This is a genomic window from Streptomyces sp. NPDC050085 (assembly GCF_044460595.1).
Lineage (GTDB): Bacteria > Actinomycetota > Actinomycetes > Streptomycetales > Streptomycetaceae > Streptomyces.
This window is the reverse complement of the sequence record NZ_JBITJZ010000007.1, coordinates 168819-281660: the sequence shown is the minus strand read 5'-3', so window position 1 is coordinate 281660 and position 112842 is coordinate 168819. Positions and strand designations below refer to the sequence as shown.

Here is a 112842-nt window from a genome sequence, read left to right as displayed (position 1 = left end):
CTCCCTCGCACTGCAGGACCACGCGAAGGAACTGCTCGCGCAGCCCGCGCACCGCGTCTTCGACCTCGTGGACCGCGAGCGGCTCGCGAAGGCCGCGCACCGCGAGGCGCCGCAGATCACCCAGGCCTCGCGCCGCGGCCTGGAGCGCACCCTGGATCTGGCGCTCTGGCTCGACCTGTACCGGCCGGAGCTGGCCCTCGACTGACTGGCGGCCGGCGGCGGACTGTGCTTATCATCCCCGGCAGCATCGCGTGTCGGTCACCGACTGGGTGAGACATGGAGGTGCCGGAGTTGCCTTCTGGAGGCAATCCATCGTGGCAGTTCAGCTCAACCACACCATCGTGCACGCCCGGGACAACCGGGAATCCGCCGAGTTCCTCGCCCACATCCTCGGGCTCGAGGTCGGGGCCACGTGGGGCCCGTTCGTCGCGCTCGAACTGAGCAACGGCGTGACCCTGGACTTCGCGTCCATCCCCGCCGAGTCGATCGTGACCCAGCACTACGCCTTCCTCGTCACCGAGGAGGAGTTCGACGGCATCTTCCGGCGCATCAAGGACGCCGGACTCACGTACTACGCCGATCCGCACGGAAAGCAGCCGGGCGAGATCAACCACAACGACGGCGGTCGTGGCGTGTACTTCATGGACCCGGCGAACCACGGCATGGAAGTCATCACCCGCCCCTACGGGAGCGGCGACAACTGAGGCATCCCGGCAGGGCCGCGTCTTCGGCGCGGCCCTGCCGTTCGCCTGCCCGCCGTTCCCGGCGTGCACCTGCTCCGTCAGCCGAATTCCGTCACGTGGAGAACGAAGAACACCGTTCCCACCACCAGCGCCGCGCCTCCCAGCGCCGCCATGCCAAGGGCCGTCCGCCGCGCCGGGCGGCAGACGAGCTCGGCGTCCTCCTGACGGACACTCGCCGAGCAGGGCAGCGCCGCGAGACCGTAAGTCACCAGACCGGCCGTAGCGAGCGTCAGGCCGAGTCCGAGCCACGTCACACCCGCGGACATAAAGGACATACGACTGATTCTGCGGGCAGTTCGGCGATCCCGCTATTTCGGCGGGATCCGCAGCCGCACTCCGACCTCGATGCGCGCCGGATCGGCGATGCCGTTCAGCTTCGCGAGCTCCGAGTAGCGCTGGGCGTCGCCCAGTTCGGACTGCGCGATGGCGGACAGGGAGTCGCCGGGGCGGACCTCGTACACGCGGTCGGCCAGGCGCGCCGCGATCCGCTTGCGCATCGAGGCCATCGTGAAGCCCTTCGGGTCGATCTTCCCGGGCTGCCACTCGCTGTGGCCGATGACGGAGCCCGCGCCCCAGCCGTGGTGGCGGCACAGGGCCGCGGCGGTCTTCTCGATGGTGTCGAGCTGGGCGGCGGGCCAGGGATCCTTGCCGTCACCGAGGTTCTCGCACTCGAAGCCGTAGAAGTGCCGGTTGCCGTCGACCGTGGCCTCCGCCTTCTTCGGCAGGGCCGCCTCGGCGAGGACGGCCTTGAGGACGTCCGGGTCGCCGAGCCCCGCGTGGTTGGCGCGGCCGTAGCCGACCAGGTGGATCGTGCCGTCCTTGGCGATGACGCCGTGGCACAGCGGGCCCGGCAGCCCCTCGTAGCCGTCGCGGCACAGGCGCACGGTGGCGTCGGTGCCCTTCGTGACCGTGTGGTGGATCATGACGCCGTGCACCGGCCCCCAGGCGCCCTTGTGGTTGCGGTGGTGTCCGCGCCAGTCGTCGCACTCCGTCACGGCCGCGCCCTCGGCGCGCAGGGCGGCGGCGAACTGGTCCGCACTCATCGGCTCTGCCATGACTGGGACCCTAGAGAGAAATCGGTGAACCCGCAGGTCGGAGCGGCATTCGTGGCAGGCGGGCGGGCTACGCCACATGCGGGAGGCGGGCGCCGCCGGTACAACGGAATCATGAGCAACGGCACCTGGACCATGCCCGTCGACAAGGGCCGCGTCAGCGCCAAGTACCGCCAGCCCGGCGGTTGGGCGGCCGGTTTCCACACCGGCGTCGACTTCGCGGTCCCGACCGGCACACCCGTCAAGTCCGTAGGGCCCGGCACCGTCGTCACAGCGGGCAACCAGGGCGCGTACGGCAACGCGGTCATCATGAAGATGGACGACGGCCGCTTCACGCTCTACGCCCATCTGAACTCGCTCGACGTGAAGACCGGACAGTCCGTCGGGGGCGGCCACCGCCTCGGCCTCTCGGGCGCGACCGGCAACGTCACCGGCCCGCACCTGCACTTCGAGGCGCGCACCCGCAACGAGTACAACGCGCACACCGACCCGATGGCGTACCTGTCCTCGCACGGTGTCGCGAAGGCGGGTGCCAAGAAGGCCGCCGCGCCCCGCAAGAAGGCGACGACGGCCAAGACGGCCACGGCGAAGAAGACGACCGCGCGCAAGAGCGCCGCCCCCGCCTCGTACACGGTCCGCTCGGGCGACACCCTGTCCGGGATCGCGTTGTCCAAGCTGGGCAACGCGGGCCGCTACGGCGAGATCGCGAAGCTCAACGGGATCGCGAACCCGAACCTGATCCAGGTCGGCCAGAAACTGAAGCTGCCCGCCAAGTAGTCCCCTCCAAGCAGTCCCCGCCAAGTAGCCTGCGGGCAAGGGGAGTTCATGCCGCTCACGAAGGACCAGCGCGAGGATTTCCTCACCGCGACGCACCCCGCGTGCCTCGCGGTCGAGGCGCGCGGCGGGCGCGGCCCGCTGACCGTGCCGATCTGGTACGCGTACCGGCCGGGCGGCGCTTTCACGGCCGTCACCGCGCACGACAGCCGCAAGGCGCACCTGCTGGCGGCGGCCGGCCGGTGCACACTGCTGGTGCAGCGCGTCGAGCCGACGTACCGGTACGTGTCGGCGGAGGGGCCGGTGGCCCTGCGCACGGCAACGGCCGACGACATCCGCCAGATCGCCGGCCGCTATCTGGCCGAGGACGTGCTCGCCACGTACGTGGAGAACTCCTTGCGGCGCTACGGCCCCGACGGCCTGGTCCTCGTACAGCTGCATCCCGAGCACTGGCTCAGCGCGGACCTCGGGGCGGCCTGACCGGTCGGGCGTCCGGTCGGGCGTCCGGTCGGGCGTCCGGTCAGGCGTCCAGGCCCGGCACCGGTGCGCCCGAGGGGAAGCCGATCTCGACGTACGCGTCGTAGAACTCCTTCCACGCGGGGGCCGTGGGCGCGGGCTCGTCACGGTCGGCCGCGTCGAGGGCGCACAGGCACAGCTCCCAGCCCGCCGCGTTCCGTGCCGCGGTGTCGGCGCTCCCCAGCACGTTCGTCAGCATGAGCCGTGTCGTGCCGTCGTCGAGCGGCGTCACGTCCAGGCGCATCTCGTCCCCGCCCCAGCTGTAGGAGAGGTGGCGCGGGGCCTCGGCGGCGAGGACCGTGCCGGTCGACTCCGGCATGTTCGGGTCGTCGAAGAAGCGGATCGTGGCGCCCGGCACCAGCTCGGCGACCTCGAACGCCGACGGGAACCAGTGGGCGAGCTCAGCGGGGTCGCTCGCGTACTGCCAGACGCGCTCGGCCGGGCGCGCGTACGTGCGGGTGAGGCGGACGGCGGGCCGGCCGTCGTCCAGGGTGATGCTGTCGCCGGTGAGAGTCGTCATGCGTACGGCACCTTCCACGTCCACGGTCGCGAAGCTCGGTCTCGAAGCTCGGTCTCGAAGCCTCTTCGAGCCTCTCACCCGCCACTGACACCCGCCCCTTCACCGCCGTGGTGGTGGTACGGCCCGCGTTTCCCGGGCAGGCTCGGAGGCGTCTGCACCCGGCCCCGGAAGGGAGACCCCGTGAACGGCAACGCCTCGTACGGCAAGAAGGGCTTCAAGCGGTCCCGCAGTCACTTCGCCGACCGGATCACCGCCGACGGGCGGGACGGCTGGCCGGTGGAGCCCGGCCGCTACCGGCTCGTGGTGAGCCTCGCCTGCCCCTGGGCGAGCCGCGTCCTGGTGGTGCGGCGCCTGCTCGGCCTGGAGGACGCCCTGTCCCTCGCGGTGACCGACCCGATCCAGGACGACCGCAGCTGGCGCTTCACCCTGGACCCGGACGGCCGCGACCCGGTGCTCGGCATCCGCTACCTCAGCGAGGCCTACGACGCCCGGGAGACGGACTATCCGGGCGGCGTCAGCGTGCCCGCGATCGTGGACGTACCGACGGGCAGGCTCGTCACGAACGACTTCCAGCAGATCACCCTCGACCTGGAGACGGAGTGGACGGCGCTGCACAGGTCCGGTGCGCCCGATCTCTACCCGGAGGGGTTGCGCGACGAGATCGACGACGTCATGGAGGACGTGTACCGGGACGTGAACAACGGGGTGTACCGCGCCGGGTTCGCGACGAAGCAGAGCGAGTACGAGGACGCGTACCGGGACGTGTTCGGACGCCTCGACGCCCTGTCGCAGCGGCTCGCCGGGCAGCGCTATCTCGTCGGGGACACGATCACCGAGGCCGACGTGCGGCTGTTCACGACCCTCGTCCGCTTCGACGCCGTCTACCACGGCCACTTCAAGTGCAACCGCAACAAGCTCACCGAGGACCCGGTGCTGTGGGCGTACGCGCGGGACCTGTTCCAGACGCCGGGCTTCGGCGACACCGTCGACTTCGACCACATCAAGCGGCACTACTACGAGGTGCACGCGGGGATCAATCCGACGGGCATCGTGCCGCTGGGCCCCGACCCGTCGGGCTGGAGCACGCCGCACGGGCGCGAGCGGCTCGGCGGGCGGCCGTTCGGCGACGGGACGCCGCCCGCTCCTCGGTAGGGTCGGCGGGTACGCCCCACCAGGTCACGGAGTCGCCATGTCCCGCCCTTATGTGCTGTTGTCCGCCGCCGTCTCGCTCGACGGCTGCCTCGACGACACCGGGCCCGAGCGGCTGCTGCTGTCGGGGCCCGAGGACTTCGACCGGGTCGACGCGGTGCGTGCGGCGAGCGACGCGATCCTCGTCGGCGCGGGCACGCTGCGCGCGGACCGGCCGCGGCTCCTGGTCAACTCGCCCGAGCGGCGCGCGAAGAGAGTCGCCGAAGGGCTCCCCGCGTACCCGCTGAAGGTGACGGTCAGCGCGTCCGGCGACCTGGACGCGGACGACCCGTTCTGGACGACCGGCGGCGAGCGGCTGCTGTACACGACGGACGAGGGCGCCGCGCTCGCCCACGCGCGCGTGGGCGGCGTCGCCGAGGTCGTCGCGCTCGGCCCGGACGTCGACTGGGAGGCGCTCCTGGACGATCTCGGCGGGCGCGGGGTGCGCCGCCTGATGGTCGAGGGCGGGGCGCGGGTGCACACGCAGTTGCTGCAGGCCGGGTTCGCGGACGAACTGCGGCTCGCGGTCGCGCCGTTGGTGGTCGGCGAGCCGGACGCGCCGCGGCTGTTCGGGCCCGGCGCGTATCCCGGCGGGCCGCGCGGCCGGATGCGCCTGCTCGGCTCGGAGCAGGTGGGGGACGTGATCGTGACGCGGTATGCGCCGACCGTGCCCGGCACGACGCGGGCGGCGACGGCCGCGGACCGGCACTGGCTGCGGCTCGCCTGTGAACTGGCCGCCGACTGCCCGCCGTCCGAGACCGCGTTCAGCGTCGGCGCGGTCGTCGTCGCGGCCGACGGCACGGAACTGGCCCGGGGTCATTCGCGCGAGGCGGGCGATCCGGTCGTGCACGCCGAGGAGGCCGCGCTCGGCAAGCTCGCGCCCGCCGATCCGCGTGTGGCCACGGCCACGGTCTACAGCAGCCTGGAGCCGTGTGCCCGCCGGGCGTCGCGGCCCAAGCCGTGCGCGCGGCTGATCGTGGAGGCGGGTGTGCGGCGGGTGGTGACGGCGTGGCGGGAGCCGGACACGTTCGTGCCGGGCGCCGACGGGATCGGGGTGCTCGCCGAGGCGGGCGTGACCGTCGCTCAGGTCCCCGCCCTGGCCGAGGCCGCGATGCGGCCGAACCTGCATCTGATGACGGGCGAGCGATGAGTTCGGACGAGCGATGAGAGGTGCGATGACCTGGGACCCGGACGCCCCCGGAGTGCTGCGGCTGCCGTCGGGACGGCTCGTGCGCGGACGCGGACTGCGCAGGCCGCTGCCGCCGGGGCCCTCGCCGACGTACGGCGTGTACCTCCTCGGTGAGCAACCCCCGTCCCAGGACTGGGAGTCGACGTGGCTGCGCTGGCCCGACTTCCGGCTGCCGTCCGACCGGGGGCGGGCCCGTGCGGTGCTGCAGGACGCGTGGCGGCGGTGCGCCGCCGAGCGGGTGGAGCTGGCCTGCGCCGGTGGCCGCGGCCGCACCGGGACCGCGCTCGCCGCGCTGGCGGTTCTGGACGGGGTGCCTGCGGCAGAGGCCGTCGCGTACGTGCGGGCGCACTACGACCGGCATGCCGTCGAGACGCCGTGGCAGAAGCGGTACGTACGCCGGTTCACCGCCCCGAACAAATAGGTTGCGCCGCGCCCTGACCCCCTGTGCACCATGGGCGGGCCAGTGCCCTCAGCCGATCAGGAGACCGGAATGCGCCGATTCCTCGAAGCAGTTCAGCGACCCCGCCGGACCATTCTTCTCGAGGACTCGACCTTCCATGCAGACCCCGCACGTGCGGCCGGAACCGGTGCGCACGACCCTGAACATCGGCATTCTGGCCCACGTCGACGCCGGTAAGACCAGCCTCACCGAGCGGCTCCTGTTCGACACGGGCGCCATCGACCGGCTCGGCAGCGTCGACGCCGGTGACACCCGGACCGACAGCGGCGCGATCGAGCGGCAGCGCGGCATCACCATCCGCTCGGCCGTCGCCGCGTTCACCGTCGGCGACACCCAGATCAACCTCATCGACACCCCGGGCCACTCCGACTTCATCGCCGAGGTCGAGCGGGCCCTCGCCGTGCTCGACGGGGCCGTCCTGCTCATCTCCGCGGTGGAGGGCGTGCAGGCGCAGACGCGCGTGCTGCTCAAGACGCTGCGCAGGCTCGGCCTGCCCACGCTCGTGTTCGTCAACAAGATCGACCGGGCGGGGGCGCGGATCGCCCCGCTGCTCGACGACATCCGCCGTCGGCTCACCCCGCTGGTGGTGCCGCTGGCCGATGTCCGGGACGCCGGTACTCCGCGGGCGAGGGTGCTCCCCCGCGGCCTGGACGGACCGGCCGCGCGGGACGACGCCGCCCGCATCCTCGCGGAGGTGGACGAGTCGGTCCTCGCCGCGCTGGTCGACGGGCCGCCGCCGGACGCCGCGGCGGTGCGGGCCGCGCTGGTGGCGCGGACCGGTGACGGCACGGTCCACCCGGTGCTGTTCGGCTCGGCCCTCGGCGGCCAGGGGGTGCCGCAACTGATCGCTGCGGTACGGGAGTTCGTTCCGGCCACGGTGAAGTCGGGCGCGGCCGCGGCGCGGCCGGCCGGGTCCGTGTTCGCGGTGCGGCGCGGACCCGTCGGAGAGCGGATCGGGTATCTGCGCCTGTACGAGGGTGAGGTGAGGTCCCGTCAGAAGGTGACGTTCCTGCGGCGCGACGCCGAGGGCGGCATGGAGCGGGTGGCCGGGCGCCTCACCGGGGTCCGGGTCGTCGGCGGCGGCGACCGCGTGGGCCCCGGTCAGATCGCCGAGGTGCGGGGCGTCAGCGGCATCCGGGTCGGCGACCGCCTCGGTGAACTCCCGGGCGGGCAGGCCCGGTTCGCCCCGCCCACGCTGCAGACCCTCGCGCGTGCGGTGCGGCCCGGGCAGGGCGCCGCACTGCGCTCCGCGCTGCTCGAACTCGCCGACCAGGACCCGCTGATCCATGCCCGCCCCGAACCGGACGGCTCCACCGCGCTGCTGCTGTACGGAGAGGTGCAGAAGGAGGTCCTGGCGGCCACGCTGGCCGAGGAGTTCGGGATCGACGCGACGTTCGAGCCGAGCCGCATCCGGTGCGTGGAGCGGCCCGTGGGCACCGGCGAGGCGGTCGAGGAGATGGGCCGGCACAGCACGACGGGGCTGCCCGCGACGGTCGGTCTGCGCGTCAGGCCCGGGCCGCCCGGTGCGGGGCGCGTGTTCTCGTACGAGACCGAACTGGGCGCGCTCCCCCGGGCGTTCCACCAGGCGATCGAGGACACGGTGCACGCCACGCTGGCAGAACCCGGTCCGCGGGGCTGGCCCGTGACGGACTGTCATGTGACGCTGATCCGCTCGGGGTTCGACTCCCCGGTGAGTGTCGCGGGCGACTTCCGCGCCGTGACGGCGCTCGTCGTGCGGAGGGCCGTCGAGCGGGCCGGGACCCGGGTCTTCGAGCCCGTGCACGCCTTCGAGGCGGAGGTGCCGCTCGACGCGCTCGCGCCGGTCACCGCTCAACTGGCCGCCCTGGGCGCCGAGTTCGGGGAGACGACGGGCGGCCGGGAGTCGTGGGTGGTCACCGGGGTGCTGACGGCGCGCAGGGTGCGCGAGATGGAGCTGGCCCTGCCGGGGCTCACGCGCGGCGAGGGGGTGTGGTGGTCCCGTGTGTCGGGCGATCGCCCGGTGCGGGCGTCCGGGGCGGTGGCACAGGCGTGATCAGCCGATACGGTGGAACCCGGCCTCCTGGGAAGGGAGGTTTCCGTCATGACGCCGAGGGCTGTGGCACTCCCCCGTTGGGCGAGGCTCGTGGGCGTGATCGTGGTGGTGCTGGCCCTGCTGTTCACCGGGCTGCGGCTCGTGAACAAGCTGGGCGACGTGTTCGGCACCGAGACGCACGACCGGTCGGGTCCCGCGCTGCTCAAGTCCGTTCGGGACCTGAGCCGTTACGACGCCGCGTCGGGGAACTTCCAGGTCGTCGTCGATCTGGAGAAGGACACCAAGTACCTGCCGGACGCGCTCCGCGGGACGCGGACCCTGTACGTCGGGGCCGGGTCCGTGGACGCGTACGTGGATCTGGGCCGGGTCGACCCCGGCGACGTGCGGGTGAACAGCGAGCGGACGTCGGCGACGCTGCGGCTGCCCCATGCGAAGCTCGGCAGCCCGACGCTCGACACGGACCGCTCGTACGCCGTGTCCAAGCAGCGCGGGCTGCTCGACCGGCTCGGCGACCTGTTCTCGGACAACCCGAACGACGAACGGACCGTGCGCAAGCTCGCCGCGCAGCACATCGGTGAGGCCGCGCGGGACAGCGGCCTCACCGCACGGGCCGAGCGCAACACGACCGACATGCTGAAGGGACTGCTGCGCTCGCTGGGCTTCAAGGACGTGCGCGTGTCCTACGAGGCGTGAGCCCACCCGGAGTTCAGGGGCGCAGCGCGATGATCACCGTGGCGTAGAGGTCGTCGTCCCGGGCGACCTCGGGCTTCAGTCCTGCGGCGCGCACGACGGCCTCGGCGGACTCGGCCTGGCGCTCGCTGGTCTCCACGAACAGCCGGCCGCCGGGTGCCAGCCAGCGCGGGGCGTCGGCAGCCACCCGGCGCAGCACGTCGAGGCCGTCGGCGCCGCCGTCGAGGGCCATGCGCCGCTCGTGGTCGCGGGCCTCGGGCGGCAGCAGCGGCAGATCGCCGGTGGGGACGTAGGGGCCGTTCGCGACGAGGACGTCGACGCGGCCCCGCAGATCCGCGGGCAGCGGCTCGTACAGGTCGCCCTCGTGGACCTGGCCGCCGAGCGGTGCGAGGGTGCGCCGGGCGCAGCGCACCGCGGCCGGGTCCAGGTCGGCGGCGTGCAGCCGTGCGGGCCGCAGGTCCGCGAGCAGCGCGGCGACCGCGCCCGTCCCGCAGCACAGTTCGACGACGACCGCGCCCGGCCCGGTGAGCGCGAGGGCCTGCCGGGCGAGGAACTCGGTGCGGCGGCGCGGCACGAACACCCCGGGGTCGACGGCGATGCGCCGGCCGCAGAACTCGGCCCAGCCGACGACGTGTTCGAGGGGAAGACCGGCGGCGCGGCGCTCGACCATGGCGGTCAGCTCGGCGGCGTCGCGGGCACTGGACATCAGGATCCGCGCCTCGTCCTCGGCGAAGACACAGCCGGCGGCGCGCAGGGAGTCGACGACCTCGGGCTCCGAAGAGCCGGGCGGCGACGGGGGGAACGACAGGGCTGACATGGCTGGTGGGACGACCTCTCGGGATACCGATGGGGCTCCCGGGCGCCTGCAGGCCGCGGTCCCGCTCAGCTCCGGCGGAGGGGGCGTACGGCGTGCACGGCAAGGGAAGGGAGCTCCCGACCTGCTGCAACGGTGATCGGACTCACCTCCTCGTCCCTCGTGGTCCTGCTGGGCCCGGTCACACTACCGCACCGGATGCAGCGTCCGATTTCCGCCAGCACCGTCGCGTGCGCGCGAGCAGCCTGGAGGCATGAACACTTCCGAACAGGCCCGGATCCCGACCGGGCGGTCCCCGATCCGGTACGCGATCCTGCCGGGGCCGCTCGGCGACATGATGGCGGTCGGCGAACCGGCGCCGGACGCGCCGGGCGGTGTCGCGCTCGTGTCGCTGTCGCTGCCGGGGCAGCGCGGCCGGGCCGGTGTCCGCCAGGAGTGGCGGCACGACCCGGACGCCTTCACCGCCCTCGCCGAGCAGTTGACGGCGTACTTCGACGGGCGGCGCACCGGCTTCGACCTCGCCTTCGCCGCGCGCGGCAGCGCCTTCGAGCGGCGCGTGTGGAGCGCCCTGGAGGAAATCCCGTACGGCACCACGACGACGTACGGCGCGCTCGCCGGGCGGCTCGGCGTCGAGCGCGGCGAGGTGCGTGCGCTCGGCGCCGCGATCGGCCGCAATCCGCTGCTGGTCGTGCGCCCCTGCCATCGCGTCATCGGCGCCGACGGCACCCTCAAGGGTTATGCCGCCAGGGTCGGCAGGAAGAAGCAACTGCTGGTCCTGGAGGGGGCGTTGCAGCCGCAGCTCACTCTGATGTGACGCGCGCCCGCACCCGCACCACCGTACGTACGAGAAAGAGGCACGCACCGTCATGACCAGTACCACCCCCGCCACCGGCACGCCGGACGACCGGCTCGGGCGTCTCGACTGGGCCCAACTCGCTGCGGAACTCGACGAGTTCGGCAGCGCCCTGACGCCGACGCCGGTGCTGACGCCCGCCGAGTGCCGGTCCGTCTCCGCGCTCTACGACGACGCGGCCCGGTTCCGGTCGACGATCGACATGGCCCGCTACCGGTTCGGCCGCGGCCAGTACCGCTACTTCGACCACCCGCTGCCCGATCTCGTACGGGAGTTGAGGACCGCGTTCTATCCCCGGCTGCTGCCGATCGCCCGGTCCTGGGCGCGTCGGCTGAACCGGCCCGCGCCGTGGCCCGACTCCCTCGACGCCTGGCTGGAGCGGTGCCACGCGGCGGGGCAGACGCGGCCGACGCCGATCCTGCTGCGCTACGACGCGGGCGACTGGAACGCCCTGCACCGGGATCTGTACGGCGAGTTGGTGTTCCCGCTGCAGGTCGTGATCGGCCTGGACGAGCCGGGCACGGACTACCGCGGCGGTGAGTTCCTGATGACCGAGCAGCGGGCGCGGGCCCAGTCGCGCGGGTTCGCCACGACGCTCACCCAGGGGCATGCGCTGGTGTTCACGACCCGCGACCGGCCGGTGCGCTCGGTGCGCGGCTGGGCGGGCGGGCCGATGCGGCACGGCGTGAGCACGGTCCGCTCGGGCCGGCGGCACACGCTGGGCCTCGTCTTCCACGACGCGGAGTGACGCCGCTCGGCGGACGCCGGTGACAGGTCCTGCCCCGGTCACCGGCTGCGGCGCAGTGCCCGGTCCGTCACGGTGAGCGCGACCAGCAGGACGCCGAGGACGACGCAGGCACCGGCCATCAGGTGCAGTCCGGCGTCGTCGGCACGCTGCCCGTAGGCGAGGGCGATCAGGCTGGAGGCGGTGATGGCGCCTATGTACTGGGCGGTGCGCTGCAGGCCCGCGGCGGCGCCGATGTCGGCGGCGGGCGCGTACTCCTGGACGGCGGCCTGGTTGCTGGTGCCGATGAGCCCCTGCGGGATGCCGAAGCAGGCGCCCGCGAGGAGCAGGACCGCGAGCGGGGTCGCACCGGAGACGAGGGTGAGCAGACCCGCGCCCGCGGTGAGCAGGACGCAGGCGACGGTGAGCGGGGCACGGATGCCCTTGGTGCGGGCGCCCAGCAGGGAGCAGGCGAGAGCGGCCAGTGACATGGGCAGCATGAGCAGTCCGGTGTGCCCGGAGGAGTAGCCGCGCCCCTCTTCCAGCCATTGGGTGTAGCCGTACATGACGCAGTAGATGAGCAGATAGCTCAGGCCGTGGCGGGCGTAGGTGCGGGCGAGCGGTCCGTTGCCCGCGAGCATCCGGACGTCGACGAACGGGGTGCGGCAGCGCAGTTGCCACCACAGCAGCGCCGCGGTGAGCACGGCGAACGGGGCGAGCAGCCACCACAGCGGGTGGTCGAGGTCGAGGAGGAAGAAGACCAGCACGGTCAGGGCCGTGGAGAAGAGGCCGATGCCGAGGGGGTCGAGGGCGAGCCTCGGGGCGGGCTGCGTGGCCGTGCCGCGCGGCGGGTCGGCGGGGATCCAGCGGAGCGCGCAGACGAACGCGACGGCGGCGACCGGCACGTTGACCGCGAAGATGCCGCGCCAGCCGACGACGGTGACGAGGAGTCCGCCGAGCGTCGGGCCGACGGCCGCGCTGCCGAGCGCCGCGAAGGAGAGCCGGGCCATGACGGTGCGCGGCGGGCGGCGGCCCACCCGGCGGCCCTCGTCGCGCAGGACGGCCATCGCGGCCGGGTAGGCGGCGGAGGTGCCGATGCCGAGCAGGAGGCGGGAGACGACGAGCCAGCCGAAGGAGGGGGCGAGGGCGCCGACGAGCCCTGAGGCGCACACGACGACGAGTCCCGCGAGGAAGACGCGGCGCGGGCCGAGCGCGTCGGCGAGCTTGCCGAGCACGGGCTGGGCGACGGCGCTCGCCAGGTACAGGACGGAGATCAGCCAGGCCGTGTCGGCGGCACCGATTCCGAAGTGGTGCCCGATCGCCACCAGGGCGGTGGAGATCATCGTGGTGTTGAGCGGGTTGAGCAGCGAGCCGAGCAGGAGCGGGGCGGTGAGCCGGGCGCGGAATCCGGTCGCCTCCTCGGTCGGGGCGGGGGCCACGGTGACCGAGAGGGCGGTGTCGCCGGGTTCACCGGTCACTTCTGGACCAGCCGTTCGAGCAGTTCGGTCGCCTCGGCGAGGGTGCGGCGCTCGGTCACGTCGAACTCGGCGACGAGGGCCTGCGCGAGCCAGCCGTGCTTGGCGGCGCGCACGGCTTCCAGGGTGGCGCGGCCGCTGTCCGTGATCGCCATGACGGACTGGCGTCCGTCGGTCGGGTCCGGGGAGCGCGTCACGAAGCCCTGCTCCTCGAGGGCGCCGAGGGTCAGGCGCATGGACTGCGGCCTGACGTACTCGGACCGGGCGAGCGCCGCGGTGGTGGCGGGGCCCTCCGTGAAGAGGCGGGCCAGGACCGTGCGCTGCGTGGGGGTGAGGAGGCTGTCCGGCGACGCACTGCGCAGCCGGCGCGAGAGCCGACCGACGACGGTGGCGAGGTCGGCGGCGATCTGCTCGGTGGGCGGCTCGGCGGCCGCGGGTCCCTGCGTTCCTGACATGACTCCACGGTAGGAGATAGACAGGAAGCCTTGCAAGTTTTCCTTACGACCATCCGCGCCGCCCGGGCCATACGGATGACCCGGCCGCACCCCTCAGGCGTCCAGGGCACCCAGCAGCGCCCGGGCGCACAGGTCGCGCACCTGCTCCCGGGTGAGCTCGGGCTCGTCGAGCCAGTCGAGGCAGACGGCGACGAGGAAGGCGAGCCAGCCGCGCACGGCCAGGCGCAGCGCGGCCGGTTCCGGGAGCCGGTCCGTGATCTCGGGATCGGCGGCCAGCGCCGCCAGGATCTGCTGCTCCTGCGCGGCGAGCCCGTCGCGGTAGACGGTGCGCACCGTGGGGTCGCCCGCGGACTCGGCGCGGTGGAAGGCGCGGAAGCCCTCGGCGTGCGCGGCGATGTAGCCGAGGAAGGTGTCGAGTCCCGCGCCGAGCTGCTCGCGCACCGGGATGCCGGGGACGGCGGCGGTCAGCCGCAGCATCCGCTCGCTCTCCCGCCGTACGACCGCGGCGAAGAAGTCCCGCTTGTTCGGGAAGTAGTGGTAGAGGAGTCCGCGGGAGACACCCGCGATCTCGGCGACCTGCTCGATCCAGACGTCGTCGTACGGACTCTGCGCGAACAACTGGGCACCCACGCACAGGAGTTGCTCCTTGCGCTGCTCGGTGCTGAGCCTGCGCCGGGTCGCCCGCTGTGCCGTCATGGCCGCACCCTACTGGACGGACCCCGCCTTACTTGACGTGAGTTCAATAACAGCCCCACACTGAGGCGCATTATTGAATCCACGTCCAACAGGGTGTCCCGGCACGCCAACCCGCCGGTGGCGCAAGGGAGATGGGCTCGATGGCTCAGATGACTCAGACCGCCGGTGCCACGCTGCCGCGGGGCTTTCGCAGCGCCGAGCAGGGCTGGCCGCGCCTGGACCGGATCCCGCACCCGCCGCGCCGGGTGCCGCTGATCGGCGACGTCCTCGGCTCCAACGTGCGCACCCCGCTGCAGGACTCGATGCGGATCGCGGCCGAGCTGGGGCCGATCTTCCGGCGCAAGGGGTTCGGCAAGGAGATCGTGTTCGTGGCGGGCGCCGAGCTGGCCGCGGAGCTCGCGGACGAGACGCGGTTCGCCAAGCATGTCGGACTCGGGGTCGCGAACCTGCGTCCGGTGGCGGGCGACGGCCTGTTCACCGCGTACAACCACGAGCCCAACTGGCAACTGGCGCACGACATTCTGGCGCCGGGCTTCAGCCGTGAGGCGATGGCGGGGTACCACCCGCTGATGCTGGACGTGGCGGGGCAGCTGACGGATGCGTGGGACGCGAGCGAGGCGGCGGGGCGCAGCGTGGACGTGCCCGGCAACATGACGAAGCTGACGCTGGAGACGATCGCGCGGACCGGGTTCGGGCACGACTTCGGGTCGTTCGAGCGGGACTTCGACAAGGAGGGGCCGCATCCGTTCGTGACGGCGATGGTGGGCGCCCTGTCGTTCGCGCAGCGCCGCAACGTGGTGCCGCCACTGCTGTCCTCGGTGCTGCTGCGTGGCGCGGAGCGGCGCAACGCCGCGGACCGCGCGTATCTGAACCGGACGGTCGACGAGGTCATCGCCGCGCGCCGGGCCTCGGGCGGCGGCCCCGGCGATCTGCTCGACCGGATGCTGGACGTGGCGCATCCCGGGACCGGGGAGCGGCTCGCGCCGCAGAACATCCGCCGTCAGGTGATCACGTTCCTGGTCGCCGGGCACGAGACGACGTCGGGCGCGCTGTCGTTCGCCCTGCACTACCTCGCGCAGGACCGTGCCGTGCTCGCGAAGGCGCAGGAGGAGGTCGACCGGATCTGGGGCGACGTGGAGGTCCCCGCGTACGAGCAGGTGGCCAAGTTGCGCTATCTGCGGCGGGTGCTGGACGAGTCGCTGCGGCTGTGGCCGACGGCGCCCGCGTTCGCCCGGGAGGCGCTCGCCGACACGACGCTGGGCGGGGTGCATCCGATGCGGCGCGGCGCCTGGGCACTGGTGCTGACGACGATGCTGCACCGGGACCCGGCGGCGTGGGGCGAGAATCCGGAGGCGTTCGACCCGGAGCGGTTCGCACCGCAGGCGGTGCGCGGGCGCCCGGCGCATGTGTTCAAGCCGTTCGGCACGGGCGCGCGGGCCTGCATCGGGCGTCAATTCGCCCTGCACGAGTCGATGTTGGTGCTCGGCCTGCTGCTGCGCCGCTACGACCTGCACGCGGAGCCCGACTACCGGCTCAGCATCACGGAGCGGCTGACGCTGATGCCGCGCGGGCTCCGGCTGCGGCTTACCCGACGCTGACCGGTGGTCGTGATCGGCGCCCCACGTAGGGTGCGGCCATGGCTGTCATATGCAGGGATGTCAACGAGGTGCCGCCCGGGCCCGACCCCGGCACGCCCGATCTGCGCGGACCCGTCCGTTATCTGTACTGGTTGACGGTGTGCCAGCGGCGGCGGGTCGGGGCCGGGGCCCTGCTGGGCAGTCTGTGGATGGTGGGGCTCACGCTGCCGCCGTACGTCCTGTCGCGGGCCATCGACGACGGGCTGCTCGCCGGTGACGACCGGGCCCTGTACGGCTGGGCCGGCGTGCTGCTCGCGGTCGGCGCGGTCAACGCGTGGCTGGCCATCATGCGGCACCGCACGATGACCCGGGTCAGGATGGACGCCTCGTTCCGCACGACGCGGCTCGTCACCCGGCAGGCCGTCCGGCTCGGGGCCGCGCTGCCGCGGCAGGCCGCGGTCGGGGAGGTCGCCCTCATCGGCGTCGGCGACGTGGCCCGCATCAGCCAGACCCTGACCCTGACGGGCCCCGGGGTCGGCGCCGCCGTCGCGTACGCCGTGGTGGCCGGGCTGCTCCTGTCGATCTCGGGGCTGCTCGCGGTGGTGATCCTGCTGGGCGTGCCGCTGCTCGCCGGTTCGCTGGGGCCGCTGCTGACCCGGCTGCAGGGCGCCGAGTCCGGCTACCGGGACCGTCAGGGCACGCTCGCCGGGCGCCTCGCGGACCTCGTCGGGGGGCTCGGCGTGCTGGCGGGGCTCGGCGGCAAGGACGTGTACGCGGCGCGCCTGCGCGAGGACTCGGAGCGCCTGCGCGAGGAGGGCTACCGGGTGGCGCGGGTGATCAGCTGGGTGCAGGCGGTCGCGGTCGGGCTGCCCGCGCTCTTCCTCGCGTGCGTGACGTGGCTGGGTGCGCGCATGGCGGCTCAAGGGGAGCTGTCCGTGGGCGAGTTGGTGGCTGTGTACGGATATGTGGCGATGCTGGTGCTTCCGGTGGAGTTCTTCATCGAGGGCGCCTACGACCTGGGGCGCGGGCTCGTCGCGGCGCGCCGTGTGCTGCGTTTCCTGTCGCTCGCCCCGCAGGAGGACGGCCGCCCCGCGACGGCCCCCGGGCCCGCGCGGGACTCGGTGCTGCACGACCCTGTCTCCGGGGTGTCGGTGGCGCCGGGCATCTTGACGGCGCTGGTGGCGGCGCGGCCGGGTGAGGCCGCGGCCGTCGTCGACCGGCTCGGCCGGTTCACGCCGTCGGCGGTGACGTGGGGCGAGGTGCCGCTCGACGCGGTGGAGCTCGCCGAGGTGCGGCGCCGGATCCTGGTCGCCGACCACGAGGCGGACCTGTTCTCCGGCACGGTCCGGGACACGGTCGCGGGCCGGCACGCCGCGGACGACGCGTCGGTGGAGCGGTCGCTGCACGGGGCGGCCGCCGAGGACGTGATCGCGGGCCTGCCGCACGGCATCGACGCCGAACTGCGCGCGCACGGCCGCAACGTCTCGGGCGGGCAGCGCCAACGGCTGCGCCTGGCCAGGGCGTTGCACGCGGACCCGGAAGTACTGCTGGCCGTGGAACCCACCTCGGCCCTCGACGCGCACACCGAGGCGCGGACCGCCGAGCGCCTGCGCGCGGCCCGCCTTGGCCGCACCACCCTGGTGACCGGTACGTCGCCGCTGCTCCTCGACCGGGCCGACACCGTGTGCTTCCTGATCGACGGTGCCGTACGGGCCGTGGGCCCGCACCGTGAACTGCTCGCGGGCGACGAGGAGTACCGGCGCCTGGTCGCGCGCGGTGTCGACGAGGCGCCCGCGCTCGAGGAGGGTGTCGCATGACCGGGACCTCCCCGCTGCCCGTCGCCGACCGGGCGACGGTGCGACGTGCCGCCGCGGAGCTGATCCGGGCCGACCGGCGCGCGTTCACGGGCCTGTTGGTGCTCAACTGCCTGGCCGCTGCCGCCGGGCTCGCCGGGCCGTGGCTGCTCGGCCGGATCATCGACGACGTGCGCGGCGGCACGAGCGTCGGGCACGTGGACCGGGCGGCGGCCGCGATCGTGTGCTGCGCCGTCGCACAGCTGGCGCTCCAGCGGTGGGCCCGCCTGGTCGGGTACCGGTTCGGGGAACGGACCGCGGCGCGCGTACGGGACCGCTTCGTGGACCGGGCCCTCACGCTGCCCGCGTCCGTCGTCGACCGGGTGGGGCCCGGCGATCTCACCAACCGGGGCACGAACGACGTGGCGTCGGTGGCGGGCGCGCTGCGCGACGCGGGTCCGGACGTGCTGGTGTCGCTGGCGCAGGCGCTGTTCCTGGTCGGTGCGGTCTGCTTCGTCCAGCCGCTGCTCGGCGCCCTCGCCCTGGTCTGTCTGCTGGGCATCCCGGTCGTGGTCCGCTGGTACCTGCGCCGCGCCAGGACCGCGTACCTCGCCCAGGGCGAGACGGACTCGGCCGTCGCGGAGCAGCTCGCGGCGACCGCGTCCGGTGCTCGCACGGTGGAGGCGCTGCGCCTGGAGGCCCTCCGCATCGAGGTGTGCGAACAGGCCATTGGCGAGAACCGGCGCGCGCGCCTGCACACCCTCTTCCTGCGCAGCGTCGTGTTCCCCACGGTCGACTTCTCGTACGTCCTTCCCGTCGTCGCCGTGCTCCTGGCGGGCGGGGCCCTGCACGCGCACGGCGTGCTGAGCCTGGGGGCCGTCGTCACCTGCGCGCTGTACCTGCGCCAGTTGTCGGGGCCGCTCGACACGATCCTGTTCTGGGTGGAGCAACTGCAAAGCAGCGGCGCCTCGTTCGCCCGCATCGAGGGACTCGGCGGCGCCTCGCGCGAGGCGGTGGTGCGCGAGGCGGTCCCGGCGGGCGACGACATCGTGCTGCACGGTGTGCACTACGCGTACGAAGGCGCCGGCGACGACGTCGTGCACGGCGTCGATCTGAGCGTGCGGCCCGGCGAACGGCTCGCCGTGGTCGGCCCGTCCGGCGCGGGCAAGACGACGCTGAGCAAGCTGCTCGCGGGCATCGACGCGCCGCGCGCCGGAAGCGTGGAGGTCGGCGGCGTCCCGGTGACCGCCCTCGCCCCCGAGTTGCTGCGCCGGCACATCGCCCTCGTCACCCAGGAGCACCACGTCTTCCTCGGTTCGGTCCGCGACAATCTGCGGCTCGCCGCGCCCGACGCGGACGACACTCGGCTGACCGCCGCGCTCGCGGCCGTCGGCGCGGAGTGGGCGGACGGCCTGCCGGACGGTCTCGACACGGAGCTCGGTGCGGGCGGCCTGCACCTCGACGGCCCCCAGTCGCAGCAACTCGCGCTGGCCCGGGTGGTGTTGGCGGACCCGCACACCGTGGTCCTCGACGAGGCGACGGCCCTGCTCGACCCGGCGACGGCCCGCCACACCGAGCGCGCCCTGGCGGCGGTGCTGCGCGGCCGCACGGTGATCGCCGTCGCCCACCGTCTGCACACCGCGCACGACGCGGACCGGGTGGCGGTCATGGAGAACGGCCGCCTCACCGAACTGGGCCCGCACGAGGACCTGGTGGCGGTGGACGGGACGTACGCGGCGCTGTGGCGGTCGTGGCACGGGACGGCCTGACAGGCCCTAGTCATCCCTCTCGGCCTCCGGCGTCCCCACGTCCAGGACCCCGTCGAACTCCGCGAGCACCGCCACCAGTTCAGGGACGTCGGCCGACCCCTCGATCTGCATCCGGACGGCGATCGCTGCCGGGCGTTCAGGGATCTCCGGCCACTCGCCGCGGTCGGCGCGGACCTCCACCACGCGAAAGTCACGGCCGGTGCACTCCTCGAGGACCCGGGTCAGGACGCTGCCGCCGACGCGGTAGGCGAGGTGGAGTTCCGAGCGGCGTTCGGTGGCCAGCAGCGGGACGCGCCGGGTCAGCCAGGGGTAGCCGCGGGCCACGAGGAAGTGGCAGGCGGTGGCGGCGAGCGCGAGCAGAGGCAGTCCGCCACCACAAGCCATGCCTATCGCGCAGGTCAGCCAGACGGTCGCGGCGGTCGTCAGGCCGCGGACCGCGTCCCGGCGCACGAAGATCAGCCCGCCGCCGATGAACCCGATGCCGGAGACGATCTGGGCGGCGACCCGGGACGGGTCGAACGAGACGCCGTCCAGGCCGAGTACGGAGTTGAACCCGTGCTGCGACACCTCCATGAACAGGGCGCTGCCCACGCCGACGAGGGTGTGCGTGCGCAGCCCGGCACTCTTTTGCCGGACGGCGCGCTCCGCGCCGATCAGGGTGGACAGGACGAGCGCGAGGCCCAACTCGGCCAGCTGGCGGGCACCTTGGCCCGCCGCGGGATCGAACAGGGGAAATGCGTGCGACGACAACAGCGGAGCCCTCCTTTCAGGACTCCCACGAGGTTAGTTCCGCCCCGTCCCGTCCCGTCCGCTGTCCGGACGATCGCCGCCCGGAGCCCCATTGAGGGCGGATTGTCAGACCCGTGCGCAAGAGTGGAGGCATGAACGGGACCAGGAACCTCAGCACGCACGACCGCCAGACGAAGCATCAGGAAGTGGCAGCGGCGCAGGCCTGTCTGCGACTGCTGCACACGGCACGCGCCGCGCTCTCCGGCACCGAGCCACCCCAGACCGCGTCCGTGCTCGCCGCGCCGCTCGCGGAGGCCGACGAGGCGCTGCGCAGGGCGGGCCTCGCGGGCAACGAGGCGTGGCTGTTGGAGCGCATCTACGACCTGGGCCTCGGCCCGCAGTCACCGTAGGATCCGAGAGCCGTCGCACCGGGGGGAGTCGCGTCGACGGACGGGTCGCTCCCGGGCACTCCCCCGCGTCCGTCGTCCGACCCGTCAGGAGCCCTCGTTGACGTCCCTCGTAGAGCCCGGCGCCACCGAACCGGCCACCGGTTCCGGCTCCGGTCCCGCCTCCAGATCCCACCGCATCGACCCGGCGGGCGGCTGCCCGCACGCGCGCAACGCCCGACTCCTTGAACGCGGCGCGGTCGCCCCGGTCGTGCTGCCCGGTGACGTCCCGGGCATGGTCGTCCTCGGTCATGACGCCCTCAAGGAGTTCCTCGCGCACCCCGACGTCGCCAAGGACGCCCGGCACTTCACGGCGCTCGCGGAGGGCCGCATACCGCCGGGCTGGCCGCTGCGGACGTTCGCGACGGTCCGCGGAATGACCACGGCCGACGGCGACGACCACCGGCGGCTGCGGTCGCTGGTGAGCCGCGCGTTCACGGCCCGCCGGGTCGAGGAGCTGCGGCCGCGCGTGGAGCAGCTCGTGGACGAACTGCTCGACGGCGTCGCCCGGGAGGCGGCCGCAGGGGGCGTGGTCGAGCTGCGGTCGCGGTTCGCGCTGCCGCTGCCGATGCGGGTGATCTGTGAACTGTTCGGGGTGGACGAGGAGTTCAGGGACCGGCTGCACCACCTGTCGAGCCAGGTGGTCTCCACGGACACGCCCCCCGAGGAGTCCGTCGCCGCCAACAAGGAGATGGTGGCGGTGCTCGCCCAGGTCGCTGCGGCCCGGGCGCAGGATCCGGGGGACGATCTGACCAGTGCGCTGATCGCGGCGCGCGAGGAGGACGGCGACCGGCTCGGCCAGGAGGAGCTGATCGGCACGCTCATCCTGTTCGTCATCGCCGGGCACGAGACGACGCTGAACCTGATCACGAACGCGGTGCGGGCGTTGTGCGCCCACCGCGACCAGCTCGCGCTGGTCCGCGCGGGGACGGCGGCCTGGGCGGACGTCGTGGAGGAGACGCTGCGCTGGGACAGCCCGGTCAGCTACTTCCCGTTCCGCTACCCGACGCGGGACCTCACCCTCGACGGCACGGTGATACCCCGAGGCACCCCGGTGCTCGCCGGATACTCGGGCGCGGGCCGCGACCCGGCCGCGCACGGCCCGGACGCCGACCGCTTCGACGTGACCCGCCCGGGCCGCGGCCGCCATCTGTCGCTGGGGCACGGCGCCCACTACTGCCTGGGGGCACCGCTGGCCCGCCTGGAGGCGACGGTCGCTCTGGAGCGCCTCTTCGCCCGCTTCCCCGAGCTCGATCTCGCCGTGCCGGAGGCCGAGTTGCCCGCGCACGCCGGTTTCGTCGGGAACAGCGTGCGACGCCTGCCCGTCAGGCCGGGTCCCGACGCACGGAAGCGGTGACACCGCCCCATGGATCTGACTGCCCCCGTGGGTCCCACTGCCCCCATGGATCCGATCGACTCCTCCAGGGCCGACGCCTATCTCGCCCGCATCGGCGCCGCACGCCCCGCCGCGCCGACCGCCGATGCGCTGCGCGACCTGCACCTGGCTCATCTGCGTACGGTGCCGTTCGAGAACCTGTCCGTGCATCTGGCCGAGGACGTCGTGCTCGATGCGGACCGGCTCGTCGCCAAGCTCGTGGACCGGCGCCGGGGCGGCTTCTGCTACGAACTCAACGGCGCGTTCGGCGCGTTGCTCGCCTCCCTCGGCTTCCGGGTGACGCTGCTGCAGGCCCGCGCCGTCGGCGACGACGGCCGGTTCGGGATCCCGTACGACCACCTCGCGCTGCGCGTGCGGGACGCCGACGGCACCGACTGGCTCGCCGACATCGGCTTCGGCACGCACACCCACTTCCCGCTCGCGTACGAGGACCGGGACGACCAGCACGATCCCGGTGGGGTCTTCCGCATCGAAGAGGCCGCGGACGGCGATCTGCTCGTCCTGCGCGACGGAGAGCCGCAGTACCTGCTCGACCGACGGCCGCGTGCGCTGCGGGACTTCGAGGCGGGCGCCTGGTACCACCGCACCTCGCCCGCGTCGCACTTCACGAAGTCCCTGGTGTGTTCACTGCTGACCGGGGACGGACGGGTCACCCTCAGCGGTCATACGCTCACCACGACGGTCGGCACGGAGCGCACCCGCACCGAGCTGCCCACCGACGACGCCGTCCTGAAGGCCTACGACCAGCACTTCGGCATCGCCCTCGACCGCATCCCGCCGGAACCGAACAGCGCCGAAGGCTGACCCGGCCCGCCACCCCGTGGTTATGCTGCATCGCCGAAGCGTTCAGCGAAGCGCTCAAACGAACAGCGGGGTGCGAGGGGGCCAGCAGTATGCGCGAACCGGTCGACATCAGGCGGCAACGAATCCTGAGCGTGGTGGGCTCACGGGGCGCGACACGGGTCAGCGATCTCGCGTCGGAGCTCGCGGTGTCGGTGGTGACGGTCCGCCGTGACGTGGAGGAGCTGGCCCGCGCGGGCAAGCTGCGCCGGGGTCACGGCGTCGCCCGTCCGGTGCTCCCCGAGACGGACCGGGCGGCCGCGCCGCCGCCCCCCGCCACCGACGGCGGCCCCGTCGCGGTCGTCGTGCCCGAGCGGCACACCTATCTGTACGAGATGGTGCACGGCGCCCGCACGGCCTTCGAAGAGGCCGGCATGCGGATCGCGCTGCACATCGCGCCCGCGGTGTCGGGGGCCGAACAGCCCATCGTGGAGCGGGCGTTGGCGGAGGGCGCGAGCGGGCTGCTGATCGCGCCGCGCTGGCGCAGCCGGGCCACGGAGGAGGCCGACTACGCCTGGCTGTCACAGCTGTCGGTGCCCGCGGTCGTGATGGAGCGCAGGCCGCGCCGCGGCAGCGCCCTGCACGCCCTCGACACGGTGTGCACGGACCACTGGTACGGCATCCATCTCGCCGTCGAGCACCTCACGGCTCTCGGGCACCGCCGGATCGTGCTCGCCGCCCGCGACGACAGCCCGACGGCGCGGGCCATCCGGGCCGCGTTCACCGAGATCGCGGCGGACCATCCGGACGTCGACACGTGGGCGGTGGCGCTCAGTTCGCCGGGCGGGGCGCCCGACCCGACGGCACAGGATGCTGAGCAGGCCATCGAACTCCCCGCCCTGCTGGGCGAGTTGGGGGCCACGGCCGCCGTGCTGCACGGCGATGTGGACGCGCTGATGCTGGTGCAGTCGCTGCGCGACAGCGGGGTGCGGGTCCCGGAGGACTGTTCCGTGGTCTCGTACGACGACGTGGTCGCGGCCCTCGGCGCCACTCCCCTGACGGCCGTGTCCCCGCCCAAGGCGGAGATCGGCCGGGCCGCCGCGGAGCTGTTGCTGCGCCGGCTCGACCCCCGCGCTCCCGGCGGTCCCGTGCAGCCGGTGCGGCGCCTCGAACTGCTTCCGGCCCTGATGGTCCGCGGCTCGACGCAGGCCCCGGCGGGACCCCTCCCAACTCCCGCAGCCCAATGAGCGTTTGACCGTTTCATCTTCTTCTGATCGATCTATTGACCAGGTCTGTTCAGCCGATCAGTATTCCCGTGACTCGAACACGCAGGAGCCGCGGGAGGCGCCCATGCCTGGTCGACAGAGCCGACAGAGCCGTCGATCCGTGCTCGCCGCGATCACCGCGCTGCCGCTGACGGGCGCCCTGAGCGCCTGCAGCGGATCGGACAGCGCGTCATCCGGGAGCAGCAGCAAGTCCGGTACCAAAGGCACGACCACCATCACGTTCTGGTCCGCACTGCGCGGCAGCCAGCAGGTGGTGGACGCGTTCAACAAGACGCACGACCACATCCAGGTCGACTTCGAGCAGATACCGTCCGGCACGTCCGGCGGCTATCTCAAGCTCAGCAACGCGGCCCGCGCGGGCAACGCCCCCGACGTCGCCACCCTCGAGTACCCGCAGGTCCCGGGGTACGCGATCGACGGTGTGGCCCGCGACATCACGGACGTGATCAGCGACAGGCTCAAGGCCAAACTGCTGCCGCAGGCGCTGGGCCTGACGACGTTCCAGGGCCGCACCTACAGCGTGCCCCTGGACGTCGAGCCGATGGTGCTGCACTACCGCAAGGACCTCTTCGACAAGTACGGCTTCGAGGTCCCGACCACCTGGGACGAGTACACCGAACTCGCGCGCGCCGTGCGCCGCACGGGCGGCAAGCGCAGGGCCACGTTCTTCTCCACGGACATGGGCCAGTTCTCGGCCTGGTGCTGGGGAGCGGGCGCGCACTGGTTCGACACCTCGAAGGGCGCCTGGAACGTGTCGCTCGCCGACGCTCCCACCCGCAAGGTCTCCCGGTACTGGCAGGGGCTCATCGACGAGGACCTCGTCTACGTCAATCCCCCCAACAGCCGCGAGGCCGACGCCCAGATCGGCAACGGCCTCGTCCTGACCCGGCACAGCGGCGCCTGGGACGCCGGGGCCCAGATGAACGCGCGTCCCCAGCAGAAGGGACTGTGGCGGATCGCCCCGCAGCCCCAGTGGGACCCGGCGAAGCCGGCGCTCGGCACCAATGGCGGCTCGACCTTCGCCATCACGAAGGACAGCAAGCACCCGGAAGCCGCCATGGAGTTCATCGAGTGGCAGGTCTCGCACCCCGACGCCCTCAAGGCCCGGCTCTCCAGCGGCGCGAGCAGCCAGTACCCGGCCGCGACCGAGCTGATCGAGGTGGGTCGCGCCGCCTTCGACCGCTCGTACTACGGCGGTCAGGACATCTACTCCCTGTTCGAGTCCGAGGCGCACAAGATCACCGACGGCTGGGTCTGGGGTCCCCGGATGACCGCGACCGGGCAGGTCATGTCGGACGCCTTCGCCCGGGCGGCGGCGGGCTCGGGAACGATCGAGTCCTCCATGCGCGCCGCTCAGGACGGCACGATGCCCGACCTCAAGGCGCTGGGCCTCAAGACCACCCAGCACTCCACGTGAACGCCCGCACCCCGAAAGGCAGGTGAGTCCCATGACCGCGACAACCCAGGTCCCCACGGCCGCGGCCGCGCCCCCACGGGAGGCGGACGGCTCCCGGCGCAAGGCGCAGCGTGCCGCCAAGCGCCGCCGGGGCGGCGCCGCGGGCGTCCTGATGGCCCCCTTCTTCACGCTGCTCGTGCTCGTCTTCCTGATCCCGGTCGCCACGGCCGTCTGGCTGAGCTTCTTCAGCGACGACCAGCCCGGTCTCGGCTTCGGCCCGGAACGCACGGTCTTCGTCGGCCTGCGCAGTTACGCCGCCGTGCTCACCGACCCGTCGTTCCTGTCCGGGCTCGGCACGGTCGCGCTGTACTGCCTGATCTACATCCCGGTGATGACCGTCGGCTCGCTGGCGCTCGCGCTGCTGCTCGACTCGGGTGTCGTACGGCTGCGCTCCTGGGCCCAGTTGGGCCTGTTCCTGCCGCACGCGGTGCCCGGCATCATCGCCGCGCTGATCTGGCTGTACCTCTACACCCCCGGCATCAGCCCGATCATCGAGGTGCTCGGCAAGGCCGACATCACGGTCAACTTCCTGGGCCTGCACACCGCGATCCCCTCCATCGTGAACATCGCGGTGTGGAGCAACCTCGGCTACAACATGGTCGTCTTCTACGCGGCCCTGCAGGCGGTCCCCCGGGAGGTCCTGGAGGCGTCGGTGGTCGACGGGGCGGGTCCGGTGCGCACCGCGCTCCAGGTGAAGGCGCCCCTGGTGCGCTCCTCGATCGTCATGGTCGCGATGTTCACCCTGATCTGGGCACTGCAGCTGTTCACGGAACCGATGCTGCTGCGGGCCGGCTCGCAGGTCGTCGATGCCCGCTTCTCCCCGAGCATGTACATCTACGACGCGGCGTTCAGCCGTAACAACTACTCGCTCGCGGCCGCGGCCTCGGTGATCCTCCTGATCATCACGATCGCCGTCTCCTTCGGAGTCACCCGCTGGACCAACCGCGTCAACTCGGCCGAGGAGAGTGCCCGATGACCACCGCCGAGCTGAGCAACACCACGCTGCTGCGCCCCCGGCTGCTCGGCCGGGCGACCGTCAACGCCGTCGTCGCGATCTCCGTCCTGTACACGCTGCTGCCGGTGCTGTGGCTGGTGCTCGCGGCGGGCAAGACCCGCGACGCCCTCTTCAGCAGCAGCATCCTGTCCTTCAAGGACTTCTCCTTCGTCCAGAACGTCAAGGACCTGTTCGCGATGGACGGCGGCCTCTACAGCCGCTGGTACGGCAACAGCCTGCTGTACGCGGTCCTCGGCGCGGCGCTCGGCGCCATGATCTCCGTCGCCTGCGGCTACGCCTTCGACAAGTACCACTTCCGGCACAAGGAGAAGCTGTTCGGGCTCGTCCTCGCGGCGGTCATGGTGCCGCAGACGGTCCTGGCACTGCCGCTGTACCTGATCGCGTCCGCGACCGGCGTCGTGAACACGTTCTGGTCGGTGTTCGTCCCGGTCCTGTTCAATCCGTTCGGCGTGTACCTGGGCCGCATCTTCGCGCAGGGCTACGTGCCGAACGAGGTCCTGGAGGCGGCCCGCGTCGACGGCGCCGGCGAGCTGACGACGTACGTGCGCGTCAGCCTGCGGATGCTCGGCCCCGGCCTGGTCACCGTCTTCCTCTTCCAGCTCACCACGATCTGGAACAACTTCTTCCTGCCGATGGTCATGCTGTCGAACCAGGATCTGTATCCCGTCAGCCTCGGCCTGTTCCAGTGGAACAGCCAGGCGACCGTCTCGCCCGAGTACTACCCGGTGGTGATCATGGGTTCGCTCCTCGCGCTCCTTCCCCTCGTCCTCGCGTTCGTCTTCCTCCAACGCTTCTGGCGGTCGGGACTGACGGCAGGGGCGGTGAAGTGAGCAAGCCCCGCACGGCGTTGGCCATGTCGGCGCAGGCGGCGGACGCGGTCTTCACCCCGCGCTCGCTCGCCGCGCTCAGCGAGGTCTGCGACCTGGCCGAGCCGCCCGCCCTCGACGACTTCTCGACCGTACGTGCCCAGCGACTCCTTGCCGATGTCGAGGTGCTCGTCACGGGGTGGGGGGTGCCGCGCCTGGACGCGGACGTCCTCGCGGCGGCGCCGCGCCTCAAGGCCGTGGTGCACGCGGCCGGTTCGGTGCGCGGACATGTCACCGACGCCTGCTGGGAGCGGGGCATCGCGGTGTCCTCGGCGGCCGCGGCCAACGCGCTGCCGGTCGCCGAGTACACGCTCGCGATGATCCTGCTGCACGGAAAGCACGTGCTGGAGCGGGCCCGCGACTTCCGGGCCGAGCGCGAGCGCGGAAACTGGCTGCGGACCACGCACGCGGTGGGCAACTACCGCCGCACGGTAGGCATCCTGTCCGCCTCCCTGATCGGCCGGCGCGTCATCGAACTCCTTCGCCCGTTCGACTTCGAGGTGCTCCTGCACGACCCGTACGTCTCCCCCGCCGAGGCCGCAGAGCTGGGTGTCGCATGGGTGGAGCTGCCCGAACTGTTCACCCGTAGCGACCTGTTGAGCGTGCACACGCCGCTGCTGGAGAGCACCCAGGGGCTCGTCAGCCGCGAACTGCTCACCTCCATGCGGCCCGGGGCGGCGCTCATCAACACTTCGCGCGGCGCCGTGGTCGACCAGGACGCACTCACCGACGTGGTGCGGGCCGGCCGGATCAGGGCCGTGCTCGACGTCACCGTCCCCGAGGTCCTGCCCGCGGACCACCCGCTGTGGGACTGCCCGAACGCGCTGATCACCCCGCATCTCGCCGGCTCCCAGGGCAGCGAGTGGGAGCGCCTCGCCGACACGGCCGTCGGCGAGGTGGCGCGGTGGGCCGCGGGCGACGGCTTCGCCCATCCTGTACGACGCGAAAGGCTGGCGTTCCTCGCATGAGCACCACGAGCAACCCGAGCAACCCGAGCATTCCGTTCGAACTTCCCGCGGAGAACCGAGAGTTGAGCCCGTACACCGGCTACACGCGCGCACACTGGGAGGCCGTCGCCGACGGGCTACTCGGCGCCGCGTGGCGCTGGGCCACGCCCGAGGGCGCGCTCCTCGACCTGCCGGGCCGCCCGTCCGCGTCCGGGGTCCGCTCGGACGGACTGGAAGGCTATGCCCGTACCTTCCTGGCGGCCGGTTTCCGGGTCGCGGGCGCCGACGGCAAGGACCCGCACGGCTGGCTGGAGCGGTACGCGCACGGTCTCGCCGCGGGCACCCGCACGCCCGGCGCGGACGACACCGAGTCGTGGCCGCTGATCCTCGACCACCACGTGCAGGGCCAGCCGATGGTGGAGTCCGCGTCCGTCGCGCTCGGCCTGATGCTGACCAGGCCCTGGCTGTGGGACCGGCTCGACGGCGACGTGCAGGACCGGGCGGAGACGTGGCTGCGCGGCGCGATCGACCACACGCCCGCGCCGAACAACTGGTACCTCTTCCCGTTCATGGTGGCCTCGTTCCTGGAGTCGGCGGGCCGGGGCGACGCGGCGACGGCCCGCGCCATGGACCGGGCACTCGAGCTCATGGAGACGTGGTACCGGGGCGACGGCTGGTACGCGGACGGCGACGGCCGGGCCTTCGACCACTACAACGGCTGGGCCCTGCACCTGTACCCGATGCTGCACGCGCACCTGTCGGGCGACTCGGCCCTCTCCGCGCGCTTCGGGCCGCGCCTGCGCGAGCACCTGGAGGGCTTCTCACTGCTCTTCGGCGGCGACGGCGCACCGATCCACTTCGGGCGCTCGCTCACCTACCGCTTCGCGGCGACGGCGGCGATCGGCGCGGGCGCGGTCACCGGCCACACGCCCCTGTCTCCCGGCACGTCGCGCCGCCTCATCAGCGGCAGCCTGCGCTACTTCCTGGACCGCGGCGGCGTCACGGACGAGGGCCTGCTGAGCCTGGGCTGGCACGGGCCGCACGCCGCCACGCTCCAGCCGTACTCCGGGCCCGCATCCCCGTACTGGGCGTCGAAGGGCTTCGTGGCGCTGCTCGCCCCCGAGGACGACCCGCTGTGGACGGCGACGGAGGAACCGGCGCCGAGCGAGGGCCCCGACCGGGTGCTCGCGCTGCCCGCGCCGGGCCTGCTGGTGCAGTCGACGGGGGCCGACGGGATCGTCCGTCTGCACAACCACGGCAGCGACCATGTCCGCCCGCACGAGGGCGAGTTCGCGTCCCAGGACGACGTGCTCTACGGCCGTCAGGCGTACTCGACGCACACCGGACCGACGTCCCGCACGAACGTCGCCGACAACCACCTGTCCGTCGAGGTCGGCGGCGCCGTGAGCGTACGGCGGCGCATCCTTCCGCTGGGTGCGGGGCACGGCGACGGCTGGGGCTGGGCGGCGTCCTGGCACCGCCCGGTGTTCGCGTCGGGCCCGCCGATGGTGCCGGGGCTGCGGGTGGAGAGCGTGACCCTCGCGCGGGGCCGGTACGAACTGCGGGTCCACCGGGTCGTGGGCGCGCCGCACGGGGCGCGGGTCTCCCTCACCGGCTGGGCGACGGATGCGCTCCGCTCGGACCTCGTGGGTCTGTACGGGTGGGACGAGGGCCTCGACTCGGTACGGGCGCCGGAGGGGACGGCGTACGAGTCGTGGGTGCGGGTGCCACGTCTTTCGGCCGGTGTCGAGGGAGCCGGGGTCTTCGTGGCGCTGGCCTCTCTGGGCGGGGAGCCGGATGCGCCGCTTGTCGAGGCCGTGCGGGAAGTGTCCGTCACCGACGGGGAGTTGACGGTGCGCTGGGCCGACGGGTTCGAGTCTCTTGTCGGCTTCGGGCCGCTGCGCGTTCAGTGTCGGTGAGTGGGGTCCTGGCGCGCCCCTAGGAGGTCCTGTACGGCGGGGGCGTAGCGCTCGACCACCTCGTCGATCTCCGCGGCCCGCACGTGCGGGCCGCGGGCGATGCCGTACATCACGCCGAGCCCGAGCAGCATCGACACCGCGAGCTCGGCGCGCAGGCCCGCGTCGTCGCCGGTCAGCCGGGCCGCGAGGCGGCCGCTGACCTGGGTGCGGAAGTTGCTCCGCAGGATCTCGCCCTGTTCGCCGTGGAGCGGGGCGAAGACGATGCGCAGGATCGGGTCGGCGCCGCGTTCGGCCTGTCCGGTCAGGACGTGGCGCACCATGTGGCGGCCCAGGTCCTGAAGGGGCGCGTCGAGGAAGGACTCGACGTCGGCCTCGAAGTTCATGACGCCGGAGAACAGGGCGTCCTTGTTGCCGAAGTACTTGAGGATGAGCGGCGGGCTGACGCCGGCCCGGTCGGCGACCGCCTTGAGCGTGATGTCGCCGTGCGCGTGCCGGGCGAGGAGATGCCGGGCGGCCCTGATGATGGCGGCCTTGGTGGCCTCGGCGTCGCGCCGCCCGGTGCCGGGCTGCTGCTCGTCGGTGTACGCCGTGGTCATCGCCTACCTCACGCTCCCTTCGTCGTGGCCACCGCCGCCGGTGCTCCGGCGCCCGCGCCCTCGCGGGCCCGGTCGGCGGGGACGGCCAGGGCGACGGCCGCGGCCACCAGGGCGACCGTACCCGCCATGGCGAAGGAGAGCTGGTAGCCGTGCAGCGTGGGCACCTCGGCACCGCCCACGCGGGTCGACTGGTGGACGAGGACCGCGGCGACGGCGGCGCTGGAGACGGCCTGGCCGATGGTGCGCATGAGGACGTTGACCCCGTTCGCCGAGGCCGTCGCGTCCGCGGGGACGGCGCGCAGGATCAGCGTGGGCAGCGCCGAGTAGGCGAGGGTGGTGCCGGTCGACACGACGGCGGCGCCCACCAGGATCACCCAGAGGTCGGTGCTGTCGGCGATGCGCACGGCGTAGCCCAGGGCGAGGACGACGCCGCCGATCGCGAGGGTGACGCGGGGGCCGCGGGCGGCGGAGACGCGGGCGGAGACCGGGGAGAACAGCAGCATGATGATGCCGCTGGGCAGCATGCACAGGCCGGTCGCGACGATGGACAGGCCCAGGCCGTAGCCGGTGGCGACGGGGGCCTGCACGAGCTGTGCGGTGACGAGCGAGTTGGCGTAGAACGCGAAGCCGGTGAACAGGGCCGCGACGTGCGGCAGTCCGACGCTGCGGCCCACCGCGAGGCGCAGGTCCACCAGCGGGCGTGCGGTGCGCAGTTGCTGCCACGCCCACAGGCCGAGGACCACGGCGGCCCCGGCGAACAGGCCGAGGACCCGGGCACTGCCCCAGCCCCACTGGCCGCCCTGCGAGACGCCGAGCAGCAGGCAGATCAGGCCGGCGGCGAGGCCCAGCGTGCCCAGCGCGTCGAAGCGGCCCGGTGATCTGACCGGCGATTCGCGCACCGCCCACCAGGCGAGCGCGAGGCCGAGTGCGCCCAGGGCGCTGGTGGCCCAGAACATCACGTGCCAGTTGGCGTACTGCACCACGAGCGCGGCCAGTGGCAGGCCGAGTGCGGCGCCGACGCCGACGGTGGAGCTCATGAGGGCGACGGCGGAGCCGGTGCGGTGCGGCGGGAGTTCGTCGCGCAGGATGCTGATGGACAGCGGCACCACGGCCGCGGCGGCGCCCTGCAGGGCGCGGGCGGCGATCAGGATCCGGATGTCCGAGGTGAGCGCGCAGACGACGGATCCCGCGGTCATCAGGCCGAGGGCGATCAGCAGGACGCGCCGTTTGCCGTACATGTCGCCGGCCCGGCCGAGCACGGGCGTGAGGACGGCGCCCGCGAGGAGCGTCGAGGTGACCATCCAGGAGACCGCCGCGGGGGACGCGCCGGTGAGCTTCGGCAGGTCGGGCAGCAGGGGGACGACGACGGTCTGCATGACCGCCATGAGGATGCCGCCGAAGGCGAGCACGGGCACGGTGAGGCGCTCGCGCAGGCGCGGCGGCACGGGTATCGGGACGGCGTCCATGAATCTCCTGATTTATCCTGAATGCCCGGGTGAATTCCTGAGTGAATTACCATTCACCGACACGATGAATCAGTATTCACCATGGCGTGCCCCGCTGTCTGCCCCGCTCGGGCGCCGCTCCGGCGCCGCTCAGGGCCCGTCCGGGCGATACTTCCGCTCATGACCTCCACCGATTCCCTCCGCTTCGGCCTCGTCGGCACGGGCCCCTGGGCCACGCGGACCTACGCGCCCACGCTCGCCGCCCACCCCCGCACCTCGTTCACCGGCGTGTGGGGGCGCCGCCCGCAGGCGGCCGCCGAGCTCGCCGCCGCACACGGCGTGACGGCGTACGACGACGTGGACGCGCTGTTCGCCGCGTGCGACGCGGTGGCGTTCGCCGTGCCGCCGGACGTACAGGCGCCCCTGGCGGCGCGGGCCGCGGCGGCCGGCTGCCATCTGCTGCTCGACAAGCCGCTCGCCACCGAGCCGGACGCGGCACGGGCCGTGGTCGAGGCGGCCGACGCCGCGGGCGTCGCCTCGGCCGTCTTCTGCACGCTGCGCTACGCCTCGGTGCCGGCGGCCTGGATCGCCGAACAGGCCGCGGCGAAGGGCTGGTTCACCGGTCGCGCCGACTGGTACGGGGCGCTGTACACCCCCGGGGACGACGCCGCCGTACGGTCCTGGACGCCGTGGCGCGCCGACCGCGGAGCGCTGTGGGACGTGGGGCCGCACGCCCTGTCGATCCTGCTGCCGATCCTCGGCGACGTGGCGGACGTGATGGCGCGGCGCGGGCCCGGCGACACCGTGCACCTGGTCCTGCGGCACACGTCCGGCGCCTCGAGCACGGCGACGCTGAGCCTGACCGCTCCCCCGGCGGCCGGCGGCATCGCGGTCGAACTGCGGGGTTCGGAAGGGGTGGCGACCATGCCGACCGGCGGCACGCCGCAGGAGTCCCTCGCCGTGGCCGTGGACGCGCTCCTGGAGTCGGCCCGCACGGGAGAACCGGCCGCCTGTGACGCGCGCTTCGGTCTGCGGCTCACCGAGATCCTCTCGGCGGCGGAGCGGTCCCTGCCGCCAGCGGGTGCCGAACCGGACCTCGGCGAGTGAGTCGAGGCCGCTCACTCCGTCCGGCGGCGGCAACTCCCGGAGATGCCAAGGCAGATGGAAGTACACGTGCGGCAGGGTGTACGCCATGGCGGTGCGGGGATCGACGCAGCGGCCGTACGCCGCGACCAGCAGGTGCCGGCGCATGAACTCGGTGTGCGGCAGAGCGTGTCGGCGTACGGGAGCCGGTGTGTGCCCGTCGAGCCGGGCGACGGCGAGGTCGTCGCCCGGCAGCCGGGCCATGAGGAGGTAGCGCCAGCCGTTCTCGTACGTCCCCGAGGCGGGCAACTGCGGTGCGGGGACAGGGAGTCGGCCCTCCAGACACTCCAGGACGCGGGCCTCGCGCTCACCGTCCGCGGCCGCGGCGGCCGGGACGATCCGCTCCCCTTGTTCTTCGGTCTCCACGAGAGGCCAGCACGATCGGCACCCCAGAGGCCGAAATCCTGCCCCTCAACCGCATTTCGGGCGGCCCCCAGCAGGCCGTTTACGCTGGTGCGCATGCCGCTCCAGATCAGCGCCACCAACCCCGAACACCCGGTGCTCCTGCTCGCCCTGCCCTGGCACGTCCCGCTGGCGGAGTGGCCCGAGGAGCACCTCGTGCCGCTGCCGCGCGGCATCTCCCGGCACGTGGTGCGCTATGCGCGCGCCGGTGACGAAGTGGTCGCCGTCAAGGAGCTGGCCGAGCGTCCGGCGCTGCGGGAGTACGAACTGCTGCGCACGCTCGACCGGTTGGGGATACCCGCGGTCGACCCGCTGGCCGTCGTCACGGGCCGCGAGCAGCCGGACGGCACGCCGCTCGAACCCGTCCTGATCACCCGCCACCTGGGCGGATCCCAGCCCTACCGCTCCATGTTCGAGACGACGCTGCGCCCCTCCACCGTCCACCGCCTGATGGACGCGCTCGCCGTGCTCCTGGTCCGGCTGCACCTGACGGGCTTCGCCTGGGGCGACTGCTCCCTGTCCAACACGCTCTTCCGGCGGGACGCGGGCGCCTACGCCGCGTACCTGGTGGATGCCGAAACGGGCGAAATGCACCCGGAGTTGAGCCAGGGGCAGCGGGCGTACGACATCGATCTGGCCCGGGTGAACATCAGCGGCGAGATGCTCGACCTGGAGGCGTCGGGGGCGCTGCACCCCTCCATCGACCCGATCGGGTTCGGGACGGAGATCGAGCAGCGCTACACCAACCTGTGGAGCGAGCTGACCCGCACGTCGGTGTACCCGGCGGGCAAGCACCACTACATGGAGCGTCGTATCCGCCGCCTGAACGACCTGGGCTTCGACGTGGCCGAGATGCAGATCTCCCGCTCGCCGCAGGGCGACGCCGTCACGTTCGTGCCCAAGGTCGTCGACGCGGGGCACCACCAGCGCCAGCTCCTGCGCCTCACCGGCATGGACGCGGAGGAGAACCAGGCGCGGCGCCTGCTCGGCGACCTGGAGAGCTGGATGGCGACGCAGACCGACGCGCCCGACGCCCGCCCCGAGGTCCTCGCGCACCGCTGGGTGCGCGACGTGTTCCGGCCGACGGTCCGTGCGGTGCGCGACCGGATCTCGTCGCCGGCGGACCCGGCCGAGCTGTACCACGAACTCCTGGAGCACCGCTGGTACTTGTCCGAGCGGGCGCAGCACGACATCGGCCTCGACGCGGCGGCGGCGGACTACGTCCGCACGCGCGGTGCGGCGAAGACGGAGTGACCGGGGCTCCGCGGGCGTGGGGGCGGCAGCGCCGGACCGGGCGCGGCCGGTGCCGTGGCCGCTACGTAATGGCGAGTGACGGCACCGACCGCAGCCAGTGACCTCCGGACGGGTCGTGAACGAGTGCGGGACGTGCATCGTGCAACGCATTTTCCGGCCACATCGAGCAAATGTGGTGGCCCGGTCCCACACTCTCTTCCTCGAACACCCCCAGAGGCTCGTGAGTTACCCGACGCCGGAAATTTCGGCCATTTTCGAGCGGCCCGGCACAGGTGCCGCATCGTCGTACCCAAGGGGTCACGGACGATCAAACCAGCAGGTGGGCAACCCCGCACGTCCCATCATGACGCACCATCTGATCGTTTTCTTCGGGCAATGTTTATTACCAAAGGCGATGGGAGTATTTAGACTGCTCACGCTCAACTCGGCGTGTACGAAGAGGGATTACCCACCATGAACAAGAAGGCGCTCCGCGCCCTGCTCCGAGAACGGCGTGCCCTCATAGCCCCCGAGTCCCACGGCTTCACCCGCCCCACGGGCCAGGGCCGCCGCGCACCCGGCCTGTCCCAGCATCAGGTCGACCAACTGCTGCATCGGACGCTGGGGACTTATCACCGGCTGGAGTCGGGGAGCTATCCGACCCCGCCCACCGACCTGCTGCGCGACGTGGCCCGCCTGTTCGGGCTGAACGAGCAGGAGTGGGTGTTGTTGTGCCGGTATGCGTTGCTACAGGATCCGCCCGGCGCCCTGTACGACTCCTCGGGCAAGCAGGTCCCCGGCATCTGGCAGGAGGCAGTGGACGGGATCAACCACATCGCCTACGTGTCGGACGCGTCCTGGGACCTCCTCGCCTGGAACCAGGCGTTCGTGGACCTGTTCCCGAGCGGCAACCCGCCCGGCAACACGATGCGCTGGATGCTTCTCGAACAAGAAGCCAGGACCGTCCTCGCGGACTGGCACAAGTCCTGGGCGCCCATGGTCATGCCGCAGCTGCGTGCGGCGCTGGCCTCTCGGCCCGAGGACGACACCCTGCGCCAGATAGAGAAGGAGGTGCTCGCCGATCCCGAAGCGGCCCCGATCTACGAGGCGGGCGGCGCCGCCATCCATCCGGACGGCGACGAACGGCCGTTGCTGCACGCCCGTTGGGGCCACGGCTGGGCCACCATGTGCGCGGCCCAGCCACTGACCACTCCGGGCGCGCGGCTCATGATCCTGGTCTTCCATCCCGGCCCCCGCAGCGTGCACCTGCGTACGCCTGCACTGCAGGCGGGGTGATGTTCAACCCTTCTGACTCGCCATACGGTGACGTACGTTGGAGCACCCCCCACTCCCCCTCCGTCACCCCCGTGGGAGTCTCCACATGCCTGCCCATATCTCCAGACCCGCCACTGCTCTCGGCGCTCACAAAGTGACGACCGCCGAGATCGTCGAGGACATACGCGCCCATCACCGGGGACATCCTCGCCTCAACGCGCTCGTACGGGCCGTCGCCGGATGCGGCGTCGAGACCCGCTACTTCAGCCGACCGCTCGATGCCGACAGCATCGCCGGTGAGGCGGGAATCGCAGAGCGGGTGAGAACGGACTTCGCCGACGCGCTCGAGCTCGCCGAGCAGGCGGCGGTCGCCGCCCTCACCCTCTCGGGCCTGGCGGCAACGGACCTGGACGGGATCGTCACCACGCATTCCACCGGCTGGGCCGTGCCCAATCTCGACGTGTTCCTCATGACCAGACTCGGGATGCGCCCATCGGCCCGCGGCCTGGCCGTGACCTCGGCAGCCTGCACCGGCGGCGCCAAGTCCCTGATCCGCGCCTCGGAGATGGTGGCCGCACGGCCGGGCAGCAAGGTGCTCGTCGTCGCGGCGGAGATCCTGTCCACCGTCTATCACCACAGCGACAGCAGCATCGAGTCGATGATCTACAAGGCACTCTTCGGAGACTCTGCGGCAGCCGCTGTGGTCAGCGACGCACCGCTCGGTCCCGGCCTCGCGATCGAGGACACGTTCGAGTACGTGCTCCCCGACACCGAGGAGCGGCTCGCAGGCCGCATCGAGGCCGACGGCCTGCACTTCGACGCCACCAAACAGGGCCGGAATTCGAGCGGTGAGGCGATTCCTGCCCTACGGGGCTGGCTCGGCGCCCGGTCGAGCGACTTCGCGGTGATCCACCCGGGCAGTCCGCGCATCATCGAAGACACCGCCGCCGTGCTCGGCCTCGGCCGGGAGGCCGCCCGCCACTCCACCGACACCCTCACCGACGAAGGCAACCTCGGCGGCGTCAGCGTCCTGCGCGTCCTGGAGCGGACGCACGGCGAACCGCCGGCGCCCGGTGCCCGCGGCACGATGGTCGCCTACGGTCCTGGCTTCACGACCGCCGCCCTGCACGGCCACTGGCACGCCTGACCCCCAAACAAAATGTCCCACCGAGACTCATGTCCCATCGGGACACAACGGGTGTACTCTCGGAGACATGAAGGCGAACGAGTCCACCCCCACCCGGCCCCCCGAGGACCGTCGGCAGGTCAAGGCCCGTCGGACACGTGAGGCGCTGGCCGAAGCGGCCGTCGAGCTGGTTCTCGAGCGGGGGCTCGGGGACGTCACCGTCGAGGCGATCGCGGAGCGCGCGGACGTCACGCGCCGCACCTTCAGCCGGCACTTCTCCGGCAAGGAGGACGCGGCCCTGGACTTCACCCGCGCGGACGGCGCCCGGATCAACGCGGCCCTGCGCGCCCGCCCCGAGGACGAACCCCCGCTCCTCGCGTACCGCAGGGCCGTCGCGGACTGGCTCGCCGACCCGGAGACCCCGGGCTGGCACCACCGCCCGAGGCTGCGCGAGCTGTACGCCGCCGTGGACGACGAGCCCGCCCTGTTCGCCGCGTACGAGCGCATCCGGGTCGACGCCCAGGAGGAGTCCGTACGGATCATCGCCGACCGGCTCGGCACCGACCCGGCCAAGGACCTGCGTCCCGAGGTCGTCGTCGGCGCCGCGGCCGGTGTGCTGACCGCCGCGCTGCGCACGTGGGCGCGCGGCACGGGCAAGGACGCCGAGGACCTCGCCGCTCTGGTGGCGCGGGCCTACGACGCCCTCATCGGGGAGGCCGCCTCGGCGGCGACCTCCGACATCGCAAGCAGAGAGTGACACGCACCATGAGCACCACCCCCACCACCGGCCAGGTCACCGAGTACGCCGCCGAGTTCGCCGGGAAGACCGCCCTGGTCACCGGCTCCGCCTCCGGCATCGGGCTGGCCACCGCCCGCCGCCTGGGCCGCGGCGGCGCGAACGTCGTCATAGCCGACTTCAACGAGCAGGGCGCGAAGGAGGCCGCCGAGACGCTGAAGAGCGAGGGCGTCGAGGCCGCCGCCGTCGCGCTCGACGTGACGCAGCCCGCCTCCGTCGAGTCCGCCGTGCGGTTCGCGGTCGACACCTTCGGCGGGCTCGACCTGGCCGTGAACAACGCCGGGATCGGCGGCGCGAGCGCCCCCACCGGCACGTACGACATCGACGTCTACCACCGCGTCGTACGCACCAACCTCGACGGCGTCTTCTACTCGATGCGTTACGAACTCCCCGTCATCGAGGCCGCGGGCAAGGGCGGCGCCATCGTGAACGTCGCCTCGATCCTCGGCTCGGTGGGCTTCGCGGGCTCCCCCGCGTACGTCGCCGCCAAGCACGGCGTGGTCGGCCTGACGAAGACGGCGGGCGCCGAGTACGCGGCGAAGGGCATCCGCGTCAACGCGGTCGGCCCCGGCTTCATCGAGACGCCGCTCCTGAAGGAGATGGACCAGGCCGCCTACGACGGGCTCGTCGCGCTGCACCCGGCGGGCCGGCTGGGGAAGGCCGAGGAGGTCGCGGAGCTGATCGCGTTCCTGCTCTCCGACCGCGCCTCGTTCGTCTCCGGCAGCTACCACCTGGTGGACGGCGGCTACACGGCCGTCTGATCCGCCCGCCCCGCAGCGGCGAAGCGCACCTCCTGGGCCCTCGCGACGATCTCGACCTCGTCGCCGAGGGCCCATTCCGCCACCCGCGACACCTGCGCGGCCGGGACGACGTCACTGATGCCGGACGCCGCCGGGATGTCGTACGTGGCGTGGGCGTCGTGCGGCACGACCACCCGGAATCCGCGCTCCAACGCCGCGCGCGCCGTGGCCATCACACACATCTCCGACATCACGCCGCAGACGGCCAGCGCCCCGACCCCCGCCGCGTGCAGCAGCTTCTCCAGTCCGGTCTCCTCGAAGCCGTCGTCGACCGTCTTGCGCAGGACGTGTTCGCCGCGTGCGAGGTCCGGCGGGAGGTACAACTCCCAGCCTGGGGTGCCCGGTTCGTCGAGGGCGCCCGCGGGTCCGTCGTTCTGCAGGTGGACGACGAGCGCACCGGCCTCGCGGGCGCGGGCCGACAGGTGCGCGGTGCGCTCGACGACGCGTTCGCGGTCGGGCACGGCCTGCGCACCGCTGACGAAGGCGCGTTGCATGTCGACGACGAGGAGTGCTTGTACGGGTTTCACAGCGGCCACGTTACGACGGGGTCACGCGCCCGCTCACCTGCGGCGGCGCCCGGTGGCCTGGGCCGACGCGAGCAGGCAGTGCATGCGCTCGGTGAGTGCGGTGAGGTCGTCGGCGGGGCTGTGGAAGGGGATGCGCACGTCGGCCTGGCCGCGGGCGCGCTCCAGGCGCAGCGTCAGGCCGTGCCGGTCGACGGCGAGCGGCTGTACGCGGACCACGCCGTGCAGGCTGTCGGGGGTGATGAGCCGGGTGAGCTGCTCGACGGACTCGGGGTGCACCTCGGCGAGGTGCGTCAGCAGACGCGGTTCGGCGAGCGCCAGCGGATCGGGCGCGGCGTCGGCGAGTTCGCCGAGGTCGATGCCGTGGCGCTCGGTGCGGGTCTGCAGCACGGCGCGCTCGGGGCGCAGCACCAACTCCTCACCGTCGGGCACGAGTTCGCCCGACAGCCAGAGCCGGGCCCGCACCCGGTCACGTACCGGAACCGGTGCCGCGTCGGCGAACTCCAGCAGGGTGGTGGGCCGGCCGTGCGGTGCGCACAGGACGGCGGCGGCGAGCACGCTGTCCGGCGGCGGCGCGATCCGCACGGTGCCGTCCTCGCAGACGCGGTGCGCGCCGACGAGGTCGTCCTGCCCCACGTCGGTGGTGACGCCGCAGGTCCACGCGGCGGCGAGCACGGAGCGCGCGCGGACCGCCGTGGTGGGCACGGCGGTAGCGATCTGTCGGACACCCATCCCGAACCTCCATTAGGTAAGCCTTGCCTAACTTATCGGAGATCTTCGCCGGGGGTCCACCCCACCGCCCCGTGTCGCGGCCTCGCCCCGCGCCTTCGCGTGCGGTTGACTCGCCGCGTGCGCCGATTCCTCGTGTTCCTGCTCGTCCTCGCCGGCGCGGCCGGCACGCTCCTGCTCGCCCTGCTGCGCTCCCCGTGGTGGTGGTTCGGCGCGGGCCCCCTGCTCGCGCTCGCGGCGCTCGGCGTGTGGGACCTGGGACAGACCCGCCACTCGGTGCTGCGCAACTACCCGCTGCTCGGCCACCTGCGGTTCCTCATGGAGTCGCTGCGCCCCGAGATGCAGCAGTACTTCATCGAGCGCAACTACGACGGGCGGCCCTACGACCGCGACGTACGCAACATCGTGTACGAGCGGGCCAAGGCGCAGGAGGCGGAGGAGCCGTTCGGCACGGAGCGCGACGTCTACGAGGAGGGCTACGAGTACCTGGTGCCGTCGATGATGCCGGTGGACACGCCCGAGGCGCCGCCCCGGGTGCGGATCGGCGGACCGGACTGCGCGCATCCGTACGACATGGCGCTCCTGAACGTCTCCGCGATGAGCTTCGGCGCCCTGTCGGCGAACGCGATCCGCGCCCTCAACAAGGGCGCCGCACTGGGCGGTTTCGCGCACGACACGGGCGAGGGCGGCCTGTCCGAGCACCACCTCGCGCACGGCGGGGACCTGGTGTGGGAGATCGGCACCGGCTACTTCGGGTGCCGCACGGCCGACGGCGGCTTCGACCGCGCGGAGTTCGCCGACAAGGCCGCGCACCCGCAGGTCAAGGCGGTGTCCCTGAAACTGTCGCAGGGTGCCAAGCCGGGGATCGGCGGAGTCCTGCCGGGCAGCAAGGTGACGGCCGAGCTCGCGCGCGTACGGGACGTGCCCGAGGGCGAGACGGTGGTGTCACCGCCGTACCACCGGGAGTTCGGCACACCCCGTCAACTGGTGGCGTTTCTCGCGGAGTTGAGGGAGCTTTCGGGCGGCAAGCCGGTCGGGTTCAAGCTGTGCGTGGGCTCGCGGGCCCAGTTCCTCGCCGTGTGCAAGGCGATGCTCGCCGAGGGCGTGAGCCCGGACTTCGTGATCGTGGACGGCGCCGAGGGCGGCACGGGCGCCGCGCCCCTGGAGTTCGCCGACCACCTCGGCATGCCGCTCACCGAGGGGCTGATCACCGTCCACAACTCCCTGGTCGGCACGGGGTTGCGCGACCGGATCAGGATCGGCGCGAGCGGCAAGGTCGCCACCGGGGCCGACATCGTCAAGCGCCTCGTCCAGGGCGCGGACTTCACGAACGCGGCCCGCGCCATGATGTTCGCCGTCGGCTGCATCCAGGCGCAGCGCTGCCACACCAACACCTGCCCCGTGGGCGTGACGACTCAAGACCCGCGCCGCGCACGGGCGTTGGACGTGGCCGACAAGGCGCAGCGGGTCCACCACTACCAGCGCGCGACGGTGCGCAGCGCCGCTCAGATCATGGCGGCGATGGGCGTCGGCGATCCGCGCGAACTCGGCCCCCACCTGCTGCTGCGCCGCATCGCACCCCACGAGGTGCTCTCCTACGCACGGCTCCACACCTGGCTGGAACCGGGCGCCCTGCTGGCCGGCCCGCCCGATTCCTGGGCCGACGACTGGGCTGCCGCGCACCCCGACCGCTTCTGAGCGACCCGCACGCCCCAACTCCACGCGAACGAGGGGTGAATATGCCATCTGCCCCCGCACCGCGCGTCGCGACGGCATCATGCCGCCATGGACGGTACTGCGCTCCTGCGGGAGCTCTTCACGCCCGACGAGTACGACGCGGTCCGCCGGCACGCGGACCATCTGGGCGTGACGGTCATCGAGTACGTTCGCCGCACCGCCGCCGAACGGGCCCTGGAGCGGCTCCACTTGACGGAGGCCATCGAGGCCCAGGCCCTGCAGCTCGGCAAGCTGTCGATACCGCAGGTGGAGCGGGCGCGCTGCGCGGGCGGCGCCTCGTCGCCGGCGCTCGAGCGCTTCCTGGACACGCTGGCACAGCCCACGGAAGGAAGTTGACGTACCGTCACCCCGCGTGAGCGTGCGTCGCCGGGGCAACCGACGTACATGACTTCGGTGACGACACGCCCCACGAACCCCGAGCGGCCGCGCACGGGACGGTGGTGGCGGACGCTCGTACGGGCCGCCATCGCGCTCGTCGCGTTCCTCGCCCTCGTCGCGTTCTCGGCCGTACTCGCCCGGCTGACCCTCACCCCGTCCCCGGCCTCCGACCGGCTCGCGGGCGCCAATCTGCGCCCCGGCGCGAGCCTTCAGCAGTACGCACAGTCGTACACCTTCCTGGCCGCGTGCAAGCAGATCGGCGGAAACCTCCTGCTCGGAGCGCCGTTCGGGCTGCTGCTTCCGGTGCTCGTGGCACGACGGATGCGGCTGGTGCGGGTGCTGGCGCTGACCGTGGTCGTCATGGTCCTGGTGGAGCTGGCGCAGGGCGCGCTCGTCGAGGGCCGCGCGTTCGACGTGGACGACATCCTGCTCAACACGGCCGGGGCGCTGATCGCGTACGCGCTGGTGGGCCGGCGCATCGGTCACGGCTACCACGCGCTCGCAAAACGGCCCGAGCGGCAGCGGAAGCACACCCGCTTGCCGATCACGTTCCGTGGGAATGGGGCTCGTTACCGGAGCAAGACCCGCGCAGGAGACAACGAGAGGGAGTGATCGTCATGCGTGCGCCGAAGGCCGCCGACCGGCGTGCCGCACGCGTGGAGTACCTGATGCCGCAGGGCAGGGGCGCCGCCCGCTGGGCCCGGAGGCTGACCCGGTCGTTCCTGGCCGGGCGCGACGGAGGGCCGGTGGAGGACGCCGAGCTGGTGGTGTCGGAGCTGGTCACGAACGCCACCCGGGTGCCCGACAGCCACTGCCGGATGACGCTGCGCCTGGACGCGGGCGAGCTGACCGTCGAAGTGCACGACGACAGCCCCGGACTCCCCCGCCTCAAGTACGCCACGGAGACCGCCGAATCGGGCCGCGGCATCGCCCTGGTGCGCGCCCTCGCCCACCACTGGAGCGTCGAGCCGCATCCGCGGGGCGGCAAGACGGTGCGGGCGGTGTTCGCCCCGTCCTGACCGGACGGCCATGCCGCCCCGCGGATGCTGCCGGTCGCTCAGTGGCCGCGCCTGATCCACTCGTCGAGGTGCGGTGCCTCCGCGGCGATCGTCGTACTGTCACCGTGTCCGGTGCGTACGACGGTCTCGGGCGGCAGCGTCAGCAGCCGCTCGCGAATCGACGCGACGATCGTCGGGAAGTCGCTGAAGGTACGCCCCGTGGCCCCCGGGCCGCCCTGGAACAGGGTGTCACCGGTGAAGACCGTCCCGAGCGCGGGCGCGTACAGACTGACCGCCCCGTGGCAGTGCCCCGGCGTGTGCAGCACCGTCAACTCCACGCCCGCGACGGCCAGTTGCTGCCCGTCGGCGAGCTCCGCGTCCGGCGCCCGGTCCGGGTGCGTGCGCTTCCACAGGTCCGTGTCGGCGGGGTGCAGCAGGATCGGTGCGCCGGTCCGTTCCGCGAGTGCGGGGGCGGCGTCGATGTGGTCGTCGTGGGCGTGGGTGCACACGATGGCGACGAGCCGCCGGTCCCCGACCGCCGTGGCGATCGCGTCGGCGTCGTGGGCGGCGTCGATGACGATCACCTCACGGTCGTCGCCCACGATCCATACGTTGTTGTCGACGTCCCACGTTCCCCCGTCGAGGGAGAACGTGCCGGACGTGACGAGGTGTTCGATGCGGGCGTCGCCCTGCGGTGCCTGCGGTTCCTGCGCTGCGGCGGTCATCAGAAGACCACCACCGAACGGAGCACGTCTCCGTGGTGCATCCGCTCGAACGCCTTCTCCACGTCCGCGAGCGCGATGGTCTCGGTGACGAACGCGTCGAGGTCGAGGCGACCCTGCCGGTACAGGTCGATGAGCAGGGGGAAGTCGCGGGAGGGCAGGCAGTCGCCGTACCAGGACGACTTGAGCGAGCCGCCGCGTCCGAACACGTCGAGGAGCGGCAGATCGATCCGCATCTCCGGCGTCGGCACGCCGACGAGCACGACGGTGCCCGCCAAATCCCGTGCGTAAAAGGCCTGTTCATAGGTCTCGGGGCGGCCGACGGCCTCGATGACGACGTCCGCGCCGAAGCCGCCGGTCAGCTCGCGCACGGCCTCGACCGGGTCGGTGGAACGGGAGTTGACGGTGTGCGTGGCCCCCAGCGAGCGGGCCGTCCGAAGCTTCTTGTCGTCGATGTCCACGGCGATGATCTTCGCGGCGCCCGCGAGCCGCGCGCCGACCACGGCGGCATTGCCCACGCCACCACAGCCGATGACGGCGACGGAGTCGCCGCGTCCGACCCCTCCGGTGTTGATGGCGGCGCCGATCCCGGCCATCACCCCGCAGCCGAGGAGACCGGCCGCGGCCGGTGAGGCGTCCGGATCGACCTTGGTGCACTGACCGGCGGCGACCAGGGTCTTCTCGGCGAACGCGCCGATGCCCAGCGCGGGGCTCAGCTCGGTGCCGTCGGCCAGGGTCATCTTCTGCTTGGCGTTGTGGGTGTTGAAGCAGTACTGCGGGCGGCCGCGCAGACAGGCACGACACTGCCCGCACACGGCACGCCAGTTGAGAATGACGAAGTCACCGGGCGCGACCTCGGTGACGCCCTCTCCGACGGCCTCGACCACACCCGCGGCCTCGTGCCCGAGCAGGAACGGGAACTCGTCGTTGATCCCGCCCTCCCGGTAGTGCAGGTCCGTGTGGCAGACCCCGCACGCCTGGACCTTCACCACGGCCTCGCCCGGACCCGGGTCCGGCACGGTGATCGTCTCGATCGACACCGGCGCGCCCTTGGCCCGCGCGATCACGCCCTGCACCTGCTGTGCCATGACGGTCAGCCCTCTTTCTCTCGCGTCGTCCACTGCGTGTCCTACGTGTCCTGCGTGTCCTACGCGTCCATGGTCGCGCACACCAGTGACACGTAACAGCACCGGTACCACCCCGTCGCCGGCCTCCGTGCCGCACCGGTGCCCAGGTCGGAGCGCTCTAGGCTGCACGCGTGCGTGACCGACCGGTGGCCGCGACCACCCTCCTGCCCGTCAACGGCACCCTCGCGGTGACGCTGGTCGTCCTCCTGCTCCTGGCGGTCGCCGTGGCCGGGGTGTTCCGCCTCGCGCCGGACGCGTCGTGGCGCCGGGCCCGGGACATCGCGGTGGCGGGCGTGCGCGCGACGGTCCAACTCGCCGTCGTGTCCCTCCTCATCGGCTGGGTCGTCCGCCACGGAGCGGCGCTCCTGGCGTTCCTCCTCCTGATGTTCGCGGTCGCCGCGCGCACGGCGGGCCGGCGCATCACGCGGGACCGCAGCTGGACGTGGGCGGCGCTGCCGATCGCGGCGCCGGTGGCCCCCGTCGTGGGCGCGCTCATCGCCTCGGGCCTGCTCCCGCTGCGCGGCATCGCGCTGATCCCGGTCACCGGCATCCTCATCGGCGGGGCGCTCACGTCGACGGTCCTCGCCGGCCGCCGCGCCCTGGACGAACTCACCCTGCGCAAGGGCGAGGTGGAGGCCTGCCTCGCCCTTGGCCTCCTCCCCCACGAGGCCCGCCTCGAAATCGCCCGCCCCGCCGCGTCGGACGCCCTCCTCCCCGGCCTCGACCAGACCCGCACGGTGGGCCTGGTCACGCTCCCGGGCGCGTTCGTCGGCATGCTCCTGGGCGGCGCGTCCCCGGTCCAGGCGGGCACGGTGCAGCTGTTCGTCCTGGTGGCGTTGATGGCGGTGCAGGCGATTGCGGTGGCGGGGACGGTGGAGTTGGTGGCTCGGGGCCGTTTGCGCCGCCCGGAGGACTGAGACCGGACCGGCACCTGGCAGCGCGCGCGGCGCCGTGACTGGGCCGACTGGGCAGCGCGGCCCACCCGAGTGAGACGATCCCTCAATGGCGATGATCGATACCAACAGTGCCTCCGGAGACTACGTCCGGTTCCAGTCGACACAGCCGGATGCGCGAGGCCGGTACGTCGGTGTGTTCGGGCTGATCAACAATCTCGCCAAGCAGGGGCGGCTCTCGGCAGACCAGGAAGCCTTCCGCCGCGCCAACAACGACTGGTACGACGCCGCCTATCCGGACCCCTCGACCGTTGACCCCACCGTCTACGACGCGGAGACCAACCCGGGCGCACACGCCTGGTTCAAGCCGACCGCCACGCACCTCATCGAGCGGGTCCCCGGCTACTTGAGCGTTCTGGCGGCTCATGGAGTGGACTGCAGGCAGGTGCGTTCCGCAGATCCCGGGCGCATCGTCTACGAGGACGACGTACAAATCGTTGTCGTCCCTCACCTGTAGTCGCCCTGGCGTCACCGGGGCGGAATCGGCTGAGATCAGACGCAGCCACACGCTGTACTCGGGCCGCTGCACGCTGAACCACCTGCGCGGTCCCCCCGACTCCTGCTTAGATCATGTACATGCAGGTGACAGCCGCTGATTCGTTTTACAGCTCTTCGCTCTTCTGGGCAGCCGCAGCGGTAATCGGCTCACTGCTCATCGGCATCGGCAGCATGTGGGCGACACTCCGAGCAGCGAACCCCAAGCGGAGCCTCCAGTACGCATTCGAAGAGACGCAGCTTCTCGTCGAGCACCCCCACGTCGGGGGCTCCCTGGAGGTTCTCAGGAACGGGGTCGGCCTCACCTCGCCACGCGTGGTGAGACTCCGTATCCGCAACAACGGGCGGCGCGACATCGTCGCCTCTGACTTCAGTCAGCAGCACCCGATCAAGGCGTCATTCGGGACGGCAGTCCTGGAAATCCTCGCCCCCTTGCCCCAACCCGACGACACGGAGCCGCCCGCCGTCACCGCGCACGGCACCCAACTCCGCATAGCCCCAAGAAGGTTCGGAAGCGCCACCGACACCTCCTACGCCGTACTCGTGGACGGCGACACGACATGCGAGCTCCACCACGACCTGGAGAACGTCCAGGTCCGCGAAGGCATCCCGATGCGCTTCACGACCCGTCTGAAGGCAGAGGTCATCTTTCCGATGGCCGTGGCCGCGTACGCCCTTCTGCTCCTGATCGTTGCGCCCTTCTCCTGACCACTCGCGGGGCAGCGAGGGCCGCCGGGTCCGCCCCGCAGGATTCAAGGGCGTACACCGGGCCGGGAACGGTCGCTCGCGTGTGGCGGCGTACGCTCCCGACCATGACCGTTTACGACGCAGTAGAGATCGGCCGCCTTCAGGGCGGCGACGCCGACCTGTCGCAGTACGAGGGCAAGGCCGTCCTCATCGTCAATGTGGCCTCCAAGTGCGGGCTCACCCCGCAGTACACGGCCCTCGAGGAGCTCCAGAAGCAGTACGCCGCCCGCGGCTTCACCGTGCTCGGCGTGCCCTGCAACCAGTTCATGGGGCAGGAGCCCGGTTCGGCCGACGAGATCGCGGAGTTCTGCTCGGCGACGTACGGCGTGACGTTCCCGTTGACCGAGAAGGTCGAGGTCAACGGGGAGGGCCGGCACGCGCTGTACGCGAAGCTGGTGGAGACGGCGGATGCCGAGGGGCACACCGGTGACATCCGGTGGAACTTCGAGAAGTTCCTGGTGGGTCGCTCCGGTGACGTCGTGGCCCGCTTCGCCCCGCAGACCACTCCGGACGCCCCCGAGGTCCTCGCCGCGATCGAGAAGGAGCTCGGGGCTGCCTGAGCGCGGTCACGGGGAACCGGATGTGATCCGTTTCAGCGCGGCCCGGCCCGCCGGGCCCCACGTCGGCTTGCCGCCGGGCAGGCCCCGGTCGCCTGCCAGGCCGATGCGGATCAGGTCGATCGCGCGCAGGATCGCCCAGCCGCGGGCCCGGCGGATCGTCGCCGGGCCCGCTGCGGCGTAGGCGGAGAAGAAGGCGGCGGCCGCGCCGGCCGGGAGCAGGAGCCAGGCCGCTGCCAGGTCCGTGGCGGGGTCGCCCGTGCACAGGTCGCCGAAGTCGACGACGCCGGCGAGGGTGCCGTCGCGTACGACGACGTTCGCGGGGTGCAGGTCGGCGTGCAGCCACAGGGGCGGGCCCTGCCAGGCGGGGGCCGCGAGCGCGTCGTCGAGGAGCGCACGCAGGGCGTCGGCCTCCGGGCCCTCGGCCATGTCCGTGAACAGGTCGTCGGCGTCGGTGGTGACGTGCGCCAGGGGAACGCCGCGGTGCGGCGAGGTCGGGGCGTCGGCCGGTGCCGGGTGGTGCAGCGCCCCGAGGAAGTCCGCCAGGGTCTTGGCCGACAGGTCGCCGTGGACGATCGGGGTGCGGTCGGCCGGTTCGCCGGGGACCCACGTGGTGACGGCCCAGGGGCGGGGGAAGGCGGGCGACGGTTCGCCCGTGCGCTGGGGTACCGGGACCGGCAGCGGTAGGCGGCGGGCGAGGCCGGGGACCCAGCGGTGTTCGTTGCCCACGCGGAAGGACGACTCGTCGAAGCAGGGCAGGCGGAGCGCCAACTCCGCGCCCACGCGCCACAGTTGGTGGTCCCAGCCCGTCGCCGCGTGCCGCAGCGGCAGCTCCGCGAGGTCGGGGTGCTGGTCCCGCAGCAGCTGTCGCACGAGGGGTTCGTCGATCGTCACGTCGCTCATGCGTCGGAGCATGTCAGGTGGGGCAGGACCGCTCGCGTCGCCGTCCTTCTTCCCCGAGAATGGGGCGATGGCCGCCACGGAGCAGCTCGCCCCCGGCACCGGCCCTGGCGTGCGGCTCTCGTCGGCGCGCGGGCGGTGGATTCTGGCGTGTGTCGTGCTGGCCTCGGGCATGGCGATGCTGGACGGGACGGTCGTCAACGTCGCGCTGCCGACCATGGGCCGTGACCTCGGCGCCTCGCTGTCGGCGCTGCAATGGGTCGTCAACGCCTACATGTTGACGCTGTCCGCGCTGCTGCTGTGGGGCGGCGCGATGGGCGACCGGATCGGGCGGCGGCGCACGCTGGTGCTCGGCGTCGCGTGGTTCGCGGTGGCGTCGGCGCTGTGCGGACTGGCCCCGGAGGAAGGGACGTTGATCGCGGCGCGGGCCCTGCAGGGCGTCGGCGGGGCGCTGCTCACTCCGGGGTCGCTGGCGCTTGTGCGGTCCGTGTTCCATCCGGACGACCAGGCGCGGGCCGTGGGCGCCTGGTCGGGGCTGACCGGTGTGGCGGGGGCGCTCGGGCCGTTCCTCGGCGGCTGGCTGATCGACGGTCCCGGGTGGCGGTGGATCTTCCTCATCAATGTGCCGATCGCCGCGCTGGTGCTGGTGATCGCGGTGCGGTACGTGCCCGAGAGCCGGGACGCGGGCGCCGCCGACGCCCCGTTCGACCGGCTCGGCGCCGTGCTCGCCGCGCTGTGCCTGGCCGGGGTGAGTTACGCGCTGATCGGGTCGTCGGGCGGTGCGTCCGCCGTGTCGACCGGGCTGCCCGCCGTCGCCGGTGTGGCCGCCGGTGCCGCGTTCCTGCTCGTCGAGCGGCGCCGGGCCGCGCCCATGCTGCCGCCGTCGCTGTTCGCCTCGCGGCTGTTCAGCGCCACGAACGCGATGACGCTGTGCCTGTACGCGGGCATCGGCGGCATCCTCTTCCTCCTGCCGGTGCAGCTCCAAGTCGCCCTGGGATACGACGCGTTGCAGGCCGGCACGGCGACGCTCCCGGTGACGGCGCTGATGCTGCTGCTGTCCGCACGCGCCGGGGATCTCGCACGCCGGGTGGGGCCGACGCCGCCGCTCGTCGTCGGGCCGCTGATCGCCGCATGCGGGGTCCTGCTGATGCTGCGGATCGGCCCGGACGCGTCGTACGTCGCCGACGTGCTGCCCGCGGTGACGGTGCTCGGCCTCGGCATGAGCCTGTTCGTGGCGCCGCTGACCGCGACGGTGCTGGCGTCGGTGGACCCGGAGCACGCCGGGCTGGCCAGCGGGGTGAACAACACGGCCGCGCGCGTCGCCCAGCTGCTGGTGGTCGCCGCGCTGCCGCTGGCCGTCGGCCTGTCCGGCGAGGCGTACGCGCGGCCCGACGCGGTGAACACCTCGTTCCACCGGGCCGCGTACGGCTGCGCCCTGCTGTTCGTGCTGGCGGCCGTGACGGCGGCGGTGTTCGTGCGGCCGCGGCACGTGCGCCCGCGTCTCGCGGACGCCCCGAAGCCGCAGTGCCGGTCCCATCTCGGCGTCGGCGCACCGGCGTTGGAGCCCGGCGACCGGCGCTGAGCGACGTCTGGACCGCCTCAGCCACGCGGGCCGAAGAGCGCGGCGAGCGCGCGGTCGACGACGGCCGTCACGTCCTCCTCCCCCGCGGGCACGAGCGCGTACGTGCGCAGCAGGAAGCGGCGCAGCGCCGAGGTGTCGAACTGGACGACGGCCATCCCCTCGGGCGCGTGCAGCTCGACGACGGTCCGGGCGCGGCCGCACGGCCACACGTGGACGTCCCCGGAACCGGCGGGCGTGCGCAGGCCCTCGTCGAGGAGCGCGCGTGCGAACGCCCAGGTCACCTCGGTGTCGGCCAGCGTGATCTCGGCGGGGAACGCCAGCTGGATCGCGAGCGGGTCGCCGGACGCGTAGCGGAGAGTGACGGTGACGGCGCGCTCGGGTCCACCGCCCCCGGAGGTGACGAGGCGGGCGCGGGCGGGTTGTTCGAGGGTGACGGGCAGCGTGGTCGGCATGGCAGGTTCCCCTTCTTGCGCTGCGTGGTGCGGGGCTCGATGCCCCTTGATGTCTCTTGACGTCCTCTCGACGCGGCAGCGGGCCGACGCATTACGGCAAAGCGCGAACCAGGTGATGTGACCTGTGCCACTCACCCCTCCATAATCCGACATTTGTCAATTAACGTTTCAAACTTCGCACCCGATCCGCAGTCGGAGTCCTGCCATGACCGACGGCCCCGCCGCCGCACCGATAGCCGAGTACGCCCGGATCTACGAGGCCGAGCAACCCCGTCTCGTCGCCTACGCGCGCTCGCTGACCGGCAGCCCCTGGCTCGCCGACGACCTCGTCGCCGAGGCGCACTTCCGGGTGTGGCGGCGGCTCGCCGCCGGGCACTCCATCGACAACGTGGCCGCCTATCTGACGACGACCGTGCGCCGCCTCGCCGCCACGGCCGGGCGCGGAGCGGCACGCGAGACGCCGCTCGACCCGCAGGCCGGGGCGGAGTCGATGCAGCTGTCCTTCGGGGCGTACGAGGACCAGGACCCGGCGTCGCGCGCGGCGGGCGTGGACCTGCTGGCCCGGGTCCTCGGTCAGTTGCCCGAGCGCTGGGTGAAGGCGCTCTGGCTCGCCGAGGCGGAGGAGCAGCCGCTGGAGGCGGTGGGGCGGCGGATCGGCGCGGGCAGCGGGGCCACGGCCGTGCTGCTGCACCGGGCACGGGAGGGGATGCGCCAGGCGTTCCTGCGGGCCCATCCCGGTGTGCCCGAGGATCCGGCGTGCGAGGCGCAGTGGGACAGGATGCCCGCCCATGTGCGCGGCGCGGCGTCCGCACGCCAGTCCGAGAAGCTCCTCGCCCACGTCGACACCTGCGACGACTGCCGGACCCGGCTCGCGGTGCTGCTGCGCGCCAACGAGCGGCTCCCCGCACTGGTGGGACCGGCGCTCCTGGTCTTCGTACTCGGCGGCGCGGGCACGTACCTGCTGCCGCTGGCGGGCGGAGCGGGTGCGAGTGCCCCTGCGGGTGCCCATGCCGGTGCCGTGTCCGGCGGGCACGGCACCGGGGTGCTGCACGGGGTACGGCACGGGGTGCGACACGCCCTGACCGGCGGCGCGAAGGCCCCGGCCGCCGTCGCCGGGGTGCTCGGCGTCTCCGTGGCGGGGGCGGCCGTCGCGGCCGGACTCGTACTCACCGGGAGCGGGACCCCGGCGCCGCCGCAACGCACCGCGGCAGTCGTCGGCGACGCGCCCTCCACCCACCGGGACAGCACAACTCCGACTCCGCGTATGGCAACTCCCCCTTCCCCGAAGGGGGTTGACCCGTCATCGCCCGAGCAGCGGACTCCCGCGACACGAGCCGAACCGGCACGCCCGCCGGCACCGCCCCGGCGGGCAACACCCCCGGCCGCGCCCGCTCCGGCGACACCCCCTGAAACCGCTGCTCCGCCAACGCCTGATCCGGCGCAACCAGAACCGACGAGGCCCGAACCAACGACGCCAGAGCCGACGACGCCAGAGCCGACGACACCGGCACCCGCGGGACCGACTGAGCCGACGGAGCCGACGGAGCCGACGGAGCCGTCACAGCCGTCCCAGCCGACGGAACCCGCACGCCCCACCGAACCCCCACAGCCCACGGCTCCCCCGGAACCCACCGAACCCACCACCGAGCCCACAGACCCCGCCACCGAACCCACCCCCGAACCTTCCGAACCCCAACCACCCGCCCCCACCTGCGAACCCTGGCTCGGCCCCCTCTACATCTGCTCCGTGGGCTGACGCCGCCGCACCCGGCGGGTGCGGCGCCCGCCCACCCGTTGCACCATGACTGCATGCTCTTCGCCCGGCTCGCACAGGTGTCACAGGACGTCGCCGCCACCTCGGCACGGTCCAAGAAGACCGAGCTGCTCGCCGAGCTGTTCCGGGACGCGGAGCCCGACGACGCGCCGCTCGTCATCCCGTATCTGGCGGGACGCCTTCCGCAGGGGCGGCTCGGCATCGGATGGCGGGTACTGAGCGAGCCCGTGGCGCCGGCGCCCCAACCGCGGCTGAGCGTGCAGGACGTCGATGCGGCGCTCACGGTGATCGGCGATGTCGCGGGCGCCGGTTCGCAGGCCGAACGGCGGCGCCTGGTCGGCGAGTTGATGGGGGCGGCGACCGAGATCGAGCAGCGGTTCCTGTTCGGCCTGGTGACCGGCGAGGTGCGGCAGGGCGCCCTGGACGCCGTCGCGGTGGAGGGGCTCGCGCGGGCGACCGACGCGGCCCCGGCGGACGTACGGCGGGCGGTGATGCTCGCGGGTGGTCTGCAACCGGTCGCGCAGGCGCTGCTGGCGCGGGGCCCGGCCGCTTTGGCGGACTTCCGGCTCACCGTGGGGCGCCCGGTGCAGCCGATGCTCGCGCACACCGCCGGCTCGGTCGGCGAGGCCCTGGACAAGCTCGCCGAGCTGGGCGCGTGTGCCGTGGAGGAGAAGCTCGACGGGATCCGCGTCCAGGTGCACCGGGACGGGGACGAGGTCCGCGTACACACGCGCACGCTCGACGACATCACCGATCGGCTGCCCGAAGTGGTCGCGGCCGCGCGGGAGTTGGCGAGCGAGTCGTTCATTCTGGACGGTGAGGTCGTCGCGCTCGACGGCGACGGGCGGCCGCGGGCGTTCCAGGACGTGGCCGGGCGGGTCGGGTCGAGCGTGGACGTCGCGCGGGCAGCCGCGGCACTGCCCGTCTCCCCCGTCTTCTTCGACGTGCTGTACGCCGACGGACGCGATCTGCTGGATCTGCCGTTCGCCCGGCGGCACGAGGAGTTGGCGCGTCTGGTGCCGGAGCCGATGCGGGTGCGGCGCACGGTCGTCGACGACGGCGAGGACGACCGGCAGCGGGCCGCGGCCGACACCTTCTTCGCGCGGACCCTGGAGCGGGGACACGAGGGCGTCGTCTGCAAGGGGCTCGAGGCCCCGTACAGCGCGGGGCGGCGCGGGGCGTCCTGGCTGAAGGTGAAGCCGGTGCACACGCTGGACCTGGTGGTGCTCGCGGCCGAGTGGGGGCACGGGCGGCGCACCGGCAAGCTGTCCAACCTGCACCTGGGCGCGCGGCGCGACGACGGCTCGTACGCGATGCTCGGCAAGACGTTCAAGGGCCTCACCGACGCGTTGCTGGCCTGGCAGACCGAGCGGCTGCGGGAGTTGGCGGTGAGTGATGACGGGCACGTCGTGACGGTGCGGCCCGAACTCGTCGTCGAGATCGCGTACGACGGGCTGCAGCGCTCGACGCGATACCCGGCGGGGGTCACGCTGCGCTTCGCCCGCGTCGTGCGTTACCGCGAGGACAAGACGGCCGCCCAGGCGGACACGGTGGAGACCCTGCTCGCCGCGCATCCGCCCCTGAACGCCTGACCGCTGACTGTTTCTTTGCCAAAAGATGGCACGTATAGGGTGGTGCGCGGATCGAAAGATGCACGCGCCATCTATTGGTAGGGGAGACAAGGGGATCACCGTGCCCGCTTCACGCCTGAGCAGGACGCCATTGCCGGGAATCGGCTACCGCTACGACCTGACCACCCGCGAACAGCGCCAGTTGTCGGTCATCGCGCACCGGGACGGGGGCCGCACCCTCAGCGCGTACCGGGCCGACGACCCCGACGCCTGTGCGCTGTCGCTGAAACTGACCTCGGGCGAAGCGGCGTATCTCATCGACGCGTTGACACCCTCGCACCACAGCCCGAACCTGCTGCACACCACCGATCTGGGCCTGGTCGCCGAGCGGATCGAGATACCCGCGACCTCGTACTGGAACGGCAGGCTCCTCGGCGAGACCCACCTGCGGACCGAGACGGGGGCGTCGATCGTCGCCGTGCTGCGGCGGTCGGGGGCGATCCCGTCCCCGACGCCCGACTTCCGGCTCGCCGGCGGCGACACGGTCATCGTGATCGGCACCCGCGAGGGCGTCGAGGCGGCCGCCGCCATCCTGGGGCGGGAGTGATCGGATGCATTCCGCCGTCTTCCTCATCGAGTTCGGGGCGATCATCCTCGCGCTCGGCCTGCTCGGCCGTCTCGCGGGGCGGCTCCGCTTCTCGCCGATCCCGCTCTATCTGCTCGCCGGGCTCGCGTTCGGCGAGGGCGGGCTGCTGCCCCTCGGCGCGAGCGAGGAGTTCGTCGCGATCGGCGCCGAGATCGGCGTCATCCTGCTGCTGTTGATGCTCGGCCTCGAGTACACGGCGAGCGATCTCGTCAGCAACCTCAAGACGCAGTACCCGGCCGGGCTCGTCGACATGACCTGCAACGCGCTGCCCGGCGCGGCCGCCGCCCTCCTGATGGGCTGGGGCCCGGTCGCGGCCGTCGTGCTCGCCGGAGTCACCTGGATCTCGTCAAGCGGCGTGATCGCCAAGGTGCTCGGCGACCTCGGGCGGCTCGGCAACCGCGAGACGCCGGTCCTCCTCAGCATCCTCGTCCTGGAGGATCTGGCGATGGCGGTGTACCTGCCGATCATCACCGCCCTGCTGGCCGGGGTCGGCTGGGCCGCGGGCGGTCTGACGCTGGCCATCGCCCTCGGCGCGGCCGGGCTCGTGCTGTTCGTGGCCGTGCGGTTCGGGCGGCACATCTCGCGGTTCGTGTCGAACGACGACCCGGAGAAGCTGCTCCTCGTCGTCCTCGGTCTGACGATCCTGGTCGCGGGGATCGCGCAGCAGTTGCAGGTGTCGGCGGCGGTCGGCGCGTTCCTCGTCGGGATCGCGCTGTCCGGGGAGGTCGCCGAGGGCACGCACACGCTGCTGTCGCCGCTGCGTGACCTGTTCGCCGCCGTGTTCTTCGTCTTCTTCGGGCTGCACACCGATCCGGCGAGCATTCCGCCGGTACTGCTGCCCGCGCTGCTCCTCGCCGTGGTCACGGCCTGCACGAAGATCTTCACCGGGTACTGGGCGGCACGCCGGGCCGGTGTCTCCGTCAAGGGCCGCTGGCGGGCGGGCGGCGCGCTGGTGGCGCGCGGCGAGTTCTCCATCGTGATCGCGGGGCTCGCGGTGACGTCCGGGATCGAGCCGCGGCTCGGGCCGCTGGCCACCGCGTACGTGCTGATCCTGGTGATCGTGGGCCCGCTGACCGCCCGCTACACGGAGCCGCTCGCGCAGCGCCTCTTCACCCGGCGCACGCCCGAGGCCGCGGCGTCGCCCGCGGTGCCCGGGCCGCGTGCCGCCGGGGACTCCGCGCCCGTGGACGAGCAGATCGGCTGACGGTACGAGGGCGGCCCCACCGGGGAGGGAACGATGCCGTTCTCTCCCCGGTCGCCGTCCTTGAGCAGGGCGCTTAGCGTGGTGGCGAGATGGATCGGGGGGTGTACCTGGGTGTCTGGAGGTCACCATGGATCGCTCACCCGACTCCGCAGCACAGTCCGAACCCGGCATACGGACCGTGCCGCCCGGCGGCGGTGAGGTCTCCTACGCGGGCGGCGGCAACCACGAGCACCGCTGGCTGATCCTCGGCGTCATCGGACTCGCGCAGCTGATGGTCGTCCTCGACGCGACGATCGTGAACATCGCCCTGCCCTCGGCCCAGCAGGACCTCGGGTTCAGCGACGGCAACCGGCAGTGGGTCGTCACCGCGTACGCGCTCGCCTTCGGCAGCCTCCTGCTGCTCGGCGGCCGGGTCGCCGACCTGGTGGGCCGCAAGGCCGTCTTCATCGCGGGGCTGATCGGCTTCGCGGGCGCCTCGGCGCTGGGCGGCGCGGCGAACAGCTTCGGCATGCTGGTGGCGGCGCGGGCCCTGCAGGGCCTGTTCGGCGCGCTGCTCGCACCGGCCGCGCTGTCCCTGCTGACGACGACGTTCACGGACCCGAAGGAGCGCGCGAAGGCGTTCGGCATCTACGGTGCCATCGCCGGTGCGGGCGGCGCCGTCGGCCTGCTGCTCGGCGGTGTGCTCACCGAGTACCTGGACTGGCGCTGGTGCCTCTACGTGAACCTGGCCTTCGCGGTGGTCGCGATCCTCGGCGGCATGCGACTGCTGCACGGCGGCCGCCCCGCGGACCGGCCGAAGCTGGACGTGCCCGGGACGATCCTCGTCTCGGTCGGCCTGTTCTGCATCGTCTACGGGTTCTCGAACGCCGAGACCCACTCGTGGAGCGACTGGAAGACGTGGGGCTGCCTCGTGGCCGGCGCGGTGCTCCTCGCCGTGTTCGCCTGGTGGGAGACGCGGGCGACGCATCCGCTGCTGCCGCTGCGGGTGATCCTCGACCGGGACCGCGGGGCGTCCTACCTCGCGATGTTCATCTCCGGCGCGGGCATGTTCGGCGTCTTCCTGTTCCTGACGTACTACCTGCAGCAGATCCTCGCGTACTCGCCGGTGATCACTGGTGTGTCGTTCCTGCCGATGGTGGCCTGCATGGTCGTCTCCTCGGTCCTCGCCACGAACTACCTGGTCCCCAAGCTCGGGGCGAAACCGATCGTGCCGCTGGGCATGGCCCTGTCGGCGGCGGGCATGGCGTGGCTGACGGGGCTCGACGTGAACAGCAGCTACGCGCCGCACGTGCTGCCGCCGCTGCTCGTCTCCGGTGTCGGCCTCGGCCTGATCTTCGCGACCGCGATGAACCTGGCCACGTCGGGGATCGCCGCGCACGACGCGGGTGTCGCCTCCGCGATGGTCAACACCAGCCAGCAGGTGGGCGGTTCGATCGGCACGGCCCTGCTGAACACCCTCGCCACCAGCGCCGCGACGAACTACCTCGTCGGCAGGCAGCCCACGCCGCAGGTGCAGGCGCTCGCCTCGATGAAGAGCTACACGACCGCGTTCTGGTGGTCGGCGCTGTTCTTCGCGATCGGCTTCGTGGTGACGCTGGTGCTGTACCGGCCGGGGCCGCCGAAGCAGCCGGCACCGGGCGAGGGCGCCGTACACATGTGATGCGGTTCGGGCCGCCCACCCATGGGGCATACCCTTTCTGCAAAGTCCGCCCGTCCGGCCCCGCGCCGGGCGGGCGACGGCGGCTGTGCGGGGCGGACGGATTCAGGGCCTGTCTTTGTACCCCGACAGGCTCTCAGGGACGTAGGGGGGCGGCGTCATGCGCGGCGTGCCGTACGAGGCGTACCAGGTGGACAGCGAGCTGCTCGCGACGGCGTTCGTCGAAGTGGCGGACGCCGCGGTGCGCGGCGGCTCGCAGGCCCTCGCCGCCCTCGTCGGCAGCTGTGTGTCGCTGCTCGGCGTGCCCTCGGCGTCCGCCGTGCTCAAGCCGCCGACGGGGCGCGTGGAGATGGCGGCGTCCGACAACCGGGGGCTGCGTCTGGAGCGGGCCTCGCTGTCCTGGGGCGAGGGACCCGGCGCGGACTGCCGGGCCTCGGCTCAGCCCATTCGCGGGGTGCCGCTCGCCCATCCCTACGCGCGGGCCAACTGGCCGTCGTACACGGCGATGGCGCGCTCGCTCGGCTTCGCGTGCGTGGTCGCGGTACCGCTGCGCACGGCGGACCGGGCGGTCGGCTCGCTCAGTCTGCTGTCGGAGCGGGCGGGCCCGCCCGGACCGCTGCAACTACGCCTCGGCCAGCACCTGGCGGACGCCACCGCGCTCGGCATCCTCCCCCGCCACCTGCTGTGACGCCTGGGGGATTTCCCCCAGAGGTCTCGGAGGACAGCCTCGTTCCGACTCTCTCGGCCCGCTCCTAGCGTGGATCACACACCACGCAGCGAAGGACCAGGGAGTCGTGATGATCGAGGCCAGGGGTCTCACCAAACGGTACGCAGACGCGGTCGCCGTCGAGGACGTGAGCTTCCGGGTGCGCCCGGGCGGCGTGACGGGCTTCCTCGGCCCCAACGGCTCGGGCAAGTCCACCACCATGCGCATGATCATGGGCCTGGACCGGCCGGACGCGGGGCACGCCACGATCGGCGGGCGCCCCTACGCCGAACTGGCCTGGCCGCTGCGCGAGGTGGGGGCGCTCCTCGAAGCGCGTACCTTCCATCCGAGCCGCAGTGCGCGCAGCCATCTCGCGGCGCTCGCCGCGGGCGGCGGCATCGATCCGGCGCGGGTCGACACCGTCCTGGAGACCGTGGGCCTCACAGCGGTCGCGGGCAAGCGCGCGGGCTCGTTCTCGCTCGGCATGGCCCAGCGGCTCGGCATCGCGGCGGCGCTGCTCGGTGACCCGGCCGTGCTCCTCTTCGACGAGCCGGTGAACGGGCTCGACCCCGAAGGAGTGCGCTGGATCCGTGAGTTGATGCGTTCGCTCGCCGCCGAGGGCCGTACGGTCCTGCTGTCGAGCCACCTCATCAGCGAGATGGCGCTGACCGCCGACCACCTGCTCGTGATCGGCCGGGGCCGGCTGCTCGCGGACACGACGGTCGCCGAACTCACCACCGGCGGACGGTCGTTGGAGGAGGCGTTCTTCGCGCTCACCGACGGATCGGCCCAGTACCAGGCAGGAGGCGCCCGATGACCGGCACGGCGTACACCCCCGCGCTCACCGGACGGTACGGCTTCCGGCAGACTGCGCGCATGGAGTGGATCAAGCTGCGCAGCCTGCGGTCGACGGCCTACGCGTTGCTCCTCACGGTCGTCGGCATGATCGCCATGGGCGTCGTGACGATGGCCAACACCAAGGCGCCGCACGGCGCCGACAAGGTGGCGTCCTTCGACCCGACCAACAACGTCCTCGCGGGCGTGGCCCTCGGCCAGCTCGTCATCGGCGTGCTCGGCGTGCTCGTGATGACCGGCGAGTACGCGTCGGGCACCATCCGCGCGACGCTCGCCGCGGCCCCCGACCGGCGTCGGGCGCTCACCGCGAAGGCCGTGGTGTTCGGCGGACTCGCGCTGCTGGTGGGCGAGTTGGTCGCGGTCGTGACGTTCCTCGCGGGCACCGCGGCGCTCTCCCCCGGCGTTCCGGCGCCCTCGCTCGGCGAGCCCGGCGTGCTGCGCGCGGTCCTCATGGCGGGCGCGTACCTCGCGATGGTCGGCCTGATGGGCCTCGGCATCGGCGCGATCACCCGGCACACGGCGAGTGCCGTCGGGATCTTCGTCGGCATCACGTTCGTCCTGCCCGCACTGCTCGCGGGGACGACCGGGACGACGATCGCCAGGTTCTTCCCGACGATGATCGCGGGCAACTCCCTTGCGGTGACCGTGCCCGTCGACGGCATGCTCACGCCGTGGGCCGGGTTCGTGGTGCTGTGCCTGTACACCGCCGCGATCCTCGCGGTCGGCGGTCGGCTGCTGGTGCGCCGCGATGCGTGAGGCGCCGTCCGTCCGCACGGTCCTGCGGGCTCCCCTGACGCGGCGGGCGTGGGCGGAGGCGGCGTACTGCCTGCTGTCCTACGTGCCCGCGTCGGCGGGCTTCCTGCTCATGGTGGTCGCTCTCGCCGTGGGGTCCGCGCTGACACTGACCCTGGTCGGCGCGGTGCTCGGCCTGCTGTTCGTGGCGGGCGGCCTCGGCCTCGCCCGCGGTCTCGGCACGCTCCAACGGCGCCTGGCGAACGGTCTGTTGGGCGAGCGGATCGCCACACCACCGGGGCCGCGGACGGACGGCGGGGTCTTCGCACGCTGGGAGGCGCGGCTGCGGGACGGCGCGGCCTGGCGGGCCGTCGCCTACGTGGCGGTGAAGCTGCCGCTGGCGATGGTGTGCCTGTACGCGGTGTCGTGGTGGGCGGTCGGCGCGGTGAACCTGATCGCGCCGGTGCGGTGGGCGTTCACGCCCGACGACCTGAACCTGGTGACGCCGCTGCCGTGGGGCGGGGCGCCTCAAGTCCACTCCCTGTGGGGCGCGTTGGGCACGTCCCTGGCGGGCTGCGCAATCCTGGTGGCCGCGCCGTGGCTGACCCGCGCGACCGTCGCGGTGGACCGTCGTCTCGTACGCGCGCTCCTCGGACCCGGTCAACTGGCCGAGCGGGTCAAGGACTTGGAGGAGACGCGGGCGCTCGCCGTGGACGAGGCGAACGCACGCCTGCGCCGCCTGGAGCGGGATCTGCACGACGGGGCCCAGGTGCGGCTCGCGGCCCTCGCGATGAGCCTCGACATGGTGCGCGAGCAACTCGACGACCGGGACCGGCCCGAGCTGCACCGCCTGGTGGAGATGGCCCGGGACAACGCGACCGAGACGCTCGCGGAGCTGCGCGACCTCTCCCGGGGGCTGCACCCGCCGGCCCTCGACGGCGGCCTCGCCGACGCCCTGACGACGCTCGCGGCCCGCGCCGCGCTCCCGGTCGACGTGAGCGTGGACGTGCCGCAGCGGCCGACCCCGGCGATCGAGTCCCTGGCGTACTACTGCACGGCGGAGCTGTTGGCGAATGTCATCAAGCACTCCGGGGCGACGCGCTGCCGCGTGGAACTGGCCGCCGGGGACGGGGTGTTGAGGCTGCGCGTGTCGGACGACGGGCGCGGTGGAGCGGCGGTCGTGGCGGAGGGGGGACTGGCCGGGCTGGTGCAGCGGGTGCGGACGGTGGACGGGAGGCTGGAGGTGACGAGCCCTCAGGGTGGGCCCACCTCGGTGACCTTGACCTTGCCGTTGCATGCCTGACCGCCACGGGGCTCCCCGGACCCCGCTCCTCGAACGCCGGACGGGCTTGATCGATGTGCCCCGGTCCATGAAAGGCTGCACCCCATGCGCGTAGTGATCGCCGAGGACGCCGCCATCCTGCGGGAGCTCCTCGCCCAGATGCTCGGGATGCGGGGCCACGAGATCTGCGCGGCCGTGGCCGACGCGGACGCCCTGCGCGACGCCGTGGCCGAGCACCGGCCCGACGTCACCGTCGTGGACATCCGGATGCCGCCGACCAACACCGACGACGGGCTGCGTGCCGCGATCGACATCCGGCGCGAACACCCCGGCACCGGCGTCCTGCTGTTCTCGCAGTACGTCGAGACGAAGTACGCGACCCGGCTGCTGGCCGAGGGGTCGGCGGGGGTCGGATACCTGCTGAAGGAACGGGTCGCGAACGTCGCGGAGTTCACGGACGCGCTGGAGCGCGTCGCGGCCGGTGGCACCGCGCTCGACCCGGAGGTGGTGACGCAGCTCGCCGGGGCGGGGCGGCGCACCGAGGAGCTGGCCTCGCTCACCGGGCGCGAGCGGGACGTGCTGACGCTGATGGCCGAGGGGCGGTCGAACGCGGCGATCGCCCAGTCCCTGTTCGTGTCCGCGGGCACCGTCGAGAAGCACGTGGCGGCGATCTTCGGCAAGCTGGGACTGCCCGCCTCGGAGGACCAGAACCGCCGTGTGCTCGCGGTCATCCGGTATCTGCACCGAGACTGAACGGTATGGCTGACGGGACGAAGCGAACGAAACGCAGCGCGGGCCTGCTCCTCTTCCGCCGCACCCCCGGCGGGCCCGAGGTGCTGCTCGGGCACATGGGCGGCCCGTTCTGGGCGCGCAAGGACGCCGGCGCGTGGAGCGTGCCGAAGGGTGAGTACGAGGGCGACGAGACTCCCTGGGACGCGGCGCGGCGGGAGTTCCGGGAGGAGCTGGGGCTGCCCGCTCCCGAGGGGACGCCGCTGCCGCTCGGGGAGACCGTGCAGTCCGGCGGCAAGCGCGTGACGGTGTGGGCGGTGGAGGCCGACCTCGACCCGGCGGACGTGGTGCCGGGCACGTTCACGATGGAGTGGCCGCGCGGCTCGGGCCGGATGTCGGAGTTCCCCGAGCTGGACCGGGTGGCGTGGTTCGGTCTGGACGCGGCGCGGGCGGCTCTCGTCAAGGCGCAGACGGTGTTCCTGGACCGGCTGGCCGAGCAGGTCTGAGACCGCCGCGGGCCGGGTACTCGCGGGAACCCCGCGTTGCGCCGCCCCGCGCCGCGCGGGAAGGTCGAAGGAACCGCGCACAGGAGGTCTTCCCCATGCCCATCGCGACGGTCAACCCCGCCACCGGCGAGACGCTGAAGACGTACGACGCCCTCTCCCCCGAGGACGTCGAGCGGAAGCTGGCGCTGGCGGCGGCGACGTTCGACACGTACCGCACGACGACGTTCTTCGACCGGGCGCGGCTGCTGGAGCAGGCCGCCGATCTGCTGGACGCGGACACCCCGGACATCGCCCGCGTGATGACGACGGAGATGGGCAAGCCGGTGGCGGCGGCCCGCGCCGAGGCGGCGAAGTGCGCGAGGACGATGCGCTGGTACGCGCAGAACGCGGCGCGGCTGCTGGCCGACGAGTACCCGGCGGACGAGGACGTGCGGGACTCCGGCGCGGCCCGTGCGCTGGTGCGCTACCGGCCGCTGGGCGTGGTGCTCGCGGTGATGCCGTGGAACTTCCCGCTGTGGCAGGTCGTACGGTTCGCCGCGCCCGCCCTGATGGCGGGGAACGTGGGTCTGCTCAAGCACGCGTCGAACGTGCCGCAGACCGCCCTCTACCTGGAGGACCTGCTGCGCAGGGCCGCGTTCCCCGAGGGCTGTTTCCAGACGCTGCTCGTCGGGTCCGACGCGGTCGAGGGCATCCTGCGCGACGACCGGGTGGCCGCGGCCACGCTCACCGGCAGTGAGCCCGCGGGCCGCTCCGTCGCGGCGATCGCCGGGGACGAGGTGAAGAAGACGGTCCTGGAGCTCGGCGGCAGCGACCCGTACGTGGTGATGCCGTCGGCGGACGTCGACAAGGCGGCCAGGACGGCGGTGACGGCCCGCGTGCAGAACAACGGCCAGTCGTGCATCGCGGCCAAGCGGTTCATCGTCCACGAGGACGTCTTCGAGGAGTTCCGGGACGCCTTCGCGGACGGGATGCGGGCACTGCGCGTCGGCGATCCGCTGGACGAGGCGACGGACGTCGGACCGCTCGCCAGCGAGCAGGGCCGAAAGGACCTGGAGGAACTCGTCGACGAGGCCGTGGAGTCCGGGGCGACCGTGCTGTGCGGCGGACAGCGGCCGAAGGACTTCAAGGACGGCTGGTTCTACGAGCCGACGGTCCTGGCCGACATCACGCCCGAGATGCGCATCCACCGCGAGGAGACCTTCGGTCCGGTGGCGACGCTGTACCGGGTCGCGGACCTGGACGCGGCGATCGCCGTCGCCAACGACACGCCGTTCGGGCTGAGTTCGAACCTGTGGACCGGGGACGACGACGACATCGAGCGGTTCGTGCGCGACAGCGGAGCGGGCGGTGTCTTCGTGAACGGCATGACGGCCTCGCACCCGGCGCTCCCCTTCGGCGGCGCGAAGCGCTCCGGGTACGGGCGGGAGCTGTCGGACCACGGCATCAAGGAGTTCTGCAACATCACGACGGTGTGGATCGCAGGCTGAACGGGCCGGGTCCCGCGGCGGGTGCGCGGGTCGTCAGGCGGGCTCCGGCGCACAGCCCGTGCAGCAGGTCGTTGCCGGAGCTGTGGCCGACGGCGAGCAGATCGGTGACGGGTACCGCGAGGTCCGCTCCCGTGGCCGCGGCCCGCAGCAGCGCCGCCGCCTGGGGGACGCAGTGCCCGTCGACCGCGTGGCCCAGGAGGGCGGCGGAGACCGGCGGGGTGCGGTCCGCGGCGTGCTGGCGTACGACGCCGGTGAGCACGCCGAGCCACTGAGGTGCCCGGTGTGCCAGGTGCCCGGCGAGCAGCAGCCCGCACAGCAGGTCGTCGCCGGACGGTGTCGCGCCGGGGCCGAGGCTGAGGACGCCGAGTGCCGTACGCAGTTGGGCGGACGGCGCTCCGTCGGCGAGGGCGCGGAGCAACGCCCCTGCCGCGGGCCTGAGTTCGGCGGGCAGCGGGCGCGGCGGCCGTAGTGCGGCGAGCCGGGTGAGGGCGGGTCCTGGCGGGGTGTCCTGGGCGCGGGGCGGCGCCCAGAACCCCCCTGCGGTCAGGCACAGGGACCCGACCGCGATCCGGCCGCCGCCGATCCGGCCGACGGCGCCGGGAGCGAGCCCCGCGAAGGGGCGCTCCCCCGCGGCCGGGGGCAGGACGACGGCGGCCGGAACCCGGACGGCTCCCGGCACCACCAGGGCGAGCGGGGCCGGGGCGCCGTGCGGCAGCAGGTAGAGCGCCTGCCGGGCGACGGCCAGGACACGGGCCGGGCGGGGCGGGCCCTCCAGGGCGGCGCGAACGAGGACGCTGACCGTGCACGCCGCCGCGGCGGGGCTCACGGGCCTGCCTCCTCCGGAAGCGGGAAGGCGGCGAGCGCCTTGCGGAAGCACTCCAGGGGGGCGTGGACGAGACCGGCGCCGATCTGTCCGATGCCCGGTTCGCGGTGCGCGATGCCGGTGGTGACGACGGGTTCGATGCCGGTGTCGAGGACGGCCCGCAGGTCGATGCCGACGGGTGAGCCGATGCCGCCGAGGGCGGGCAGCCGGTACGCCTCGTGCCGGGCCAGGGTGATGCGGGCCATGTCGCGGCTGGTGCGCAGCGCCTGGTCGACGGTGCCGCCGACGAAGCCGGTGATGGCGGGGGCGGCGGCGAGCGCGAAGCCGCCCAGGCCGTTGGTCTCGGTGATGGCGCTGTCGCCGATGTCCGGGTTGGCGTCGTCGGGCCCGTATCCGGCGAAGTACAGGCCCTCGACGCGGGCGGCGGGCGCGGTGAACCAGGCGTCGCCCGCGCCGCTGACGCGGATGCCGACCTCGACGCCGTTGCGGGCGAACGCGGTGACGAGGGTGGAGTGCGGCACGCCGTGGGCGGCGGACGTGGCGAGTTTTGATGCGGCCATCGAGAAGTTGAGGAACCAGTAGTGGTTGCCCGCGAGGAACTCCAGGACGCCGGGGCCGTGCGCGGTGCGGGCGAGCGGGGCGGCGAGGTCGCGCAGCAGCAGCGCGGACGCGGCGGTGTTGCGACTGTGGCACTCGTCGCCCATCTGCAGGGCCTGGGCGGTGACGGCGCGCAGGTCGAGCCCGTCGGGCAGAGTGTGCAGCGCTTCGCGCAGGGCGGGGGCGAGCACGTCGGCCATCCAGCGCAGCCGGTCCAGTACGTCGTCGCCGAGAGCCCCGTAGCGCAGGCAGCGTCCGGCGCCCTCGTTGAGGTTGGCGTACGAGCGGCGGCCGGTGGCCGGGTCCTCGACCACGAGCACGGGCATCGACGGGGACGTGATGCCGCCCATCGGGCCCACCGCCTCGTGGTGGTGACACGGCTCGAAGCGCAACGCGCCCGATCCGGCGAGGAGTTCGGCCTTCTCGGGGGTCTCGGCCCAGCCTTCGAGGAGTGCGGCGCCGATGACGCCCGCGCGCATGGGCCCGCACATGTCGGCCCAATCGACGGGCGGTCCGGCGTGCAGCAGGACGCGTTCCGCGGTCGTACGGTCGTCGAGGACGGGCAGGACCTCGCGGGCCGGCCGCACGTCGCGCCAGACGGGCCGCACGGCGAGGAGCCGGCTCACGGCCACGTCGTTCGCCTCCTGCACGCGGGGGTGGCCGGTGAGTTCGGCGAGCTTCCAGGCGAGCTCCGGGTCGCCGCCGGCGGGTGGCCGCCAGTCGATGGGGGTGACCTGCGCTCCGGCCGTGCGGGGGGCGTCGGCGAACTCCGCGACGCCGACGGCGGCAATGCGGACGGGGGCGGCGAGAAGGGCGTTCATGCGGGCTCCGTGAGGTCGGGGGCGGGGCTCGGTCACGACCGTCGGGCCGTCGAGGTCAACAGGTGGGCACCGCCCGCGTGTTGGGGCGCGCCGGAGACGAGGCCTGCGGCCCATCGCGCCGCGTCGGTACTCGTGGGCGCGAGCAGCACACCGGCGTCCTCGAGGAGCGCGCGCTGCGCCGTGGCGTCCTGCGGGTCGCGGTCCGTGCCGACGACGAAGCCGATGACGGGCGGCCGTTGGCGCGCGGGTACCTGGTCGATCTCGGCGGCCAGGGGCGCCACCGGGTCCGGGCCCGCCCCGTGGCCGAGCACCACGTCGAGGACGACGGCCCCGGTCCCGGGATCGGTGAGCGCGGCCCGCAGGTGCGCGGCCCGCACGGTGGGGTCGATCATCGGGTGCGGGCGGCCGGCCGTGTACGCGTCGTCGCCGAGGTCCAGCACGACGTGCTCCGCGGGGAACGTGACCGCGCGCCCGGGGACGTACGGTCCGATGGCGCCGACCGCGTCGGGCAGCAGGTGCCGCGTCTCGTACGCGAAGGTGCCACCGGCGTACAGGGCGCGCAGGTGTCCCCCGGGCGTGCGGGCGACGGTCGGCGGGGTCCACGCCGGGGGCGGGGTGCCGCCGAGGGCGCGTACGGCTTCGTCGGCGGCGCCGCGCAGGTCGCCGACGACGCTGACCTGCGCCCCTCTCACCTGCCGCTCTGCGCCGAGGAAGGCGGCGACGACCGGCTTGCCCGCCCGTTCGGCGCGGGCCAGGACGCGGGCGGCGACCCGCGGGTCCGGCGGCTTCGACACCAGCAGGATCAGGGCGCAGCCCGGATCAGCGTCGAGCAGCTCGAAGGCGTCGAGGGTGGTGCGCCCGCCGACCTCGGCGCTCAGGTCACGGCCGCCGGTGCCGATCATCTGCCGGACGCCCTCCCCCGCCGCGTCGAGCAGACACGAAACTTGCTGAAGTCCGGTCCCCGAGGCTCCGATCAGGCCGATCCGTCCGGTCCGCAGGGCGTTGGCGAAACCGAGGGGGACGCCGTCGATGAGGGCGGTGCCACAGTCGGGCCCCATGGCGAGCAGGCCGAGGCGGTGGGCCTCCTGCTTGAGGCGGATCTCCTGGTCGAGGGGCACGTTGTCGCTGAAGACGAAGGCGTGCAGGCCGTGCCGCAGCGCCTTGAGCGCCTCGGCGGCGGCGTAGGGGCCGGGGGTCGAGATCAGGGCGAGCCCCGTGGCAGGGTCGGCCTCGGTCAGGGCGCGGGGTGCGGGCTCCCCGAACTCGGCGCCGGGAGCGGCGACTTGAGCGGGCTGCTCCAGCAGACCGTGCACGGCGGCCACCGCGCGCTCGACGGCGTCCTCGCTGCCACGGAGCGCGATCAGCAGATCGGCGGGACGGGCGGCTTCACCCTCGGGGGTGAGCAGCCGGGCCTCGGCGAGGATCCGGAGGTTGGTCCCGGTGGCCATGACGAGGCTGGCCGCCTCGATGCCGGGCAGGGCGGACAGCTGCCCGGCGGCCCGCATCAGGGCGACGGAGTCGGCGTAGGCGTCGGGCCGGATCACGTTCAACGTACGGGATCGAGCGGGGAGTTGACCGGTGGTGATGTGCGGGGTTCGCTCCATGCCCCGACGGTACGGGCGCGGCCCCACCGGGTCTTCGGCGAGCGGTGCCAGTGCAGGTGCGGTGATCGTCGGCAGCGGGTGCCAATGACCGGGGTACGGGGTGGGGCACTGGGCAGGCCGGGATGCGGGGGGCGGGGAGATTGAGCACGGGCCCGCCGCCGGCCCGGCGACGCGATCAGGCACCATGGCGTCTCGACGTCCCCGGGGCGGCGTCCGAGGGCGGACGCGAACTCGTCACGGCCCGGCCGCCCGCACGGGCAACGTGGCGTGCCAACGCACCCGGCGCGGGAGACAAGGGTGAGCGCGAAACCGTCGCAGCCCGGCCGCCCGCACGGGCAACGTGGCGTGCCGACGCACCCGGCGCGCACCCCGGGAAGTTGTCGCGCATACCGCGCTGCGACGCACGGCGGACACGAGTTCCATGCGTCCCGGCGACGCGGACGAGCACCGTGGCATCCCCGCGCACCCGGGGCCGGGGCGGGGTGAGCGGGAGACCGTCACGGCCCGGCCGCCCGCACGGGCACCGTGGCGTGCCGACGCACCCGGCGCGGGGGACAACGGCGAGCGCGAGACCGTCGCAGCCCGGCCGCCGGCACGGGCAACGTGGCGTGCCGACGTACGCGGCGCGGGGGACAACGGTGAGCGCGAAACCGTCGCAGCCCGGCCGCCCGCACGGGCAACGTGGCGTGCCGACGCACGCGGCGCGCACCCCGGGAAGTTGTCGCGCATACCGCGCTGCGACGCACGGCGGACACGAGTTCCATGCGTCCCGGCGACGCGGACGAGCACCGTGGCATCCCCGCGCACCCGGGGCGGGTCTCGGGGAGTCGTCGCGTGTGCCGCGCTGCGGCGCACAGCGGTTGCGGGATCGTTGCCGCCGGGCCGGGAGCGTCGGTGCCTCCCGAGCCGCGTGAACCCCGAGGGTGGCCGGTCAGCTCGCGCGGGCCCGTAGCAATCGGTGGGCGTGGACCGCGAGTTCGGTCTGGAGGCGGCGCATCGGGTCCTTGTCGGGTGCTCCCGTGAGGCGTTCGATCTGCTTGAGGCGGTAGCGCAGCGTGTTGTAGTGGACGTGGAGTTCCTCCGCGGCCTCCACGCCGTTGCGGTCGTGCCGCAGGTACACCGTGAGGCTGTGCACGAGGCTGCCGTCGTGGCGGGTGTCGTAGCGCAGGAGCGGGCCGAGGGCGTCGTCGACCAGGGCGTGCAGTTCGGGTGCGGGGAGCTGGTGGAGGAGGCGGTAGACGCCGCTCTCCTCGTGCAGGCGTATGAACGACCGTGCGGGGCCGTCGAGTTCACGGCCGAGCGCGAGGGCGCCCAGTGCTTCGCTGTGGCTGAGGTGCAGCTCGGCGAAGTCGGCGCGGACGGTGCCCGCGCCGACGGCGACCGTGTGGCCCGGGCAGGCCGCGGCGACCGCGCGGCGCAGCTCTTCGCAGCGGTGGCGCAGGGAGTCGCGCTCGTCGGGGTCGCCGGCCGCGACGAGGACGGTGAGCCCGCCGGGCGTGCCCCAGGCGGGGGTGTGCCCGCCGAGCGTGGTGCGGGCCGCGGCGAGCAGCCGGTCCTCGGTGAGGCGGACGGCCGAACCCGTGGCAGCCCCGGTCAGCTCGACGACGACGGCGGCGCGGGGCCGCTCCAGGTCCCAGCCCAGCGCGGCGGCGCGGCGCGCGGCCTCGGTGCGCTCGCGCGGCGGATGGGAGACCAACTCGGTGAGCAGCAGCGTGCGGTAGCGGCGCTCCCGCTCGGCAAGGACGCGTTCCTGCACGGCGAGCATTCCGGCGAGGCTCGCCACGTGTTCGAGGGCGACGGCGTGTTCCGCGTCGGTGTGCTCGGTGTCCGCGTTCTCGGCTGCGAGGTGCTCGGCTGTGGGGTGTCCGGCGTCCGGGGTCCGGCCGGACCCCAGTCCGGGCCACAGCGCCACGTCGCCGCTCCCCCGGTGCCCGGCGAGGATGGGCCGGGTGAGCCGCGGGGCGGTGTGCTCGGGTATGTCGCCGCAGGCCGCGACGACGGTGCCGTCGGGTCCGCGTACGGCCGCCGGGCAGCCCGTCTCCTCCGCGAGCAGCGTGACGAGTTCGCGGTAGGAGCCGCCGCCGAGGACGGCCTCGGAGAGCCGGTCGCGCAGCGCCTGGGAGCGTTCGAGGCTGAGGGCCTGCCGGTTGAGGACGGTGCCGATGACCTCCGAGAGGATGTCGTTGAGCATCACCTCGCCGGGCAACTCCACGATGGGGAAGCCGAGTTCGTCGGCCGTGCGCAGCATGGTGGCGGGCAGGCGCGGCAGATACGGGCCGACCTTGACGCCGAGGGCGGCGAGGCCGCGGCCCGCGAGTTCGGGCACGAGTCCGGTGAGGGCCTGTTCGTCGTCGCGGACCGCGTAGGCGGTGGTGAGCAGGAACTCGCCGCCGCGCATCCACCGGATGATGTCCGGCACTTCCATGATGTTGGCGACCCGGATGGCGCGGCGCGCCCCCGCGTGTCCCGCCGCGAGCCGCGCCCCCGCGAGGGCGGGCAGTTCCAGCGCCCCGGCCACGGTCAGGGTCGTGGCAGGGACCGCCGGAGGCAGGGTCGCGGTCGTACGAACGGGGGGCACGGTGCTCACTATGGGCGGCTCCGCCAGGGCTGTAAACGCTCACGACAGCAGGTTGTATACGATTTTCCGGGCCCGGCCACCGGGCGTCGGCCGGCCCGCGCGCGCCCCGCGTCGCCGGGCCCCGGGGGCACTGTCAGCAGACGTCAACAGGCCCGGGCACACACTGGCACCGGCTGCCCATGACCGGGCCCCGAGCCGTTCCTATCGTCCTGGCATGCCTCCTGGAACCGCGATCCCACCAGCGCTTTCCCGGCGCCCGTCGGGCACCGCCCCGACCACCGTGCTGGCCATCGGCGGCAACGCGCTGCTGCGCGGCGGTGGGCGCGCCACGATCGCCGAGCAGTTCGAGGCCGCGCGCCAGCTTGCGGCCCCGGTCGCCGAGTTGGTGCGACGCGGCCACCGCGTCGTGGTGACGCACGGCAACGGGCCGCAGGTCGGCTTCATCAAGCGGCGCTCCGACCTGGCCGCCGAACTCGCCCCGGAGCTACCGCTGTTGGACCTCGACATGTGCGTCGCGGACTCGCAGGGCAGCATCGGCTACATCCTCGCCCGCGGCCTGTCGGGGACCCTGCCGCGCGAGGCGGCTCCGGTCGCCCTCCTCACGCACACCGTCGTGGACGCGGCCGACGAGGCGTTCGCCCGGCCGACGAAGCCGATCGGCGCCCACTACCCGCGCGCCGAGGCCGAACGGCTCGCCGCACGGCACGGCTGGACCGTCGGCGACGACGCGGGCCGCGGCTGGCGGCGCCTGGTCCCCTCCCCCGCACCGTGCCGGGTCGTCGAACTGGATGCCATCGCCGCACTGCTCGACGCCGGGCACGTGGTGATCGCGGGCGGGGGCGGCGGCATCCCGGTGGTGCGCGGGCCCGACGGGACCCTGCGCGGCGTGGAGGCGGTCGTCGACAAGGACGCCACGTCCGCGCTGCTCGCGGCGGCCCTGGGCGCGGACGAGCTCGTCGTGACGACCGGGGTCGAGCGCGTCGCCCTCGACTGGGGCACTCCGCACCGCCGGGACCTGGACCGGATCGACACCGTCACGGCCCGACAGCACCTGGCCGCGGGCCAGTTCCCCGAGGGCAGCATGGGGCCGAAGGTGCGGGCCGCCCTCGACTTCCTGGCGGCGGGCGGCCGCAGCGTGCTGATCACGTCGCCGCGCGCGCTGGGTGCGGCCCTGCGCGGGACGAACGGCACGCGCATCGTGCCGTCGGCCGCCCCGGCCCTGACCGGCCCGACCCCTGCGACCGGCAACACGACGGGCCAGGACACGTAACACCGCCGAAGCACGCACCGGGCCCGTCCGCCCGCGCCCGCCCCTCCTCCCCCTTAAGGAATCCGGATGACGCCCCGCACCACAGACCCCGTCCTCCCGGCCCGGGCATCCGCCCACGCACCCGCCCCCGGCACGCTTCCCCTCGACGGCCGCCACCATCTGGCGACGACACCCGACACGGCCCGCTGGGGTGAACTCCCGCACGCGGGAAGCGCGCCCGTGCTGCTGGTCGACGACGGCGACACAGTCACCGTCGATCTCGTCTCCCACGAGGGAATCCTCCCGGACCAGGGCCGCGACCCGGTGGCCTTCTTCGGCGCGTTCGGCGTCCCCGCGCACCAAGTTCCCCGCGACGCACGGGAGATCGCCGCGTCGGACCTCGGCCGGGCGGGCGACGAGCTGCCCGGGCCGCACATCGTCACCGGCCCGATCGCGGTGCGCGGCGCGCTCCCTGGCGACCTGCTGTGCATACAGACGCTGAGTCTGCATCGGCGTACGCACTACGGGATCGTCTCCAACCGGCATGCGGCGGGCGCGCTGCCCGGCGAACTCCCGGACGCAGACGCCGAGTTCACCGGGCCCGACACCCGGCGCACCCCGAGCGGCAACATCAGTTCCTTCTGCACGGTCGAACAGGACGGCGCGGGCGCCGAGTTCGGCGTGCTGCGCTGCACGCCCGGACTGTCGGCGCGGTTCCCGCTCGGTCCTTTCGTCGGGATCATGGGCGTGGCCACCGCCGATGCGACGGCGCCCAGTTCGGTGCCGCCGGGCCGGCACGGCGGGAACCTCGACGTGAAACACCTGACCTGCGGCTCCTCGCTGTACCTGCCCGTACAGACCGAGGGAGCCGGGTTCTACGCGGGCGATCCGCACTTCGCGCAGGGCAACGGCGAGGTGGCCCTGACCGCGCTCGAGGCGCCGCTGCGCGCGACGTTCCGGCTGTCCGTGGTGCGCGGAGCGGCGGCGCGACGCGTGACCGGGCTGCTGGGCGAGCCGTTCGCCGAGACGTCCGCGCACTGGATCGCCCTCGGCCTCGACGCCGACCTGGACGAGGCGATGCGCCAGTGCGTGCGCTCGGCCCTCGACTTCCTCACGGCCCGCACCGGCATGGACCGCGCGACCGCGTACGCGTATCTCAGCGCGGCCGCCGACTTCGAGGTCTCGCAGGTGGTGGACCGGGTCAAGGGCGTGCACTGCTTGATCCGCAAGGCGGACTTCCCCGCCGGGTCGTAGCCCGCCTCCTCCCGCCCCGCCCGTACCGTTCCCGGCGACACCCGCATACGTAACAAAGCTCTCAAAGCCCGCACCCGCAGCCGTACGCACCGCACCCCGTCACGAACAGGCAACTCGAACAGGCAAGGAGACCCATCGTGACCGCACTACTGCTGCGCCACGCGCGCGTGGAGGACTCACCGGACCCGGCCGACATCCGCGTACGGGACGGACGCATCGAGGCGATCGGCCCGTCCCTGGCAGTGCCGGACGGCGTCGACACCGACGAACTCGACTGCGCGGGCCGGGTGGTGATCCCGGGGCTCGTCGAGGCGCATCTGCACCCGGACAAGGCCCTGCTCGACCGCGTCCGGCCCAACCCGACGGGCACGCTGGCGGACGCCATCCGGATCACGGCCGAGCTCAAGGCCGGTTTCACCCATGACGAGGTGCGCACCCGCGCCGAACAGGTGCTGCGGATGTGTGTCCTCAACGGCACCACCACGCTGCGCGCGCACCCGGACGTCGATCCGGTGGGCGGCCTGACCGGGCTCGAGGTCATGCTCGAACTGCGGGAAAGGTGGGCGAAGTTGGTGACCGTGCAGGTGGTCGCCTTCCCGCAGGAGGGCGTCATCAAGGCGCCCGGCACGGAGAAGCTGCTGCGCAAGGCGCTCGAGGCGGGCGCGGACGCCGTCGGCGGCTGCACCTACGGCGAGGTGACGGTGGCGGACTGCCGCCGGCAGGTGGACCTGGTGCTCGATCTCGCCGCGGAGTACGGGGTTCCCGCCGATCTGCACGCGGACTTCGCGGACGACGGCTCCGACGAGCGGTTCGCCCTCGCGGAGTTCATCGCACGGCGCACGGCGGAGCGCGGTCTGTCGGGCCGGGTCACGCTCGGCCACGCCACCTCGCTGGGCGGGCGCCCGCCCGGCGAGCGGCGCGCCGTTCTCGCGGAGCTCGCCGCGGCCGGGGTGGCGGTCGTGCCACTGCCCGCGACGGACCTGTTCCTCGGCGGACGCGGTGACGAGACGGCGGTGCGCCGCGGGCTCGCGCCGGTGCGGGAGCTGTGGGAGGCGGGGGTGCTCACGGCCTGCGCCACGAACAACATCCGCAACGCGTTCACCCCGTACGGCACCGGCGACGTCCTGGAGACGGCGCTGCTGCTCGCCCGCCTCGCCCACCTGTCGGGACCGGCCGATCTGCGCCGGGTCCTGGACATGGTGACGTACGACGCGGCGCGGGTGATCGGGATCCCCGAGGCGGACTACGGGGTGCGGGAGGGGGCGGTGGCCGACCTCGTGGTGCTCGACACCCGGGAGTACGACTCCGTGCTCCTCGACCGGCCCGTGCGCACGGCAGTGGTCAAGTCGGGCCGTGTGGTGGCCCGTTCGCAGTTCACGGCAGAGCTCGACGGCGCCCTCGTCGCGGGCGGGGAGGCATGACATGACCGAGACTTCCATACCCCGGCAGGCGTCGTCCGCGACCGAGGTGCCCACGGTGCGCGAACGCATACCGCACGAGATCGTGGCGTCGGTGCTCGCCGCGACCACCGCGTTCATCGGCGGCACGGTGTGGCACCTGCCGCCGTGGGCGATCTTCATCTCGTGGGCGGGCACGTTCCTGCTCGGCGGCCCGAGCCTCGACAACGCGCGGCGGCTGTGGTTCGCGATGCCGATGGGATCCACGTACGCGCTGATCATCGTGCTGTTCGAGACGCACCTGGGAACCACCTTCGGCGAGGAGCAGTTCGCCCGGAACGCGTTCGGGGCGTTGTGCATCCTCGTCGTGAACACCACGCTGATGTACACCGGCCGCCTGAAGCTCTTCTCCCTGATCCCGGGCATGTTCTTCGGCTTCGCGAGCTACTTCGCGACGTTCTTCGGCGGGTTCGGGTACGACGCGGGCAACCCCTGGGCGGCCTGGGTGTGCGTGATCGCCATGAACGCGCTCGGCCCGGTGTTCGCTTATCTGTCGCGGCGCCTCGCGTTCCCGGTGCGCACCCCGTCTTCGGCCGGTTCGCCGCTTCCGTCGTCGGATCCTTCCTGAACGATCAAAACACTCAACTTCGACGATCCTCTTGAGCGTTTGAAACTCCGGATGCTAGAAACCGCTTACTCTCAGCGGTCACCCAGCGGTCAATCCAGCATCCCGGAGCTCTTCATGACGTCGCAGCTGCCCCCGTTCCCGCCGTCCCCCGCCTGGTCGCGACGCGGCTTCCTGGCGACCACCGCGGCCGCCGGTGCCGCGCTCGCCGCCGGGCTCCCTCAGCAGGCCCTGGCCGCCGAGGGCGGCGCGGCCGCGGGGGCGGCCGACGACGAGTTCGCCACTTTGCGCGCGAAGTGGCGGACGCTGTACCTCGGTGAGGGCTTCAGCCCGACCGCGGAGCCGTTCAAGTCCAAGCTCGCCACGCTCGGCACGCAGGCCAAGGGCTTTCGCGACGCGATGGCCCCGGCGGCCGGTTCGCTGTGGCCGGACGCCGTGTTCGGCGACCCTGACCCCGACACGGACACGGAGTCGTACGGCTTCTCGGAGAAGATCCAGACCAGCTACGAGCGCGTGCGCGTGATGGCCGAGGCGTTCTGCCAGCCGGGCACGGGGCTGACCGGCGACGCGTCCCTGAAGGCTGCGGTGCTCACGGCCGTCGATCACCTCGGCACCCAGGTCTACAACAAGTCCCAGGCGCAGTACGGCAATTGGTACAACTTCCAGATAGGCGCCCCGCAGCGGCTGCTCGACATCGCGATCCTGATGTACGAGCACCTGAGCGCCGCCCAGCTGACCGCGGCCGTCGAGGCGATCGACCACTTCGTGCCGGACTCGCTCGTCGCGAAGTACACGGGCACGAGCACCGGCGCCAACCGCATCGATCTGTGCCGGGTCCTCGCGCTGCGCGGCATCCTCGACGGCACCGCGGCGAAGGTGGCGCTCGCCAGGGACGCGATCTCACCGGTCTTCCCGTACGTCACCTCGGGCGACGGCCTGTACGCGGACGGCTCGCTGATCCAGCACACGTACGTGCCCTACACGGGCTCGTACGGCGCGGTCCTCATCGACGGTCTCAGCAAGCTGTTCGCGCTGCTCGGCGGCTCGACGTGGGCGATCACCGACAGCGGGCGGCAGATCTTCCTGGACTCGGTGGAGGGCGCCTACGCGCCGTTCCTGCACGACGGTCTGGCCATCGACAACGTCGCGGGCCGGGCGATCAGCCGGGGTCTGGTCGCCACCGATCCGCTCAAGATCCAGCAGGACGACCACTCCCGCGGGCACGGCATCATCGCGTCGATCCTGCTGCTCGGCCTCGGCGCGAGCGCGGAGGAGAACGCGCGGTGGCGGGGGCTCGCCAAGGGCTGGTTCACGCGGGACCACTACAGCGACGTGACGAGCGGCCGCACCCTTGGCGTCGCCGCCCTGTCGCGCGTCACGGCGGTGCTCGACGACTCCGCCGTGAAGCCGGCCGCCGAGCCGACCGGGCACCGCCTGTTCCCGTCGATGGCGCGGGCCACGCACCGCACCAAGCGGTTCACGGCGTCGGTGTCCATGTCCTCGAAGGCCATCACGTTCTACGAGAACGGCAACGGCGAGAACGGCCGCGGCTGGCACACCGGTTCGGGAATGCTGTACTGGTGGGCCGACGGTGACAGCGCGGGCGGCGGGCAGTACAGCGACGGCTTCTGGCCGACCGCGGACCCGTACCGGATGCCGGGCACGACGGTCTCGCGCAAGCAGCTCGCGGACGCCGAGGGCGGCGCGTGGGGTGCGGCGCGCCCGGCCACGACGTGGGTGGGCGGCGCGACGGACGGCACGTACGCGGCGCTCGCGCAGGACGTGCGCGGTCTGTCCTCGACGCTGCGGGCCAAGAAGTCGTGGTTCTTCCTCGACGACGCGGTCGTGTGCCTGGGCGCGGGCATCACGAGCACGGACGGCGCGGGCGTGGAGAGCGTCTTCGACAGCCGCAACCTCGGGGCGTCGGGCACGGCACGTCTGACGGTCGACGGACGCCCGCAGCCCACGGGCCTGCCGTGGAACTCGGCGTTCCCGCGCGCCCGTTGGGCCCATGTCGCCGGTCACGGCGGCTACGTCTTCCCCGGCGGCGCGTCGCTCACCGCGCTGCGCGAGGAGCGTACGGGCACGTGGCACGACATCAACGGGGGCGGTTCGACGGACCCGGTGACGCGGCGCTACGTGACGCTCCTCGCCGACCACGGCACGGACCCCACCGATGCGCAGTACGCGTACGTGCTGCTGCCCGGAGCGAGTGAACTGCGCACGGCGGCGCGGGCGTTGGACCCGTTCTGGCTGGACGTCACGGCCAACTCCGGGGCACAGCAGGGCGTCCGGGTGCCCTCGCTCGGGTTCACCGGCGTCACGTTCTGGGAGCCCGGGACGGTGAGCAAGGTGACGGCGGACGCGCCGCTGGTCGTGCAGATCCGGGAGAAGCGGGACGGCACCGCGACGGTGTCGGTCAGCGACCCGAACCGTGCGGTGAAGGCGGCCACGGTGACGTGGAAGCGCCCGGTCGCGTCGGTGACGTCGAAGCCGGGGACGGTGACGGGCGCGGAGCCGGGCCGGGAGCTGAAGCTGACGTTCGGCGACCTGAGCGCGGCCGGCGGTCTCACGCAGAAGGTGACCGTCAAGCTCCACTGACGGTCCGGTTCTGCTGACCCTCAGGCTCTGCTGAGCGGTGTGCCGCACGAGGCCCGGATGTGCAACTCCGGGAGAATGTCGAGGTGTTGTCCCGGCTCGCGGGTGCCTGACGGCTCGGCGAGCCGGGACAGCAGCAGTTCGGCGGCCCGTCGGCCGACCGTCCGCTTGGCGGGGGCGACCGCGGTCAGCGGCAGATCGGCGAGCGCCGCGATCTCGTCGTCGTACGTGATGACGGCCAGGTCCTCGGGGACGCGGACGCCGAGCGCGCGCAGCCGGGGCACCACGAAGAGCGCGTCGGCGTCGCTGTGCAGGATCGCGGCGCTCACCCCGTGCTCCTGGACCGCCTCGCGCAGGAAGGCGATGGTCCGCTCGAAACGCTCGGCCTCGGTGGCGGCGGGCTGCCGCAGCAGCGACGACTCGGGGGCCGGGCGCAGGCCGAGCGCCTCCACCGCCGCTTCGTAGCCGCGCCGCAACGGGGTACTGGTGGGCGACTCCTGGGACGCGACGGCGATGCAGCGGTGACCGAGTGCGGCCAGGTGGCGGACGGCCTCGGCGGCGCCGTGCGCATGGTCGGAGCGCACCCGGTCGAGGGCGGCGGCCGGATGGCCGTGCGGCGCCGAACGCTCGACGAGCACGATGGGCACGGGCCGCTCCGTGATCCGCAGGCCCTCCCCCGGTCCCGGCTCGCCGCGCTCCCAACTCGGCGTCAGCAGAAGGCCGTCGGCGCCCGCGGCGAGCAGCCGGTCGATCTGGGCGGAGTCCTCGCCCGGCAGGTAGCGGGACAGGGCGACGACGAGCCGGCCGCCCTGCTCCTCCACGGCCTCGCGGGCGCCGCGCACCACTTCCGCGTAGTAGTACTCGGTGGTCGGCACGACCATGCCGACGACGGTGCCCGCCTTCAACCGGCCTGCGGGGACCGCCTGTTCGACCACTTCTCCGGGCCAGACGACGGCGCCGTGCAGCCGTTGCAGGCGGCCCTGCGCGGCGAGCGTCTCGACGTCGCGGCGCAGGGTGACCGGGGAGACGGCCAGCTCGCGGGCGAGATCGGCGACGCGGAGCGTGCCGCGCTCCTTCAGCAGCTCCAGGACGCGCGCGTGGCGCCGATCGACGTGCAGCCGCATGACTCCGACCCCTCCCCGTTGTGCCCCGTTGTGCCCCGTTGTGGCTCCCGGCCAGCGTGGTCATCGTATCGATCGAATGTGCTCAGAACGATCCGTTCGCGCGGACGGACTGCGCTGCGGGAGCGGCTTCGACGGGAGGCGTACGGATCATGAAAACGTCGACGGGATCCTCGGTCTCCACCCGGAATCCGTGCCGCTCGTAGAGCCGTCGGGCGGCGCTGCCCCAGAGCACGTCGAGCCGGACGGTCCTGGCCTGTGCGTCGGCCCGGCCCAGGAGGGCGGCGAGCACGGCCGAGCCGAGCCCCCGCCCCTGCACCTCGGGGGCGAGATAGAAGTGCTCGAGCCACAACTCGTCCCCGTCGGGGCGCAGCGTGACGCATCCGGCGAACACCCCGTCGACCTCGACGACGGAGGTGTGGCCCGGCGCGAAGGAGTCCCGCAGGCGCGTGCGCACCCGCTGGGGGTCGTAGCGGCCGAGCCGTTCGAGGTCCGGGCGCAGCACGACGGCGCGCAGCTCGGCGATGGCCTCGACGTCGGCGGGCCGGGCGGGGCGCAGCGCCCACGGAAGATCCGGGGGAACCGGGAGATCTGGGGGAACCGGGAGATCCGGGGGAACCGGGAGTACCTGGGGAACCTTCGTACTGTCGATCATCTGCGCGAGTATCGCAGGGCGCTCGCGGTCGACGGCGGCGACGACCGCCGGTCGGACATCGCTCTGCTGCCGGGCGTGCGCAGTCTCCGGCACACCGGGGACACCGGGCACACCAGGCGCGACGGGCTCTGCCGGCCGCGGTGCACCCGCCCCTCGGGCGATCGGGGCGGCTCCGCCCTCGTCGACCGGGTGGCAGCGGCGCGGCCCCGCCGCGACGCGCCGCCCGCGCTTTCACCCTCATTCACCTTGCCGTCACCGGGAGTTCGGTGCCGGGGTCGACCGTGTGCCCTGTTCACCGCACTTCGGCGGTCCAGCGCCTCAGGAGGCCCCATGTCCCCGCTCGTCCCCGGCAACCGGCGCGTCCGCCGTACCGTCGCCGCGGGTGTTCCGCTCGCCGCGCTGGCCGCGCTCGCCGTGGCCGGGACCGCGTCGGGCGCCACCGCCGGGCACCACGGGTCCGGCAAGGCCGAGGTGACGGGGAGCGCGACGCTGGGCGACATACCGCTGGGCACCTTCAGCAACGGCCTGCTGCCGGGCACCGTCGACGACGACCGGGGTGTCGACCTCGGCGGCATCGGCTCGGACATCTACCCGGCGGGCCGCAAGGGCGAGTACTGGACAGTGACCGATCGCGGTCCGAACGGGCAGATCAAGGTCGACGGCAGCAAGCGCCGCACGTTCCCGGTGCCCGGCTTCGACCCGGCGATCGTGAAGATCAAGGTCACCGGGGACCGGGTGGAGGTCCTGCGGTCGATCCCGCTGACGACGTCGTCCGGCAAGCCCGTCACCGGTCTGTCGAACCAGGCGGGCCGCGACGAGAAGCCGTACACGTACGACGCGAAGAGCCCGCTCTCGTACAACCCGAACGGGCTCGACACCGAGGGCATCGTGCGGGCGGCGGACGGCTCGTTCTGGCTCGTCGACGAGTACGGGCCCTCACTCGTGCACGTCTCGGCGCGCGGCGAGGTGCTCGCGCGGCACGTGCCGAAGGGGCTGGATCTGCGGGGTGCCGACTACCCCGTCGTCGAGTCGCTGCCCGCGGTCCTCCTGCACCGGAAGACCAACCGCGGGTTCGAGGGGCTCGCCCAACTGCCCGGCGGGGACCTGGTGTTGGCGGTGCAGAGCCCGCTGTCCCTGCCGGACGGGGACGCCGGTGACGCCTCGCTCACGACGCGGCTTTTCCGGTTCTCGACGAAGAAGAAGGCGGTCACCGCCGAGTACGCGTACCGCTTCGACCCGGTCGGTGTCGTGGACCCGGGCGAGGACGACACCTCCGAGCTGAAGATCTCGTCGGTGGTCGCGCTCGGCGGCGACCGGCTGCTCGTCGAGGAGCGCACGGACAAGGCGGCCCGCCTCCAGGAGGTGCGGCTCACGCGCGGCGCGAACATCCTGGGCGGGCAGTGGGACGACGCGACGACGTCGCCCGCCCTCGAACAGCTCGAGGACCCGGCGGCCGCCGGGGTGCCGGTGCTCGGCAAGCGGCTCGTCGTGGACCTGAACACGGTCGACGGAGTGCAGGACAAGATCGAGGGCGTGGCCCTTGCCGGGCACGGCACCCTCGCCCTGATCAACGACAACGACTTCGGGATGACGGACGGCACGGGCGCGTTCGACGCCAACGGCCGGCTCGTGGACAGCGGCATCGAGACCAAGGTGACGTACGTGAAGCTGCCGAAGGGCGCGCTCTGACAAGAAGGCGTACGCCGCTCGGGGCAGACGTCGTACGCCGCTCAGGGCAGCAGCGTCTCGATGTCGCTCGGCAGCAGGCCGCTCGGGATCTCGCTGGGCAGCTCCGTCGGGATCTTCGAGGGGATCTTCGAGGGCAGTGCGGTCGGGATCCCGCTGGGAATCTCGCTCGGGAGCTCGCTGGGGATGCTCAAGGACGGTGCGGGCGTGCTGCTCCCGCTGCTCTTGCCGGGTGACGGCTTGCCGTCGTCGCCCGAATCGCGGGTCGCCACGAGCACGACGGCCCCGACGATCACCACGAGGGCGACGAGCACGGCGACGATCAGGTACGGGCGGCGCGGTGGGCGCCCCCGCGGCGGCTGCCCGGGCGGCGGGCCGAACCCGCCGCCCGGGGGCGGCTGATCGCTGGGCGGCGGGGGCGGCTGCGGCGGCACCGGAGGCACGGACATACCCACCAGGGTCGCCGCCGAAGGGGTCAAATAGCGACCCCTTACGGGAAGTCGACTCGCCGCGCCCCGCCCGGAGGTCAGCCGCGCGCGGCCAGCAGGTGGTCCATCGCCAGCTGGTCGAGGCGCTCGAAGGCCATGCCCCGCGCGGCGGCGGCGTCCACGTCGAACTCCTCGAACGCGCCCTTGTCCGCGAGCAGTCCGGCGAGCCCGTCGGCCGCCGTCGGCTGCGCCAGCTGGTCCAGACGGGACGCGCGCAGCGCCGCCTGCACCTCGGGGTCGGCGCGGAACGCGGCCGAACGCTCCTTCAGGATCAGGTAGTTGCGCATGCAGCCCGCCGCCGACTCCCACACGCCGTCGAAGTCCTCGGTCCGCGGCGGCTTGAAGTCGAAGACCTTCGGGCCGCTGTAGCCGGCCGACTCCAACAGGTCCACCAGCCAGAACGCGGCCCGCAGGTCACCGACGCCGAAGCGCAGGTCCTGGTCGTACTTGATGCCGTTCTGGCCGTTGAGGTCGATGTGGTAGAGCTTGTCGGCCCACAGGGCCTGGGCGATGCCGTGCGGGAAGTTGAGGCCCGCCATCTGCTCGTGGCCCACCTCGGGGTTGACGCCGAACAGCTCGGGGCGCTCCAGGCGCTCGATGAACGCCAGGGCGTGGCCGACGGTGGGCAGGAGGATGTCGCCGCGCGGCTCGTTCGGCTTCGGCTCGATGGCGAAGCGCAGGTTGTAGCCCTGCTCCGTGACGTACTCGCCGAGCAGGTCGAAGGCCTCCTTCATCCGGTCGAGGGCGTCACGGACGTCCTTGGCGCCACCGGACTCGGCGCCCTCGCGGCCGCCCCAGGCGACGTAGGTCTCCGCCCCGAGCTCGACGGCGAGGTCGATGTTGCGGATGACCTTGCGGATCGCGTAGCGGCGGATGTCGCGGTCGTTGGCGGTGAACGCACCGTCCTTGAAGACCGGGTGCGTGAAGAGGTTCGTGGTGGCCGCCGGCACCTTCATGCCCGTCGCGTCGAGCGCCTGGCGGAAGCGCTTCACATGCGCCTCGCGCTCGGTCTCGGAGGAGCCGAAGGGGATCAGGTCGTCGTCGTGGAAGGTCACGCCGTACGCGCCGAGCTCGGCCAGGCGCTGCACGGTCTCGACCGGGTCGAGCGCGGGCCGGGTGGCCGCGCCGAACGGGTCGACGCCCTGCCAGCCGACCGTCCACAGGCCGAAGCTGAACTTGTCGTCGGGGGTGGGCTGGTAGGTCATCTTGCGGCTCCCTCGCCGTCACCTGGCATGCGGCAGCGTCGTGCCGCACACCTATTTCGTCATGGCGGTTTACAAATTAGTATGCGGACACGCCGCTGGGAAGAGCCACCCCGGCACGAAGCCGTTGAAGTCTGGAGAGCCGCATGCCTGTAGCCGATGGTGCCGACGGGCCCCTCGTTGTCGGGGTCGACAGTTCCACGCAGTCCACGAAGGCCCTGGTCGTCGACGTCGCCACGGGCGAGGTGGTGGCCCGCGGGCAGGCGCCGCACACCGTGACGTCGGGCGCGGGCCGCGAGAGCGACCCCGAGCAGTGGTACGCGGCGCTGCGCACGGCCCTCGACCAGTGCGGGCACGCGGCGCGCCGGGCATCGGCCGTATCCGTCGGCGGGCAACAGCACGGCCTCGTCACGCTCGACGCACAGGGCCGCCCGGTGCGCCCGGCGCTGCTGTGGAACGACGTGCGCTCGGCGCCCCAAGCCCGGCGGCTGGTCGAGGAGTTGGGCGGGGCGAAGGTGTGGGCGGACCGGTTCGGCAGCGTGCCCGGCGCCTCGTTCACCGTGTCGAAGTGGGCGTGGCTGGCCGAGCACGAGCCGCAGGCGGCGCGCGCGACCGCGGCCGTGCGGCTGCCGCACGACTACCTGACCGGGCGTCTCACGGGCACGGGCACGACGGACCGGGGCGACGCGTCGGGGACGGGCTGGTGGGCGTCGGCCACCGAGACGTACGACGAGGACGTGCTCGGCCGCGTGGGCCTCGATCCGGCGCTGCTGCCGAGAGTGGTGGGGCCAGGCGAGGTGGCGGGGACGGTGCGCGACGCCGAACTCCCGCTGTCCAAGGGCACGTTGGTCGCCGCCGGGACCGGTGACAACGCGGCGGCCGCGCTCGGCCTCGGCCTGCTGCCCGGCACGCCCGTCCTCAGCCTCGGCACCTCGGGCACGGTGTACGCGGTGTCGGGGCGGCGGCCCACCGACCCGAGCGGCACCGTCGCCGGGTTCGCGGACGCCCGCGGCGACTGGCTCCCCCTGGCCTGCACCCTGAACTGCACCCTCGCCGTGGACCGGATCGCCGCGCTGCTCGGCCTGGACCGGGAGGCCGTCGAAGCGGGCGGAACGGCGACGATCCTGCCCTACCTGGACGGCGAACGGACGCCCGATCTCCCGCACGCCTCGGGCCTGTTGACCGGTCTGCGGCACGACACGACGGGCGGGCAGCTGCTGCAGGCCGCGTACGACGGGGCGGTGCACGCGCTGCTCGGCGCCCTCGACCGCGTCCTGTCCGGTGACGACGCCGCCGACCGCTCCGCTCCCCTGCTGCTCATCGGCGGCGGCGCGCGCGGCACGGCCTGGCAGCAGACGGTGCGCCGCCTGTCGGGGCGGGCGGTGCAGGTGCCCGAGGCCGCTGAACTGGTGGCCCTCGGCGCCGCCGCCCAGGCCGCGGGCCTGCTCACCGGCGAGGACCCGGCGGCCGTGGCCCGCCGCTGGGACACCGCACGCGGTCCGGTCCTCGACCCGGTCGAGCGGGACGAGGCCGCGCTCGAGCGGATCTCCGGCGTCCTGGCGGGAGCGGCGGCGCTGCTGGAAGCGGAGGGGGCGTGAGGCGGCCCGCCGGTTCGGGCGCCGGCCGGCCCGTCACGGGTGACCTGCGCGCCACGTGCGCCGCGCACCCTGGGAACATGACCGCATGACCGCACCACTGCACCGGCCGCGACCGGGGACACCCGACACCCAGCAGGGCATGCGCCGCCGCAACCTGTCCCGCGTGATGCACGCGGTCGCCGCCGAGGGTCCGCTGTCCCGGGCCGCGGTGGCGGGGCACATCGGGCTGACGCGGGCCGCCGTCTCCACGCTCGTCGACGAGCTCATCCGGGCGGGACTCCTGGAGGAGCTCGGGCCGCAGCGTCCCGGCGGTGTGGGCCGCCCCGGCTCCGCGCTCGCGGTCAGCGGCCGGGGCCCGGCCGGGCTCGGCGCCGAAGTGGGCGTCGACCACCTCGCGGTGTGCGCGGTGGACCTGCGCGGCGAGGTGCGGGCGCGCGCCGAGCGGCGCGTGGGCAACCGGGGCCGCTCCCCGCGCCCCGTGTTCGCCGACCTCGCGGCGCTGGTGCGCCAGGTCACCGAGGAGGCCCAGGCGGCGGGCCTGCACCCGGCGGGGCTCGCCGTCGCGGTGCCCGGGCTCGTGGCGCGCGGCACGCACACCGTCGTCCGCGCCCCGAACCTGGACTGGCACGACGCGGACATCGCCGCACTGCTGCCGAGCGAGGTGCCGCTGAGCGTCGACAACGAGGCGAACTTCGGCGCCCTCGCCGAACTCTGGCTCGCCGCGGACTCCCCCGCGGACTTCCTGCACGTGTCGGCGGAGATCGGCATCGGCGCGGCGCTCGTCGTCGACGGTGAACTGCTGCGCGGCACACGGGGGTTCGCGGGCGAGCTCGGGCACGTCCCGGTGCGCCCCGAGGGGCCCGGCTGCCCCTGCGGCGGCCGTGGCTGCCTGGAGCAGTACGCGGGCGAGGAGGCCGTGCTGCGCGCGGCGGGCATCGCTCCGGGCCCCGACCGGGTCACGCTGCTCGCGGAACGGGCCGAGGCGGGCGACGCGGACACCCGCCGGGCCCTGCGCGGCGCGGGCACGGCCCTGGGCATCGCGCTGACCGGCGCGGTCAATCTGCTCGACCCGCGTGCGGTGGTGCTCGGCGGCGCCCTCTCGCGCCTGGCGCCCTGGCTTCTCCCTTCCCTGGAGCGCGAGTTGACGCGCCGCACGGCCACGCCCGCGGACGGGGTCGCCGTCTCCGCGCTGGGTTCGGACGGCCCGCTGCTCGGGGCGGCGCACTCCGTGGTGCGGGCGGTGCTCGACGATCCGATGGGAGTGACGGAAGCGGCGTAGGGCCCCGCCCGGCGGCGACCGGGCGCAGGCCGTCGGCGCCAGTGGTTCGGACCTCTGACGTGCGGTTGTGCACATTCGGCGGGTTGTCCACAGGTCTGCCGCGCCCTCTTCCGCCCCAACCGGCAGGCCCCGTACCGTACTTCACGCGAGGCGCCGGACCCCCGTCCGTCCGACGGGTGGCGGCGTGCGCACGGGAAGGGGATTCCTGTGTCGGGGGACGCTGTCGGAAACACCGGGAAGACACCGGCGAGGAGCGACGGTTCGCGGCAGTCTCCGGGGCTGCGGCGCGAGGCCATCGGGCTGCGGGAGGTGCTGTTCCAGAGCATCACGGCGATGGCGCCCGCCGCGGCGATCGCCGCGTCGATCCCGTCGGGCGCCGCGTTCGCGGGCGGCAGTCTGCCCCTGTCCGTGCTGATCGCCCTGGTCGCCTGCCTGTTCACCGCGTCGTGCGTGGCGGAGCTGGCCCGCCGGATGCCCGCGGCGGGCTCCGTGTCGACGTACGCGGCACAGGGGCTGCACCCCGCGGTCGGCTTCCTGGTCGGCTGGGGCTATGTGTTCGTCGAGGCGCTCGTCCCGCCGCTGCTGCTCCTGCAGTTGGGGTTCACGACGGCGGGGACGCTGCACGACGAGTGGGCGTCGTACCCGGGCGACCTGTGGTGGCCGTGGTCGATCGCCGGGGCGGTCGTCATCGCGGTCGCCGGATACCTCGGGGTCCGCGCGTCGGCCCGCTTCGGCACGATTCTCGGCATCTTCGAGGTGTTGGTGTTCCTGGTCTTCGCGGTGCTCCTCATCGTCAAGGCCGGTGGCGACAACTCCCTTACGGTCTTCGGTACTTCACACACGGCCCCCGGGTTCGAGGGGATCGGCGGGGTGTTCGCAGGATCGGTGTACACGGTGCTCGCGTTCGCGGGGTTCGAGGCGGCCGCCCCGCTCGCCGAGGAGACCAGGGACCCGCGCCGCACGATGCACCGCGCGGTGCTCGGCGCCGCCCTGTCGATCGGCCTGGTGTACGTGATCACGACGTATGCCATGGCGGTGTACTTCGGCCCAGACAGATTCGCCGGGTTCGGCGGCGCGGGGCCCGCGTCCTGGGAGGGCGTGGCGCGGGCGTCGTTCGGCCTGTTCTGGGTGCTGGTGTTCCTGGCCGTGGTCAACTCGACGGTGGCGAACGCCAACGCGTGCGCGACCGTGTCCACCCGCACCGCCTTCGCGCTGGGCCGCATCGGCGTCTTCCCGCGGGCGTTCGCGCAGGTCCACCCGGTGCGCCGGTCCCCCGTGGCGGGGGTCGCCGTGCAGTTCGTCGTGGCCCTTGCGGCCATGCTGGGGCTCGGCTTCGGCTATGACCCGGTGACGGCGTTCCTGCTCCTGGCGACCGTGATCGTCACGGTGATCATCGGCGTGTACATCGTGGCGAACCTGGCCTGTGCGGGCTACTTCCTGCGCCGTGCGCGTGCCGAACTCCGGCCTGTGCGGCACCTGTTGTTCCCGCTCCTCGGCATCGTCGCGTTCGTCCCCGCGCTGCTGACCGCGGCGGGCATCCCCGCCTTCGACTTCGTCTCGGAGCTGACGCCCCCCGTCTCGTACGCGGGTCCCGTCGTCGGCGTCTGGCTCGCGCTCGGCGTCGTGGTCCTGCTCGTCCTCGCCCGACGCCACCCGGACCGCCTGGCCGAGACCGCGCGCGTCCACCTCGACGACGACCTGCCGGATCCCCACCCCACACAGAGCGGAGCACAGCCGTCATGAGCGACCCCCGGATGCTCACCGTCCGGCCCGAACCCGGCACGTACGCCTGGACGTTCGGCGGTGCGCCGCCGATCGCGCGCATCGCGCCGGGCACGGTCCTCGACCTGTACACGGAGGACTGCTTCGCGGGCCGGGTGCGCTCGGAGAAGGACCTCGTGTCGCAGGTGTGCGAGTTCCCGTACCTGAATCCGCAGACGGGCCCCTTCCACATCGAGGGTGCCGAGCCGGGCGACACGGTCGCGGTGCACTTCGTGTCGGTGGAGCCCGCCCGCGACTGGGCGGCGTCCACGACGGTGCCGCTGTTCGGCGCGCTGACGTCCACGCACACCACCGCCTCGCTGCAGCCGCCGCTGCCCGAGACCGTCTGGATCTGGGGGCTCGACCGTGCCCGCCGGACGGCTCGATTCACGGCCCGGGACAGCGAGTTCACGGTGGAGCTGCCGATGGATCCGATGCACGGCACGGTCGGCGTCGCACCCGCGAACCTGGAGGTGCGCTCCGCGCTGGTGCCGGACGCGCACGGCGGGAACATGGACACGCCGGAGATGCGGGCGGGCGTCACCTGCTACCTCGGCGTGAACGTCGAGGGCGCGCTGCTGAGCCTGGGCGACGGGCACGCGCGCCAGGGCGAGGGCGAGACGTGCGGGGTCGCCGTCGAGTGCGCGATGCGGACCGTCGTCGTCGTGGAGCTGCTCAAGGGCGTGGCGACGCCGTGGCCGCGCATCGAGTCGGACACGCACATCATCTCGACGGGGTCGGCGCGCCCGCTCGAGGACGCGTTCCGGATCTCCCAGCTCGACCTGGTGCAGTGGCTCGTACGGGACTACGGATTCAGCGAGTTGGACGCCTACCAGTTCGCCACGCAGACCGTCGAATCTCCGCTGGCGAACGTCTGCGACACCAATTACACGTGCGTCGCCAAGCTCCGAAAGGAGTGGCTGCCGGCGCGCGAGACGCACCGCGGACTGCACGCGCGGCTGCGCGAGATCGCGGCGACGCTGCCACACACCCCATAGAGGCGTCACGGCGCCGCCGGTTCCCCCCACCGTCCGAGCCATTCGAGAGGCAGGATCGTCATGGACCGAGCAAGACAACTTCCGGGGCGCCCGGGCGGCCCGAGCCGTCGGCGTCTGCTGCAGGCCGGGGCACTGGCCGCGGTCCCCGGGGCGCTGCTGCCCGCGGGCCGCGCGGACGCGGGCGCCACCGCGGTCGACTACCCGGGGGCCGAGTCCGTGCCCGCCAGCACCTCCAACTACACGGTGTCCAGCCGCCCTTCGTCGTATCCCATCGACTACGTGGTCATCCACGTCACGCAGGAGACGTACGCCGACGCCGTCGCCATCTTCCAGAACCCGGCGAAGCAGGTCTCCCCGCACTACCTCGTGCGCTCCGCCGACGGCCACATCGCGCAGTGCGTGCGGGAGAAGAACGTCGCCTGGCACGCGGGCAATTGGGACTACAACACGCGCAGCATCGGCATCGAGCACGAGGCCTGGGTCGACAGGCCCGAGTACCTGACGAACGCGCTGTACGAGAAGTCGGCGGCGCTCACCGCCTCGATCTGCGCGCGGTACGGGATCCCGATGGACCGCGAGCACATCATCGGCCACGTCGAGGTGCCGGGGACCGACCACACCGACCCCGGCCCGTACTGGGACTGGACGCGCTACATACGGCTGGTCAACTTCGCCTGAGTCGCGAACTGCGGCCGGTCTTCGGTCGATCGGCGCCCGCGTCCTTGTCGGCCCGCGTCACCGGAGCGACGATGTCCCCACGGTTGTCGCATCGTCGTCTCGTCGCCGCACCGTTGTCACATCGCCGTCGCATCGCTGTCGGGGAGGCCGAGTTGACCGATCCCTGGGTCGCCCTTGAACCGGGTGCCGATCCCGCCGAGCGGGCCTCGGCGCTGCGCCGCGCCCACGACCGGTTCACCGCGGCGGGCACCGTGGACCGCCCGGTGCGCCCGGTCGTCGCCGCGTCCTGGCGCCGCTCGGCGGGCGCGCACGTCAGCCCGGACGGCGCGGCGGCGGTGGAGCTGACCGACGGCGACCTCGCCGCGCAGCGCGCGGAGCATCCCCTGTCCCGGGTGATGCCGCTGTTCCGGGAGCTGATGGGCACGTTCGCGACCGACGGGGAGCACCTGCTGGCCGTGTGCGACGCGCAGGGCAGGCTGCTGTGGGTCGAGGGCCATCCCGGTACGCGGCGCAAGGCGGGCGGCATGAACTTCGTGCCCGGCGCCCGCTGGTCGGAGTCGGCGATGGGCACGAACGCGCCGGGGACGGCGGTCGCCGTGGACCGTCCGGTGCAGGTGTTCGCCGCCGAGCACTTCATCCGCACGGTGCAGCCGTGGACATGTGCGGCGGCCCCCGTGCACGACCCGCACTCGGGCCGGCTGCTCGGCGCGGTCGACATCACCGGCGGCGACCGGCTCGCGCATCCGCACAGCCTCGCGTTCGTCCAGGCCGTGGCCCGCGCCGCCGAGTCCCACCTCGCCCTGCTCACCCCACGACCGGCCACCAGCCCCGGACTGCACCTGAGCGTCCTCGGCCGCGACGAGGCGCTGCTGCTGACGGGGTCCGGGCACAAGGTCCGCCTCAGCCGCCGCCACAGCGAACTGCTCGTCCTCCTGTCCCGGCACCCGGAGGGGCTGACCGGCGACGAGTTACTGTGTTTCCTGTACGAGGACGAGTCGGTGACCCCGGTGACGCTGCGGGCCGAACTGGCGCGGCTGCGCCGGGTGTTGGGACCCGAGGTCCTCACCTCGCGGCCCTACCGCCTCGCGGTCCCGGTCGACTCGGACCTGACCACGGTGGAGCGGCGCCTCGACTCGGGCGCGGTGGCGGCCGCCGCGTCCGCGTACACCGGTCCGCTGCTGCCCGCGTCGACGGCCCCGGCGGTGGTGCGGGTGCGACGCAGGCTCGCCGACGCGCTGCGCGCCGCGCTCATCGCGCGCGGCGACCCGGACCTGCTCGCGGACTGGGCGCACGCGCCGTGGGGCGAGGACGACCTCGACGTCTGGCAGGCACTGGCGGCGGTGCGGCCGACCCCGCCCGTCCTGGCGAGGCTCGCCGCCCTTGACGAGGAACAGCGTGCGTCGCCGTACGCGACGTAGAGAAGAGGCGACGTAGAGAAGACGCCGGGTAGACAAGGCGCGACGCAGAGAAGACGCGTGCGTCGCGTACGCCACGTACAGGAACCGCGTGCGACGCCGTACGCAACGTGGCTGCAACGTCCCCCTGCCTAGCCTCCCCGGCGACGGCTGCCCAACGGCGGGCAGCCCGCACAGGAGGCCCCCCAAGATGACCCGTTACGCAGCGCCCGGCACGCAGGGCTCCGTCGTCTCCTACCAGGCCCGCTACGACCACTTCATCGGCGGCGAGTACGTGGCGCCCGCCCGCGGCCAGTACTTCGAGAACCCGTCCCCGGTCAACGGGCAGCCGTTCACCGAGATCGCGCGCGGCACCGCCGAGGACGTCGAGCGCGCCCTCGACGCCGCGCACGCCGCCGCGCCCGCCTGGGGCCGCACCTCCGCCGGGGCCCGCGCCGACATCCTGCTCAAGATCGCCGACCGCATGGAGGCGCACCTCGAGGAGCTCGCGGTCGCCGAGAGCTGGGAGAACGGCAAGCCGGTCCGCGAGACCCTCGCCGCGGACATCCCGCTCGCCATCGACCACTTCCGCTACTTCGCGGGCGCGATCCGGGCCCAGGAGGGCAACCTCTCCGAGATCGACGACGACACGGTCGCGTACCACTTCCACGAACCGCTGGGCGTCGTCGCACAGATCATCCCGTGGAACTTCCCGATCCTGATGGCGACGTGGAAACTCGCCCCGGCCCTCGCGGCGGGCAACGCGGTCGTCATCAAACCGGCCGAACAGACGCCCGCCTCGATCCACTTCTGGATGAGCCTGATCGCGGACCTGATCCCGCCGGGCGTCGTGAACATCGTCAACGGCTTCGGGGTCGAGGCGGGCAAGCCCCTGGCGTCCAGCTCGCGCGTGGCGAAGGTCGCCTTCACCGGTGAGACCACGACGGGCCGGCTGATCATGCAGTACGCGTCGGAGAACATCAAGCCGGTCACCCTCGAACTCGGCGGCAAGTCGCCCAACATCTTCTTCGACGACGTCTGGGCGAAGGACGACGACTTCCGCGACAAGGCCCTGGAGGGCTTCACGATGTTCGCCCTCAACCAGGGCGAGGTCTGCACGTGTCCCTCCCGCGCACTGATCCAGCAGGGCCACTACAGCGAGTTCATCGACGCGGCGATCGCCCGCACCGAGGCCATCGTCCCCGGCCACCCCCTGGACACCGACACGATGATCGGCGCCCAGGCCTCCAACGACCAGCTCCAGAAGATCCTCTCCTACCTGGACATCGGCCAGCAGGAGGGTGCGAAGGTCCTCACGGGCGGCCAACGCATAGAGTACGACGGCGAGTTGGCGGGCGGCTACTACGTCCAGCCCACGATCTTCGAGGGCACCAACCGCATGCGCATCTTCCAGGAGGAGATCTTCGGCCCGGTCGTCTCCGTCGCGTCCTTCTCGGACTTCGACGACGCCATCAAGATCGCGAACGACACGCTGTACGGGCTCGGCGCCGGGGTGTGGACCCGCGACATCAACACGGCGTACCGCGCGGGCCGTTCGATCCAGGCGGGTCGCGTCTGGACGAACTGCTACCACGCGTACCCGGCGCACGCGGCGTTCGGCGGGTACAAGCAGTCCGGGATCGGCCGGGAGAACCACAAGATGATGCTGGAGCACTACCAGCAGACGAAGAACCTCCTGGTGTCGTACTCGGCGCAGAAGCTCGGGTTCTTCTGAGGCCCGATGCGCAGGGCCTGACGTGCGGTTGCCCGGAGGACTCGGCACGGTCCTCCGGGCGGCCGGGGTCAGTGCTCCGCGGGCGGCTCGTGGACGGCGTAGGCGTGGGCGCCCGCGGCGGCGGCCCCGCCGGAGTGCTGTTCGCGCGCGAGGGCGACCAGGTGTTCCAGTTGCCGCAGCACGCTTCCCCCAGGTGAAAAGGCCGGGCCGGATCGGTGGCTGCGGCCTACTGTGACGGCATGGAGCTGCATGGGGACAAGGTCGTGCTGCGTTCGGTGGTCGACGGGGACGCCGCGGTCCTCGAACGGATCGTGAGGGAGGAGGAGGTCGCGGCGTGGTGGTCGCCTCCGGACGGCTACGAGCACATGCTGGCCGTCGTCCTCGACGGCGAGGTCATCGGCGCCGTCCAGTTCCACGAGGAGACCGATCCCGAGTTCCGCCATGCCGGCATCGACATCTTCCTGACGGCGGGCCACCACGGGCAGGGGCTCGGCACCGACACCGTCCGCACGCTGGCCCGGTGGCTCGTGGAGGAACGCGGCCACCACCGGCTGACCATCGATCCGGCCGCGGCGAACACCGCGGCGATCCGCTGCTACACCAAGGTCGGGTTCCGGCCCGTGGGCATCATGCGGGCGTACGCGCGTGATCACCGGACGGGCGAGTGGCACGACGGGCTGCTGATGGACCTTCTCGCGGACGAGTTGGCCGTCTGAACCTGGTTCACCCCTACGCCCCCACTCCCCACTTCCCCACTCCCGCTTTACGCCTGCGCGTTTCAACTCGACCGCTCTGGCGGAGATTTGACCCTCCAGGCGGTCGCACGCCGGTTAGGGTGACAAGTAGGGCCGTAGCGGTCGCTGAAGGCAGATCGGACACGACAGGGGGCTCGCGTTGGATCGCCTGGCCGGAGCGGAGCCCGACCTCGACCTGCCGGGCCGACCCGCGCGCCCGGCGCTGCTCCCGGGGCTGCGCGCGTGGCTCGGGCTGACCGCCGTCCTCGCCGCTGTGGTGGTCGTCGTGCTCGGCGTCCTGTTCGCCGGTCGCTCCCGGCCCGGGACACTGGACGCGTGGCTCGTCCCGCCGACGGCGGACAGCGTGCGGCCGCCGTGGCGGCGCGTCGCCCTGACCATCGACTTCCTGGGCGAGCCCGCCGGATCCGTGCTGCTGGTCGCCGCCGCCGCGGCCGTGTGCCTGCTGCTGCGGCGCCCTCGCGCGGCGGTGCTCGTCGTCTCCGGGAGCGCCCTGACCGTGGGGGCAGGGACCCTGCTCAAACACCTGGTGGGACGCACCATCCACGGCCCGGGCAACCTGTCCTACCCGAGCGGGCACACCGCCTTCCTCACCGCACTCGCCCTCGCCCTCGCGCTGCTCGCCGCCGACCGGCTCCGCCTCGGCAGGGCGCGCGGCACGCTCCTCGTGCTGGGTGCCGCGCTGGCCGCCGGCGCCGTCATGGGCTGGGCGGAGGTCGCGCTCAGCGCGCACTACCCGACCGACGCCGTCGGCGGCTGGTGCACCGCGCTCGCGGTGGTTCCGGCGACCGCGTGGCTGGTCGACCGGGTCGCCGACGACGGCCGGTGGCAGCGGCGCTGACGTCTCGTCAGGCGAGGCGGCGGAACACGGGCTTCACCGGCCGCCCGACCATCCAGGGCGTGGGGTCGGCGGCGTCAAGTGCCTTGCGGTACACGGCACATGCCTGCGCCACCACCTCGACGGTGCGGTCGATGTCGGTGTCGCTGAGCGCGCTGCTCACCACGAACGACGGGGCGAGGACGCCGCCCGCGAGGAGCCTGCGCAGGAACAGGGTGCGGTACTGCTGCGACGGCTGCCCGTTCTCGTCGAGGGTGGCGAAGACCAGGTTGCTGGCCCGGCCCCGGACGAGGACGTGGTCGGCGACGCCCATCCCGGCCGCGGCCGCGCGGACGCCGGCGGCCAACCGCTCGCCGAGCGCGTGCAGTTGAGCGGTGACGCCCTCCTCGGCGTACGTCGCCTGCACGGCCATCGCGGCCGCCAGGGAGTGTGTTTCCGCACCGTGGGTCGTGGACAGGAGGAACACCCGCTCGTCGGCGTGCCGCAGGCCGCCCCGTTCCATCAGGTCGCGGCGTCCGGCGAGCGCGGAGACCGCGCACCCGTTGCCCAGCGCCTTGCCGAACGTGGAGAGGTCGGGGACGACGCCGTACAGGCCCTGCGCACCCGCCTCCGACCAGCGGAAGCCGGTGATCATCTCGTCGAAGACGAGGACGCAGCCGTGCCGGTCGGCGAGTTCGCGCAGCCCCTGGAGGTAGCCGGGCGGGGGCTCGCAGTGGCCCGCGGGTTCGAGGATCAGGCAGGCGATCTCGTCCGGGTACCGGGTCAACAGGTCCTCCGTGGCGGCGAGATCACCGTACGGGAAGGAGACCGTGAGCTCGGTCGTCGCGGCCGGGATGCCCGCGGACATCGGGGTGGTGCCGATGAACCAGTCGTCGACGGAGAAGAACGGGTGGTCGCCGCAGATGGCCACCCGCGGGCGGCCGGTGACGGCGCGGGCGAGGCGGACCGCCGCGGTGGTGACGTCGGAGCCGTTCTTCGCGAACTTCACCATCTCGGCGGTCGGCACCGTCGCCAGGAAGCGCTCGGCGGCCTCGGCCTCGACGAGGGACGGGCGCACGAAGTTGCTGCCGCGGCCGATCTCCCGGCGCACCGCCTCGGTCACGCGCGGGTGGGCGTGGCCGAGGCTGACCGACCGGAGTCCCGACCCGTACTCGATGTAGCGGTTGCCGTCGACGTCCCACACGTGGGCGCCGCGGCCGTGGCTGATGACCGGGGCCAGGTGCTCGGGGTACTGGTCGTCGCCCTTGGCGTACGTGTGCGCGCCTCCGGGGATCAGGGCGTGCAGCCGCTCGTTCGCCGCCCGCGACAGAGGAAGGTCCAACTCCTCGGTCTCCACGGCGTGTTCGCTGTTCACGGTCTGTTCGCTGTCCACGGTCTGTTCGCTGTCCACTGCGGCGTCAGCTCTCCTTCTGCTTCAGGGCTTGCTGCTCGAGGGCTTGCTGCTTCAGCGCATCGGCGAGGCCTGGCGCCGTGCGGTCCCGGTCGGACATCGAGGTGGGCGGCAGCGGCCACGGGATGGCGAGCTCCGGGTCGTCGAAGGCGATCGTCACGTCCTCGGCCGGGTCGTGCGGGCGGTCGATCCGGTACGAGGTGTCGGCGGTCTCGGTCAGGGCCTGGAAGCCGTGCGCGCAGCCCGCCGGGATGTACAGGGTCACCTGCGTCTCGCCGGACAGCTCGAAGAAGCCCCGGTTCAGGTACGTGGGCGAGTCGGGCCGCAGGTCGACGACGACGTCGAAGATCCGCCCGTACGAGCACCGGACGAGCTTGGCCTCTCCGGCACCGGAGCGCAGGTGCAGGGCCCGGACCACACCCTGCACCGAGCGGGACACGCTGTCCTGGACGAAGGCGTTCGGGTCGAGGCCGACCGAGCGGACGACGTCGGCGTCGAACGTGCGGCAGAAGAAGCCGCGTTCGTCGGCGTACGGCGTCGGCTCGAACAGGTACGCCCCGGCGATCTCGGGGACTTCGCGCGCTTTCATGGAGCCTCCCGCCCGGCAGGGGCGTGGTCGGTGGCCGGGAAAAGGGCCGCGGTCAAGTCGGTGAACTGGTCCTGGAGTTGGCGGGCGACGGCCAGGTTCCGCTCGGCGAGGGTCTGTCGGAGCTCGGCCGCGCGCTTCTCCAGCGCCCTGAACTGTTCGAGCAGCCGGTCGGCGTCGACCTCGCGCGCGGGGTGGCAGTACGCGGCGAGGCCCATCCGGTCCATGAGCGCGTCGCTCTTCGCCGCGTAGCTGAGGGCGAGCGTCGGCGTTCCGGCCTTCAGCGCGCAGATCAGGTTGTGGTAGCGGGTCGCGACGACGGTGTCGGCGGCCGCCGTCTCCTTCATGAGGTCGGCGAGGGAGGCGGCGTCGGCCGCGGTGACCAGGGGTGAGTCCACCGCGTCGAGGATGGCGGCGACGACGGGCGCGTCGCACGCGTCGCCGGTCAGCAGCCGGACCGGTCGGCCGTCCTCGACCAGTGCGCGGACGAACCGCGTTGTGCCCTCCAGGTAGCGGCGGTGGATCTCGTCGGCGCGGGCACGGTCGTCGTTGCCGCCGTGGAAGTCCATGACGCCGACGCACACCGGTCCCGGCGGGCCCGACGGCGGGCTCGCGGGTGGTGTCGGCAGGGCGAACGCGAGGTCCGGGTGGACCTTGTCGCGCGCGGTGTTCACGCCCATCGCCCGCATCGCGTCGCGGGAGTGGGTGTCGCGGTACGAGCGGTACCTGGCCAGACGCGCCGACCAGCGCACCAGGGCCCGGGTCGCCGGGTCGGTGATCGCGTCCGCGCCGACGCCGACCAGGGCGACCCGGGTGCCGGACAGCCGGCCGCTCGCGCAGAGCAGGAACAGGGAGTAGGGGAAGCCCCACGGCCGCAGCGGCAGCGTGGCCTCCAGGACGCCCATGCCCGGCACGATCACGACGTCGTGGCGGCGGACCCAGGCGGCGGTGCGGAAGACGTCGACGAGTTTGCCGAGGCCCTTGGCCGCGACGGCGCCCGCACGGGACGCGGTCCGGTACTCGCCGCGGTTCCAGTGCAGCCGCGTCGCGGCGATGCCGTACCGGGCGGAGACGACGTCGGGGCCGCCGCACAGGGCGTCCACGACCGCGTCCGGGTGCGCCACGCGGAGGTACTCGAGGACGGCCTCGAGGGACCCGTCGTTGCCTAGGTTGCCGGAGCCGAGCAGGCCGAACACCCCTACGCGGACAGGGGACTTCATGCGCCCCGCCCTTCGCGGCCCGCGACCAGGTCGTCGACGGAGACCGTGAGTGCGGCCGGGTCGACCGGCGCCCGGTCCTCGACGCGTTCGCCCGCGCCCGGCCGGACCCGGCTGGTCATCCAGGAGGCCAGGTGGCCGTAGCAGGCGCGCCGGTCGGCCGCGGAGAGCGGGGCCCGGCGGATCGCCGACACGAAACCCGCCACGTACTCGGCGAGCAGCCGCGGCGTGGGGTGCAGCAGGCCCGCGCGGCGCGGGTCCAGGTTGACGCACCGGGACCGCTTCGACGGGTTCGCCCGCTCGGCCCGCGTGGGGTGGTCGCGGCGGAAGTAGAGCAGTTCGGGCACCTGGTGGAAGGGCCCGTGCAGGCCGATCTCGGCGACGAAGGTGCGGTCCGCGTGGTGGTAGCTGTCGTGCGGCTTCACCCGGCGCAGCACGTCGGCCCTGATCACCCCGTAGAAGTCGTCGCCGCCGGGCTCGAAGAGCATGCTGCGGAAGCGCTCGGGCGCGCTCGGCGAGTCGGTGGCGAGCGTGTACGCGTACGGGACCTTCACCCGGCCCTGTTCGTCGATGACGGCCTGGTCGGCGTGCGCGAGGATCACGTCGGGTCGTTCGTCGAGGGCTTCGACGCAGCGCCGCAGCAGGTCCCGGGCGTACAGGTCGTCGTGCGAGGCCCACTTGAACAGTTCGCCGTGGCACTGGGTGAAGACGTAGTTGTGGTTGGGTGCGGCGCCGATGTTGCGGGGCAGCCGCAGGTAGCGGATGCGGGAGTCCTGCGCGGCGTACTTGCGGCAGATCTCCTGGGTCCGGTCGGTCGAGGCGTTGTCGGTGATGACGAGTTCGAAGTCCTCGTAGGTCTGGCCGAGCAGGGCGTCGAGCGACTCGGCGAGGTACTCCTCGCCGTTGTACACGGGCAGGCCGATGCTGAGGCGGGGGTGGGAGGTCATGGCGTCCTCACTTCACGGATGGGGGGTTGGTGGTGCTCGCGCAGGGCGGTCCGCAGGTGCAGCCACCACACGGCCGAGCTGCAGAGGGTGGCGGCGGCGACGCCCCAGGCCGAGCCGACCGTGCCGCCCGCGGCCGCGCCGCCGAGCCCGCCGGTGACGTAGCAGGCGGAGGCGACGAGTTGGCTGCGCAGGCTGCGCCGGGCCGCGGCGAGCGCGCGCAGGCCGGCCGCCGCGCCGGTGCCGAGGCCCGCGCCCGCGACGCCGAGCGTGACGGGCCCGATGAGCGCCGACGCCGAGTGCCAGACGTCGCCGAGCGCGAGTTCGCCGAGCCGGTCCGGCATCAGGAGCAGTGCCCCGCCCCAGAGCAGTGCGGCGGCGGCCTGACCGCCGCCCAGCAGGAGGCAGAACCGGCCGAGGCGGTGCGGGGCCTGGCGCACCACGCGGGCCGCCTCCGCGACGGTGACGAGCGAGAGGCCCATCAGGAGCGCCATGAACGGGCCGAGCAGGAGCTCGGCGCCGCGGACGACGCCCACCGCGCCGACCCCGACGATCGCGCCGAGCCCGTACGCCCGCAGTTGGCTGGCGCCGCTGACGCCGACGTTCTCGACCAGGTAGCGGTAGCCGAGGTCGCGGTGGGCGCGCAGCCACTCGCGTGCCCCGGTGACCCGGGGCCTGATGCCGGCCTGGAAGCAGCCGTACGCGGCGGCGACCGTGGCGGACGCGCCCCAGGCGAGCACGAACGCGGCGACGGTGCCGACGCGGGCGGCCGCCACCATGGCCGGGACGAGCGCGACGCCCCACACGACGTCGTTGACGAACGCCTTGCGCCCGATGCCCGCGGCGAAGAACGAGTACCGCCAGGCGTCCTGCAGCAGCAGCCCGGGCAGCATGACGCCGAGGCAGGCGAACGCGGGTCCGACGCGGCCGCCGACCACGAGCCCGACCGCCAGGCAGCCCGCGCCGACGGCGGCGCCGACGCCGAGCGCGGTGCCCGACGAGCGGGCCACCGCGCCGCGCCAGGACACGTCCGGGACGCCGCTGAAGCGGACCACGAGCGGGTCGGTGGCCAGGCCGCGGGAGACGCTGAGGACCACGCCGTACGTCACCCAGGCCAGGCTGAACACGCCGAACGCGGTCACTCCGAGCGAGCGGGCGACGTAGATCCCCACCGCGAAGTTGGAGATGCTGGAGGCCGCCTGGTCGGCGAGGCCCCAGGACAGCCGCCCGGCCATGGCGCGTCTGCCGGTTCTCGCCGCCGGTCTCGTCTTCTCCCCCTCGATGGTCATCGGCGTCACGCCTTGATCAGACCGGCGGCGCCGAGGGCGTCGGCCGCGACGGCGACGGCGTCGAACGGCAGCCCCGACCGTTCGGCGACGTCCAGCAGGCTGTGCCCGCCGTCGGAGAGGTTGAGCACCCACAGCATGGCGAGCTGGGCCTGCTTGGTGTCGCTGCGGCCGCCGAGGGCGTCGTACAACCCCCGCCTGCCGAGCTGGGGTTCGCCGTAGGGGCTGAGGTTGACGTACGTCCGGTTGCGGTCGAGGACGCCGATCGCCTCGCGGCACACGGCGAGGGTGTCCGCCATCGCCTCCGGGGAGACGAAGTCCGGGTTGTCCGCGGAGGTGTGGTACTCGGGGTATCCGGCGTACGGGGTCCGGCTGAGCGAGCCCACGCCGAGGTCGAACCCGGGCGAGCAGTACTGCCGCTCGTCGTAGCCGTACGGGGTGAACTCCTTGATGTGGTGCGGTCGTTCGGAGGTGGTGAGGACGTGGCGCAGGACGCGGTCGATCTCCGCGTCGCCGCGTCTGCTCTGTTTGTAGGTGAGCTGTCCCCGGTCGCCCGCGCAGGCCAGCACGAGGCCGTGCTTGACGCGTTCGATCCGCTCCGCGTTGCGGGCCAGCCAGGTGATCGCCCCGATGGTGCCGGGCGCGTAGATGAACCGGTAGGTGTAGTACGGGTTCTGCTCCGCCAGCGTCCGGGCGAGGAACGTCGCCACGGCGATGCCCGCCAGGTTGTCGTTGGCGAGGGACGGGTGGCAGACGTGGCAGGAGACGATCACCTCGTCCGGCACCTGACCGGGTATCACGTGCTCGGCGTAGCTGAGGTGGCCGTCCGCGAGGGTGGAGTCGATGCGGACCTCGTAGTCGCCGTCCGGCAGCGCGTCCAGGGTGTTCTGTGCGAGGCAGAATCCCCACTCGGGCTTGTAGTAACTGGTGCGGTACGGAACCCAGTCCGGCTGGTCCGGGAGGGTGTGCAGGTGGGCGCGGAGCTCGCTGAGCGGCAGGGTCGTCGACACCGGCACGCTGTAGCCGAGCACGTGCAGGCTGGACGCGGCGAAGTCGACGACCCGGTTGCCCGCGGGGTCGGCGATGTACGCGTCCCTGATGTTCCACTCCTGCGGCACCGTCCAGTCGAGCACCTGCGTCCCGGTCGGCACCTCGTGCCGGTCCAGGGGGACGTACTCGCCGACGATGTCCAGGGTGGCGCGCACACCGTCGCCCGTGATGCTCCGGCACAGCGGGTAGAGCCGCTCCACCAGTGCGTGCATCTCCTCGCCGACAGCGGTCATCGGCGCCACCGCAGGGTGTCGTCGACGGCGCCCGCTTCGGATGCCGCGCGCAGCACGGCGAGGCGGGTGAAGCGCTGCTCGAAGTCGTCCCGGGTCAGGCCGAAGTTCCGGTAGGCGTCGCAGAGTTCGAGCGCGCCCCGCTTGACCGTCCACTCGCAGTCGAAGCCGGGGATCGCGGCCCGGAACCGGGAGAAGTCCACGCGGTACGAGCGCGGGTCGGCGCCGTTCTCCCCGGTGATCCGCACCTTCGCGCCCGACACCGCCTCGGCGACCTGTTCGGCGATCTCGGCGACCGTGACGTTGTTGGTCTCGCTGCCGATGTTGAACGCCCGGTCGTGCACGGCCTCGCGCGGCGCGGTCAGCGCGGCGGTGAAGGCGCGTGCGATGTCGGCAGCGTGCACGAGCGGGCGCCAGGGGGTGCCGTCGGAGAGCACGAGCACCTCGCCGGAGAGCAGGGCGTGGCCGACCAGGTTGTTCAGGACGATGTCGGCACGCAGCCGGGGCGAGAAGCCGAAGGCGGTGGCGTTGCGCATGAACACCGGGGTGAAGTCGTCGTCGGCGAGGGCGTGCAGGTCGTCCTCCACGCGCACCTTGGACTCGGCGTACGGCGTGACCGGGCGCAGCGGGGCGTCCTCGGCCACCAGCTCGTCGCCCCCGGCGGCGCCGTAGACGGAGCACGTGGACGCGTACAGGAAGCGCCGCACTCCGGCCTCGCGGGCGAGGCGGGCCAGGCGTACGGACGCGTGGTGGTTGATGTCGTAGGTGAGTTCGGGCGCCAGCGATCCGAGAGGGTCGTTGGAGAGCGCGGCCAGGTGGATCACGGCGTCCACCCCGGCGACGTGGTCGGCCGTGACGTCGCGCAGGTCCACCCGGTGTCCGGACGGGTCGGCGGGCGGCGGGCCGAGGACGCAGTCGGCGAACAGGCCGGCGTCGAGGCCGACGACGTCGTGTCCGGCGGCCGTCAGGACGGGGGCCATGATGGTGCCCAGGTAGCCCTGGTGTCCGGTGAGCAGTACGCGCAAGGTTCATTCCCCCACAGTGGAAGTGCCGAGGTCGAGCGTGAGTTTGGTGACGGCGAAGGCCTCGGCGTAGCGCGCCTGGCATTCGATGCCGCGGATCCGGGCGAGGCCGAGGAAGGCCTCGCGGTCGTACCAGGGGCGGTGGCGCTGCGAGGGGTAGTGCTCCTGCAGCAGCCGCACCTTCTCTTCGGCGACCTGAGGCGTCAGCGGCTGGTAGGCCGCCATCCGGCCGAGGTCGCCGTCCCATTTGACGATCTCGTAACCGAGGACGAGGTGGTCGCGGAACGCGGTCGGGATCAGCCGGGCGAGGCCGCGGTGGTCCTGGTGCGCGTCGTCGGTGCGCGGGGCGAGGATCAGGTCGGGCTCGGTCTGCCCGCGCAGTTCCTCGACGGCGGCCTTGGCCTCGTCCCAGTGCACGGGCATCCGGCCGTCCGGCAGTTTGAGGACGGTGAGGCGCAGGTCGGCGTCCGGGCAGAAGGCGGCGAGCGCGGCCCGCTCCTCCTGCTCGCGTTCGGTGCCGCCGCCGGAGAGGACGAGCGCGTCGACCCGGATGCCGGGGTGCGCACGGCACAGGGTGAGCAGGGTGCCGCCGGCGCCGATGGCGAGGTCGTCGCAGTGCGCGCCGACCGCCACGATCGCCTTCAGGCGCCCGGAGTTCAGCCGGATCACGCGCTCACCCCGGCGTCGTCGCGCTCCCAGACGGCCCAGGGGCGGTCGCCGCGGGCGTAGGCGGTGTCGAGCGCGGCGCGCTCCTTCACCGTGTCGGTCGGCTTCCAGAAGCCGCGGTGCTGGTGGGCCACGAGGCGTCCCTGCTTGGCGAGTTGGGCGCAGCCGTCGGCGACCAGGTCCCCGTCCTCCGGTATGTGGTCGAAGACTTCCTGGCGGAGCACGAAGTAGCCGCCGTTCTCCCACAGCGGCAGTTCGCTGACCGCGGTGATGCCGCCCACCAGGCCGTCCTCGCCCAACTCCACGCAGTGGAAGGAGGATTGGGGCGGCACGACCATCATCGAGGCACCGGCGTCGCGCTGGGAGAACTTCTCGATCATCTCCGGCAGCGGGGCGTCGGTGAGCACGTCGGCGTAGTTGGCGAGGAACATCTCGTCGCCGTCGAGGTGGTGGCGCACCCGGCGCAGGCGCTCCCCGATCGGTGACTCGATGCCGGTCTGCGCGAACGTGATGGTCCAGTCCGAGATGTCCGTGGACAGCAGCTCGGTCCGCCCGCCGCGCAGGACGAAGTCGTTGGACGTCGTCTCCTCGTAGTTGAGGAAGAAGTTCTTGATGTGATGGGCCCCGTAGCCGAGGCAGAGGATGAACTCCGTGTGCCCGAAGTGCGCGTAGTAGCGCATGACGTGCCAGATCAGCGGGCGCGGGCCGACCATCGCCATCGGCTTGGGCACGTCGTCCGCCGCGCCGCTGCGCATCCGCATCCCGTAACCGCCGCAGAACAGGACGACCTTCATGCTGTGACCTCTTTCGCGACGTCCTCGACGATGCTCAGTTCAGGGATGGGGAAGACCAGGCGGCCGCCCCACTCGTAGACGAAGGACAGCTGCTCGACGAGCTCGGTCCGCAGGTTCCACGGCAGGACGAGGACGTAGTCCGGCTTGTCGGCGGCTATCTGCTCGGGCGGCAGGATCGGGATGCGGGTGCCCGGGGTGAACCTGCCGTGCTTGTAGGGGTTGCGGTCGACCGTGTACGCGAGCAGGTCGGGCCGGATGCCGCAGTGGTTGAGCAGGGTGTTGCCCTTGCCGGGGGCGCCGTAGCCGACGACCGTCCTGCCCTGCTCGGCCGCCTCGATGAGGAACCGCAGCAGATCCCGGCGGACCTTGGCCACCCGGGCGGAGAACTCGGTGTATCCGGAGAGCTCCTGCAGACCGGCGGCCTTCTCCCTGGCCAGCACGTCGGCGACCCGCTGGGAGGGCTGCCCCGCCGCTTCGGCGGGACGGGCCCACAGGCGGATGGAGCCGCCGTGCGTGGGCAGCAACTCGACGTCCACCAGGGCGAGTCCACCGCTGGCGAGCGCCCTGATCGCGGACGCGACCGTGTAGTACTGGAAGTGCTCGTGGTAGATCGTGTCGTACTGGTTCTCCTCGATCAGGGTCAGCAGGTGCTGCACCTCGATGGAGACCCACCCGTCGTCGGCGACGAGGGCGCGCAGCCCCTGGGTGAAGCCGACCACGTCGGGGATGTGCGCGTACACGTTGTTGGCCACGACCAGGTCCGCCGGGCCGTGCTCGGCGCGGACGGCCGCGCCGGTCTCCGGGGACAGGAATTCCGTGAGCGTGGGCACGCCCGCGTCGCGTGCCGCGGCGCCGACGTTCACCGACGGCTCGATGCCGAGGCAGCGGATCCCCCGGTCCACCACGTGCTTGAGCAAGTAGCCGTCGTTGCTTGCCACTTCGACCACGAACGCGTCCGGGCCGAGGCCCGTCCGCTGCACCGCATCGGCGACGTAGGTCCGCGCGTGCTCCACCCAGGAGGTCGAGAACGAGGAGAAGTACGCGTACTCCTTGAACGTCTCCTCCGGCGTGATCAGCGGCGGGATCTGCGCCAGCCAGCAGTCGGTGCAGACCCGCAGGTGCAGCGGGTACGCGGGCTCCGCGTCGTCCAGTTGGTCCGCGGCGAGAAAGCTCTCGCACGGTGGTGTCGCCCCGAGGTCGACGACGCTCGCCAGCGTCGTCGAGCCGCACAGTCGGCAACGTGTCATTTACTGCCCCCCATTGATTCCGTCCCCCACTGGTTCCGGTGATTCCGACCGGCCCGCGATCGCGGAGCGGTACTCCTCCTCCAGTCGCTCGAGCCCGACGGCCGGGCTGAAGCGCTGTTCGTAGCGGCGCCGGGCCGCCTGGCCCATCTCCTGGTTGCGGGCCGGCTCGGCCGTGACCCGGCGCAGGCAGGACGCGAGCGAGGCGGCGTCGCCCGGCCGGTGCAGCAGCCCGGTCGTCCCGTCCTCGACGAGTTCGACGAAGGCCCCGTGACCGGCGGCGACCGCCGGGACGCCCGCCGCCATCGCCTCCGCGACGACCAGGCCGAACGTCTCCATCGCCATCGACGGAGCCACCACGGCGACCGACCGCGCCACCAGCTCGCGGCACTGTTCCGGGTCGAGCAGTCCGACGTGGCGCACGTCGTCCCGGCCCGCCGCCCAGGCGGTCACCTCCCGCTCGAGCGGGCCCGCGCCGGCGAGCACGAGCGGCACGCCGACTCCGCCGCTCGACGCGATCTCGTCCCACGCGGTCATGAGCAGGCGCACGCCCTTGGCCTCGGCGAGGCGGCCGAGGAACAGCACGTGCTCGCCGCCGCCCGTGCGGCGGGCGCCCGGCTCCGGCACGAAGTTGTGCTTCACCGTCAGCCGCTCCCCCGGCATGCCGGACCGTACGAGCACGTCGCGCTGGGCCGCCGAGATGCAGAAGAACCGCTCGACGCCGGACCACCAGCGCCGCCGGTTGAGCGTCAGACTGACCGCGAGCGGCACGGTCGCGAGCCGGGAGCCCCGGTAGCAGCCGTGCCGGACGGCGGGCAGCGACGCCTTCGAGCCGACGCACTCGGTGCACGCCCGGCCGTCGCGGTGCAGGGTGCCGGGCGGGCAGACCTGGGTGTAGTTGTGCAGCGTGGCGACGACGGGCACCCCGGCGTCGGCGCAGGCGGCGATGACCGCGGGCGACAGCAGCGGGAAGACGTTGTGGACGTGCACCACGTCGGGGCGTTCGGCGCGCAGCCGGGCGGCGAGCTCCTTGCGGACCGCGGGGTTCCACGGCACGAGGAGCGGCACCGCCGCCTTGCCGGGCAGGGACCGGGCGGCGATGTCGTCGCTGCGCCGCTCGAACACCTCGACCCGGTGGCCCGCTTCGCGCAGGAGCGCCACTTCCTGGTCGACGACCCGGTTCTCCCCGCTCGGCTGCGCCGACGAGTAGCGGTTGTGCACCACGAGAACATGGATGCCGTGGATGCCGTGGTTGCCGTGCATGCTCAGGTCAGCTCCGATCTGCGGGCCCATCGCGGGATGCGTCGTTGCGGGACCACGGGCGTCTTGAGGGACGCGGCGGTTGCGAGGGGCGGGGTCGCGGCGGGCGCCGCGAGGAGCGAGGCGGCCAGCGCCAGGTGCAGCAGGTACGGCGAGGCGTCGCCGAGTCCTGCCTCGGTGTACGAGGAGATCGCGACGTAGCTGATGAGGAAGATCGCGCAGGCCCTCTCCAGCGACGGCGGCCGCAGCAGCGCGACACCGGCGAGGACGACGATGATCGCCGCGACCAGGGTGACGCCCAGCAGGCCCTGCTCGTTGTAGACGGCCAGCCAGCTGTTGTCGATCGGCAGCCCGCCGAACGACTTGTCGCCCAGGCCCACTCCGAACACCTGCTCCGCGGTCGTGCGGGGCGCGGCGAGGAGGGCGTCCCAGACCTTGGCCCGGCCGGTGAGGCTGGTGAAGTACTCCTTGCTCTGCCCGCGCAGGAACCACGCCTGCAGTGCGGAGGCGAACCCCACCCCCGCCACCGTGCACACCACCACCGCCCAGGTGAAGAACCGGCGGGCGGCCGCGCTGGTCAGGACGAGCGAGCCGATCGCGAGGACCAGACCGGCGAGCAGGCCGACCGTGGCCGTCCTGGTGTGGGTCAGGGCGAGCAGGACGAGGGACGGCACGATGATCAGGGCCCCGCTGCCCCGGGTGGTCCTGCGCCCCAGCAGGAGCAGCACGGTGAGCCCGATGATCACTGCCGCGTACTGGCCGATCTGCGGCGGGGTGAGCGGCCACAGCGCGCCGACGAGCCGTCCGCCGTAGAGCTCGGGCATGGCCGCGCCCGGGGAGATGACCAGGCCGGCGGCCGCCGTCGCCAGCGCGACGAAGTACATCCGGATGTGGTGCCGGACGAACGTCACGCTCCCGTCCCACCAGCGGCTGAGCAGCCACAGCGTGGCGATGAACAGCGCGAGGCGGCCGCAGCGGAACAGCGCGCCGAAGCCGACCTCCAGGTTCACGCTGGAGATCACGCTCGGTACGAGGAGCAGGGTGAGCAGGGACAGGAAGGCGCCGGACCTGATGCGCAGCCTCAGGTTGAGCGCGAGCGCCAGGGCGAACGCGGCGACCAGCGCGCCCATGGTGGCCATCTGGATGAGCGAGCGGGGCAGCGGCACGATCGTCTTCGCCCCGGCGGAGCCGAGCGTGTTGAGGCCCAGCAGCGCCCAGACGATGCCTGCGGCCTTCGGTGTGCCGGCCGCGCGGGGTGCCGTGGTGTCCGGTGTGCCCGGCCGTGTGCCGTGGTCGAGTTCGGCGGTCATCTCAACCACCGGCCTTCGCGGCGAAGGTGCTGCCCGCGTCCTGCCGGTAGGGCGCGTCCTGCCACTGCCCGGAGTCGAGCTTCTGGTCGGTGTTCTGCGCGACGAAGCTCCACGGTCCGCTGTAGGTGTTGTCGTGCCAGCGGTTGGACTGCTTGAGGGTGATCGCGTCGGCGACCCGCTTGCCCTTGTACGGCGACCACTTCGGGTAGGTGCCGTAGTTGGACAGGACCGCCATGCGCCCGCACCCGGTCGTGCACTTGACGACGGACGTGTCGAGCACGAAGCGGTTGTCGTGGATGTCCACGCGCTGGGTCTTCCACCGGCAGTCGGAGTAGAGCGGCGCGGTGGCGATGGCCGGTTTCGCGCAGCGCTTGGTGTCCTTGACCAGCAGCGTGCAGTATCCGCTGGAGGTGTTGGCCGGGCTGTTGCAGAACCGGTCGGCGTTCTCCCACAGGGTGATGCCGTTCCAGTTGTTCTCCAGGACGTTCCCGTAGAACTCGAGCTTGTTCGTGCGGGCCTTGATCCGTGGCTCGCCGCCCGCCTCGGAGATGTAGACGGTCGCGTACGGGAAGGGGTCGCCGCGGTCGGCGTAGGCGCGGCCCTCGACCCAGTTGTTGCGCCGGATCGTATTGTTCCGGACGACCGCGTTGTAGCTGGTCTCGTACATCAGCGCGGCACCGTCGTTGGCCTCGATCAGGTTGCCCTCGATGCGGAAGTCGTTGTTGTTGTTGTCCGCCCACAGGCCGACGCCGCGGTTGTCGTGGACCCAGTTGCCGCGTATCTCGGCGCCGTTGACGGCCCAGAACTTGATGCCTCCGGTGCAGCCGCAGCCCGGCCGCTGCCGCTCCCAGTCGTCGGTGTTGTTGCCCACGATCTCGTTGTCCTCGACCACCAGGCCGCGGATGGAGTCACCGGTCTTGTACGCGTTCATGCCGTACTGGCCGTTGTCGCGCAGGCAGTTGGCGCGGACCTGCTGGCGGGCGCCGCCCATCAGTCCGGCGCCCGAGTTGTACTGGATCTTCGACTGCTCGATGACCCAGCCGTCGGCCATGTCGTGGTTGACGACGCCCTCGTCGGGCGGTGCCACGAAGTGCTGCACGGTCAGGTAGCGGATGGTGACGTCGGGGGCGGTGCCGCTGAAGGCGTAGTTGTTCTTCTTGCCGCCGTCGAGCACCGCGCCCGGGGCGCCGAGGTAGCGGTTCCCCTTCTTCGCCATCACCTGGGCGTAGCGCTCGGGTTCGAGCCTGTGCTTGCCCGGGCGCAGCCAGAACGTGGTGCCCGGCGGGTTGTTCCTGGTCTTCTCGGCCAGGTCGTCGACCACCTTGGGGTCGACCGTCACCGCGCCCGGGGGTGCCTTCGTGGGGCCGGCCGAGGGCTTGGCGCACACGCGGGCCGCGGTCACGGAGGGCGCCCCCGACGGGGCGGACGCACCAGAGGATGCACCAGAGGACACGGAGGGTCCGCGGGACGGTTTCGCCCCGGCGTCCGACGTGCCCGTGCAACCGGTCGCCACCAGCAGGACCAGGGCCACCGATGCCGAAGAGCCCGCCCAATTACGCCACTTCATCCCCACGCGTCCTCCCTAGCCGCGGAACCCGAGCACAGTGGTGAACTCCCCCGACTGCGCGGTGCCGTCGGCGAATCCGGTGCCGACCAGCGTCGTGGTGGGTTCCTTGCGTCCGAAGCCCGCGGAGTACCAGCCGAGCGGCGGTTCGCTCTCGCCGCGGTGCGCCCGCCAGGACAGCTGTCCGGGCAGGTCGAGCACCGCGGAGCGCCCTTCGCCGTCCCGTATCCAGGTGAGCGCCGCCCGGTTCCCCGTCAGGTCCGCGGCGATGTCCGGGCCGAGGTGGAACGTCAGCCGGACGGGCCTGCGGGGGCCGCGCACCTCGTCGATGATCGTCAACTCCTGTGTATCCGCCGCCAGTTCGACCCGGCGCCGGTGCACGGAGGGCTGGTAGCCGTCGTGTTCGGCGCTCCAGCGGGCCACGCCCCGGTCGGACGGTTCCACGGCCAGGACGCGGCTGCGGGCGTGCCGGGTCCACAGGAACGGGCCGCCGGAGACGGACTGGTCGGCGCCGTCGAGTTCCAGGGTGTTGTGGCCGAGGGTCGAGCGGAAGTACTGCCGCCACTCGGGCTGCCCGTGGTAGCAGTAGGTGCCCGGGTCGGCGAGCACGTCGACCCCGTCGTGCCGGACCTCCACGGACAGCGCGTCCGCGTGGGCGTGCGCGGCGATGGACAGGAAGCCGTGCGGACCGGCGTCGCAGCGGCACCAGATCTCACCGGGGCCGCGCAGGACGGTGAGCCCCGCGTCGGCGAAGTGGGCCGGCCGGCTCGCGGGACGGGTCACGTTCGGCCGCGCCGGCTTGATGAGCGCGGCGAGCAGCGGCGTGCGTACGTCGGTGCCGGTCACCGCCGGCCACCAGGCGAGGCGGCCGAACACGGCGTCCCCGGTGGCGAGCAGCGAGCCCCAGCGGTCGGTGCCCGCGCCGTCCACGATCAGGCCGTGTCCGTCGTCCGCGTCTCCCTGGCGCGGCGGCCGCAACCGGCTGTCGACGACGGCCGCGAGCGCGTCGGTCATCCGCAGCAGCACGAGGCGCGTCGACGCGGGCACCGGCACGTCGGCGGCGTCGGCCTCCGCCAGCGCGGCCAGGCCGAGTTCGAGGACGAGGCCGTGGTACTCGGAGGCCAGCTCGCGGTTGAGGCCCGAGCCGAAGGTGTTGCTGCGCAGATTTCGGTCCAGGGACCGCAGCGCAGCGGCCCGCCAGCGTGCCGAGGCGGGGAACCAGTCGAAGGCGCAGGCCGCGGCGAACTGTCCGGCGGCCTCGGCGATGACGTGGTTGTTGGCCGACGAGCCCCGGCTGGGGAAGGCGGCCAGCCAGCGCTGGTGGTGCCAGATCTGGTGCACGGCCACCGGGTTGTCCTCGAAGAGGGCGGCCGCGCCCGGCCAGTCGTCGAGCAGCCGCCGGATCCACACCCAGGACAGCAGCCGGATCCCCAGTTCGATGCCGCTGATCCAGTGCACGCCCCGCAGCGGCGGGTTGGCCGCCCACCACGACCGCAGGTGGTCGGCGACGCGCTCGGCGTACCGCTCGTCCCCGGTGACCGCGTAGGCGGCGGCGAGCACGGTGAGGTACTGGTGGCGGGACAGTTCCCAGATCTGCTTGATGTCCCCGACGACGTCCTCGTCGCGGTAGGGCACGCCGAAGGCGTAGCCGAACGGGGCCCTGCGCCCGGTCTTCGGGTCGTACCACCAGTCCGGGTCGACCAGGTCGTCGCGGACCACGCCGAAGAACTCGACGTGCCCGTACATCAGCCGGTCCGCCTCGGCGACGAGCCGCTTGGCCGCGTCCGGGGGCACGGCCGCGGCCGTCCCTGCGGGCAGCACGGCGGTGAACCGGGCGCCGCTCACACTCGGGCAGGTGGGCCGCGCCGACCGCCACCGCCGCCTGCGCACCGCGTCGCGCACCCGGCCGCCGACCTCCTGCGGCCCCATCCGGGACAGGCGTCTGAGGTACCAGCCCACGCTCATGGTCATCGCGGCCCCGCCAACGTCACGGGTGCGCCGGCGGCCAGGCCGGTGCCCACGGCGAGGGTGGCCGCCGTGGTGGCGGCCAGGGACTCCAGCGGCACCGGCATCGGACCGCCGGTCCGAACTGCCCTGATGAATGCGGCCAGTTCGGCGTTCTGCCCCTTGTCCCGGGCCTTGGGAAGCCGTGAACTGACCCACCGCTTGCGGCCGTAGACCGAGGCGCGCACGAAGTCGTCGAGGCGCAGCACCTTGCCGTCGGCAACCAGGTCGAGGGTCTCCTTGGGGAAGCCGGGCGCGCCCGTGGTGACGTAGCTGAGGGTGGCGGTGGAGCCGTCCGGGTAGCGCAGGACGATCTGCAGGTCGTCGTTGCCGGCCGGGGCGACCGCGTAGACGGAGACCGGGTCGGCGTCGAGCAGCCAGCTCGCCGTGTCGATGAAGTGGCCGCCCTCGCCGGCGAACCGCGAGCCCTCGGTGCCCTGCTGGAGGTACCAACTGCCGTGTCCCAACTGGCCCGCGTTGACCAGATAGCGCAGGCTCGCCGGGCCCGTCCGGGCGCCGAACCGCTGCTTGGCCTCCTGCAGGAGCGGCGCGAAGCGGCGGTTGAAGCCGACCTGGAGGCGGTCGTTGCCGCACTCCTGCACGGTCGCGAGGACGCTGCTGAGGTCGTCCTCGGTGAGGGCGAGGGGCTTCTCCACGAACACCGCCTTGCCCGCGAGCAGTGCCTGCCGGGTCAGTTCGGCGTGGGAGCTGTGCCGGGTGACGACGAACACCGCGTCGATGGTCTTGTCGCCGAGCACGGCGTCGAGGTCGGTGGTCGCCTCGGCGAAGCCGAACTTGCGCTGCGCGTTGGCCGCGGAGAGCGCCGTCGTGGTGACGACGGTGGCCAGCTCGACGCCGTCGCGCCCGGCCAGGTGCGGCAGCAGCATCGACGTCGCGTAGTTCCCCGCGCCGACGAACGCGAGCCGCACCGGCGTCTTCGCCGCCCGGGCAGGACCCCGCCGCACGTCCACCACGGGCACGGTCACCGAGGGGGCCTCGGCCGCCTCGGCCTCCTGGTCCGGATAGCGGAACAGCACGGCGACGGCCTTGAGTTCGCCGTCCTTGAGGTTCTGATACGTCTCCACGGCGTCGTCGAAGTCGGCGACGTGGGAGATGAGGGGCTCCACGTCGACGCGGCCGCGGGCGACGAGGTCGAGGAAGCACGCCAGGTTGCGGCGCTCGGTCCAGCGCACGTAGCCGATCGGGTAGTCGCGCCCTTCGAGCTCGTACGCCGGGTCGTAGCGCCCGGGGCCGTAGCTGCGCGAGAAGCGGACGTCGAGCTCCTTCTCGTAGTACGCGTTCCACGGCAGGTTCAGGCTGCACTTGCCGATGTCGACGACGCGGCCGCGGTCCCGTGCCAGGTGCGCGGCCAGCTCGACGGGCTGGTTGCTGCCGCCGCCGGCCGCCAGGTACACCTGGTCGGCGCCGTGTCCCTCGGTGAGTTCGGCGACGGCGCTCTCCACGGCCGCGGACGCGGGGTCGCCGCACGCCACGGCGCCCAGGCGCTCGGCGAGCGCGCAGCGGGCCGGATCGGGGTCGGCCCCGACGACGCGGACGCCCGAGGCGGTGAGGAGCTGCACCACCAGCTGCCCGATCAGGCCGAGGCCGATGACCAGGGCCACCTCGCCGAGGGCCGGCTCGCCCTGGCGGACGCCCTGCATCGCGATCGAGCCGACGGTGCCGAAGGCGGCGTGCCGCGGTGCGAGGCCGTCGGGGACCGGGGCGTAGAGGTTCTTCGGGACCCAGTTCACCTCGGCGTGCAGCGCGTGCTCGTTGCCCGCACAGGCCACGACGTCGCCGACCTTCACGTCGTCGATGCCGGCGCCGACCTGCTCGACGACCCCGCACAGCGAGTAGCCGAGCGGCGTGTAGGAGTCCAGCTTGCCCATCACCTTGCGGTAGGTGGCGGGCACCCCGTTGGTGGCCACGCTCTGCATGACCTTGGCCACCTGGTCGGGGCGGGAGCGGGCCTTGCCGAGCATCGACATGCCGGCCTCGGACACCTTCATGAGCTCGGTCCCGGTGGAGATCAGCGAGTAGGCGGTGCGCACCAGCACACCGCCCGGCTTGCATCCGGGCACCGGCACGTCGAGCACCGCCAGCTCGCCGCTCTTGTAGTTCTGCACTACCTGCTTCACTCAAGTCCCCTTGTTTCTACGCTGTCTTCTACGCCGCTGAGCGGGCGCTGCCGCCCGACCCGGAGGTCGCGTCGCGATACCAGTACTCGAGCGTCAGTACGTGCCACAGGTGCTTGGAGAAGTCCCGCTGACCTGCGGCGTCCTCGGCGACCATGCGGGCGAGCGCGTCCCGGCGCAGGAGCCCGGAGTTCACGAGCACGCCGTCGTTGATCACCTCGGCCACCAGGGGTGCCAGGTCCCGGCTCATCCAGGCCCGCAGCGGCGCGCTGAACAGGCCCTTGGGCCGGTAGACGATCTCCCGCGGCAGGACCGAGGTGGCCGCCTCCTTGAGGACGGCCTTGCCCTGCCGTCCGACGATCTTGCGGTCGCCGGGCACGGCG

General features: G+C 72.8%; 105 protein-coding genes (2 of these 105 running past the window's edge). 65 read left to right on the top strand and 40 right to left on the bottom strand.

From position 1 onward, the window contains the following. Positions 1–205: the final stretch of an asparagine synthase (glutamine-hydrolyzing) gene (gene asnB, locus ACIBUY_RS26585; protein ID WP_399153932.1), read on the top strand. Its footprint begins 1637 nt before the window's first position; only the last 205 of its 1842 coding nucleotides appear in the window; its start codon lies beyond the left edge, outside the window; its stop codon occupies positions 203–205. 109 nt (positions 206–314) lie between these two features. Continuing rightward, positions 315–704 (top strand): VOC family protein, encoded by a 390-nt coding sequence (locus tag ACIBUY_RS26580; RefSeq protein ID WP_365565903.1) that lies wholly within the window; start codon positions 315–317, stop codon positions 702–704. 77 nt (positions 705–781) lie between these two features. On the opposite strand, the gene ACIBUY_RS26575 is transcribed toward ACIBUY_RS26580, so the two are convergent. Then, positions 782–1018 carry a hypothetical protein gene (locus ACIBUY_RS26575; RefSeq protein WP_365565905.1) on the bottom strand — a complete coding sequence of 79 codons (237 nt, stop codon included), beginning with the start codon at positions 1016–1018 and terminating at the stop codon, positions 782–784. Positions 1019–1051: 33 nt separating this feature from the next. Next, positions 1052–1798, bottom strand: coding sequence for an N-acetylmuramoyl-L-alanine amidase (locus ACIBUY_RS26570; protein WP_399153931.1), 747 nt, complete (start codon positions 1796–1798; stop codon positions 1052–1054). A 111-nt stretch (positions 1799–1909) separates the two neighbouring features. Here ACIBUY_RS26570 and ACIBUY_RS26565 point away from each other — a divergent pair, with 111 nt between their 5' ends. Beyond that, complete coding sequence (locus tag ACIBUY_RS26565) at positions 1910–2572, top strand: peptidoglycan DD-metalloendopeptidase family protein (protein ID WP_399153930.1); 663 nt, start codon at positions 1910–1912, stop codon at positions 2570–2572. A gap of 48 nt (positions 2573–2620) precedes the next feature. Next, complete coding sequence (locus ACIBUY_RS26560; RefSeq protein WP_365565908.1) at positions 2621–3049, top strand: pyridoxamine 5'-phosphate oxidase family protein; 429 nt, start codon at positions 2621–2623, stop codon at positions 3047–3049. Between the two features lie 40 nt (positions 3050–3089). Here ACIBUY_RS26560 and ACIBUY_RS26555 read toward each other — a convergent pair whose 3' ends face one another. Continuing rightward, positions 3090–3605: an SRPBCC family protein gene (locus ACIBUY_RS26555; protein WP_399153929.1), complete on the bottom strand. Its 516-nt coding sequence runs from the start codon at positions 3603–3605 to the stop codon at positions 3090–3092. Between the two features lie 180 nt (positions 3606–3785). On the opposite strand from ACIBUY_RS26555, the gene ACIBUY_RS26550 reads away from it, so the two are divergent. The 5 genes from ACIBUY_RS26550 to ACIBUY_RS26530 all read left to right on the top strand — a co-directional run bounded on the left by ACIBUY_RS26550 (position 3786) and on the right by ACIBUY_RS26530 (position 9167). After that, positions 3786–4757, top strand: a complete 972-nt coding sequence (locus tag ACIBUY_RS26550; RefSeq protein WP_365565911.1) for a glutathione S-transferase C-terminal domain-containing protein — start codon at positions 3786–3788, stop codon at positions 4755–4757. Between the two features lie 37 nt (positions 4758–4794). Further along, complete coding sequence (locus ACIBUY_RS26545; RefSeq protein ID WP_399153928.1) at positions 4795–5943, top strand: dihydrofolate reductase family protein; 1149 nt, start codon at positions 4795–4797, stop codon at positions 5941–5943. 25 nt (positions 5944–5968) lie between these two features. Beyond that, positions 5969–6403 carry a protein phosphatase gene (locus tag ACIBUY_RS26540; protein WP_365565914.1) on the top strand — a complete coding sequence of 145 codons (435 nt, stop codon included), beginning with the start codon at positions 5969–5971 and terminating at the stop codon, positions 6401–6403. 136 nt (positions 6404–6539) lie between these two features. After that, positions 6540–8474 carry a tetracycline resistance ribosomal protection protein Otr(A) gene (gene otr(A) / locus ACIBUY_RS26535; RefSeq protein ID WP_399153927.1) on the top strand — a complete coding sequence of 645 codons (1935 nt, stop codon included), beginning with the start codon at positions 6540–6542 and terminating at the stop codon, positions 8472–8474. A gap of 48 nt (positions 8475–8522) precedes the next feature. Next, positions 8523–9167, top strand: a complete 645-nt coding sequence (locus tag ACIBUY_RS26530) for a DUF4230 domain-containing protein (protein ID WP_365565918.1) — start codon at positions 8523–8525, stop codon at positions 9165–9167. 13 nt (positions 9168–9180) lie between these two features. Here the strand turns inward: ACIBUY_RS26530 and ACIBUY_RS26525 are convergent, their stop codons facing one another. Beyond that, on the bottom strand, positions 9181–9981 hold the full coding sequence (locus ACIBUY_RS26525) for a putative protein N(5)-glutamine methyltransferase (RefSeq protein ID WP_365565920.1): 801 nt from the start codon (positions 9979–9981) through the stop codon (positions 9181–9183). Positions 9982–10231: 250 nt separating this feature from the next. Between ACIBUY_RS26525 and ACIBUY_RS26520 the strand changes: the two genes are divergently transcribed. Next, a complete protein-coding gene (locus ACIBUY_RS26520; RefSeq protein WP_399153926.1) occupies positions 10232–10792 on the top strand; it encodes a methylated-DNA--[protein]-cysteine S-methyltransferase in 561 nt (186 codons plus the stop codon). A 52-nt stretch (positions 10793–10844) separates the two neighbouring features. After that, entirely contained in the window at positions 10845–11579 is a 735-nt protein-coding gene (locus ACIBUY_RS26515) for a 2OG-Fe(II) oxygenase (RefSeq protein WP_399153925.1), read from the top strand. 38 nt (positions 11580–11617) lie between these two features. Here the strand turns inward: ACIBUY_RS26515 and ACIBUY_RS26510 are convergent, their stop codons facing one another. From ACIBUY_RS26510 to ACIBUY_RS26500, 3 genes are all read right to left on the bottom strand, one after another. After that, positions 11618–13033, bottom strand: coding sequence for an MFS transporter (locus ACIBUY_RS26510; RefSeq protein ID WP_399153924.1), 1416 nt, complete (start codon positions 13031–13033; stop codon positions 11618–11620). After that, a complete protein-coding gene (locus ACIBUY_RS26505) occupies positions 13030–13485 on the bottom strand; it encodes a MarR family transcriptional regulator (protein WP_365565926.1) in 456 nt (151 codons plus the stop codon). Before ACIBUY_RS26505 ends, ACIBUY_RS26510 begins: the two co-directional genes overlap by 4 nt. A 93-nt stretch (positions 13486–13578) precedes the next feature. Then, positions 13579–14181 carry a TetR/AcrR family transcriptional regulator gene (locus ACIBUY_RS26500; RefSeq protein WP_399153923.1) on the bottom strand — a complete coding sequence of 201 codons (603 nt, stop codon included), beginning with the start codon at positions 14179–14181 and terminating at the stop codon, positions 13579–13581. Between the two features lie 140 nt (positions 14182–14321). Here ACIBUY_RS26500 and ACIBUY_RS26495 point away from each other — a divergent pair, with 140 nt between their 5' ends. The 3 genes from ACIBUY_RS26495 to ACIBUY_RS26485 are packed head-to-tail and all read left to right on the top strand — an operon-like array spanning position 14322 to position 19320. Further along, entirely contained in the window at positions 14322–15779 is a 1458-nt protein-coding gene (locus ACIBUY_RS26495; RefSeq protein ID WP_399153922.1) for a cytochrome P450, read from the top strand. 38 nt (positions 15780–15817) lie between these two features. After that, positions 15818–17575, top strand: a complete 1758-nt coding sequence (locus ACIBUY_RS26490) for an ABC transporter transmembrane domain-containing protein (protein WP_399153921.1) — start codon at positions 15818–15820, stop codon at positions 17573–17575. Beyond that, a complete protein-coding gene (locus ACIBUY_RS26485; protein ID WP_365565934.1) occupies positions 17572–19320 on the top strand; it encodes an ABC transporter ATP-binding protein in 1749 nt (582 codons plus the stop codon). Before ACIBUY_RS26490 ends, ACIBUY_RS26485 begins: the two co-directional genes overlap by 4 nt. A gap of 6 nt (positions 19321–19326) precedes the next feature. Here ACIBUY_RS26485 and ACIBUY_RS26480 read toward each other — a convergent pair whose 3' ends face one another. After that, entirely contained in the window at positions 19327–20070 is a 744-nt protein-coding gene (locus ACIBUY_RS26480; RefSeq protein WP_365565936.1) for an MgtC/SapB family protein, read from the bottom strand. A gap of 131 nt (positions 20071–20201) precedes the next feature. On the opposite strand from ACIBUY_RS26480, the gene ACIBUY_RS26475 reads away from it, so the two are divergent. The 9 genes from ACIBUY_RS26475 to ACIBUY_RS26435 all read left to right on the top strand — a co-directional run bounded on the left by ACIBUY_RS26475 (position 20202) and on the right by ACIBUY_RS26435 (position 30160). Then, the gene (locus ACIBUY_RS26475; RefSeq protein ID WP_365565938.1) at positions 20202–20459 is read left to right on the top strand and encodes a hypothetical protein; all 258 of its coding nucleotides are present in this window, start codon (positions 20202–20204) and stop codon (positions 20457–20459) included. Positions 20460–20634: 175 nt separating this feature from the next. Beyond that, positions 20635–21852, top strand: a complete 1218-nt coding sequence (locus ACIBUY_RS26470; protein ID WP_365566116.1) for a cytochrome P450 — start codon at positions 20635–20637, stop codon at positions 21850–21852. Positions 21853–21897: 45 nt separating this feature from the next. After that, on the top strand, positions 21898–22695 hold the full coding sequence (locus ACIBUY_RS26465; RefSeq protein ID WP_399153920.1) for an arylamine N-acetyltransferase: 798 nt from the start codon (positions 21898–21900) through the stop codon (positions 22693–22695). An 89-nt stretch (positions 22696–22784) separates the two neighbouring features. Further along, positions 22785–23918: a substrate-binding domain-containing protein gene (locus tag ACIBUY_RS26460; protein WP_365565942.1), complete on the top strand. Its 1134-nt coding sequence runs from the start codon at positions 22785–22787 to the stop codon at positions 23916–23918. A 103-nt stretch (positions 23919–24021) separates the two neighbouring features. Beyond that, positions 24022–25374, top strand: a complete 1353-nt coding sequence (locus ACIBUY_RS26455) for a sugar ABC transporter substrate-binding protein (RefSeq protein WP_365565944.1) — start codon at positions 24022–24024, stop codon at positions 25372–25374. Between the two features lie 31 nt (positions 25375–25405). Further along, entirely contained in the window at positions 25406–26389 is a 984-nt protein-coding gene (locus tag ACIBUY_RS26450) for a sugar ABC transporter permease (protein WP_365565946.1), read from the top strand. After that, on the top strand, positions 26386–27258 hold the full coding sequence (locus ACIBUY_RS26445) for a carbohydrate ABC transporter permease (RefSeq protein WP_365565948.1): 873 nt from the start codon (positions 26386–26388) through the stop codon (positions 27256–27258). The genes ACIBUY_RS26450 and ACIBUY_RS26445 overlap by 4 nt, the downstream gene beginning before the upstream one ends. Positions 27259–27281: 23 nt before the next feature. Then, complete coding sequence (locus tag ACIBUY_RS26440) at positions 27282–28262, top strand: hydroxyacid dehydrogenase (RefSeq protein WP_365566118.1); 981 nt, start codon at positions 27282–27284, stop codon at positions 28260–28262. Beyond that, positions 28259–30160 (top strand): DUF2264 domain-containing protein, encoded by a 1902-nt coding sequence (locus tag ACIBUY_RS26435; RefSeq protein ID WP_399153919.1) that lies wholly within the window; start codon positions 28259–28261, stop codon positions 30158–30160. The genes ACIBUY_RS26440 and ACIBUY_RS26435 overlap by 4 nt, the downstream gene beginning before the upstream one ends. On the opposite strand, the gene ACIBUY_RS26430 is transcribed toward ACIBUY_RS26435, so the two are convergent. Continuing rightward, positions 30148–30756, bottom strand: a complete 609-nt coding sequence (locus ACIBUY_RS26430) for a TetR family transcriptional regulator (RefSeq protein ID WP_365565952.1) — start codon at positions 30754–30756, stop codon at positions 30148–30150. The two genes, ACIBUY_RS26435 and ACIBUY_RS26430, sit on opposite strands and share 13 nt — an antisense overlap. An 8-nt stretch (positions 30757–30764) precedes the next feature. After that, complete coding sequence (locus tag ACIBUY_RS26425; RefSeq protein ID WP_365565954.1) at positions 30765–32222, bottom strand: MFS transporter; 1458 nt, start codon at positions 32220–32222, stop codon at positions 30765–30767. A 159-nt stretch (positions 32223–32381) separates the two neighbouring features. Between ACIBUY_RS26425 and ACIBUY_RS26420 the strand changes: the two genes are divergently transcribed. From ACIBUY_RS26420 to ACIBUY_RS26395, 6 genes are all read left to right on the top strand, one after another. Beyond that, entirely contained in the window at positions 32382–33308 is a 927-nt protein-coding gene (locus tag ACIBUY_RS26420) for a Gfo/Idh/MocA family protein (protein WP_399153918.1), read from the top strand. 495 nt (positions 33309–33803) lie between these two features. Continuing rightward, positions 33804–35000 (top strand): DUF4032 domain-containing protein, encoded by a 1197-nt coding sequence (locus tag ACIBUY_RS26415; protein ID WP_365565958.1) that lies wholly within the window; start codon positions 33804–33806, stop codon positions 34998–35000. A 453-nt stretch (positions 35001–35453) separates the two neighbouring features. Then, the gene (locus tag ACIBUY_RS26410) at positions 35454–36275 is read left to right on the top strand and encodes a helix-turn-helix domain-containing protein (RefSeq protein ID WP_399153917.1); all 822 of its coding nucleotides are present in this window, start codon (positions 35454–35456) and stop codon (positions 36273–36275) included. Between the two features lie 133 nt (positions 36276–36408). Continuing rightward, entirely contained in the window at positions 36409–37401 is a 993-nt protein-coding gene (locus tag ACIBUY_RS26405; RefSeq protein WP_365565962.1) for a PhlD, read from the top strand. A 67-nt stretch (positions 37402–37468) separates the two neighbouring features. Next, positions 37469–38137, top strand: coding sequence for a TetR/AcrR family transcriptional regulator (locus tag ACIBUY_RS26400; protein WP_365565964.1), 669 nt, complete (start codon positions 37469–37471; stop codon positions 38135–38137). Positions 38138–38145: 8 nt separating this feature from the next. Then, the gene (locus ACIBUY_RS26395; protein ID WP_365565966.1) at positions 38146–38937 is read left to right on the top strand and encodes an SDR family NAD(P)-dependent oxidoreductase; all 792 of its coding nucleotides are present in this window, start codon (positions 38146–38148) and stop codon (positions 38935–38937) included. On the opposite strand, the gene ACIBUY_RS26390 is transcribed toward ACIBUY_RS26395, so the two are convergent. Continuing rightward, positions 38922–39470, bottom strand: coding sequence for an isochorismatase family protein (locus ACIBUY_RS26390; protein ID WP_399154043.1), 549 nt, complete (start codon positions 39468–39470; stop codon positions 38922–38924). The two genes, ACIBUY_RS26395 and ACIBUY_RS26390, sit on opposite strands and share 16 nt — an antisense overlap. A 66-nt stretch (positions 39471–39536) precedes the next feature. Further along, positions 39537–40232: a DUF2470 domain-containing protein gene (locus ACIBUY_RS26385; protein WP_365565969.1), complete on the bottom strand. Its 696-nt coding sequence runs from the start codon at positions 40230–40232 to the stop codon at positions 39537–39539. 117 nt (positions 40233–40349) lie between these two features. Between ACIBUY_RS26385 and ACIBUY_RS26380 the strand changes: the two genes are divergently transcribed. The 4 genes from ACIBUY_RS26380 to ACIBUY_RS26365 all read left to right on the top strand — a co-directional run bounded on the left by ACIBUY_RS26380 (position 40350) and on the right by ACIBUY_RS26365 (position 43363). Then, positions 40350–41927, top strand: coding sequence for an FMN-binding glutamate synthase family protein (locus ACIBUY_RS26380; RefSeq protein WP_365565971.1), 1578 nt, complete (start codon positions 40350–40352; stop codon positions 41925–41927). An 87-nt stretch (positions 41928–42014) separates the two neighbouring features. After that, positions 42015–42302, top strand: a complete 288-nt coding sequence (locus ACIBUY_RS26375) for a hypothetical protein (protein ID WP_365565973.1) — start codon at positions 42015–42017, stop codon at positions 42300–42302. A gap of 57 nt (positions 42303–42359) precedes the next feature. After that, on the top strand, positions 42360–42956 hold the full coding sequence (locus ACIBUY_RS26370; protein ID WP_399153916.1) for a VanZ family protein: 597 nt from the start codon (positions 42360–42362) through the stop codon (positions 42954–42956). A 5-nt stretch (positions 42957–42961) separates the two neighbouring features. Then, complete coding sequence (locus ACIBUY_RS26365) at positions 42962–43363, top strand: ATP-binding protein (protein WP_365565975.1); 402 nt, start codon at positions 42962–42964, stop codon at positions 43361–43363. Between the two features lie 38 nt (positions 43364–43401). Here ACIBUY_RS26365 and ACIBUY_RS26360 read toward each other — a convergent pair whose 3' ends face one another. Then, the gene (locus ACIBUY_RS26360; RefSeq protein ID WP_399153915.1) at positions 43402–44067 is read right to left on the bottom strand and encodes an MBL fold metallo-hydrolase; all 666 of its coding nucleotides are present in this window, start codon (positions 44065–44067) and stop codon (positions 43402–43404) included. Continuing rightward, a complete protein-coding gene (locus tag ACIBUY_RS26355) occupies positions 44067–45152 on the bottom strand; it encodes an S-(hydroxymethyl)mycothiol dehydrogenase (protein WP_365565977.1) in 1086 nt (361 codons plus the stop codon). Before ACIBUY_RS26355 ends, ACIBUY_RS26360 begins: the two co-directional genes overlap by 1 nt. 170 nt (positions 45153–45322) lie before the next feature. Between ACIBUY_RS26355 and ACIBUY_RS26350 the strand changes: the two genes are divergently transcribed. From ACIBUY_RS26350 to ACIBUY_RS26335, 4 genes are all read left to right on the top strand, one after another. Further along, positions 45323–46108: an ABC transporter permease gene (locus ACIBUY_RS26350; protein WP_365565979.1), complete on the top strand. Its 786-nt coding sequence runs from the start codon at positions 45323–45325 to the stop codon at positions 46106–46108. 85 nt (positions 46109–46193) lie between these two features. After that, positions 46194–46601, top strand: coding sequence for a hypothetical protein (locus tag ACIBUY_RS26345; RefSeq protein WP_365565980.1), 408 nt, complete (start codon positions 46194–46196; stop codon positions 46599–46601). Between the two features lie 113 nt (positions 46602–46714). Beyond that, positions 46715–47347, top strand: coding sequence for a hypothetical protein (locus ACIBUY_RS26340; protein ID WP_399153914.1), 633 nt, complete (start codon positions 46715–46717; stop codon positions 47345–47347). Between the two features lie 104 nt (positions 47348–47451). Beyond that, a complete protein-coding gene (locus ACIBUY_RS26335) occupies positions 47452–47946 on the top strand; it encodes a glutathione peroxidase (protein WP_365565983.1) in 495 nt (164 codons plus the stop codon). Positions 47947–47952: 6 nt separating this feature from the next. On the opposite strand, the gene ACIBUY_RS26330 is transcribed toward ACIBUY_RS26335, so the two are convergent. Further along, positions 47953–48846: a phosphotransferase gene (locus ACIBUY_RS26330; RefSeq protein WP_399153913.1), complete on the bottom strand. Its 894-nt coding sequence runs from the start codon at positions 48844–48846 to the stop codon at positions 47953–47955. A 67-nt stretch (positions 48847–48913) separates the two neighbouring features. Here ACIBUY_RS26330 and ACIBUY_RS26325 point away from each other — a divergent pair, with 67 nt between their 5' ends. Further along, positions 48914–50425, top strand: a complete 1512-nt coding sequence (locus ACIBUY_RS26325) for an MFS transporter (protein WP_399153912.1) — start codon at positions 48914–48916, stop codon at positions 50423–50425. A 17-nt stretch (positions 50426–50442) separates the two neighbouring features. Here the strand turns inward: ACIBUY_RS26325 and ACIBUY_RS26320 are convergent, their stop codons facing one another. Next, complete coding sequence (locus ACIBUY_RS26320; protein ID WP_365565988.1) at positions 50443–50877, bottom strand: SsgA family sporulation/cell division regulator; 435 nt, start codon at positions 50875–50877, stop codon at positions 50443–50445. Between the two features lie 205 nt (positions 50878–51082). Here ACIBUY_RS26320 and ACIBUY_RS26315 point away from each other — a divergent pair, with 205 nt between their 5' ends. The 12 genes from ACIBUY_RS26315 to ACIBUY_RS26260 all read left to right on the top strand — a co-directional run bounded on the left by ACIBUY_RS26315 (position 51083) and on the right by ACIBUY_RS26260 (position 64026). Then, positions 51083–52633 (top strand): sigma factor, encoded by a 1551-nt coding sequence (locus ACIBUY_RS26315; protein WP_399153911.1) that lies wholly within the window; start codon positions 51083–51085, stop codon positions 52631–52633. 53 nt (positions 52634–52686) lie between these two features. Further along, positions 52687–54243 (top strand): ATP-dependent DNA ligase, encoded by a 1557-nt coding sequence (locus ACIBUY_RS26310; protein ID WP_399153910.1) that lies wholly within the window; start codon positions 52687–52689, stop codon positions 54241–54243. Positions 54244–54343: 100 nt separating this feature from the next. Then, positions 54344–54829: a TrkA C-terminal domain-containing protein gene (locus ACIBUY_RS26305; RefSeq protein WP_365565994.1), complete on the top strand. Its 486-nt coding sequence runs from the start codon at positions 54344–54346 to the stop codon at positions 54827–54829. Between the two features lie 4 nt (positions 54830–54833). Beyond that, positions 54834–56072 carry a cation:proton antiporter gene (locus tag ACIBUY_RS26300; RefSeq protein ID WP_399153909.1) on the top strand — a complete coding sequence of 413 codons (1239 nt, stop codon included), beginning with the start codon at positions 54834–54836 and terminating at the stop codon, positions 56070–56072. Between the two features lie 127 nt (positions 56073–56199). Continuing rightward, on the top strand, positions 56200–57732 hold the full coding sequence (locus ACIBUY_RS26295; protein ID WP_365565998.1) for an MFS transporter: 1533 nt from the start codon (positions 56200–56202) through the stop codon (positions 57730–57732). Positions 57733–57889: 157 nt separating this feature from the next. Beyond that, positions 57890–58417, top strand: a complete 528-nt coding sequence (locus ACIBUY_RS26290) for a GAF domain-containing protein (protein ID WP_365566000.1) — start codon at positions 57890–57892, stop codon at positions 58415–58417. Positions 58418–58526: 109 nt separating this feature from the next. Beyond that, positions 58527–59252 (top strand): ABC transporter ATP-binding protein, encoded by a 726-nt coding sequence (locus ACIBUY_RS26285; protein ID WP_399153908.1) that lies wholly within the window; start codon positions 58527–58529, stop codon positions 59250–59252. Next, positions 59249–60046 (top strand): ABC transporter permease, encoded by a 798-nt coding sequence (locus ACIBUY_RS26280; RefSeq protein ID WP_399153907.1) that lies wholly within the window; start codon positions 59249–59251, stop codon positions 60044–60046. Before ACIBUY_RS26285 ends, ACIBUY_RS26280 begins: the two co-directional genes overlap by 4 nt. Next, positions 60039–61325 carry a sensor histidine kinase gene (locus tag ACIBUY_RS26275; RefSeq protein ID WP_399153906.1) on the top strand — a complete coding sequence of 429 codons (1287 nt, stop codon included), beginning with the start codon at positions 60039–60041 and terminating at the stop codon, positions 61323–61325. Before ACIBUY_RS26280 ends, ACIBUY_RS26275 begins: the two co-directional genes overlap by 8 nt. Before the next feature lie 84 nt (positions 61326–61409). Continuing rightward, positions 61410–62057: a response regulator transcription factor gene (locus tag ACIBUY_RS26270; protein WP_365566008.1), complete on the top strand. Its 648-nt coding sequence runs from the start codon at positions 61410–61412 to the stop codon at positions 62055–62057. 5 nt (positions 62058–62062) lie between these two features. Continuing rightward, positions 62063–62539, top strand: a complete 477-nt coding sequence (locus tag ACIBUY_RS26265) for an NUDIX domain-containing protein (protein ID WP_399153905.1) — start codon at positions 62063–62065, stop codon at positions 62537–62539. Between the two features lie 95 nt (positions 62540–62634). Then, the gene (locus ACIBUY_RS26260; protein ID WP_399153904.1) at positions 62635–64026 is read left to right on the top strand and encodes an NADP-dependent succinic semialdehyde dehydrogenase; all 1392 of its coding nucleotides are present in this window, start codon (positions 62635–62637) and stop codon (positions 64024–64026) included. Here the strand turns inward: ACIBUY_RS26260 and ACIBUY_RS26255 are convergent. The 4 genes from ACIBUY_RS26255 to ACIBUY_RS26240 form a co-directional block, all read right to left on the bottom strand. Then, complete coding sequence (locus tag ACIBUY_RS26255) at positions 64001–64852, bottom strand: DUF2877 domain-containing protein (RefSeq protein ID WP_399153903.1); 852 nt, start codon at positions 64850–64852, stop codon at positions 64001–64003. The two genes, ACIBUY_RS26260 and ACIBUY_RS26255, sit on opposite strands and share 26 nt — an antisense overlap. Continuing rightward, the gene (locus tag ACIBUY_RS26250) at positions 64849–66267 is read right to left on the bottom strand and encodes a DUF1116 domain-containing protein (protein ID WP_399153902.1); all 1419 of its coding nucleotides are present in this window, start codon (positions 66265–66267) and stop codon (positions 64849–64851) included. The genes ACIBUY_RS26255 and ACIBUY_RS26250 overlap by 4 nt, the downstream gene beginning before the upstream one ends. A gap of 32 nt (positions 66268–66299) precedes the next feature. Beyond that, on the bottom strand, positions 66300–67871 hold the full coding sequence (locus tag ACIBUY_RS26245; RefSeq protein WP_399153901.1) for a transcriptional regulator: 1572 nt from the start codon (positions 67869–67871) through the stop codon (positions 66300–66302). A 931-nt stretch (positions 67872–68802) separates the two neighbouring features. Further along, entirely contained in the window at positions 68803–70449 is a 1647-nt protein-coding gene (locus tag ACIBUY_RS26240) for a PucR family transcriptional regulator (protein WP_399153900.1), read from the bottom strand. 214 nt (positions 70450–70663) lie between these two features. Between ACIBUY_RS26240 and ACIBUY_RS26235 the strand changes: the two genes are divergently transcribed. The 5 genes from ACIBUY_RS26235 (at position 70664) to ACIBUY_RS26215 (ending at position 77575) form a co-directional block, all read left to right on the top strand. After that, positions 70664–71719: a carbamate kinase gene (locus ACIBUY_RS26235; protein WP_365566022.1), complete on the top strand. Its 1056-nt coding sequence runs from the start codon at positions 70664–70666 to the stop codon at positions 71717–71719. Between the two features lie 66 nt (positions 71720–71785). After that, entirely contained in the window at positions 71786–72952 is a 1167-nt protein-coding gene (locus ACIBUY_RS26230) for an acetamidase/formamidase family protein (protein ID WP_399153899.1), read from the top strand. 137 nt (positions 72953–73089) lie between these two features. Beyond that, positions 73090–74373 carry an amidohydrolase family protein gene (locus ACIBUY_RS26225; protein WP_399153898.1) on the top strand — a complete coding sequence of 428 codons (1284 nt, stop codon included), beginning with the start codon at positions 73090–73092 and terminating at the stop codon, positions 74371–74373. 1 nt (position 74374) lies between these two features. Continuing rightward, positions 74375–74977 (top strand): DUF1097 domain-containing protein, encoded by a 603-nt coding sequence (locus tag ACIBUY_RS26220; RefSeq protein WP_399153897.1) that lies wholly within the window; start codon positions 74375–74377, stop codon positions 74975–74977. A 114-nt stretch (positions 74978–75091) separates the two neighbouring features. Continuing rightward, positions 75092–77575 (top strand): polysaccharide lyase 8 family protein, encoded by a 2484-nt coding sequence (locus ACIBUY_RS26215; protein WP_399153896.1) that lies wholly within the window; start codon positions 75092–75094, stop codon positions 77573–77575. A 20-nt stretch (positions 77576–77595) separates the two neighbouring features. Here ACIBUY_RS26215 and ACIBUY_RS26210 read toward each other — a convergent pair whose 3' ends face one another. Both ACIBUY_RS26210 and ACIBUY_RS26205 read right to left on the bottom strand, forming a co-directional pair. Then, positions 77596–78696, bottom strand: coding sequence for a substrate-binding domain-containing protein (locus ACIBUY_RS26210; protein WP_399153895.1), 1101 nt, complete (start codon positions 78694–78696; stop codon positions 77596–77598). Between the two features lie 82 nt (positions 78697–78778). After that, positions 78779–79348, bottom strand: coding sequence for a GNAT family N-acetyltransferase (locus tag ACIBUY_RS26205; protein WP_399153894.1), 570 nt, complete (start codon positions 79346–79348; stop codon positions 78779–78781). 330 nt (positions 79349–79678) lie between these two features. On the opposite strand from ACIBUY_RS26205, the gene ACIBUY_RS26200 reads away from it, so the two are divergent. Continuing rightward, complete coding sequence (locus ACIBUY_RS26200) at positions 79679–81037, top strand: esterase-like activity of phytase family protein (protein ID WP_399153893.1); 1359 nt, start codon at positions 79679–79681, stop codon at positions 81035–81037. A gap of 41 nt (positions 81038–81078) precedes the next feature. Here the strand turns inward: ACIBUY_RS26200 and ACIBUY_RS26195 are convergent, their stop codons facing one another. Then, complete coding sequence (locus ACIBUY_RS26195) at positions 81079–81483, bottom strand: hypothetical protein (protein WP_365566036.1); 405 nt, start codon at positions 81481–81483, stop codon at positions 81079–81081. 77 nt (positions 81484–81560) lie between these two features. After that, positions 81561–82727 carry a xylose isomerase gene (gene xylA, locus ACIBUY_RS26190; RefSeq protein ID WP_365566038.1) on the bottom strand — a complete coding sequence of 389 codons (1167 nt, stop codon included), beginning with the start codon at positions 82725–82727 and terminating at the stop codon, positions 81561–81563. A gap of 143 nt (positions 82728–82870) precedes the next feature. Between xylA and xylB the strand changes: the two genes are divergently transcribed. The 9 genes from xylB to ACIBUY_RS26145 all read left to right on the top strand — a co-directional run bounded on the left by xylB (position 82871) and on the right by ACIBUY_RS26145 (position 93760). Beyond that, entirely contained in the window at positions 82871–84322 is a 1452-nt protein-coding gene (xylB, locus tag ACIBUY_RS26185; protein ID WP_365566040.1) for a xylulokinase, read from the top strand. An 85-nt stretch (positions 84323–84407) separates the two neighbouring features. Beyond that, positions 84408–85601: an ROK family transcriptional regulator gene (locus tag ACIBUY_RS26180; RefSeq protein WP_365566042.1), complete on the top strand. Its 1194-nt coding sequence runs from the start codon at positions 84408–84410 to the stop codon at positions 85599–85601. 207 nt (positions 85602–85808) lie between these two features. Further along, on the top strand, positions 85809–87344 hold the full coding sequence (locus tag ACIBUY_RS26175) for an APC family permease (RefSeq protein ID WP_399153892.1): 1536 nt from the start codon (positions 85809–85811) through the stop codon (positions 87342–87344). Continuing rightward, a complete protein-coding gene (locus tag ACIBUY_RS26170; protein WP_399153891.1) occupies positions 87341–88360 on the top strand; it encodes an acetamidase/formamidase family protein in 1020 nt (339 codons plus the stop codon). Before ACIBUY_RS26175 ends, ACIBUY_RS26170 begins: the two co-directional genes overlap by 4 nt. A 60-nt stretch (positions 88361–88420) precedes the next feature. Then, the gene (locus ACIBUY_RS26165; RefSeq protein WP_365566047.1) at positions 88421–89038 is read left to right on the top strand and encodes an N-acetylmuramoyl-L-alanine amidase; all 618 of its coding nucleotides are present in this window, start codon (positions 88421–88423) and stop codon (positions 89036–89038) included. A gap of 152 nt (positions 89039–89190) precedes the next feature. Next, positions 89191–90456 (top strand): GAF domain-containing protein, encoded by a 1266-nt coding sequence (locus ACIBUY_RS26160; protein ID WP_399153890.1) that lies wholly within the window; start codon positions 89191–89193, stop codon positions 90454–90456. 187 nt (positions 90457–90643) lie between these two features. Further along, positions 90644–92167: an aldehyde dehydrogenase family protein gene (locus ACIBUY_RS26155; protein WP_365566051.1), complete on the top strand. Its 1524-nt coding sequence runs from the start codon at positions 90644–90646 to the stop codon at positions 92165–92167. Between the two features lie 239 nt (positions 92168–92406). After that, positions 92407–92883, top strand: coding sequence for an aminoglycoside 6'-N-acetyltransferase (aac(6'), locus tag ACIBUY_RS26150; protein ID WP_399153889.1), 477 nt, complete (start codon positions 92407–92409; stop codon positions 92881–92883). Between the two features lie 214 nt (positions 92884–93097). Continuing rightward, positions 93098–93760 (top strand): phosphatase PAP2 family protein, encoded by a 663-nt coding sequence (locus ACIBUY_RS26145; RefSeq protein ID WP_399154042.1) that lies wholly within the window; start codon positions 93098–93100, stop codon positions 93758–93760. A 7-nt stretch (positions 93761–93767) separates the two neighbouring features. Here ACIBUY_RS26145 and ACIBUY_RS26140 read toward each other — a convergent pair whose 3' ends face one another. The 16 genes from ACIBUY_RS26140 to asnB (ACIBUY_RS26065) form a co-directional block, all read right to left on the bottom strand. Continuing rightward, positions 93768–95093, bottom strand: coding sequence for a glutamate-1-semialdehyde 2,1-aminomutase (locus ACIBUY_RS26140; RefSeq protein ID WP_365566123.1), 1326 nt, complete (start codon positions 95091–95093; stop codon positions 93768–93770). Between the two features lie 61 nt (positions 95094–95154). After that, positions 95155–95736 carry a dTDP-4-dehydrorhamnose 3,5-epimerase family protein gene (locus ACIBUY_RS26135; RefSeq protein ID WP_365566055.1) on the bottom strand — a complete coding sequence of 194 codons (582 nt, stop codon included), beginning with the start codon at positions 95734–95736 and terminating at the stop codon, positions 95155–95157. After that, positions 95733–96953 carry a polysaccharide pyruvyl transferase family protein gene (locus tag ACIBUY_RS26130; protein ID WP_399153888.1) on the bottom strand — a complete coding sequence of 407 codons (1221 nt, stop codon included), beginning with the start codon at positions 96951–96953 and terminating at the stop codon, positions 95733–95735. Before ACIBUY_RS26130 ends, ACIBUY_RS26135 begins: the two co-directional genes overlap by 4 nt. Continuing rightward, positions 96950–97897, bottom strand: a complete 948-nt coding sequence (locus ACIBUY_RS26125) for a glycosyltransferase family 2 protein (protein ID WP_399153887.1) — start codon at positions 97895–97897, stop codon at positions 96950–96952. Before ACIBUY_RS26125 ends, ACIBUY_RS26130 begins: the two co-directional genes overlap by 4 nt. Next, a complete protein-coding gene (locus ACIBUY_RS26120; RefSeq protein WP_365566061.1) occupies positions 97894–99183 on the bottom strand; it encodes a hypothetical protein in 1290 nt (429 codons plus the stop codon). The genes ACIBUY_RS26125 and ACIBUY_RS26120 overlap by 4 nt, the downstream gene beginning before the upstream one ends. A gap of 5 nt (positions 99184–99188) precedes the next feature. Further along, positions 99189–100472 carry a DUF4910 domain-containing protein gene (locus tag ACIBUY_RS26115; RefSeq protein ID WP_365566063.1) on the bottom strand — a complete coding sequence of 428 codons (1284 nt, stop codon included), beginning with the start codon at positions 100470–100472 and terminating at the stop codon, positions 99189–99191. Next, complete coding sequence (locus tag ACIBUY_RS26110) at positions 100460–101485, bottom strand: SDR family oxidoreductase (protein WP_365566065.1); 1026 nt, start codon at positions 101483–101485, stop codon at positions 100460–100462. Before ACIBUY_RS26110 ends, ACIBUY_RS26115 begins: the two co-directional genes overlap by 13 nt. A gap of 3 nt (positions 101486–101488) precedes the next feature. Then, a complete protein-coding gene (locus tag ACIBUY_RS26105; RefSeq protein WP_365566067.1) occupies positions 101489–102151 on the bottom strand; it encodes a PIG-L deacetylase family protein in 663 nt (220 codons plus the stop codon). After that, positions 102148–102942 (bottom strand): glucose-1-phosphate cytidylyltransferase, encoded by a 795-nt coding sequence (locus tag ACIBUY_RS26100; RefSeq protein ID WP_365566069.1) that lies wholly within the window; start codon positions 102940–102942, stop codon positions 102148–102150. Before ACIBUY_RS26100 ends, ACIBUY_RS26105 begins: the two co-directional genes overlap by 4 nt. After that, on the bottom strand, positions 102939–104189 hold the full coding sequence (locus ACIBUY_RS26095) for a class I SAM-dependent methyltransferase (RefSeq protein WP_365566071.1): 1251 nt from the start codon (positions 104187–104189) through the stop codon (positions 102939–102941). The genes ACIBUY_RS26100 and ACIBUY_RS26095 overlap by 4 nt, the downstream gene beginning before the upstream one ends. Further along, on the bottom strand, positions 104190–105422 hold the full coding sequence (locus ACIBUY_RS26090) for a glycosyltransferase (RefSeq protein WP_365566125.1): 1233 nt from the start codon (positions 105420–105422) through the stop codon (positions 104190–104192). It lies immediately after the preceding gene. A gap of 29 nt (positions 105423–105451) precedes the next feature. Beyond that, the gene (locus ACIBUY_RS26085) at positions 105452–106756 is read right to left on the bottom strand and encodes an O-antigen ligase family protein (protein ID WP_399153886.1); all 1305 of its coding nucleotides are present in this window, start codon (positions 106754–106756) and stop codon (positions 105452–105454) included. Between the two features lies 1 nt (position 106757). Continuing rightward, a complete protein-coding gene (locus ACIBUY_RS26080; protein ID WP_365566075.1) occupies positions 106758–108329 on the bottom strand; it encodes a right-handed parallel beta-helix repeat-containing protein in 1572 nt (523 codons plus the stop codon). A gap of 9 nt (positions 108330–108338) precedes the next feature. Beyond that, entirely contained in the window at positions 108339–110291 is a 1953-nt protein-coding gene (locus ACIBUY_RS26075) for an alginate lyase family protein (protein WP_399153885.1), read from the bottom strand. After that, a complete protein-coding gene (locus ACIBUY_RS26070; RefSeq protein WP_365566079.1) occupies positions 110288–112462 on the bottom strand; it encodes a bi-domain-containing oxidoreductase in 2175 nt (724 codons plus the stop codon). The genes ACIBUY_RS26075 and ACIBUY_RS26070 overlap by 4 nt, the downstream gene beginning before the upstream one ends. Before the next feature lie 28 nt (positions 112463–112490). Further along, positions 112491–112842 carry the 3' end of an asparagine synthase (glutamine-hydrolyzing) gene (asnB, locus tag ACIBUY_RS26065; protein WP_399153884.1) on the bottom strand. It continues 1577 nt past the right edge of the window, so 352 of the gene's 1929 nt are visible here — the last part of the coding sequence; the start codon falls outside the window, past its right edge; the stop codon is at positions 112491–112493.

Excerpts from the sequence above, each read along its gene's own strand:
- ACIBUY_RS26135 (WP_365566055.1), bottom strand. The coding sequence starts at position 95,736 with ATGAAAGCGCGCGAAGTCCCCGAGATCGCCGGGGCGTACCTGTTCGAG.
- ACIBUY_RS26460 (WP_365565942.1), top strand. The coding sequence starts at position 22,785 with ATGCGCGAACCGGTCGACATCAGGCGGCAACGAATCCTGAGCGTGGTG.
- ACIBUY_RS26505 (WP_365565926.1), bottom strand. The coding sequence starts at position 13,485 with ATGTCAGGAACGCAGGGACCCGCGGCCGCCGAGCCGCCCACCGAGCAG.
- ACIBUY_RS26440 (WP_365566118.1), top strand. The coding sequence starts at position 27,282 with ATGTCGGCGCAGGCGGCGGACGCGGTCTTCACCCCGCGCTCGCTCGCC.
- ACIBUY_RS26330 (WP_399153913.1), bottom strand. The coding sequence starts at position 48,846 with ATGAGCGACGTGACGATCGACGAACCCCTCGTGCGACAGCTGCTGCGG.
- xylA (WP_365566038.1), bottom strand. The coding sequence starts at position 82,727 with ATGACCTACCAGCCCACCCCCGACGACAAGTTCAGCTTCGGCCTGTGG.
- ACIBUY_RS26295 (WP_365565998.1), top strand. The coding sequence starts at position 56,200 with ATGGATCGCTCACCCGACTCCGCAGCACAGTCCGAACCCGGCATACGG.
- ACIBUY_RS26120 (WP_365566061.1), bottom strand. The coding sequence starts at position 99,183 with ATGACCATCGAGGGGGAGAAGACGAGACCGGCGGCGAGAACCGGCAGA.
- ACIBUY_RS26485 (WP_365565934.1), top strand. The coding sequence starts at position 17,572 with ATGACCGGGACCTCCCCGCTGCCCGTCGCCGACCGGGCGACGGTGCGA.
- ACIBUY_RS26335 (WP_365565983.1), top strand. The coding sequence starts at position 47,452 with ATGACCGTTTACGACGCAGTAGAGATCGGCCGCCTTCAGGGCGGCGAC.
- ACIBUY_RS26375 (WP_365565973.1), top strand. The coding sequence starts at position 42,015 with ATGGACGGTACTGCGCTCCTGCGGGAGCTCTTCACGCCCGACGAGTAC.
- ACIBUY_RS26555 (WP_399153929.1), bottom strand. The coding sequence starts at position 3,605 with ATGACGACTCTCACCGGCGACAGCATCACCCTGGACGACGGCCGGCCC.
- ACIBUY_RS26085 (WP_399153886.1), bottom strand. The coding sequence starts at position 106,756 with ATGACCGCCGAACTCGACCACGGCACACGGCCGGGCACACCGGACACC.
- ACIBUY_RS26280 (WP_399153907.1), top strand. The coding sequence starts at position 59,249 with ATGACCGGCACGGCGTACACCCCCGCGCTCACCGGACGGTACGGCTTC.
- ACIBUY_RS26155 (WP_365566051.1), top strand. The coding sequence starts at position 90,644 with ATGACCCGTTACGCAGCGCCCGGCACGCAGGGCTCCGTCGTCTCCTAC.
- ACIBUY_RS26410 (WP_399153917.1), top strand. The coding sequence starts at position 35,454 with ATGAACAAGAAGGCGCTCCGCGCCCTGCTCCGAGAACGGCGTGCCCTC.
- ACIBUY_RS26100 (WP_365566069.1), bottom strand. The coding sequence starts at position 102,942 with ATGAAGGTCGTCCTGTTCTGCGGCGGTTACGGGATGCGGATGCGCAGC.
- ACIBUY_RS26130 (WP_399153888.1), bottom strand. The coding sequence starts at position 96,953 with ATGAAGTCCCCTGTCCGCGTAGGGGTGTTCGGCCTGCTCGGCTCCGGC.
- ACIBUY_RS26430 (WP_365565952.1), bottom strand. The coding sequence starts at position 30,756 with ATGACCACGGCGTACACCGACGAGCAGCAGCCCGGCACCGGGCGGCGC.
- ACIBUY_RS26425 (WP_365565954.1), bottom strand. The coding sequence starts at position 32,222 with ATGGACGCCGTCCCGATACCCGTGCCGCCGCGCCTGCGCGAGCGCCTC.
- ACIBUY_RS26250 (WP_399153902.1), bottom strand. The coding sequence starts at position 66,267 with ATGAACGCCCTTCTCGCCGCCCCCGTCCGCATTGCCGCCGTCGGCGTC.
- ACIBUY_RS26220 (WP_399153897.1), top strand. The coding sequence starts at position 74,375 with ATGACCGAGACTTCCATACCCCGGCAGGCGTCGTCCGCGACCGAGGTG.
- ACIBUY_RS26340 (WP_399153914.1), top strand. The coding sequence starts at position 46,715 with ATGTACATGCAGGTGACAGCCGCTGATTCGTTTTACAGCTCTTCGCTC.
- ACIBUY_RS26235 (WP_365566022.1), top strand. The coding sequence starts at position 70,664 with ATGCCTCCTGGAACCGCGATCCCACCAGCGCTTTCCCGGCGCCCGTCG.
- ACIBUY_RS26125 (WP_399153887.1), bottom strand. The coding sequence starts at position 97,897 with ATGACCTCCCACCCCCGCCTCAGCATCGGCCTGCCCGTGTACAACGGC.
- ACIBUY_RS26445 (WP_365565948.1), top strand. The coding sequence starts at position 26,386 with ATGACCACCGCCGAGCTGAGCAACACCACGCTGCTGCGCCCCCGGCTG.
- ACIBUY_RS26545 (WP_399153928.1), top strand. The coding sequence starts at position 4,795 with ATGTCCCGCCCTTATGTGCTGTTGTCCGCCGCCGTCTCGCTCGACGGC.
- ACIBUY_RS26400 (WP_365565964.1), top strand. The coding sequence starts at position 37,469 with ATGAAGGCGAACGAGTCCACCCCCACCCGGCCCCCCGAGGACCGTCGG.
- ACIBUY_RS26385 (WP_365565969.1), bottom strand. The coding sequence starts at position 40,232 with ATGGGTGTCCGACAGATCGCTACCGCCGTGCCCACCACGGCGGTCCGC.
- ACIBUY_RS26075 (WP_399153885.1), bottom strand. The coding sequence starts at position 110,291 with ATGACCATGAGCGTGGGCTGGTACCTCAGACGCCTGTCCCGGATGGGG.
- ACIBUY_RS26215 (WP_399153896.1), top strand. The coding sequence starts at position 75,092 with ATGACGTCGCAGCTGCCCCCGTTCCCGCCGTCCCCCGCCTGGTCGCGA.
- ACIBUY_RS26345 (WP_365565980.1), top strand. The coding sequence starts at position 46,194 with ATGGCGATGATCGATACCAACAGTGCCTCCGGAGACTACGTCCGGTTC.
- ACIBUY_RS26515 (WP_399153925.1), top strand. The coding sequence starts at position 10,845 with ATGACCAGTACCACCCCCGCCACCGGCACGCCGGACGACCGGCTCGGG.
- ACIBUY_RS26500 (WP_399153923.1), bottom strand. The coding sequence starts at position 14,181 with ATGACGGCACAGCGGGCGACCCGGCGCAGGCTCAGCACCGAGCAGCGC.
- ACIBUY_RS26490 (WP_399153921.1), top strand. The coding sequence starts at position 15,818 with ATGGCTGTCATATGCAGGGATGTCAACGAGGTGCCGCCCGGGCCCGAC.
- ACIBUY_RS26300 (WP_399153909.1), top strand. The coding sequence starts at position 54,834 with ATGCATTCCGCCGTCTTCCTCATCGAGTTCGGGGCGATCATCCTCGCG.
- ACIBUY_RS26450 (WP_365565946.1), top strand. The coding sequence starts at position 25,406 with ATGACCGCGACAACCCAGGTCCCCACGGCCGCGGCCGCGCCCCCACGG.
- ACIBUY_RS26455 (WP_365565944.1), top strand. The coding sequence starts at position 24,022 with ATGCCTGGTCGACAGAGCCGACAGAGCCGTCGATCCGTGCTCGCCGCG.
- ACIBUY_RS26310 (WP_399153910.1), top strand. The coding sequence starts at position 52,687 with ATGCTCTTCGCCCGGCTCGCACAGGTGTCACAGGACGTCGCCGCCACC.
- ACIBUY_RS26265 (WP_399153905.1), top strand. The coding sequence starts at position 62,063 with ATGGCTGACGGGACGAAGCGAACGAAACGCAGCGCGGGCCTGCTCCTC.
- ACIBUY_RS26435 (WP_399153919.1), top strand. The coding sequence starts at position 28,259 with ATGAGCACCACGAGCAACCCGAGCAACCCGAGCATTCCGTTCGAACTT.
- ACIBUY_RS26200 (WP_399153893.1), top strand. The coding sequence starts at position 79,679 with ATGTCCCCGCTCGTCCCCGGCAACCGGCGCGTCCGCCGTACCGTCGCC.
- ACIBUY_RS26260 (WP_399153904.1), top strand. The coding sequence starts at position 62,635 with ATGCCCATCGCGACGGTCAACCCCGCCACCGGCGAGACGCTGAAGACG.
- ACIBUY_RS26420 (WP_399153918.1), top strand. The coding sequence starts at position 32,382 with ATGACCTCCACCGATTCCCTCCGCTTCGGCCTCGTCGGCACGGGCCCC.
- ACIBUY_RS26285 (WP_399153908.1), top strand. The coding sequence starts at position 58,527 with ATGATCGAGGCCAGGGGTCTCACCAAACGGTACGCAGACGCGGTCGCC.
- ACIBUY_RS26325 (WP_399153912.1), top strand. The coding sequence starts at position 48,914 with ATGGCCGCCACGGAGCAGCTCGCCCCCGGCACCGGCCCTGGCGTGCGG.
- ACIBUY_RS26355 (WP_365565977.1), bottom strand. The coding sequence starts at position 45,152 with ATGGCACAGCAGGTGCAGGGCGTGATCGCGCGGGCCAAGGGCGCGCCG.
- ACIBUY_RS26525 (WP_365565920.1), bottom strand. The coding sequence starts at position 9,981 with ATGTCAGCCCTGTCGTTCCCCCCGTCGCCGCCCGGCTCTTCGGAGCCC.
- ACIBUY_RS26520 (WP_399153926.1), top strand. The coding sequence starts at position 10,232 with ATGAACACTTCCGAACAGGCCCGGATCCCGACCGGGCGGTCCCCGATC.
- ACIBUY_RS26415 (WP_365565958.1), top strand. The coding sequence starts at position 33,804 with ATGCCGCTCCAGATCAGCGCCACCAACCCCGAACACCCGGTGCTCCTG.
- ACIBUY_RS26180 (WP_365566042.1), top strand. The coding sequence starts at position 84,408 with ATGACCGCACCACTGCACCGGCCGCGACCGGGGACACCCGACACCCAG.
- ACIBUY_RS26095 (WP_365566071.1), bottom strand. The coding sequence starts at position 104,189 with ATGACACGTTGCCGACTGTGCGGCTCGACGACGCTGGCGAGCGTCGTC.
- ACIBUY_RS26560 (WP_365565908.1), top strand. The coding sequence starts at position 2,621 with ATGCCGCTCACGAAGGACCAGCGCGAGGATTTCCTCACCGCGACGCAC.
- ACIBUY_RS26395 (WP_365565966.1), top strand. The coding sequence starts at position 38,146 with ATGAGCACCACCCCCACCACCGGCCAGGTCACCGAGTACGCCGCCGAG.
- ACIBUY_RS26320 (WP_365565988.1), bottom strand. The coding sequence starts at position 50,877 with ATGCCGACCACGCTGCCCGTCACCCTCGAACAACCCGCCCGCGCCCGC.
- ACIBUY_RS26270 (WP_365566008.1), top strand. The coding sequence starts at position 61,410 with ATGCGCGTAGTGATCGCCGAGGACGCCGCCATCCTGCGGGAGCTCCTC.
- ACIBUY_RS26205 (WP_399153894.1), bottom strand. The coding sequence starts at position 79,348 with ATGATCGACAGTACGAAGGTTCCCCAGGTACTCCCGGTTCCCCCGGAT.
- ACIBUY_RS26275 (WP_399153906.1), top strand. The coding sequence starts at position 60,039 with ATGCGTGAGGCGCCGTCCGTCCGCACGGTCCTGCGGGCTCCCCTGACG.
- ACIBUY_RS26530 (WP_365565918.1), top strand. The coding sequence starts at position 8,523 with ATGACGCCGAGGGCTGTGGCACTCCCCCGTTGGGCGAGGCTCGTGGGC.
- ACIBUY_RS26570 (WP_399153931.1), bottom strand. The coding sequence starts at position 1,798 with ATGGCAGAGCCGATGAGTGCGGACCAGTTCGCCGCCGCCCTGCGCGCC.
- ACIBUY_RS26290 (WP_365566000.1), top strand. The coding sequence starts at position 57,890 with ATGCGCGGCGTGCCGTACGAGGCGTACCAGGTGGACAGCGAGCTGCTC.
- ACIBUY_RS26575 (WP_365565905.1), bottom strand. The coding sequence starts at position 1,018 with ATGTCCTTTATGTCCGCGGGTGTGACGTGGCTCGGACTCGGCCTGACG.
- ACIBUY_RS26465 (WP_399153920.1), top strand. The coding sequence starts at position 21,898 with ATGGATCCGATCGACTCCTCCAGGGCCGACGCCTATCTCGCCCGCATC.
- ACIBUY_RS26365 (WP_365565975.1), top strand. The coding sequence starts at position 42,962 with ATGCGTGCGCCGAAGGCCGCCGACCGGCGTGCCGCACGCGTGGAGTAC.
- ACIBUY_RS26390 (WP_399154043.1), bottom strand. The coding sequence starts at position 39,470 with ATGCAACGCGCCTTCGTCAGCGGTGCGCAGGCCGTGCCCGACCGCGAA.
- ACIBUY_RS26495 (WP_399153922.1), top strand. The coding sequence starts at position 14,322 with ATGGCTCAGATGACTCAGACCGCCGGTGCCACGCTGCCGCGGGGCTTT.
- ACIBUY_RS26230 (WP_399153899.1), top strand. The coding sequence starts at position 71,786 with ATGACGCCCCGCACCACAGACCCCGTCCTCCCGGCCCGGGCATCCGCC.
- ACIBUY_RS26245 (WP_399153901.1), bottom strand. The coding sequence starts at position 67,871 with ATGGAGCGAACCCCGCACATCACCACCGGTCAACTCCCCGCTCGATCC.
- xylB (WP_365566040.1), top strand. The coding sequence starts at position 82,871 with ATGCCTGTAGCCGATGGTGCCGACGGGCCCCTCGTTGTCGGGGTCGAC.
- ACIBUY_RS26165 (WP_365566047.1), top strand. The coding sequence starts at position 88,421 with ATGGACCGAGCAAGACAACTTCCGGGGCGCCCGGGCGGCCCGAGCCGT.
- ACIBUY_RS26360 (WP_399153915.1), bottom strand. The coding sequence starts at position 44,067 with ATGACCGCCGCAGCGCAGGAACCGCAGGCACCGCAGGGCGACGCCCGC.
- ACIBUY_RS26210 (WP_399153895.1), bottom strand. The coding sequence starts at position 78,696 with ATGCGGCTGCACGTCGATCGGCGCCACGCGCGCGTCCTGGAGCTGCTG.
- ACIBUY_RS26540 (WP_365565914.1), top strand. The coding sequence starts at position 5,969 with ATGACCTGGGACCCGGACGCCCCCGGAGTGCTGCGGCTGCCGTCGGGA.
- ACIBUY_RS26170 (WP_399153891.1), top strand. The coding sequence starts at position 87,341 with ATGAGCGACCCCCGGATGCTCACCGTCCGGCCCGAACCCGGCACGTAC.
- ACIBUY_RS26315 (WP_399153911.1), top strand. The coding sequence starts at position 51,083 with ATGACCGACGGCCCCGCCGCCGCACCGATAGCCGAGTACGCCCGGATC.
- ACIBUY_RS26565 (WP_399153930.1), top strand. The coding sequence starts at position 1,910 with ATGAGCAACGGCACCTGGACCATGCCCGTCGACAAGGGCCGCGTCAGC.
- ACIBUY_RS26195 (WP_365566036.1), bottom strand. The coding sequence starts at position 81,483 with ATGTCCGTGCCTCCGGTGCCGCCGCAGCCGCCCCCGCCGCCCAGCGAT.
- ACIBUY_RS26475 (WP_365565938.1), top strand. The coding sequence starts at position 20,202 with ATGAACGGGACCAGGAACCTCAGCACGCACGACCGCCAGACGAAGCAT.